The sequence below is a fragment of the Streptomyces sp. NPDC107575 genome (genome assembly GCF_055657265.1).
Genome location: NZ_JBVKBG010000008.1, coordinates 114,120 through 228,020 on the forward strand (window position 1 = coordinate 114,120; position 113,901 = coordinate 228,020).

Here is a 113,901-nt window from a genome sequence, read left to right on the forward strand (position 1 = left end):
CGGTGACCGGGCAGGGGGCCCCGCCGACGACGACGGTGACCCCGCGATCGGGCCGCACCGCACACCCGGTGAGCGTGGTCTCGAGCACGGCGGCGTCCTCGGGGTTCCCGACGAGCCGGTTCCCGAGCCGCAGCGCACGTTGGTCAAGCGCGCCCGACCGGGGCACGCCGAGGTGGGCATGCCCACCTCGTCCGAGATCCTGCACGGTGGTGAGCGCCCCGGCGCGGATGACGGTGAGCTTGACGGTCACGACCCCTCCGAGAGTGCACCCTGCACCGGGGGCCGCCTTGCCCACCCTGCCGCCCCAGGCGGCAGATTGCCCAAGTCGGTACCGGCCAAATCAAGCCCCTGCGGCGATTGAGCAGCGGGGTCCGGGGCGGAGCCCCGAGGCGTGGGATCGGCCGAGCTGGGCGATCCGGCTGCCAAATTGAGCCCCGCCGGCGATTGAGGCGCGGGGTCCGGGGTAGAGCCCCGAGGCGTCGACGCCGTCGCGGCGAAACGAACCCGGGTGCCAGGGGCCAAGCGCGCCGCCGGCTCCCGCAACGGATCCCACAACCCCGCAGGGTCCGGCATCGACCCGATCAACTGCCACCCACCCGGCGTGGACCGGGGATACACCGCCGAGTACGGCCCGGCAAGGGCAACCGCCCCCGCAGGGACCCGCGTCCGCGGAGTGGCCCGCCGCGGCACATGCAACTCCTCCGGCAACCCGCTCAAATACCCGAACCCCGGAGCGAACCCGCAGAACGCCACCCGGTACTCGTACGAGGAGTGCACCGCGGCGACCTCCGCCACCGACACCCCCCAAAGCTCCGCGACCTCGGCAAGGTCCGGCCCGTCGTACACGACAGGAATCGTCACGACCTCCCCGTCCGCCGCGCCGCCCGACGGCACATCCCACTCGCCCAGCCGGCGCGCGAGCGCATCCGGTTCGGCGACCCCGTCGAGCAGCACCGTCCGCGCCCCCGGCACGACCTCCCGCACCGGCGGCAGCACCCCCGCCGCCCGCCTGCGCAGCACCTCCGCGTGGAACGCCCCCGCCTGCTCGGCGTCGGCGAACTCCACAAGCAGCGCGTGCCGCCCGGCGGGGCGCACCCGCAGCCCGACGCTCACGCGAACGCCCCGACCTTGACCCCGGCGTCCTCGAGCGCCACCCGCACCCGCGCGGCGATCGCCGCCGCACCGGGGGTGTCGCCGTGCACGCACAGGGACCGCGCGGCGACCGCGACGTGGGACCCGTCGACCGCCTCGACCCCGCCGTCCACAGCGAACGCGACGGACCGGCGGACCACGGCGTCCGCGTCCTCGACGACGGCGTTCGGCTCGCGGCGCGGCACGAGCGTGCCCTCCGGGGTGTATGCACGATCGGCGAAGGCCTCGCGCACGGGTACAAGACCGAACTCCTCGGCGGCAGCCAGTAGTTGAGACCCGGGAAGCCCGAGCACCGGCAGCGACCCGCCCGCGATCCGCACCCCGTCGACGACGGCGCGCGCCTGCTCCGCGTCCCGCACGGTCCGGTTGTAGAGCGCGCCGTGCGGCTTCACATAAGCCACCTCGGCCCCGGCCGCCTCGGCGAACACCCGCAACGCCCCGATCTGGTACGCCACTTCGGCCGCCAGCTCGTCCGGCGGCACGTCCATCGCGCGCCGTCCGAACCCGGCGAGGTCGCGGTAGGAGACCTGCGCCCCGATCCGTACGCCGCGCTCGGCGGCCAGGTCGCAGACCCGGCGCATCACGGAGGGGTCGCCGGCGTGGAAGCCGCAGGCGACGTTGGCACTGGTCACCACGGAGAGCAGGGCCTCGTCGTCGGTGAGGGTCCACCGGCCGAAGCCTTCGCCGAGGTCGGCGTTGAGGTCGATGACGTCCTGGATCACCGGCTCAACGTAGAGGATTGTTCAACGATCCGACAAGGGTCGATTTTTTTCGCGCTTTCTGGACGTCCGAATTCCGGAACCTCTTGTTAGATCGTTGAACGATCCCCTAAGGTCCGTGCATCCCTCATCCATAAGTGCGTCCCTCATCGAAAAGGCCGCCGCATGATCGTTCTGCTCGGCGTGCTCGTGGTGATCCTCGGATTCGTCACGCGCCGCAATCCCGTTCTCGTGGTCGGCGTCGCCGGCATCGTCACCGGGCTGCTCGGCAAGATGAATCCGCTGGAGATCCTCGCCGCCTTCGGCACATCCTTCGCCGACAGCCGCTCCGTCACCGTCTTCGCCATCGTGCTTCCGGTGATCGGCCTTCTGGAGCGCTACGGCCTGCGCGAACAGGCCCGCACGCTCATCGGGAAGCTCGGCAAACTCAGCGCCGGCCGCTTCCTCACCGCGTATCTGCTGGTCCGCCAGGTCACCGCCGCCTTCGGCCTCAACAACCTCGGCGGCCCCGCCCAGGCGGTGCGCCCGCTCGTCGCGCCGATGGCCGAGGCCGCCGCCGAACGCAAGGCCGGGGCCGCGCTGCCGGACAAGCTGCGCGAGAAGGTCCGCTCCTACTCGGCGTCCGCCGACACCGTCGGCGTCTTCTTCGGTGAGGACTGCTTCATCGCGATCGGCTCGATCCTGCTGATCACCGGCTTCGTGAACTCGACGTACCACGAGCACCTCGAGCCCACCCAGCTCGCGCTGTGGGCCATCCCGCTGGCCGTCTGCGCCTTCGTCATCCACGGCGCCCGGCTGCTGCTCCTCGACAAGCACCTGGAGCGCGAGATGGCGCTCGCCGTCGCCGAACACGACCTGCCGCTGCCGAAGCAGCCCGGGAACGAGAAGGAGTCGGCCAAGTGATCAAGGTCGAATGGCTCTACTGGCTGATCGGTCTCGTCTTCGTCGTCATGGCCGTACAGATGGCGACGGACCGCACCAACCCCAAGCGCTGGACGTCCGCAGCCTTCTGGGGACTGCTCGGACTGACCTTCCCCTACGGCACCGGGGTCGCGGGCGGCTCGAAGGCACTGCCCGCCGAACCCCTCGGCGTCGCGGTCCTCGCACTGATCGCGCTCGCCGGGTTCAACTTCATCGGCAAGGGCGAACCGGTCACCACCACGCAGGAGCAGCGCGAGGCGTCGGCCGCCCGCCTGGGGAACAAGCTCTTCATACCCGCGCTCACCATCCCGCTCGTCGCGATCCTCTGCGCCTCCTTCCTCGACGACTCGGGTCTGTTCGAGACCGGCCAGGCCACCCTCCTCGGGCTCGGCGTCGGCTGTGTCGTGGCGCTCGTCGTCGGGATGTTCGTCACCGGCGAGCGCAAGGTGTCGACGCCGATCCATTCCGGCCGCTCGATGCTGGAGGCGATGGGCTCGGCGCTGCTGCTCCCGCAGCTGCTCTCCGTCCTCGGCTCGATCTTCGCGGTCGCCGGCGTCGGCACCCAGGTCGGAAAGATCACCAACGCGGTGCTGCCGGACGACTCCAAATACCTGGCCGTGATCGCGTACTGCGTCGGCATGTTCCTGTTCACCGTGATCATGGGCAACGCCTTCGCCGCGTTCCCCGTCATGACGGCGGCGATCGGCTGGCCCGTGCTCATCCAGCAGATGCACGGCAACGAGGTGGCGATCCTCGCGATCGGCATGCTCGCCGGCTTCAGCGGCACGCTCGTCACGCCCATGGCCGCCAACTTCAACATCGTCCCGGCGACCCTTCTCGAACTGAAGGACCAGTACGGGCCGATCAAGGCGCAGCTCCCCACGGGGTTCGCGCTGCTCGGCTGCTGCACCGTGATCATGGCGTTCTTCGCGTTCTAGGAGGTCGAGCGATGGCTCGGGTACTGCTCACCGGATTCGAACCGTTCGGCGGGGAAGCCGTGAACCCGTCGTGGCAGGCGGCGCAGGCCGTCGCCGCCGCGCCACCGGAGGGCCTGTCCGTCACGGCGGTCCAACTCCCGTGCGTCTTCGGCGAGTCGATCGCGGCGCTGCGGACGGCGGTGGCGGAGGTGGCGCCCGACCTGGTCGTCTGCCTCGGTCAGGCGGGCGGCCGCCCCGGCGTCACCGTCGAACGCGTCGCGATCAACGTCGACGACGCCCGCATCCCCGACAACGCCGGGGCCCAGCCCATCGACGTCCCGGTGGTGCCGGGCGGCCCGGCGGCGTACTTCTCCACGCTCCCGGTGAAGGCGTGCGTCGCGGCGATGCGCGAGGCGGGCGTCCCGGCGGCACTGTCCAACACGGCGGGAACGTTCACGTGCAACCACGTGGCGTACTTCCTCGGGCACCTGATCGCCACGGAACTCCCGGGCGTCCGGGGCGGGTTCGTGCACGTGCCGTCGACCCCGGAACAGGTCACGGACGGCTCGGCACCCTCCCTCCCATTCGAAACGGTGGCCACCGGCATCCGGGCGCTCCTGCTCGCCGCAGCGTCGACCGGTGAGGACCTTCGGGTCACCGAGGGCGCGACGCACTGACGCTCCTCTTGGGCGCGGGGACCTGCTTTTGGGGGCGCGGGGAACTGCGCGAACGCAACCCAAAGCAGCACCGCACCCGGCGACGCACACATACCCCGCGCACACACGCCCGCGACCCCAACCCCGCCCCACCGAAACGGACCCGCCATGCTCACCCCGGACCAAACCGCCCAACTGGCGGCAGCCAACGTCACCCGCGAATACCCCAACTTCACCGCCCACCTCACCACCTCCCCGGCCGACAACCCCCGCCCGTCCGACCTCCACCCCGCCTTCTACGGCGCCTACGACTGGCACTCGTCGGTCCACATGCACTGGCTGCTCCTCCGCACCCGGCCGGAGGCCCACGCCGACGTACTGGACCGCCACCTCACCCGCGAGAACCTCGCCACCGAGGCCGAATACCTCCTCGCCCGCCCGAGCTTCGAGCGCCCCTACGGCTGGGCCTGGCTCATCGCCCTCGCCGCCCAGTGCCACGGCACCCGCTGGGCCGACGCCTTCGCCCCCGCCGTCGACGCGGTCGACCGGCTCCTCGCCGACTGGCTCCCGAAGGCCACGTATCCCGTGCGCCACGGCAACCACCCCAACAGCGCCTTCGCCCTCGGCCTGATCCTCGACACGGGGGAGCGGGCCGGACTGCCGAGCCGCACTCTGGACGCCGTACGCGAGCGGCTGCGCGGCTGGTTCGCCGACGACCACGACGCGCCCGCCCACTGGGAGCCCTCTGGGCAGGACTTCCTGTCACCGGCCCTCACGGAGGCCGACGCGATGCGCCGCGTGTTCGAGAACGCCGACGACTTCGCCGCCTGGCTCGACCGCTTCCTCCCGGCCCTCGCCACCGGGGAACCCTGCCCGCTGCTCGACGTACCGGTCGTCTCCGACCACGGCGACCCGCAGATCGGCCACCTCCTCGGCCTCGCGCTCTCCCGCGCCGCGTCCCTGCGCGCCGTCGCGAACGCACTGCCCGACGGCCCCGTCCGCGAACGCCTCGCGAAGGCCGCTCAGGAGCACCTCGACGCCGGTCTCCCGGCCGTAGAGAGCGGTGACTTCACGACCGACCACTGGCTCGCGACGTTCGCCGAACTCGCCCGTGAACACTATGAACGCAAGTAGGCGTGATCGTTGCCCGGTACACCTTGCCCTGGGCGTGACCGGTCCCGCATCGTGCCGATCATGGGACGAGAACAATGGAAGAAGGTCCTGGTCGGCTCGGCCGGGAACATGGTCGAGTGGTTCGACTGGTTTGTGTACGCGAGCTTCGCGACGTACTTCGCGGGAGCCTTCTTCCCGAGCGGCAACCCGACCGCCCAGCTGATGAACACCGCCGGCATCTTCGCCGTCGGCTTCTTCATGCGCCCCGTGGGCGGCTGGCTGCTCGGCCGGGTCGGTGACCGCAAGGGCCGCAAGGCGGCACTGACCCTCACGGTCACCCTGATGTCCGCGTCGGCGGTGCTCATCGCCGTCGCGCCGACCTACTCGGTCGCGGGCTACGGCGGCGCCGCGGTGCTGCTGATCGCGCGCCTGCTCCAGGGACTCTCGGTCGGCGGCGAGTACGCGGCCAGCGCCACGTACCTCACCGAGGCCTCGTCCCCGGAGAAGCGCGGCTTCGCCTCCAGCTTCCAGTACGTGTCGATGACGGCCGGCCAGATCGTCGGCCTCGGCCTGCAGATCCTGCTCCAGCGCACGATGTCCGACGACGCCCTGCACAGCTGGGGCTGGCGCATCCCGTTCATCATCGGCGCCCTCGGCGCGGCGATCATCTTCTATCTGCGCCGCAACATGCTGGAGACCGACGTCTACGAGGAGTCGGCCGACGCCGACGCCACCGTGGGCGGCGACGACAAGGGCACCCTCAAGGCGCTGTGGGCGCACAAGCGCGAGGCGTTCCTGGTCATCGCGCTGACCATGGGCGGCACCGTCGCGTACTACACGTACACGACGTACCTGACGAAGTACCTGTCCAACTCGGCGGGCCTGAGCAAGGAGACGGCGACCCTCGTCTCGTTCTGCGCGCTCGTCGTCTTCGCCTGTCTGCAGCCGGTCGCGGGCGCGCTCTCCGACCGGATCGGCCGCCGCCCGCTCCTGATCACCTTCGCGATCGGCTCCACCTTCCTGACGGTGCCGATCATGACGCTGCTGCAGCACGCGGGCTCCTTCTGGCCGGCCCTCGGCCTCTCCCTGCTCGCCCTCGTCATCGTCACGGGCTACACGTCCATCAACGCGTGCGTGAAGGCGGAACTCTTCCCGACCGGCATCCGCGCCCTCGGCGTCGCCCTCCCGTACGCCATCGCCAACGCCCTCTTCGGCGGCACCGCCGAATACGTGGCGCTCTGGTTCAAGGACGCGGGCATCGAGTCCGGCTACTACTGGTACGTCGCCGGCTGCGCGGCCGTCTCCCTGATCGTCTACCTGTCGATGCGCGAGACCCGCGACATCGACCTGAACCGGGTCAAGTCCGAGGAGGCCCCCGCCGAAGCGGCGAAGCAGGTCGCCTGACCAGGCCCTGAACCCACCGGACCGAGATGAAGCCCCGGCCCGCTCCTGAGACGAGGAGGGGGCCGGGGCTTCATCTCGTACGGCGGAAGCTCGTACGGGGGAGGGGCCTCAGATCCCGAGTCGGCGCGCGATCCCGTCGAGCACGCAGTCGAGGCCGAACTCGAACTCCCAGGCCGGGTCGTCCTTGCGCGTCGCCGACAGGGCGTACGCCCGGTAGGTCGGGTAACGGCCGCTCTCCATCAGGTAGTTCATCTGCGGGGCGAGCGCCTGCCGGGTCTCGTCGCCGCTCTTCCAGTCGTGCCGCTCGCGGTAGTCGCGCAGTGCGATCTCGGCCTGCGTCGCGCCGTGCACGAACGCGCCGACCGCGCGGTGGGCGGCCACCATCGAGTCCGTGTCGAGGTCCTTGCCCGCCAGCGCCCTCAACTGGCGCTCCGCCACCGCCATCCGGGCCGGAGTGAGCTGGATGACCGGCAGCGGCGTCTGCCCGAGCCAGGGGTGGCGCAGCATCAACTCCCTTGTCTGAACGGCAAAGGAGCGCAACACCTCGCGCCAGTCTGTTACCTCGTCGGGCACGGTCAGCTCGGCCGAGACCCGGTCGAACATCAGCGCCCACAGGTCCTCCTTGCCGGAGACGTGCCGGTACGCGGCCATGGGTGCGACGCCCAGCTTGGTGGCGAGGCGGCGCATGGTGACGGCGGCGCCGCCCTCCTCGTCGGCCAGCTCCACGGCCGCCGCCGCGATGCGCTCCAAGGACAACGCCGTGCGCCGGGCGGGCGCGGGCCGCTCGAGCCGTTCCCACAGCGAGGGCTCGACGAGCCGGCCCTCCCCGTCCTCGGTCCTCTTGCCTGCCGCCACGCTCCGGCTCCTCTCGCTCGCCCTTGTGTACAGCGTATCGCCTGTGGACGCCGTACACATTGATGTGTACGTTGTACGCGAATGAGTACGCCGTACACATCCAGGGGGTTCGCCATGTCCGACACCACTCCGCTCCGCGTCGCCGTCCTCGTCGGCTCCACCCGCGAGGGCCGGTTCGCGCCGGTCGTCACGCGCTGGCTCACGGGGCAGCTCGGCCAGCGCCCCGATCTGCGCACCGATGTCGTCGACCTCGCCGAGACCCCGCTGCCGACCGTGCTGCCCGCGTTCGGCGAGGAGCCGCCGCCCGGGACGAAGGAGGCGCTCGCCCTCGTCTCGCCGCGCCTCGCGGCCGCCGACGCGTTCGTCGTCATCACGCCCGAGTACAACCACAGCTTCCCCGCGGCCCTGAAGAACGCGATCGACTGGCACAACCAGGAATGGCACGGCAAGCCCGTCGCCTTCGTCTCGTACGGCGGCCTGTCCGGCGGCCTCCGTGCGGTCGAGCAACTGCGCGTCGTCATGGCGGAGTTGAACGCCATGTCCATCCGCAACACGGTCAGCTTCCACAACGCCTGGGGCGCCTTCGACGCGGAGGGCCGTGTCGACGACCCGGCCGTGGAGGCCGCGACGAAGGCGATGCTCGACCAGCTGACGTGGTGGGCGCACGCGCTCCGCGACGCCAAGTCCGTCCGCCCGTACGCGGCTTGAGGGCGGCCATGACGACACTCATGGAGGAGGCGGCCGGGAAGCGGGCGACGCCGTCCCGGTTCGTGATCGCGGGCCTGCTGCTCGGCATCGTGCTCGCCACGCTGGACGGCACCATCGTCGGCACGGCCCTGCCCGTCATCGTCGACGACCTCGGTGGCATGGACCGGCTGTCCTGGGTGGTGACCGCCTACCTTCTGGCCACGGCCGTCACCACCCCGCTCTGGGGCAAGATCGGTGACCTGTACGGACGCAAGGGCGGCTACCTCGCCGCGATCGCGGTCTTCCTCGCCGGCTCCGTACTGTGCGGACTCGCCCAGGACATGGGGCAGCTGATCGCGTTCAGGGCGGTGCAGGGCATCGGTGCGGGCGGCCTGTTCGTCGGCGCGCTCTCGCTCGTCGGCACCCTGCTCGGCCCGGCCGGCGCGGGCCGCGCGCAGTCCGTCATCGGCGTACTGCTGCCCGCCGCGATGATCGGCGGGCCACTGCTCGGCGGCCTCCTCACGGACCAGCTGAACTGGCGGTGGGTGTTCTACGTCAATGTGCCCGTCGGGGCCGTCGCGCTCGCCGTCGTCGGGACGGGCGTGCGGCTGCGGTCGGCACGGGTGCGGGCGCGGGTCGACCTCGCGGGCGCCGCCCTGCTCACCGCCGCGATCCTCGCCCTCACCCTGCTGTCGTCCTGGGCCGGGACGAGGTACGCCTGGACCTCGCCGCGGATCGCGGCGCTCGCGCTGATCTCGGTGGCGGCCGTCGCGGGATTCGTCGCGGTCGAGCGACGCGCGGCCGAACCGGTGATCCCGCCCCGCCTGTTCCGCGACCGCAACTTCGGCGTCGCGCAGGTGCTCAGCTTCCTCTCGGGGGCGGCGATGCTCGGGGCCGCCACCTATCTGCCGCAGTACATGCAGCACGTACGGGGCATGTCGGCGACGGGCAGCGGACTGCTGCTGCTCCCCCTGATGCTCGGCATGATGGGCGCCCAACTGGCCATCGGGCGCCGGGTGAGCGACGGCGGCCGCTACAGGCACTACCCGATCGCGGGCGGCGTCCTCGCGACGGCGGGCGCTCTGGCCCTGCTCCTGCTCGGCACCGGGACGGCGACCTGGGTGGCATCCGCCCTGACCCTGCTCCTGGGCATCGGACTCGGATGCCTGCTCCAGCCCTCCATGCTGATCACCATGAACAGCGCCGAGCCCCGTGACATCGGCGCGGCCAGCGGGACCCAGACCCTGCTGCGAACCGTCGGGGGCTCGCTCGGCGTGGCGGTCCTCGGCTCCGTCTTCGCCGGCCGGGCACACGGCGGCTCCGGCCCGGCGGGGATCGTCGCCGGGCTGCACGGCGTGGCGCTCGGCACGGCGGCGCTGTGCGCGGCGGCTTTCGCGGCGTCGCTCCTCGTGAGGGAGGTACCACTGACCGCATCGTGAGACCACGGCCCGGCCCTCGGCCGGGCTGTGGCACACTGCCGACGTGCTCTCGTTCGCCATGATTATTGGCAGCAGGCGCGCCGGTCCGCAGTGACCGCCTCGTACGACCCGGTACAGGTGGACACCGTCGTCCTCGACCCGCGCGCAGACCTCTCGCACCCGCGAGAGGTTTTTCTGTTTCTGGCCCACCCACAGCCAGGCGGAGAGCGCGAGGGATCATAGATGGACGGTGGAGCCGGTCATTCCGGTAGACCGAGAATCCCCATCAGGAGCCAGATCAGCATGAGCAGCAGCCTCAGTGAACGTCCCAGTGCACAGACCGGTGAACTCGACGATTCCTTCCACGTCTTCGACACGACGCTGCGCGACGGCGCGCAGCGCGAGGGCATCAACCTCACCGTCGCGGACAAGCTGACCATTGCCCGGCACCTGGACGACTTCGGCGTGGGCTTCATCGAGGGCGGCTGGCCCGGCGCCAACCCCCGGGACACCGAGTTCTTCGCCCGAGCGCAGGAAGAGATCGACTTCAAGCACGCGCAGCTCGTCGCCTTCGGCGCCACCCGCCGCGCGAACGCCAAGGCGAGCGAGGACCCGCAGGTCAGGGCCCTCCTCGACTCCGGCGCCCCGGTCGTCACGCTCGTCGCCAAGTCGCACGACCGGCACGTCGAGCTGGCGCTGCGGACGACCCTCGAAGAGAACCTGGAGATGGTCCGCGACACCGTCTCCTACCTGGTGGCGCAGGGCCGCCGGGTCTTCGTCGACTGCGAGCACTTCTTCGACGGCTACCGCGCCAACGCCGAGTACGCGAAGTCCGTCGTCCGGGCCGCGCACGAGGCCGGCGCCTCCGTCGTCGTCCTGTGCGACACCAACGGCGGCTTCCTGCCCGCCCAGGTCCAGGCCGTCGTCTCCACCGTCCTCGCCGACACCGGCGCCCGGCTCGGCATCCACGCCCAGGACGACACGGGCTGCGCCGTCGCCAACACCCTCGCCGCCGTGGACGCGGGCGCGACCCACGTCCAGTGCACCGCGAACGGCTACGGCGAGCGCGTCGGCAACTCCAACCTCTTCCCGGTCGTCGCCGCCCTGGAGCTCAAGTACGGCAAGCACGTCCTCCCCGAGGGCGCGCTGCGCGAGATGACCCGTATCTCGCACGCCATCGCCGAGGTCGTGAACCTGACCCCCTCCACGCACCAGCCGTACGTGGGTGTCTCGGCGTTCGCGCACAAGGCGGGCCTGCACGCCAGCGCCATCAAGGTCGACCCGGACCTGTACCAGCACATCGACCCGGACCTCGTCGGCAACCACATCCGCATGCTGGTCTCCGACATGGCGGGCCGTGCCTCCATCGAGCTCAAGGGCAAGGAGCTCGGCGTCGACCTGGGCGGCGACCGTGAGCTGGTCGGCCGCGTCGTCGAGCGCGTCAAGGAGCGCGAGCTCCAGGGCTACACGTACGAGGCCGCCGACGCGTCGTTCGAGCTGCTGATGCGCGCCGAGGTCGAGGGCAAGGAGCGCAAGTACTTCCAGGTCGAGTCCTGGCGCGCGATCGTCGAGGACCGCCCCGACGGCAGCCACGCCAACGAGGCCACCGTGAAGCTGTGGGCCAAGGGCGAGCGCATCGTCGCCACGGCGGAGGGCAACGGCCCGGTCAACGCCCTCGACCGGGCGCTCCGCGTCGGCCTGGAGCGGATCTACCCGCAGCTCGCGAAGCTGGAGCTCGTCGACTACAAGGTCCGCATCCTGGAGGGCAAGCACGGCACGTCCTCCACGACCCGCGTCCTGATCTCCACGACCGACGGCTCGGGCGAGTGGTCCACGGTCGGCGTCGCCGAGAACGTGATCGCGGCGTCGTGGGGCGCCCTCGAGGACGCGTACACGTACGGTCTGCTGCGGGCGGGCGTGGAGCCGGTCGAGTAGGGGCCGCGTTTGCGGGCGAAGAGAGTTAGCGTCGGTGTATGAGGCCCTTCCTCGCCACCCTCGCCGCCCCGCTCCTCGCCCTGGGCGCCACCCTCGCGGTGGCGCCTCCCGCCTCGGCCGCGACGGATGTCTCGACCGTGGCCGACGCGCTGGAGAAGAGCCCTGTCTACGTCGCGCCCGGCGCGGCCGACGGGCTGACCTCGGACGACGTCGACGCGCTCGAGAACAAGATCAAGGACGCGGACAAGCCGGTGATGGTGGCGGTGCTGCCGGCGGACTTCCCGACGCAGGATCTCTTCAGTGATCTGCGCGCGAAGACGGGAGTCGTCGGCGTGTACGGGATCCGCCTCGGTGACCGGTTCGACGCGAAGGCCGACCACCAGGTGATGTCGGCGCAGGCCGTGAAGAACGCGGCGGACAGCGTGCAGGGCCAGTCCGCCAAGAGCCAGCTCGACGATTTCGTCAGTACGTCGATCAGTACGGCCAAGGGCTCCGCCCCCGCCGCCTGGGACGCGGGCGACGACGGATCGTCGGCCGGCACCCTGATCGGCGTCGGCGCGGTCGTCGTCGCCGGCGGAGCCGGGATCTACGCGCTGAACAGGCGCAGTCGCCGCAAGCGCGAGGCGGAGCAGCGCGAGGCGCTCGACAAGCTGCGGGTCGTGGTGGACGAGGACATCACGGCGTTCGGCGAGGAGCTCGACCGGCTGGACTTCCATCCCGCGGAGGCCGGGGCGGACGACGCGATGCGCGCGGACTTCGAGCGGGCGCTCGACGCGTACGAGAAGGCCAAGCAGTACATGAACGACGCGCAGCGCCCCGACGACGTGCGCGGCGTGACGCAGGCCCTGGAGGACGGCCGGTTCTCCCTGGCGCTGCTCGCCGCGCGCCGCGAGGGCCGTCCGCTGCCCGAGCGCCGGGCGCCCTGCTTCTTCGACCCGCGCCACGGTCCCTCCACCGAGGACGCGTGGTGGACTCCGCCCGGCGGCTCGTCGCGCGAGGTCCCGGTGTGCGCGGCGGACGCGACGCGGCTGCGGGACGGCGAGGACCCGGACGTGCGCACGGTCGACGCGGGGGCGGGGGAGCGCCGCCCGTACTACGACGCGGGTCCGGCGTACGGCCCGTGGGCCGGCGGCTACTTCGGCGGCGGCATGCTGCCGGGCCTGCTGGTCGGCACGGTGCTCGGCTCCATGCTGGCGAGCCCTGCCTACGCGGCCGACTACGGCGGCGGTGACTTCGGTGGCGGCGGATTCGACGGCGGCGACGTCTCCGGCTCCGACTTCGACCCGGGCGACTTCGGTGGCGGGTTCGGTGACGGTGGTGGGGGTGGCGACTTCGGTGGTGGCGGCGGAGGGGACTTCGGCGGCGGGTTCTAGTGGGTTGACGTCTCGGGGCTCTGCCCCGGACCCCGCTGGCTCTCGTCCAACAGCGGGGCTCTATTTACCGGCACCTGGGCCCCCGGCCCGAACATCCACCGCGACAGCGCCACCCGCAGCCGCTGCGCCGCCCGCACCCGGCGGCGTACACCGTGCTCGTCCTCGTCCGGCAGTGCCTCCAGGGCCGCCGGCTGTTCGTGTTGCGTGAGGCGGTAGGACTCGCCCCGGTCCAGGGGCTCGTGGATCTCGACGTACTCGCCGTGGGGGAGGCGCTTGATCCGGCCCGTTTCCCGGCCGTGCAGGACCTTCTCCTGGTCGCGGTGCTGGAGGCCGAGGCACAGCCGCTTCGTCACGATGAACGCGAGGACGGGGCCCGCGAAGAGCGCCACCCGGGCGAACCACGTGATGGCGTTCACCGAGAGGTGGAAGTGCGTGGCCCAGAGGTCGTTGCCGCCGGCCGCCATCGCGACGAGGAAGCCGGTCAGCCAGGCCACCCCGAGAGCGGTGCGCACCGGGCGGTTGCGGGGGCGGTCCAGGACGTGGTGCTCCCGTTTGTCGCCGGTGATCCACGCCTCCACGAACGGATACACCCCGATCAGCACCAGCCACAGCGGGAACGCCAGGAACGGGATGAAGACGCCGAGCGCCAGGGTGTGGCCGCCCACCACGATCTCCCAGCCCGGCATCACGCGCACCAGGCCCTCCGCGAACCCCAGGTACCAGTCCGGCTGGGCCCCGGTGGAGACATGGTCCGGGCGGTAAGGGCCGTACACCCAGACGGGGTTGATGGACGCGACCGCCGAGACGAGCGCGACCACGCCGAACACGAGGAAGAAGAAGCCGCCCGCCTTGGCGACGTAGTTCGGGTAGAACGGCTCGCCCACGACGGTGCGTTCGGTCTTTCCGGGGCCCGGGTACTGCGTGTGCTTGTGGTAGAAGACCAGGATCAGGTGGGTGACGACGAGTGCCGCCATGATGCCGGGCAGCAGCAGGACGTGGATCGAGTAGAAGCGGGCCACGATGTCGTGCCCCGGGAACTCGCCGCCGAACAGGAAGAACGACAGATACGTGCCGACGACCGGGATCGCGAGCGTCATGCCCTCGATGAGCCGCATGCCCGCCCCGGAGAGCATGTCGTCGGGCAGCGAGTAGCCGAGCAGGCCCTCGAAGAGGGCGAGGAACAGCAGCAGCCAGCCGAACAGCCAGTTGAGCTCGCGGGGCTTGCGGAACGAGCCGGTGAAGAAGTGCCGCATCATGTGCACGAACATCGCCGCCACGAAGATCAGCGCCGACCAGTGGTGGATCTGCCGGATGAGCAGTCCGCCGCGCACGTCGAAGCTGATGTCGAGCGTGGAGGAGTACGCCTCCGACATCCGGATGCCCTTCAGCGGCACGTAACCGCCGTCGTACGTCACCTCGTTCATCGACGGATGGAAGAAGAGCGTGAGGTACACGCCGGTGAGGATCAGGATGAGGAAGGTGTAGAGGCAGATCTCGCCCAGCATGAAGGACCAGTGGTCGGGAAACACCTTGCGCAGATAGCTGCGGCCCAGACCGTAGATCCCGAGCCGGCCGTCGGCCCAGTCGGCGAGGCGTTCGCCCTTGGCGGGGGCGGGCGTGCGGTGGTCGGTGCGTTCGGACATCCGGATCCTCCCGTGGCTGCTCACGGAGGAGACGGATCGGGGCGGGCGGGATGTGACACGGCGGGGCGGGTATGTGGCGCGTGTCACGCGCGGGCTATGCCCGGCTGAGCGTCCGCGTCACTCCGGCGAGCAGCGTCGTCGTCAGGATCCAGCCGACCGCGATCAGCGCGTACGACAGTCCCTGCACACCCGCATCGGACCAGTGCCAGCCCTCCCGCTGGCCGAGCCCGCCGACCGGGATCAGCAGGTCGAGGGTGTACGCGACCGGGTTGAAGGGAGCGCCCTCGCCCGGCTTGTTCGGCACCGGCTTGAACGCGTGGAAGACGGCCGAGCCGACGAGGGTGAGCAGGGCGAGCCAGATCCCGGCGATCCAGGGCCGGTAGCCGTATCCGACGGTCGCGTCGAGCAGCCGCCCCCACGCCTTCCCGGCAGGGCCGAGCGTGCCGCGCCGCCTGCGCTCCCGTACGAGCAGGACCCGGCGCGCCTCGTCTTCGTGGCCCGACCGCCGGTAGTGCGCGGCGAGTTGCTCGTAGGGCTGTGGCGCGTAGCCGGGGTGGCGGCGCAGCCAGTCGAGGCGGCGTGCGACGTCCTCGCGGCGCGTGGGGGCGACGTCGCCCAGCCAGTCGTACGTCAGTCCGTCGAGGCCGAGCGTCGCGGGCCAGGTCCGCGGGGTGTCCTGGAGCCTCGCCACGTACGCGTTGCGCAGGTTCACCCCGCCCGCGGGCGTGCGCGCGAACGCGAGGTCGAGGGCCTCGGTGCGCATGCCCACGCACATCAACGACGAGCCGCTGCCGCCGAGTTCGGCGTCCTGGAAGGAGACGAGGTCCGTCACCTTCGCCCCGCGCAGCCGGATCCGGCCGTCCGCCCGCAGGCCCTGGCAGCGGACGTTCGACGCGCTGAGGCCGTCGCCCTGGAACGCGTACGCGTCCGCCGCCCCCACGCGTATCCGGGCGCCGCGCATCCACAGTCCGCCCGGCAACTCGGCACCGGGGAAGCCGACTTCGCCCTCCGCGACGAACCCGTTCTCGCAGAACACGCCGCCCCGCACCAGCGCCCCGCCGCCCTCCAGGGCCACCCGCCCCGGCGCCACCAGGTGCGCCCCGTCGAGCCGGACGCCGCCCGCGACGTCGGCGTGCACCAGGTCGACGGCGCTCTCCGCCCCGTCGCGCTCGCCGATCGTCGACCGCCGCAGATCGACCCGCCCGCCGAACCGTGCCGTCGAGGCCCGCAGCCCCGGCAGTACGCAGTCCGTGAACGCGATGCCGAGCGTGCTCGCGCCCTCCAGGCCCACCGCCTCGTCGAACCGGCACGCCTCGAAGCGCACGGCCCGCCGGACCTCCGCCCCGTCGAGACGCAGCACGCCCGTGACGCGGGTGTCGCGCAGTACGTACGGCGCGGATCCCGCGCCCTCGTCGAGGATCTCGCGTCTGACGCCCTCGGCGTCGGCACGTCGCTCTGGGGTGGGCGCCATGGGCGGCAGTGTCGCACGCCGGTTGCCCAGCGGGTCGTGTGATTGCACGCGAAAGCAAACCGCCTCGCACGAGGCCGGTAGTGAATGGCCGGAACTGGCGCGCCTGTTTCCGCGCCAACGGGTCATGATGACACCGATGTTCACGCGCTTCACGCCAATCGCAGCCGTCCCCCACAGGTGAGGTGGAGAGGTCATGACGCAGCGCTCGCGGCAGTCGCAGTTGCAACCGAAGGAAGAAGCCGGGCGCAAGGCCTACGCGAAACCGGCGATGTGCCGGCAGGGCGACTTCGCCAAGGCGACGGCCCGATGAAGCTCAACGACGGCATCGCTGTCACGACGACGGACCGCGGCGGCGTACTCGTCGACCAACGGGCCGGTTCCTACTGGCAGTTGAACGAGACAGCGACCGTCGTCGCCATCGCCGTGGTGCAGGGGCGGGGGTCGCGAACCGCGGTCGACCGGCTCGTCGCCGCATTCGACGTGGACCGCGCCCAGGCCGAGGCGGACGTCGCCGAACTGACCCGCCAGTTCGTCGCTGCGAGGCTGGCCACGCCGTGAAAACGGGGGTGAGCACGCCGAGTTGGCGGCCACGCACCTCGTGGCCGCCGCAACTCGTGGCTGAACCTCAGTCCTGCTCGGTCCTGCTCAGGCCTCCTTGATGGCCGAGATGTCGAAGTTCAGCTTGATCTTGTCGGAGATCAGGACGCCACCGGTCTCCAGCGCGGCGTTCCAGGTGAGGCCCCACTCCGAGCGCAGGATCTCGGTCTTGCCCTCGAAGCCCACGCGCTCGTTGCCGAACGGGTCCTTCGCGACGCCGTTGAACTCCAGGTCGATGCTGAGCGGCTTGGTGGTGCCGAGGATCGTCAGGTCACCCGTGATGCGGTAGTCGTCGCCGCCCAGGGACTCGGCGGAGGTCGACCGGAAGGTCATCGTCGGGAACTCGTCGATCTTGAAGAAGTCGGCGCTCTTCAGGTGGCCGTCACGGTCCTCGTTGCCGGTGGAGATGCTGGCCATCTGCACGTCGAAGGAGGCCGTCGACTTGGCCGGGTCCGAGCCGTCCAGGTGCAGCGAGCCGGTGAAGTCGCTGAAGCTGCCCTTCACGTTGGTCACCATGGCGTGCCGGGCGACGAAGCCGAGCGTGGTGTGAGCGGGGTCGACCGTGTAGTCACCGGTGACGGCGGCGAGGTCGGGGTTGGCCGGCGCGGCGGCAGCGGCGGCGGGGGTGGTGGCGGACTCGTTCTTGCGGCCGAAGATGCCCATGACGTGCTCCTTGGGGACGGGCGGCACGGGGGTGCCAGGTGGAGTGGTGAGCTGATGTTGAACGTTGAACCATTAACTGGTTCCGACTGTAGCGCGATGATGTTCAATGTTCAACATCAAGCGGTGCGTGCCTCTTCGATTACAGCCCGATATGAGCCAGGTCGCCCTTTCGGGCGCGCGCGGGGCGCGCTGCCCGGGCCGCGGTGTGAGGCGGGTCTCAGGGCGCCGCTTTGTGTGACGTCTACAAGGCGGACGGCCCCTGAGCAGTCACTTCGGCCCTCCCGCGGCGGGGTTCTGTTCAGGGCTACCAGGAAAACGGGCCGGAGACTGTACGGAGTCGACGGCCCGTTTTTCGGTGTGCACTTCGTAAGGTCACTACATGACCGTTTTGGACGACACCGCCTCGAACCCGGGGGACGAGCCCACCGACGCCCGCGGCCGCGTGGCAGAGCTGCACGCGATCCGTGCGCAGGCGCTGGCCGGACCCAGTGAGAAGGCGACCGCGGCCCAGCACGCGAAGGGCAAGCTGACGGCGCGCGAGCGCATCGAGCTGCTCCTCGACGAGGGTTCGTTCAACGAGGTCGAGCAGTTGCGCCGGCACCGGGCGACCGGCTTCGGCCTGGAGGCCAAGAAGCCCCACACGGACGGCGTCATCACCGGCTGGGGCACGGTCGAGGGCCGCACGGTCTTCGTCTACGCGCACGACTTCCGGATCTTCGGCGGCGCCCTGGGCGAGGCCCACGCCACGAAGATCCACAAGATCATGGACATGGCCATCGCGGCCGGTGCCCCGCTCGTCTCGCTGAACGACGGCGCGGGCGCCCGTATCCAGGAGGGCGTCTCCGCGCTCGCCGGGTACGGCGGCATCTTCCAGCGCAACACCAAGGCGTCCGGCGTCATCCCGCAGATCAGCGTGATGCTCGGCCCGTGCGCGGGCGGCGCGGCCTACAGCCCGGCGCTCACGGACTTCGTGTTCATGGTCCGCGACACCTCGCAGATGTTCATCACCGGCCCGGACGTCGTGAAGGCCGTGACGGGCGAGGAGATCACGCAGAACGGGCTCGGCGGCGCCGACGTGCACGCCGAGACGTCCGGCGTCTCGCACTTCGCGTACGACGACGAGGAGACCTGCCTCGCCGAGGTCCGCTACCTGCTCTCCCTCCTCCCGCAGAACAACCGGGAGAACCCGCCGACCGTCGAGTCCGATGACCCGGCGGACCGCCGCGGGGACGTGCTGCTCGACTTGGTGCCCGCCGACGGCAACCGCCCGTACGACATGACCAAGGTCATCGAGGAGCTCGTCGACGACGGCGACTACCTGGAGGTCCACGAGCGCTGGGCGCGGAACATCATCTGCGCCCTGGCCCGGCTCGACGGCCAGGTCGTCGGCATCGTCGCCAACCAGCCGCAGGCCCTCGCGGGCGTCCTGGACATCGAGGCGAGCGAGAAGGCCGCACGCTTCGTCCAGATGTGCGACGCTTTCAATATCCCCATCGTGACCCTGCTTGACGTCCCCGGCTTCCTGCCCGGCGTCGACCAGGAGCACGGCGGCATCATCCGGCACGGCGCCAAGCTGCTGTACGCGTACTGCAACGCCACCGTGCCCCGGATCTCGCTGATCCTGCGCAAGGCGTACGGAGGTGCGTACATCGTCATGGACTCGCAGTCCATCGGCGCGGACCTCACCTACGCCTGGCCGACCAACGAGATCGCGGTCATGGGCGCCGAGGGCGCGGCCAACGTGATCTTCCGTCGGCAGATCGCCGAGGCCGAGGACCCCGAGGCCATGCGCCAGAAGATGGTCAAGGAGTACAAGGCCGAGCTGATGCACCCGTACTACGCGGCGGAGCGCGGCCTGGTCGACGACGTGATCGACCCCGCCGAGACCCGCGAGGTGCTGGTCAAGTCCCTGGCGATGCTGCGCACCAAGCACGCCGACCTGCCGTCCCGCAAGCACGGCAACCCGCCGCAGTAACCGGCACTAGTCGTAGGAGACCTGCCACATGTCCATGCCTGACATCCGCGTCGAGAAGGGCAACGCCGAGCCGGAGGAGGTCGCGGCCATCACCGCGATCCTGCTGGCCCGCGCCTCCGCCACTCCCGAGGCCCCGGCGCACCGCGTCCGGCACAACCGGGCGGGCTGGCGCCGCCTGGAGCGCGAGCCCGGCTTCCGCGCGCCGCACAGCTGGCGCTGACCGGTACACATGCCTGAGGCCCTCTTCCCGAAACGGGAAGAGGGCCTCAGGCATGATCAAGCCCCGCCGGCGATTGAGGCGCGGGGTCCGGGGCAGAGCCCCGCGACCGCACGCCCGCTGCCGCGATTGCCTACCGGAGCCGCGCCATCAACGCGTGCTCCACGAGAGTGATCAGCGTCGACTTCGCGTCCGCGCGGTGGCGGGCGTCCGTCGTGATGATCGGGGTGTCGGGGCCGATCTGGAGCGCCTCGCGGACCTCGTCCGGGTTGTAGGGCTGCGCGCCGTCGAAGCCGTTGAGGGCGATGACGAAGGGCAGGCCCGAGTTCTCGAAGTAGTCGACCGCGGGGAAGCAGTCGGCGAGGCGGCGGGTGTCGACGAGGACGACGGCGCCGATCGCGCCGCGCACCAGGTCGTCCCACATGAACCAGAAGCGGTCCTGACCGGGCGTACCGAAGAGGTACAGGATCAGGTCCTGGTCGAGCGTGATGCGGCCGAAGTCCATGGCGACCGTCGTGGTCGTCTTGTCCCCGGTGTGAGTGAGGTCGTCGATGCCCGCCGACGCGGACGTCATGACGGCCTCGGTGCGCAGCGGGTTGATCTCGGAGACGGCGCCCACGAACGTCGTCTTGCCGACGCCGAAACCGCCCGCCACCACGATCTTCGCCGATGTGGTGGAACGGCTTGGAGCGGCCGGCCCTCCGCTAGAGCTTGCGAAGTCCACTGAGCACCCTTTCGAGCAATGTCACGTCTGGCTGGCCGCCGGCGCTCTCGTCGCCGCCGGGCTGATGGATGGCGACCAGTCCCGCCTCCGCGAGGTCGGCGACGAGAATCCTGGCCACACCGAGAGGGATCTGGAGCAGGGCCGAGATCTCGGCCACCGACTTGATCTCCCGGCACAGATTGCAGATCCGCTGGTGCTCGGGCAGTTGGCCCTGCAACTGGTGCGGCTGCGCGGTGGTGTGCACCAGCGCCTCGATGGCGAGCTGGTACCGCGGCCTCGTGCGGCCGCCCGTCATGGCGTACGGGCGCACCAGCGGGTTGTTCTTCGCGGCGGGTGCGGGATTCGCGTCGGGACGCGGCTGCGGCTGCACGGGCTGAATGCGCGGCGCGGGCGGCTGGTCGTAGGGACCGGGCTGCCGGGTCGGCCGGGCGTGGTTCGCCGACGACGGGGAAGACGGGAAGTTGTACCGGTTCTGGGATCCGTCGTCACCCATGCCCGCCTGGCCCCGCCCCTGGCCGTGGCCGTAGGGCGGCCACTGGGCCGACGAACCGCTCGGGGGTGTTGCTGAACCAGACACGAACTTCCTCCTCCGACTGCGCTGGGCACCATCACTGTGGAGCCGCGTCCCGAAACCTTACGGCCCCGGGACGCGAATACGCACTGCCTGTCTGTTAGTTGAGAAGGCTTCCCTGAAGCTCCGCCCGCAGGTCCGGCGTGAGAACCGAGCCCGCACGGTCGACAAGAAGGGCCATCTCGTACCCAACGAGGCCAATGTCCGCCTCGGGGTGTGCAAGGACGGCGAGAGAAGAGCCGTCCGAGATGGACATGATGAAGAGGAATCCTCGCTCCATCTCCACAACTGTCTGGTTCACCGGGCCGCCTTCGAAGATGCGGGAGGCGCCCGCGGTCAACGAGGTCAGACCCGAGGCGACGGCCGCCAGCTGGTCGGCGCGGTCGCGGGGGAACCCTTCGGACATCGCCAGAAGGAGTCCGTCGGCGGAGACCACCACCGTGTGGGACACACCGGGGGTGTTGTCCACGAAGTTGGTGATCAACCAGTTCAGGTTCTGTGCCGCCTGGCTCATCGGGCTCACACTAACGCTCCTGGTTGTAGGTGCTGTCAGGGCCGAAGCCCTGGCCGTTCGTATCACTGCTGCCCTCGCTGCGTCCCCGCTGTACGCCGCGACGCAGGTTGCTGAGCCTGCCCCGGACGTCCTCGGGCGCGCGGGAGACCTGGGGGCCGCCCTGCGGCGTCGACTCCGCCGTGCCTTCGACCAGGTTGGCCTTGGGTACCCGGCGCGGCAGTCCGGACGCGGTGACCCCGCCCGCCTTCGGCTTCCTGAGCTGCTCCGCGCGCTCCCACCGGGCGTCGTTGGCCGAGCGCCAGGTGGTGTCCTCGTCGGAGCGGGTCTCGGGGGCCTGCTGGGGGGTCGGAGCGGGCTCCTGTGGGGCACCGCCACCGCGCCGCGGCAGACCTGCGTCGGTCAGCGCGTGGGGAGCGGAGGGGGCCGGTCCGGTCGGATCCGCCGAGGGGGCGTTGCCGTGTCCGTCGAAGCCTACGCGTTCCCGGTCCGCCGCGGCAGTCTCCGGAGCGGATTCCGCTTCGGGACCGAACGGGCCCTGGAAATCGGCCTGGTAGGGCTCCCGGTAGGCGTCCTGCGCCTGCCAGTCGGCCCGCTGCCCGGACGGCTCGAAGGGGTTGTACGACTCCCGGGGCGCTTCCGCATAACCGTCCTGCGGCGCGTACCCGGAGGCGAACCCGTCCGGCTGCCCGCCGTCGTGAGTGGGCTGTACCGGGACGAAGCCGTCGAAACCGCCCTGCTGCCGGCCGTCGTAGACGCCCTGGTGCTCGTCGTAGACGCCCTGCTGCGGATCGTCGTAGGCGAGCTGCTGACGGTTGTCGTACGGGGCCTGCCGGGTGTCGTACGCGTTCTGCTCCGCGAAGGGCGGACGGTCCTGCTGCGGCTGCTGTGGCTGGAACTCGTCGCGGAAGAGCGGGCGTTCCTGTTGCGGCTGCTGCTGGTCCTGCGCGGGGTCCTGCTGCTGGGCCTCCAGGGCCGCGCGGCGCTCCTCCCGCATGAGGGAGCGGCCGACCGGGTCCAGCTCGCGGGCGTCGTCGGGGACGTCGTAGCGGCTGTCGTCGAAGCCGAGCTCGGCCGCCGTGCGCAGCGGGGTGTGCTCGAACGCGGCCTGCTTCGGGATCATCGTCGAGACGGTGAACTCGGAGTCCTCCTGGATCCCGCCGCCACCACCGTGGGTGATCACCTCGGGAAGCATGACGAGCGAGGTGGTGCCCGCCTGCTCGCCCGAGGGGCGCAGCTGCACGCGGATGCCGTGCCGGTCGGACAGGCGGCCGACCACGAACAGGCCCATGCGCTGGGAGATCGCGGCGTCCACGGTCGGCGGGTTGGCCAGCTTGTGGTTGATGTCCGCGAAGTCCTCGGCGGTGAGGCCGATGCCCTTGTCGTGGATCTCGATCATGACGCGGCCGTCGGGGAGACGGGTCGCGGTGACGCGGACCTTGGTCTGCGGGGAGGAGAACGTCGTCGCGTTCTCCAGGAGCTCGGCGAGCAGGTGCACGAGGTCGGTGACCGCGCGGCCGTGGATCTCGGCCTCGGGGACGCCGGCCAGCTCGATGCGCTCGTACTGCTCCACCTCGGAGGTGGCGGCACGGAGCACGTCGACGAGCGGCACGGGCTGGTCCCAGCGGCGGCCGGGCTCCTCGCCCGCGAGCACCAGGAGGTTCTCGCCGTTGCGGCGCATACGGGTCGCGAGGTGGTCCAGGCGGAAGAGGTTCTCCAGCTGGTCCGGGTCGGCCTCGTTGTTCTCCAGGTCGGTGATGAGGGTCAGCTGGCCCTCGATCAGCGACTGGTTGCGCCGCGACAGGTTGGTGAAGATCGCGTTGATGTTGCCGCGCAGGAGGGCCTGCTCGGCGGCGAGCCGGACGGCCTCGCGGTGCACCTGGTCGAAGGCGCGGGCGACCTCGCCGATCTCGTCGGTGGTGACGATCGGGATGGGCTGGATACGGGTGTCCACCCGGCCCGGCTCGGTGCGCGAGAGCTGGTCGACGAGCATCGGCAGGCGCTGCTCGGCCACGTCGAAGGCGGCGGAGCGCAGCCGGCGCATCGAGCGGGACATCTGCCGGGCCATCTGCCCGGCGAGCAGGAAGGCGGCGAGCAGGGCGACCACGACGGCGACACCGATGATGATCGCTTCGCGCTTGGCGTCGGCGGCGATGGCGGAGGCCTCGTTCACGGCCTTGTCCGCCAGATCCGACTCGATCGTGCGATAGGCGTCGAACTTCGCGGTGTTGACCGCCCACCAGTTCTCGGGCGTGACGCCCTTCTGCGCGAGCGCGAGCCGGGCGCTCGGCTGCGTGCTCGGCAGCGCCACCACGGCGGCCACCATCTTGGTGTTCTCGGGCGGCGGGACGTACGAGGGGTTCTTGGCCTTGGCCGCGGCGGCCTGCTTGGCGCCGTCGGTCTTCAGCTTCTTGATCGTGCCCTCGAGCTTCTTGAGGTCCTCGGCCGTACCGCCGCCCTTGTACTCCTCGATCGCGATGTTCTCGAGGTAGGCGTAGGAGCCGAGCGCGGTGCGCTGACGGCTCAGGTTGGCGGCGCCGGGGCCCGGCTTTACCAGGAGGTGCATGCCGATGGACCGCTCCAGCGAGAGCGCGGCCTTGGTCAGCGAGATCGCGTAGACCGTGCGGCCGTAGCTGGTGATGTTGCCGGTGCCGAGGCCGAGCTCGTTGGCGAACTCCATCAGCGGGTGCTGGATGGCGACGTAGCCCTCTTCGGTCTGCACGCCGGAGAGCTTGGATGTGTACGAGGCCGCGCGCAGCTTCTTCAGCTGCGGCTCGACCTTGGTGAACTGCGCCATGCGGCGCTGGAGGCCTTCCTTCTGCGGCATCTCGTCGGCCGCCGCGTGGAACTTCGCGGCGGCGGCGTCCGTGGCCTCACGGGCCTTGGCGACCTTGGGGTCGTCCGTCTTGCCCTGGAGGAGGGGCGCGGCGGAGATGTCGCGCTCCTCGATGAGGCGGTTGCCGTACGTCAGGGAGGCCTGCACGAGGCGTGCGGTGCTCTCGGCGTCCTCGGCCTCCTGCCAGGTGTCGATCGAGTTCGACACCTGGAAGCCGCCCATGACCAGACCGACGACCACGGGTATCAGGAGGATGGCGTTCAGCTTGGTGGGCACACGCCAGTTACGGGGCGACATGCGGCCGCCCGACGACGCCGGCGCAGTGGCCTCGGCCGCCGGTGCGGGCCGCGCCGCGTCGCGCGGGGGCGGGGTGAAGTTGCCCCGCGCCGAGACCGGCTCGGGACTGTTCTTGCTTCGCCTCACTCGACCAACAACCTCTCGGCGTCGGCACCTACGTTGTGCCGCTGTATGTCTCCAGGCCCATTGCTACTGGGCAGTTCAGCGCATTCCAGCACGTCAGGAGGCGCACTTCCAAACAGTCGGAAGCGGAAGCTCCGCGTGACGCACACCCCAGATAAAACGGTCATAAAGAGCGAGCCCCGCCAAAAGGCGGGGCTCTTGTGAGCGCAGTGGAACCGGCTGTGCGCGACGTGTGTCGGTGCCCTGGGAATTCTCTTTCGAAACGTTATGAACACCACGGCCCGGCGTGTCAAAGGCCACAGGGGCCGCCGAATGGGCTACGACAACTGCCGTACGGAACCAGCCACTTGGTGACCGAGATCCGACCGTTTCTGACAGGCCGGACGGGCGTCGACTACTTCAGGCGGGCCATGAGGGCGTGCTCCACCAGCGTGATCAGGCCGCTCTTCGCGTCCGCGCGGTGCCGGGCGTCCGTCGTGATGATCGGGGTGTCGGGGCCGATCTGCAGGGCCTCGCGGACCTCTTCGGGGGTGTACGGCTGGTGCCCGTCGAAGCCGTTGAGGGCGATGACGAAGGGCAGGCCCGAGTTCTCGAAGTAGTCCACGGCCGGGAAGCAGTCCGCGAGCCGACGGGTGTCGACGAGCACCACGGCGCCGATCGCGCCGCGCACCAGGTCGTCCCACATGAACCAGAAGCGGTCCTGACCCGGCGTACCGAAGAGGTACAGGATCAGGTCGTCGTCGAGCGTGATGCGGCCGAAGTCCATGGCGACGGTGGTCGTCGTCTTGTCCCCGGTGTGCGTCAGGTCGTCGATCCCGGCGCTCGCCGAGGTCATGACGGCCTCGGTGCGCAGCGGGTTGATCTCGGAGACGGCCCCGACGAACGTGGTCTTGCCGACGCCGAAGCCGCCCGCCACCACGATCTTCGCCGAGGTGGTCGCGCGGGCGGTTCCCACGGAGCCGTCAGAGCTTGCGAAGTCCACTGAGCACCCTTTCGAGCAGAGTCACGTCCGGCGCACCGCCGTTGGCCTCGTCGCCGCCCGGCTGGTGAATGGCGACGAGCCCGGCCTCGGCCAGGTCCGCGACGAGGATCCGGGCCACGCCGAGCGGCATCGAAAGCAGCGCCGAGACCTCGGCCACCGACTTCACCTCGCGGCACAGGTGGCAGATCCGCTGGTGCTCGGGCAGCAGCGTCATGAGGGCCGCGGGGTCGGCCGTCGTGCTCACCAGCGCCTCGATGGCGAGCTGGTAGCGCGGGCGGGTCCGGCCACCGGTCATCGCGTAGGGGCGGACCAGGGGCTGGTCGCCCTCGAGGCCGTACGCGGCGTGGGCGGTGGCGCCGTACGGGTCGTATGAGTCGGTGGGCGGGGTCATGGATCCTCCGGGCGGGACGACAAGTGCGGGGGCCTGCCGTCTGAGGGTGGGCCGGTGGGGGGATTGTGACGGCGGAACAACGGGTGTGCGGATTGCGTGCGCTGACTGGATTCCGGGGCTGCCGATGCAGCAGACTGCGGGGGCGGCCGGGGTTACCGGCCGTTACCCGCCTCAGTGCAACAGGCTGCCCTGGAGCTCTGCGCGCAGGTCGGGGGTGAGCACGGAGCCCGCCCGGTCGACCATCAGCGCCATCTCGTAGCCGACGAGGCCGATGTCGCAGTCCGGGTGCGCGAGCACGGCGAGCGACGAGCCGTCCGAGATGGACATGATGAAGAGAAAGCCGCGCTCCATCTCCACCACCGTCTGATTCACGGGACCGCCCTCGAAGATCCGGGACGCGCCGGCCGTGAGCGAGGTGAGCCCCGACGCCACGGCCGCCAGCTGGTCCGCGCGGTCGCGCGGGAACCCCTCGGACATCGCGAGCAACAGCCCGTCCGCGGACACCACGACCGTGTGCGAGACACCCGGCGTGTTGTCCACGAAGTTCGTGATCAACCAGTTCAGGTTCTGTGCCGCCTGGCTCATCTGGCTCAACTAACGCTCCTGCTGGTGAGTGGGGCGGGGGTAGCTGCCGGTGTTGCCGGCCTGCCGCCCCTGCTGGATGCCCCGACGGAGATTGGTCAGCCGGCCGCGCACCTCGTCGGGCGCGCGCGAGACCTGAGGACCGGTCTGAGTCTGCTGCTCCTGGGCGGTTCCCGCCACAAGGTTCGCCCTCGGCACACGGCGAGGCAGACCGGAGTGGGTGACGCCGCCCGCGGCGGGCTTGCGCACCCGCTCGGCCTGACGCATCAGGTCGTCGTTGGGGGACTGCCGCCAGTTGGCCTCGGCCGGGTCCGGGGACGCGGCGGGGCGCGAGGGAGCGGCGGAGGGAGCCTGTGCCTGCGGCCGCTGCGGGAGGCCCTGCTCGGGGCGCCCGCCCTGCGACTGCATGCCCTGGCTGCGGCCCTGACCGTTCTGGTTCCGGCCTCCGCGGCCCTGACCGTCCCGGCCCTGGGCGTTCTGGGCCTGGGCGCTCTGGCCCTGACCCTGGCTCTGGCCGTTCTGGCCGTGGAACCAGTTCGTCTCCAGCGTGTCGTACAGAGGTGTCCGGCCGTCCCCGCCCGACGCGTCGCCGGGCGGCAGGAAGTCCTCCTGCGAGGGCTGCGCCGGGATGCCCTGGTCCTGAGCGCCGTTGCGCTGAGGCGGCTTCGGGGGCGTGAACTCGAACTGACCGGTGGCCGAGCGGCCCTGGGGCTGCGCGTACTGGCCGGTGTTCGCGGGGTCGCTCGGCGGACGGTTGTACTGGCCCGTGCCGGACGAGGTGTCCTGCGGCCGGTCGAACCTGCCGCCGGTGGCGGACGGGTCCTGCACGCGCGGGAACTGAGCGGTGCTCGACGGCTCCTGCGGGCTCTGCGGGTTCTGGAACTGGCCGGTGGCCGACGGGTCGCCCTGCTGCTGCGCGTACTGGCCGGTGTTGGCCGGGTCGCTCGGCGGACGGTTGTACTGGCCCGTGCCCGCCGGGTCCTGCGACCGCGGGAAGCCACCCGTACCGGACGAGGCGTCCGGCCTGCGCGGGAAGCCGCCGTCGTCCGAGGGGCCCTGCGGCTGCGCGAACCGGCCCGTGGCCGACGGGTCGCCCTGCTGCTGGTCGAACTGGCCCGAGCGGGACGGGTCCTGACGGTCCGTGAGGCCGCCGTCCCGGAAGCCGTTCGCCGTCGCGTCCGGTCCGCCGGCGTTGCCGCCGCGCGGGCCGAAGACGTCCGAGCGGACGAACTGGCCGGAGTCCTGAGCCGGACCGCCGCGGCCACCCTGCTGGGGCGGGCCCTGACGGTCGTCGCGGACGCGCGGGAAGCGGGCCGTGGAGTCCGGCTCGTCGTGACCGCGCGGCGCGTCCAGGTTCGGCTGTGCGTTCTCGTCGCCCCAACTCGGCGTACGGGGCTGGGGGTTGCCGCCCGGCAGCTCGGCGCGCGGACCACCGCGCGGGGGCAGCACCGGGCGCCGGCCCTGCGGCTCGTTCGGGTCGCTGTGGGTGCGCTGCTGCGGCGGCACGGGACCGCCGGGAGCCTGCCCCTTGCCGAACATGTCGGGACCGGAGGGGCCGCCGGGACCGCCGGAAGGACCGGCGGGAGCGGAAGGACCACCCGGACCCGAAGGACCGCCCGCATGGGCACCGGCCGGCGCCTGCGGGCCACCGCCGCGCCCGGGCAGCGCCGCACGCGGCCCACCCGTACCGGCACCGACCTGCGGCCGCCCACCGGGCGCACCGGAGCCGCCACCGAGGAGACCGGCCGCGCCACCGGCGTTGCCGGGCGCCTGGCCGCGGCGCGCGGCGGCGACACCGGCCGCGGCCTGCGCGGCGGCCGGGCCACCGGAACCACCGGGGCCGCCCTTGCCGGAAGGCTTCTTGCCGCCCTGCGCGACATCCACGGGAAGCATGACCAGCGCGGTCGTACCACCGGAGTCGGAGGGGCGGAGCTGGATGCGGATGCCGTGGCGCTGCGACAGACGACCGACCACGAACAGACCCATGCGGCGGGAGACCGAGACGTCCACCGTCGGGGGAGAGGCGAGCCGCTCGTTAATGGCGGCGAGGTCCTCGGGGGAGAGGCCGATGCCGGTGTCGTGGATCTCGATCAGCACACGGCCGTCGGGCAGCGCGTGACCGGTCACCTTCACCTTGGTCTGCGGCGAGGAGAACGAGGTCGCGTTCTCGAGCAGCTCGGCGAGCAGGTGCACGAGGTCGTTGACGACGCGTCCCGCGACGTCGGTCGCGGGCACGGCGGCCAGCTCGATGCGCTCGTACTGCTCCACCTCGGACGCGGCGGCACGCAGCACGTCGACGAGCGGCACGGGCCGCGTCCAGCGGCGGCCGGGCTCCTCACCGGCGAGGACGAGGAGGTTCTCGCCGTTACGGCGCATGCGGGTCGCGAGGTGGTCGAGCTTGAACAGCGAGGACAGCTGGTCCGGGTCGGCCTCGCGGGACTCCAGCTCGGAGATGAGCGAGAGCTGGCGCTGGATGAGGCCCTGCGAACGGCGCGAGAGGTTGGTGAACATCGCGTTGACGTTGCCCCGCAGGAGGGCCTGCTCGGCGGCGAGACGCACGGCCTCGCGGTGCACGTCGTCGAAGGCCGCGGCCACCTTGCCGATCTCGTCGCGCGAGTGCACGCCGACCGACTCCACGGACGTGTCGATGTCCTGGGGGTCGGACTCGGACAGCTCCTTGACCAGCTCGGGCAGGCGGTCCTGGGCGACCTTGGTCGCGGTGTCCTGGAGGCGGCGCAGCGAGCGGATCATGGACCGGGCCACGACGAAGGCGCCGACGAGCGAGACGCCGAGCACGAGCAGGATCAGCGCACCGTTGATGATGGCCGAACGCTCGGAGGCGTTGCGCAGCTCGCGGGCCTGCTGCTCCATCTGGTTGAGCAGCGTCAGCTCGATCTTGGACATTTCCTGGATGCGCGTGGTGTCCGCGTCGACCCAGTCCTTGTACGAGCGCTTGTCCTGCGTCTTGATGCCGTCGGTCTTCTGCAGCACACGGTTCGCGTAGGTGTCCGCGGCCTCGATCGTGGAGTTGTTCTCCTCGATCGGCTTGAGCAGCGCCTGCGCGTCGACGGGGCCGTACACGGCCTTGAAGGACTGCAGCTGGGACTTCTGGTTCTCGGCCGCGGCGAGCCCGTACTGACGGTCGGTCTCGGACAGCTTGCCGAACCGGGCGCTGTTGGGCGGCAGGGCGGCGGCGATGATCGCGCGCTGCTCCGAGGCGTACTCCTTGGCGGAGGAGAAGGCCGCCAGGGCGCGCGTGCGCTGGATCATCTCGGGGCTGCTGGTCGCCTGCGCCATGTCCGTGGACAGCGAGAGCAGCTCGTCGATGATGCGGCTGTAGGCGTCGACGGTCTGCGAGGAGTTCGACGTGTCGGCGTACGCCCCCTGCCGGATCTTGCTCAGGGTGTTCAGCTCGCTGGCGATCTGCACCGCGTGCTCGCGCACACCGTTGAGGCTGCCGGTCTCGCCGTCGGCCTTGATGTCCGTGGTGCTTTGCAGGAACGAGGTCTTGGCGCGGGTGGTCTTCTCCCGCGTCGACCGGACGTTGAAGTCGCTCGTCGACGAACCATTGGACAGCGGGCCCGCCGCCTGGTCGCGCTCCTCCTGGAGCGCCGACGCCAGCTCGGTGGCCTGCTTCGTCATCTCGGTCAGCAGCTTCATGTTGTCGAGCTGCTGGATGTCGTTCAGGGACTCGGCGATGCGGAGCGCGCCCAGCGAGGTCGCGGCGACCACGGGCAGCGCGAGCAGCGAGACGAGACGCGTCGAAATGCGCCAGTTGCGCAGCGCCATCCGTGAACCGGGCCCCGTGGGGCCCTTGGGCTTCGCCGCGGACGGCGTGGCCGAGCCGGAGGCGCCGCTCCTGCCGTCGGCCTCCGAGGTGTCGACGGACGCGGTGCGCCCCGGGTTCTGGGCGTGCGGGGTCCGGGTACCGCCGGCTATCGGGCCGGTCCCGCCGCGCGGCTCCGGCTCCGCCGCAGCGCTGCCATCCCTGTTCTTACGTCCCTGCACTAGCGTCGCAACCTCTGGACCAGGCGCCCCGCCCGTATACACGGACAAGACGGTGTCGGCGTCGTTCGGGGGGCGACCTGAAACGTCCCCCTGTGGTCGTGAGTGACCGGCGCTGGTTCCCCCTCTCCGCCGCTGCTCGGCGCTGCGTTGCGCCCGTGCGCGCCGGTTCTGTACCTGCGGCGGTCCACGCGATTCCAGCACAGTGCAGGATCTCCAACAAGGCCCGAGGTGGTGGCCGCACCCAGTGTGACGCGACGTAAGAGAAGAGTCACGGGTCGTGCAACTCGACCTGCTCCAACCCGGTCATTGCGGGACTTTCCGCGTACGCCTGGGGGGTGTCCCAGTCGCCATGATCGGGAGCGGAATAGTGGCTTCAGTTGCGTAATGTCCGTTTCCCGGGCCGGAGTTGGTGGCCCGAAGTGCCCCATTTGCGAGGTACTCCGTGAGCAAACTCACACGCGGTCGATCGCAACTTCCCGGCTTTCGGCGGGAATCAGATGTTTAGCCTGGCGTTTTACAGGGATGGCCCATCGGACTACGGAGAAGGTTCCCGAGCTCAGTCATGACGAAGACGATGATGTTCCAGAACATTGCCAACCCGCGGCGCACGACGCTGGCGCACCTCGCGGACGCCGACGAGATCCAGGCCGCTCCGGCCGTCCCCGAGCACCCGGCCGCCCTGCCCTCGAACACGGCGAACCCCAAGCGCACGATCCTGATGGTGGCGCCGGAGACCGCCCCGGCGGCGTAACAACCGGGCCGACGGCCCAGGCCCCACCGCGTTAGCCTGGCTCTGTCACATCCCACCCGGGCCACCGCACAAAAAAGGGGCGCAGCAGACCGTGCGCATCGCCAGATTCTCCATCGACGGGAACGTCGCCTTCGGCGCGGTCGAGGGCGACAAGCCAGACGAGCTCGTCCTCGACATCATCAAGGGCATCCCGTTCGCGGACTTCGAACTCTCCGGTACGAAGGTCCCGGTCGGCAAGGTCCGGCTGCTGCCCCCGGTGCTCCCGAACAAGGTGATCGCCTTCGGCCGCAACTACGCGGAGCACGCGAAGGAACTGGGCAACGAGGTCCCGGACACCCCCTTCGCCTTCTTCAAGCCGTCGACGTCGGTGATCGGCCCGGACGCCGAGATCCAGTACCCCGGCTTCTCCGAGGAGCTGCACCACGAGGCGGAGCTCGCCGTCGTCATCGGCCGCATGTGCCGCGAGGTCCCGCGCGAGCGCGTCAAGGACGTCGTCTTCGGCTACACGGCGGCCAACGACGTCACGGCCCGCGACGTGCAGAAGCGCGAGAAGCAGTGGGCCCGGGCCAAGGGCTTCGACACGTCCTGCCCGCTGGGCCCCTGGGTGGAGACCGACCTCACCCTGGAGCAGGCCTCCGACCTCACGATCCAGTGCACGGTCAACGGTCAGCAGCGACAGCTGGGCCGCACGTCGCAGATGATCACGTCCATCGAGGACCTGATCGTCAACATCTCCGAGGCCATGACGCTGCTTCCCGGCGACGTCATCCTCACGGGCACCCCGGAAGGGGTCGGCCCGCTCGCCGTCGGCGACGAGGTCGCCGTCAGCATCGAAGGCATCGGCACTCTCACCAACAAGGTTGTCAAGCGTGGCTAGCGCACCCGTACGCGTCCGTTTCTGCCCCTCGCCCACCGGTAACCCCCACGTGGGCCTGGTCCGCACCGCCCTGTTCAACTGGGCCTTCGCGCGCCACAACCAGGGCACCCTGGTCTTCCGCATCGAGGACACCGACGCGGCCCGCGACAGCGAGGAGTCGTACGAGCAGCTCCTCGACGCGATGCGCTGGCTCGGCTTCGACTGGGACGAGGGCCCCGAGGTCGGCGGCCCGCACGCCCCGTACCGGCAGTCCCAGCGGATGGACATCTACAAGGACGTCGCCGACAAGCTCCTCGAGGCCGGCAAGGCGTACCCCTGCTACTGCTCCACCGAGGAGCTCGACGAGCGCCGCGAGGCCGCCCGCGCCGCCGGCAAGCCGTCCGGCTACGACGGCCACTGCCGCGACCTGTCGGCCGAGCAGAAGCAGGCCTACGAGGCCGAGGGCCGCAAGCCGATCGTCCGCTTCCGGATGCCCGACACGAAGATCACGTTCAACGACCTGGTGCGCGGCGAGATCTCGTACGAGCCGGAGAACGTGCCGGACTACGGCATCGTCCGCGCCAACGGCGCCCCGCTCTACACGCTCGTCAACCCGGTCGACGACGCCCTGATGGAGATCACCCACGTCCTGCGCGGCGAGGACCTGCTCTCCTCCACCCCGCGCCAGATCGCCCTCTACTGGGCGCTCAAGGACCTGGGCATCGCCAAGCTGGTCCCCGAGTTCGGCCACCTGCCGTACGTGATGGGCGAGGGCAACAAGAAGCTCTCCAAGCGCGACCCGCAGTCCTCGCTCAACCTGTACCGCGAGCGCGGCTTCCTCCCGGAGGGCCTGCTCAACTACCTCTCCCTCCTCGGCTGGTCCCTCTCCGCGGACCGCGACATCTTCTCCATCGACGAGATGGTGGCGGCGTTCGACGTCAAGGACGTCCAGCCGAACCCGGCCCGCTTCGACCTCAAGAAGTGCGAGTCGATCAACGGCGACCACATCCGCCTGCTCGACCCGAAGGACTTCGCGGAGCGCTGCGCCCCGTGGCTGCAGGCCCCCTTCGCGCCGTGGGCCCCGGAGGAGTTCGACGAGGCGAAGTGGGCGGCCATCGCGCCGCACGCCCAGACCCGCCTCAAGGTCCTCTCGGAGATCACGGACAACGTGGACTTCCTCTTCCTCGCCGAGCCGGTCTTCGACGAGGCGAGCTGGACGAAGGCCATGAAGGAGGGCTCCGACGCGCTCCTGCGCACGGCCCGCGAGAAGCTCGACGCGGCCGACTGGAGCTCCCCTGAGTCCCTCAAGGAGGCCGTCCTGGCCGCCGGCGAGGCCCACGGCCTCAAGCTCGGCAAGGCCCAGGCCCCGGTCCGCGTGGCGGTCACCGGCCGCACGATCGGCCTGCCCCTCTTCGAGTCCCTGGAGATCCTGGGCAAGGAGCAGACCTTCGCCCGCATCGACGCGGCCCTGGCGAAGCTCACCGCGTGAGCGCGACCACGCGCGCGTAGCCCCCTGAAAGACCCGGAAGCGATCGGCTTCCGGGTCTTTCGCCGTTACGGTCGTCCCATGCCGCACAGCACCGCGATCGAGCCCTCCGCCACCGGCATCAAGGCCATTGTCTGGGACATCGACGACACCCTCTTCGACTACGCCACGGCCGACACCGTCGGCATGCGGGAGCACCTCACCGTGGAGGGCCTCCTCGACGGCTACGGGAGCGTCGAGGAGGCGCTCGTGCGGTGGCGGGCCGCCACGCGGGAGCACTGGGCCCGCTTCGAGGCGGGGGAGGTGGACTGGGAGTCGCAGCGCAGGGACCGCGTGCGCAGCTTCGTGGGGCGTGCCATGGAGGCCGAGGAGGCCGACGGGTGGTTCGCCCGTTATCTCGGTCACTACGAGGCCGCGTGGAGCCTCTTCCCCGACACCGTCCCGGCCCTCGACACCCTCGCCGCCGGCTACCGGCACGCGGTGCTCTCCAACTCCTCCCTCCACAACCAGGACCGCAAGCTGCGCGTCCTCGGTGTGCGCGACCGCTTCGAGGCCGTCCTGTGCGCCGCCGAACTCGGCGTGGCCAAGCCCGAGGCGGCCGCCTTCCACGCCGTCTGCGAGGAGCTCTCCCTGGAGCCGCACGAGATCGCGTACGTCGGTGACCAGCCGGACACGGACGCCCGCGGAGCGGTCGACGCGGGCCTGAGCGGAATCTGGCTCGACCGCGCGGAACTGGGCGGCAGGCCCGAACTCGTACGCATCACAGGGCTTGATCAACTGCCTGCGCTGTTGGCGGGGGATACCCGTTTTGGAGCGCAGTCCACCTTCGGGTAATGTTCTTTCTGCGCCAAGGGGAGCGGGCCGAAAAGCCCGGGTCCCGGAAGCGCAAGCCAAGCAAGATCCCCCTCGGGGGTTGTGCTTCGGTGGCCTATGGTGTAATTGGCAGCACGACGGTTTCTGGTTCCGTTAGTCTAGGTTCGAGTCCTGGTAGGCCAGCTCGCAGAGCTCATCTGCAACCGTGGACATGGCGTCCACAAAGCCCCCGTTGTGTAGCGGCCTAGCACGCCGCCCTCTCAAGGCGGTAGCGCCGGTTCGAATCCGGTCGGGGGTACAGATCCTTCCCGCGGGGACGGCCTGGGTAGCTCCCACCGACCCTGATGCAGGATCGCTAGGGCCCCCGTTGTGTAGCGGCCTAGCACGCCGCCCTCTCAAGGCGGTAGCGCCGGTTCGAATCCGGTCGGGGGTACGCACTGAGTTCGCAGGTCGCAAGGCCTTGAACTTCTGTGGTCTATGGTGTAATTGGCAACACTACGGTTTCTGGTACCGTCATTCTAGGTTCGAGTCCTGGTAGACCAGCTCGATCACGCAAGTGGTCAAGGCCCCCGTTGTGTAGCGGCCTAGCACGCCGCCCTCTCAAGGCGGTAGCGCCGGTTCGAATCCGGTCGGGGGTACTCGCGAACGATCAAGGCCCTTCCCGAATATGGGAAGGGCCTTTTTCATGTGCGTGCGCGGGATACGGGAGTTGAGACCCCGCGGGGACAACTCCGGCCGGTCGCTGCGGCGTTGGAGCGACCGGCCGGGAACGGGCAGGAAACGTAAGGGGAGTTGGGGCGACCGGCTCAACCGGTACGACGCAGGGCCTCGGAGAGGCGGCCCGCGGCGTCGATGACCGCCTGGGCGTGCATCCGGCCCGGGTGGCGCGTGAGGCGCTCGATCGGTCCGGAGACCGAGACCGCCGCCACGACGCGGTTGGAGGGGCCGCGCACGGGCGCGGAGACGGACGCGACGCCCGGCTCCCGCTCGCCGATCGACTGGGCCCAGCCGCGGCGCCTGACGCCCGACAGGGCCGTCGCCGTGAAGCGGGCGCCCTGGAGGCCCCGGTGCAGGCGCTCCGGCTCCTCCCAGGCCATCAGGATCTGCGCGGACGAGCCCGCCTTCATCGTGAGGGTGGAGCCCACCGGGACCGTGTCCCGCAGTCCGGAGAGCCGCTCCGCCGCGGCGACGCAGATGCGCATGTCGCCCTGGCGGCGGTAGAGCTGGGCGCTCTCGCCCGTGACGTCCCGCAGGTGCGTGAGCACCGGGCCCGCCGTGGCGAGGAGGCGGTCCTCGCCGGCCGCCGCCGAGAGTTCCGCGAGGCGCGGGCCGAGAATGAAACGGCCCTGCATGTCGCGCGCCACCATGCGGTGGTGCTCCAGGGCCACCGCCAGGCGGTGGGCTGTGGGTCTTGCCAGTCCGGTGGCCGCGACAAGGCCTGCGAGGGTCGCGGGTCCGGACTCCAGGGCGCCCAGGACAAGGGCTGCCTTGTCCAGAACGCCGACGCCGCTACTGTTGTCCATGCGTCGATACTCCCGTCTCACTCTGTGAAACGCAAGTTCAATTTTCCGTGGAACTTGCCACCCTGTACGTCACACCGGCCCGTGGACCAAACGGGCCCGGCCGTCGGCGTCCGGCACGAGGGGTACGGGCGACGGCGATCCGAATCTCTAGTTGGGCCGGCGCACCTCAAGCCGGCCGGAGGGAAAGCGATGGGTAGGACACTCGCGGAGAAGGTCTGGGACGACCACGTCGTCCGGCGCGCCGAGGGCGAGCCCGACCTCCTCTTCATCGATCTGCACCTGCTGCACGAGGTGACCAGCCCGCAGGCCTTCGACGGCCTCCGGCAGGCGGGCCGCCAGGTGCGGCGCACCGACCTCACCATCGCCACCGAGGACCACAACACCCCGACCCTCGACATCGACAAGCCGATCGCCGACCCGGTCTCGCGCGTGCAGCTGGAGACGCTGCGCAAGAACGCCGCCGAGTTCGGGGTCCGTCTGCACTCCCTGGGCGACGTCGAGCAGGGCGTCGTGCACGTGGTCGGTCCGCAGCTGGGTCTGACGCAGCCGGGCACCACCGTCGTCTGCGGCGACTCCCACACCTCGACGCACGGCGCCTTCGGCGGTCTGGCGTTCGGCATCGGCACCTCGCAGGTCGAGCACGTGCTGGCCACGCAGACGCTGCCGATGGCCCGCCCGAAGACGATGGCCATCACGGTCGACGGCGAGCTGCCCGAGGGCGTCACCGCCAAGGACCTGATCCTCGCCATCATCGCGAAGATCGGCACCGGCGGCGGCCAGGGCTACATCCTGGAGTACCGCGGCTCGGCCATCGAGAAGCTGTCGATGGAAGCGCGGATGACCATCTGCAACATGTCCATCGAGGCCGGTGCCCGCGCGGGCATGGTCGCCCCCGACGAGACCACCTTCGCGTACCTCGAGGGCCGCCCGCACGCCCCCAAGGGCGCCGAGTGGGACGAGGCCGTCGCGTACTGGAAGACGCTGAAGACGGACGACGACGCGGTCTTCGACGCCGAGGTCTTCATCAAGGCGGACGAGCTGTCGCCGTTCGTCACCTGGGGCACCAACCCCGGTCAGGGAGCGCCCCTTTCGGCGAACATCCCCGACCCGGCTTCGTACGAAGACGCTTCGGAGCGCTTCGCCGCCGAAAAGGCCCTGGAGTACATGGGGTTGGAGGCCGGGCAGGCGCTGCGCGACGTCAAGGTCGACACCGTCTTCGTAGGCTCGTGCACCAACGGCCGCATGGAGGACCTGCGGGCCGTCGCCGAGATCCTCAAGGGCCGCAAAATCGCCGACGGCGTACGGATGCTGGTCGTCCCGGGCTCCGCGCGGGTGGGCCTGCAGGCCGTCGACGAGGGCCTGGACAAGGTCTTCAAGGAGGCCGGCGCCGAGTGGCGCTACGCGGGCTGCTCCATGTGCCTGGGCATGAACCCGGACCAACTCGCTCCCGGCGAGCGCTCCGCCTCCACCTCCAACCGCAACTTCGAGGGCCGGCAGGGCAAGGGCGGCCGCACCCACCTGGTCTCGCCCCAGGTCGCCGCGGCCACCGCAGTCCTGGGCCACCTGGCCTCGCCCGCCGACCTGTCCGACGCCCCTGTCGCCGCTGGAGTCTGATCAGTCATGGAAGCATTCACCACGCACACCGGCCGGGCCGTCCCGCTGCGCCGCAGCAACGTGGACACCGACCAGATCATCCCCGCCCACTGGCTCAAGAAGGTGACGCGGGACGGGTTCGAGGACGGGCTGTTCGAGGCCTGGCGCAAGGACTCCGAGTTCGTGCTCAACCAGCCCGAGCGCGAGGGCGCCACCGTCCTGGTGGCCGGTCCCGACTTCGGCACCGGTTCCTCCCGTGAGCACGCCGTCTGGGCCCTGCAGAACTACGGGTTCAAGACCGTCATCTCCTCCCGCTTCGCGGACATCTTCCGCGGCAACTCCCTCAAGAACGGTCTGCTGACCGTGGTTCTCGACCAGAAGGTCGTGGACCAGCTGTGGGAGCTGGTGGAGAAGGACCCGCAGGCCGAGATCACGGTCGACCTGCAGGAGCGCGAAGTTCGGGCCGAGGGCGTCACCGCGTCCTTCGAGCTGGACGAGAACTCCCGCTGGCGGCTGCTGAACGGGCTCGACGACATCAGCATCACGCTGCGCAACGAGGACGACATCGCCGCCTACGAGGCGAAGCGCCCGTCCTTCAAGCCGCAGACGGTCCAGGTCTGAGTCGTAGCCCGGCAAGGCTTATTCAGGCCACTTCCACAGGCCCCGTACCCCCAATCGTGCACCGGTTGGGGGTACTTCTGTGTCCGGCTCCAAAACCCCTTCCGGGCCCCGCCCGGGGGTGCGTCGGCGCCTCTCAACTCCCTTGAATGCCAAGGGTGTTCCAGGGGTACGCGTGCATCGGCGGCACTCCGGGCGAGCAGGCCGCGCAAGGCTCCAGAAGGGCCTTCTGGGGCGGGAGTTGCACCCTGCGGAGGCGACAACTCGCCCCAGATGGCACAATCTGTGCATGGAACACGACGGCCAACTCCAGCTGTACGCGGCGGTCGCGGACCAACTCAAGGAAGCGCACGCCAGAGTGCGCACACTGCAAGTCCCGGAGGGCGTACGGATGGCGCTGACCCGGAAGCTGCTGGCCGTCACGGCCGCGGCCAAACACGATCTCGCCGGTGCGGCAAGGCGTCTGGAGCGATTCATGGCGGACCTCGACGACTTCGAAGAGGGCTCGATCACTGAAGAGGAACTCTGAGACTGCCCAGTTCGTTGCGGCACAAGGGTGATTAGCCCGTTTCGCGTTTGATTTGCGGTATATATCTGCCTAACGTGCGAAAAAGCCGGTGCGAAAGAGATTCGTTCCGGCAATGTCTCCGAAGGGGAAGACGTGAACAAGGCGCAGCTCGTAGAAGCCATTGCCGACAAGGTTGGCGGCCGTCAGCAGGCCGCTGACGCCGTCGACGCCGTACTCGACGCCATCGTGCGTTCCGTGGTCAGCGGTGACCGCGTCTCGGTGACGGGCTTCGGCTCGTTCGAGAAGGTCGACCGCCCGGCCCGCTACGCCCGCAACCCGCAGACCGGCGAGCGCGTCCGGGTCAAGAAGACCTCGGTGCCGCGTTTCCGCGCGGGCCAGGGCTTCAAGGACCTCGTCGCGGGTTCGAAGAAGCTCCCGAAGAACGACGTCGCGGTCAAGAAGGCGCCCAAGGGCAGCCTGAGCGGCGGCGCTTCGGCGACGGTCAAGAAGGCAGCCGCGAAGAAGGCCACGGCCAAGAAGACCACCGCCAAGAAGACGACGGCGAAGAAGACCACGGCCGCCGCCAAGAAGGCCACGGCGAAGAAGACCACCACCGCCAAGAAGGCGACCACGGCCAAGAAGGCGGCCCCGGCCAAGAAGGCCACCACCGCCAAGAAGGCCACGGCGAAGAAGACCACCGCCAAGAAGGCCGCCCCGGCCAAGAAGGCCACCGCGAAGAAGACGGCGCCCGCCACGAAGGCCACGGCCAAGAAGGCGCCCGCCAAGAAGTCGACGGCGCGCAAGACCACCGCCAAGAAGGCCACCGCCCGCAAGAAGTAAGTCGCTTCTCGGGCGTACGCCACAAGGTTGCTCACGCGTCGGGCCGGGCTCCCTCCGGGGAGACCGGCCCGCGGTGTGTTCAGGGGGCCCTGCCGGGCCCCACAGGCGTTTTCAGAAGGTCTGCAGGGTCACCAGGGTGATCCGCCGCGCGTCGCCCTCGCCCTGCACCTCGATGCGCACGCGCTGCCCGGGCCGCAGCAGCCGCAGGCCGCCCGCGTCGAAGGCGGCGGCGTCGAAGGAGACGGGTGTGCCGTCGTCCAGAAGGACGCTGCCGGCACGGGTTTCGGAGTCGTACGTGTACGCGGTGGCCTGCATACCGGCAGCGTACTCAGTCCGGGATCAGGAGCCCCGCCGCGGCCCTCGCGGTGTGCGGGCCCACGCCCAGGGCGAGCGCCGCCCGCAGGTCCTCGCCGGTGTCGACGTCCTGGCGCACGGAGTGGACGCCTTCGAGCGGCAGTTCCGCGGCGCCCGACGCCGTGTGGCGGGCGCGCGAGGCCCCGCCGAATGCGGGCAGCAATTCCGTGCCGGGGGCCGCGGACAAGAGCGTCGTGCCGATTCCGGCGGCATCGGGCAGAAATGCGCGGGGAAATGCGGCGGCCGTCGTGAGAACACGGGCCAATTCCGATGGGCGCAGAGCCGGCAGATCGGCGTTCAGGGCGGCGAGGGCCGCGGCCGGGCGTCCGGAGCGCACGAAGGCCGCTCCGTGCGCGAGAGCGGCGTTGAGGCCCGCCTGCGGGCTGTCCGCCACCACGTGGGCGCCCAGGGCCGTCAGTTCGCGCTCCGCGCGGGAATCGTCCGTGACGACCACCACATCCCGCACGGCCGTACAGGCCGTCGCCGCGGCCACGGTGTCCTGGGCGAACGCCAGGGCGAGGCCGGGGCGCACGGCGTCTCCCGCTGTCGGGGCCAGCCTGCTCTTCGCCCGCACCAGCGGTTTCAGCGGTATCACCAGGGTCCACTGCACGCGCCCATTGTGACCTGTGCATGAGGTGCGTCCTTCGGTGCGGGCGTACGGTGTTCTCGACAGACCGGTGGTCGGGGGCGACACTTGTGCGCCCGTAGGCCCCCTTAGAGGAAGGTGTCCGAGTGTCCCGCCGCAGAATCGGCTTCTGGTACCGCTTCGCCGCGGTCCTCTGCAAACCACCGCTGGTGGTTCTGTTCAAGCGGGACTGGCGTGGAATGGAGAACATTCCGGCCGACGGAGGCTTTATCACCGCGGTCAACCACAATTCGCATCTGGACCCGTTCCTCTACGCCCACTTTCAGTACAACACGGGACGGGTCCCGCGTTTCCTCGCCAAGCACGGCCTCTTCAGGAAGGGGTTCGTGGGCGCCGCGATGCGCGGCACCGGACAGATTCCCGTCTATCGCGAGTCCACGAACGCGCTGAGCGCCTTCCGTGCCGCGATCGACGCGGTGGAGCGCGGCGAGTGCGTCGCCTTCTATCCGGAAGGAACGCTCACCCGCGATCCTCAACTGTGGCCGATGACCGGCAAGACCGGCGTCGCGCGCGTGGCCCTGCAGACGAAATGCCCGGTGATTCCGGTCGGCCAGTGGGGCGCCACCGAAGCGCTCGCGCCGTACTCCAAGAAGCCGGACTTCTTCCCGCGCAAGACGCACCACGTGCTCGCCGGCGCGCCCGTCGACCTCTCCGCGTACTACGACAGGGAGATCACGCCGGACCTCCTGAAGGAGGTGACCGAGGTCATCATGGCCGCGATCACCGCCGAGGTGGAGGTGCTGCGCGGCGAGAAGGCCCCGCAGAAGCGTTACGACCCGCGTGAGGCGCGCATCGAGCAGCGCCGCAAGCTGCAGTCGGGCGGCGACAAGTCGGCGGCGGAGAGCGGCAGTTCGGCAGCGAGCGGCACGAGCGAGGAGAGCAGCAAGTGACCCGACCCGTGAAGGCCGCCGTCTTCGGCACCGGCTCCTGGGGCACCGCCTTCGCGATGGTGCTCGCGGACGCGGGCTGCGACGTCACCCTCTGGGCCCGCCGCGCCGAGCTCGCCGAGGCTGTCAACTCCACGCGTACGAACCCCGATTACCTGCCCGGCGTGGAGCTCCCGGAGAACGTGCGGGCGACCAGCGACCCGGCCGAGGCCGCCGCGGACGCCGACTTCACGGTGCTCGCCGTGCCCTCGCAGACGCTGCGCCAGAACCTGGGGGAGTGGGCGCCGCTGCTCGCCCCCGACACCGTCCTCGTCTCGCTCATGAAGGGCGTCGAGCTCGGCTCGGCGATGCGCATGAGCGAGGTCATCGAGGACGTCACGAAGGTCGGCGAGGACCGCATCGCGATCGTCACCGGGCCCAACCTCGCGCGCGAGATCGCCGCCCGGCAGCCCGCCGCCGCGGTCGTCGCCTGCCGCGACGAGTCCGTGGCCCAGCGGCTCCAAGTCGCCTGCCACACCCCGTACTTCAGGCCGTACACGAACACCGACGTGGTCGGCTGCGAGCTCGGCGGCGCGGTCAAGAACGTGATCGGGCTCGCCGTCGGCATCGCGGACGGCATGGGGCTCGGCGACAACACGAAGGGCTCGCTCATCACGCGCGGGCTCGCGGAGACGACGCGGCTCGGGCTCGCCATGGGCGCGGACCCGCTGACGTTCTCCGGGCTCGCGGGCCTCGGCGACCTGGTGGCCACGTGCTCCTCGCCGCTGTCGCGCAACCACACGTTCGGCACGAACCTCGGCAAGGGCATGACCCTCCAGGAGGCGATCGCGGTCACCAAGCAGACCGCGGAGGGCGTCAAGTCCTGCGAGTCGGTGCTCGATCTGGCGCGCCGTCACGACGTCGACATGCCCATCACGGAGACCGTCGTCGCGATTGTCCACGAGGGCAAGTCCCCGGTCGTCGCGGTGAAGGAGCTCATGTCGCGCTCCGCCAAGCCGGAACGACGCTGAGCGACGACGGGAGTTTGACGACAGGCCCCGGGCTCTGCGGGCGCTGACTCTCGTACTACCAGCAGGTACGCTCAACGCGATATGAGCAGCGAGAACCTCCCCCAGAGCCCTGCGTCCACCGCAGGTGGGCCCAAGCCGCGTGTGGCCGTCGTCTTCGGTGGCCGCAGCTCCGAGCACGGCGTATCCGTGGTCACGGCGGGCGCCGTGCTGCGCGCCATCGACCGCTCCAAGTACGACGTGCTGCCGGTCGGCATCACGCGCGAGGGGCGTTGGGCGCTGACGGCGGACGACCCCGAGCGGATGGCCATCACCGACCGTCAGGTGCCGGACGTCGCCGATCTCGCCGAGTCGCCCGAGGGCGGCGTGGTGCTCCCGGTCGACCCGAGCTCCCGCGAAGTCGTCTACAACGAGCCGGGATCGGTCCCCAAGGCCCTCGGCGAGGTCGACGTGGTCTTCCCCGTGCTGCACGGCCCGTACGGCGAGGACGGCACCATCCAGGGCCTCCTGGACCTCTCCGGAACCCCGTACGTCGGCTGCGGTGTGCTCTCCTCGGCCGTCGGCCAGGACAAGGAGTACATGAAGCGCATCTTCACGTCCTTCGGGCTGAAGGTGGGTCCCTACCTGGTGATCCGGCCCCGCGAGTGGGAGCAGGACCAGGAGGGCGCGCGGCGCCGCGTCGCCGACTTCGTCGGGGACCACGGCTGGCCGCTGTTCATCAAGCCCGCGCGCGCGGGTTCGTCGATCGGCATCACGAAGGTCGACTCCTTCGAGGGGCTCGACGAGGCGATCGAGACCGCCCGCGAGCACGACCCGAAGGTGATCGTCGAGGCGGGCATCGTCGGGCGCGAGATCGAGTGCGGCGTCCTGGAGTTCGAGGACGGGCCGCGCGCCTCGGTCCCGGCCGAGATCCCGCCGGCCGACTCCCACGCGTTCTACGACTTCGAGGCGAAGTACATCGACTCCGCGGCCGGCATCGTGCCCGCGCCGCTGAGCGAGGAGCAGACCGCCGAGGTCCGCAGGCTCGCCGTCGACGCCTTCGAGGCGATGTCCTGCGAGGGGCTCGTGCGGGCGGACTTCTTCCTCGACGAGGGCGGGGAGTTCGTCATCAACGAGATCAACACCCTGCCGGGCTTCACGCCGATCTCCATGTACCCGCGGATGTGGCAGGAGACCGGGGTCGGCTACCCGGAGCTGGTGGACCGCCTCATCCAGGCGGCGCTGCGACGGTCGACCGGACTGCGGTAGACCGGGACCTCCATGACGGGCCTTCTAGTCGGCGATCCCCTCGGGGATCGCCTTCTTGATGGGGCCCGCGAGGTCGACCAGGGAGCCCGCCCCGTTCTTGGCGACTTCGTCCTTGGGGATCGTCACCTCCACATAGGCGAGGCGGCCGCCCGTCGTCATGCGCTGCGCGCCGTCGTCGAGTTCGTCCGCGACCCAGCCGACGCCGTCGATCGTCGCCGTGTTGCTGCTCGTCTTCAACGCCGCGTCGGGCCACGGCACGCCGCAGCGCAGTATGATCGCGGGGCTTCCCCACGCCGCGGTGAGCTCCGAGCCCGGTTCGGGATCGTTGCGCTCGAGTCCGTCGACCTTCTCCGGCAGGACCTCGTCCAGGTTCCGGCACAGCTTGGCGGCCTTCGCGTCCGGAGTGGGAACCGCCGCCCTGGGCGCCTCGTCCGTCGAGGCGCAGCCCGCGGTGGCGATCAGCAAGGAGAGCGAGGGCACCGCGATGGACAGGCGACTGAGCCGGCCGTGCCGGATCCGGTGACGATATGACTTCACCGGCACAGCGTAGACGGGGGCTACAGGTGGACGACCGGGCAGGTCAGAGTGCGTGTGATGCCGTCCACCTGCTGGACCTTGGCGACCACCATGCGGCCGAGTTCGTCGACCGTGTCCGCCTGCGCGCGCACGATCACGTCGTAGGGGCCGGTGACGTCCTCGGCCTGGATCACTCCTGGAATCTTCCCGATCAGCTCGGCGACGGTCGACGCCTTGCCTACTTCGGTCTGGATCAGGATGTACGCCTGTACCACGGAACCTCCAGGGCGGCCACGAGGATCATCACGCGGATCATGTGGGGAGAAGGGACGCCACGTTATCGCGTCACCGCTCGTCGCGGGGAGACCCGGTGGCGGCTGTGGCGCCCGACGGACGTGGAAGGCAGGCCCGTGACAAGAACCGTACCCATGACAGAGACGGCCCGCGACCGCAAGCGGGCCGGGGCAGACGGCCCTGGCGGTCGGCAGCGGACCGGGGCAGAAAGGGCAGCACGCGCATGAAGGGCACCGTCGGCGAGTTGGGGGAGTTCGGTCTCATCCGAGAGCTGACCTCTCGGCTCACCACCACCCCGGCCGTACGCATCGGTCCCGGCGACGACGCCGCCGTGATCGCCGCGCCGGACCGCAGGGTCGTCGCCAGCACGGACGTCCTGCTGGAGAACCGGCACTTCAGGCGCGACTGGTCCACCGCGTACGACGTCGGGCGCAAGGCCGCCGCGCAGAACCTCGCCGACATCGCGGCCATGGGCGCCGTGCCGACCGCGCTGCTCCTCGGCCTCGTGGTGCCCGCCGAACTGCCCGCGTCGTGGCCCTCGGAGCTGATGGACGGGCTGCGCGACGAGTGCCAGGTGGCGGGCGCCGCCGTCGTCGGCGGCGATGTCGTGCGCGGCGACACGATCACCGTGGCGATCACCGCGCTCGGCGACATGCAGGGCCACGAACCGGTGACCCGGGCCGGCGCGCAGCCCGGTGACGTCGTGGCCGTGACCGGATGGCTCGGCTGGTCCGCCGCCGGATACGCGGTGCTCTCCCGCGGCTTCCGCTCGCCCCGGGCCTTCGTGGAGGCGCACCGCCGTCCGGAACCGCCGTACCACGCGGGCCCCGCCGCGGCCGGGCTCGGCGCGACCGCCATGTGTGACGTGAGCGACGGCCTCATCGCCGACCTGGGCCACATCGCCGAGTCGAGCAAGGTCCGCATCGACATCAAGTCGGGGCAGGTGGACGTGCCCTCGCAGATGAGCGACATCGGCCAGGCCGTGGGCGTCGACCCGCTGCAGTGGGTGCTGTCCGGCGGCGAGGACCACGCGATCGTGGCCACCTTCCCGCCGTCCGTGAAGCTGCCCGCCCGCTGGAAGGTGATCGGCGAGGTCCTCGGCCCCTCCGCGCTGTCCCAGGTGACCGTGGACGGGGCGCCCTGGACGAACCAGGGCGGCTGGGACCACTTCGGGGACGGGTACGAGATCGAGTCGTGAGGCGCGGGTGCGGGCGGGTGCCCGCGCCGGGCGTGCTCGGCATGAGCAAAGAAAAAGAGCCGGTCCCCGAGGGGACCGGCTCTTTTCAAGCAACCAGCTAGGTGGCCGCGCTAAGCGTTACGTCAGCGCGAGACCTTGCCGGCCTTGATGCACGAGGTGCAGGCGTTGAGGCGCTTCGGCGTCCCACCGACCACTGCACGCACACGCTGGATGTTCGGGTTCCAGCGACGGGGCGTACGGCGGTGCGAGTGCGAGATGTTGTTGCCGAAGCCCGGCCCCTTGCCGCAGACGTCGCAGTTGGCAGCCACGGGTCACTCCAAAGACTTCAGATGCACTTACGGTTGATCCCGGCATGCCGGGATCAGGATCGGAGGATCTGAGTGGCGGTGCCAGGGGATGGCCCGACGGATATCGGGCAACCCGAGCAGCATACAACGGCTGCGTCGGTAGAACGAAACTACCATGGCTGGTGAGACGGCCCGCCCGGGCTCCGGACCTGGTCGGGAGCGGCTTTCGGGCCGGGCCCTCTTTCCGGACGCTCACCTTCCGCGGTCTACTCTGCGGTGCCAGTCCAGCTGCTCGAGGAGGCGCAGGTGCCGCAGGTGCTCGACGTGATCGCGGTGCGCGCCTGGTGCTCACTCGCCCTGGAGGCGCTCGGCCGCGACCGGGCCGAGATAGACGCGATCAACGTGTATCCGGTCGCCGACGGGGACACCGGCACCAACCTCTATCTGACCCTCGAGTCCGCGCACCAGGCGGTCGAGGCGGTCTTCGCAGGACTCGAGGCGGGCCCCGAGCCGGCCGCTCCCGCGCTCCCCGAAGTGATGCGCGCCATGGCGCACGGCGCCCTCATCGGCGCCCGCGGCAACTCGGGGACGATCCTCGCGCAGCTGCTCCGGGGCATGGCGCAGGTCCTCGCCGCGGACGGGGCCGGTGAGGGAGATCACGCCGCGGGCGCCGACGCGGACGCCCTGCGGCTCGCGCTGGGGCGGGCCGCCGAGGCCGCGCGGGAGGCGGTCGCCCACCCCGTGGAGGGCACCGTCCTGACCGTGGCGACGGCGGCCGCGGAGGCGGCGTCCGCGGTCGACGGGGGCTGCCGGGAGGTCGTCAGGGCCGCCTACGAAGGCGCGTGCGTGGCGCTCGACGCGACGCCGGGGCAGCTCGCCGCGCTGGGCAGCGCCGGGGTCGTGGACGCGGGTGGGCGGGGGCTCGTGGCCGTCCTGGGGGCGCTGAGCGAGGCGGTCTCGGGGGAGGCGGCGCCGGTACGCCGTCGTGGAGCGGCCACCCACGCGCGCGTGGACGCCGTCCCCGACGGGGTGCTGCTCGAATGCCCCGAGGACGAAGGCGCCGCGGGCCCCGCCTTCGAGGTCATCTACCTGCTCGAAGCGGACGACAAGGCGGTGGCCCGGCTGCGGACGCGGCTCGACACCCTCGGTGACTCGCTCGTCGTCGTCGGCGGGGACGGCCTGTGGAACGTCCACGTACACGTCGACGACGCGGGCGCGGCCGTGGAGGCGGGCGTCGAGGCCGGGCGGCCCTACCGCATCCGCATCACCCACTTCGGGCTCGGCGACGTGCACGCGACGCATGCCACGGCGCCGCGCGAGCGTGCGCAGCGGGCCGTCGTGGCGGTCGTGCCGGGCGACGGGCTCGCTGATCTGTACGCGGAGGCGGGCGCCACGACCGTGCCCGACCGGCCCGGCGAACCGCCCGCGAGCGGGGAGCTCGTCGACGCGATACGGCGGGCCCACGCGCGCGAGGTGGTGCTGTTGCCGAACGACGCGGAGCTGCGGCACACCGCCGCCGCGGCGGCGGAGCAGGCCCGCTCCGAGGGGCTGCGGATCGCGCTCATCCCGACCCGCTCCGCGGTCCAGGGCATCGCGGCGCTCGCCGTCCACGAGCCCGACCGGCGCTTCGACGAGGACGTCGTGGCGATGACCTCCGCCGCGGGGGCGACCCGGTACGGCGAACTGGCCGTCGCCGAGCGGCAGTCGTGGACCATGGCGGGCATCTGCCAGGCCGGGGACGTCCTCGGCCTGATCGACGGCGACGTGGCGGTCATCGGCGGCGAGGTCCCGGCGACGGCCCGCACGGTCCTCGACCGGATGCTGGCGGCGGGCGGCGAACTCGTCACGCTCGTCCTCGGCGAGGAGGTCTCCGACGAGGTCGCGGCCGGGCTGGAGCGGCATGTGCGCGAGTCCTACCTGGCCGTGGACACGGTCGTGTACCGCGGTGGGCGGCAGTCGGCGCTGATGCTGATCGGCGTCGAGTAGGACGGTTCTTCACTGTTCTTCGCGGGTGGCCCGGCCGGGAGGCCGGGCCTTCGCTGTTTTCGCGCCTCCGTCCTCGTCCACGTGCGAGTCACATACACAAGCCTTGTCTACATACGTAGATCATGCCAGGATCCCGTCATGCCTGACACTGCTCCAGCCGCCGAGAAGCACCGGATCGCCGAGGTGCGCGTGACGCCGGTGGCCTTCCGTGACCTTCCGCTGCTCAACTCCGTAGGTGTGCACGAGCCGTTCGCGCTGCGCTCGGTCGTCGAGGTGGTGACCGACAGCGGCCTGTGCGGACTCGGTGAGTCGTACGGGGACCTGCCGCATCTGCGCCGCCTGGAACGGGCGGGGCGGCGCCTGGTGGGCACCGACGTCTTCGACCTCAACGGCGTCTGGCGCGCCGTCACCGAGTCGCTCGTGGCCGACAGCGGCGTGGGCGGGCACGGGATGAGCGGGATGGTGACCGACAGCTCCCTCGCCGACCGGGTCGTCTCGCCCTTCGAGGTCGCCGCGCTCGACCTTCAGGGCAAGGTCGTCGGCCGCCCGGTGAGCGATCTGCTGGGCGGCGCCGTGCGCGACCGCGTCGCCTACAGCGCGTACCTCTTCTACAAGTGGGCCGGCCACCCCGGACAGGACGAGGACGACTGGGGCGCCGCGCTCGATCCGGACGGGCTCGTCCGGCAGGCGCGGCGCATCATCGACGCGTACGGGTTCGGCGCGATCAAGCTGAAGGGCGGCGTCCTCCCGCCCGAGGAGGAGATCGAGGCGGTCCGGGCGCTGCGCACGGCCTTCCCCGAGCTGCCGCTGCGCCTCGACCCCAACGGGGCCTGGAGCGTGGCGAGTTCGGTCAAGGTGGGGCAGGAGCTCGACGGTGTCGTCGAGTATCTGGAGGACCCGACGCCCGGCATCGAGGGCATGGCCCGCGTCTCGCGCGAGGTGTCGATGCCGCTTGCCACCAACATGTGCGTGGTCGCCTTCAAGCACCTGCCGCCGGCCGTGCGCCAGGACGCCGTCCAGGTGGTGCTCTCCGACCACCACTTCTGGGGCGGCCTTCGGCGGTCCCAGCGGCTCGGCGCGATCTGCGAGACGTTCGGCATGGGGCTCTCCATGCACTCCAACTCGCATCTGGGCATCAGCCTCGCGGCCATGACCCACCTCGCGTCCGCCACCCCGAACCTCGACTACGCCTGCGACACGCACTGGCCGTGGAAGGACCCGACAGAGGACGTCGTCGTACCGGGCGCGCTCACGTTCGAGGACGGCGCGGTCGCGGTGCCCACCGCTCCCGGCCTCGGGGTCGAGCTCGACCGCGACGCGCTCGCCCGGCTGCACGAGCAGTACCTCGCCTGCGGCATCCGCGAGCGCGATGACACCGCCTACATGCGCCGCTTCCGTCCTGAGTTCGACCCGGCGGTGCCGAGGTGGTGAGCGGGGGCGGAAGTGGGTGATTGTCAGTGGCGTGGTGTGCAATGGATGTCGTGCCCGCGCTCGAAGAACCACTGAAGAAGGTGCTCGGCCCCGCCACCGCGAAGGTGATGGCCGAGCATCTAGGCCTGCACACGGTCGGCGACCTGCTCCACCACTACCCGCGCAGATACGCCGAGCGGGGCGAGCTGACCCGCCTCGCGGACCTGCCGCTGGACGAGCACGTGACGGTCGTCGCGCAGGTGGCGACCGCCCGCATCCTGAAGTTCAACGGCGGCAGGGGCCAGCGCCTCGAAGTCACCATCACCGACGGCAGCGGCCAGCTCCAGCTCGTCTTCTTCGGCCGCGGCATCCACAAGCCGCACAAGGACCTGCTGCCCGGCACGCGCGCGATGTTCGCCGGTAAGGTCTCGGTCTTCAACCGGAAGATGCAACTGGCGCACCCCGCCTACCAGTTGCTCAACGCCGAGTCCTCCGACGAGGCCGCCGAAGCCGTCGGCTCGTGGGCCGGGGCCCTGCTGCCGATCTACCCGGCCACGGCCAAGCTGGAGTCCTGGAAGATCGCCAAGGCCGTCGACCTGGTGCTGCCCAGCGCGCGCGAGGCCGAGGACCCGCTGCCCGAGTCGCTGCGCGAGGGCCGCGGCCTGGTCCCGCTGCCCGAGGCCCTGCTGAAGATCCACCGGCCGCACACCAAGGACGACATCGCGGGCGCCCGGGACCGCCTCAAGTGGGACGAGGCGTTCGTCCTCCAAGTGGCCCTCGCCCGGCGCCGGTTCGCGGAGACGCAGCTGACCGCCGTCGCGCGCGTGCCGCAGGAGAGCGGGCTGCTGACCGCGTTCGACGCGAAGCTGCCCTTCACGCTCACCGAAGGCCAGCAGAAGGTCTCCAAGGAGATCTTCGACGACCTGGCCACCGAGCACCCGATGCACCGGCTGCTCCAGGGCGAAGTGGGATCCGGCAAGACGATGGTGGCGCTGCGCGCCATGCTCGCCGTCGTCGACGCGGGCGGTCAGGCCGCGATGCTCGCGCCCACCGAGGTCCTCGCCCAGCAGCACCACCGCTCCATCACCGAGATGATGGGCGAGCTGGCGGAGGGCGGGATGCTGGGCGGCGCCGAGCACGCCACCAAGGTCGTCCTGCTCACCGGTTCCATGGGCACGGCCGCGCGCCGCCAGGCCCTGCTCGACCTGGCCACGGCGGAGGCCGGCATCGTCATCGGCACGCACGCGCTGATCGAGGACAAGGTGCTCTTCGACGACCTGGGCCTGGTCGTCGTGGACGAGCAGCACCGCTTCGGTGTGGAACAGCGCGACGCGCTGCGCTCCAAGGGCAAGCAGCCGCCGCACCTCCTGGTCATGACGGCGACACCGATTCCGCGCACGGTCGCCATGACGGTCTTCGGTGACCTGGAGACGTCCGTACTCGACCAGCTCCCGGCCGGCCGCTCGCCGATCGCCAGCCATGTCGTGCCCGCCGCCGACAAGCCGCACTTCCTGGCGCGCGCGTGGGAGCGCGTCCGGGAGGAGGTGAGCAAGGGGCATCAGGCGTACGTGGTGTGTCCCCGGATCGGCGACGACGAGGACGAGAAGCCCAAGAAGGGCGCCGCCAAGAAGCAGTCCGCCGAGGACGAGGCGGAGAAGCGGCCGCCGCTCGCGGTGCTCGAGGTCGCGGAGGACCTGGCCCGTGGCCCGCTCCAGGGGCTCAAGGTCGAGGTCCTGCACGGGCGCATGCAGCCGGACGACAAGGACGCCGTGATGCGGCGCTTCGCCGCGGGGGAGACGGACGTCCTGGTGGCGACGACGGTCATCGAGGTCGGTGTGAACGTGCCGAACGCGACGGCGATGGTGATCATGGACGCCGACCGATTCGGTGTCTCGCAGCTCCACCAGCTGCGCGGCCGGGTCGGTCGTGGCTCGGCGGCGGGCTTGTGCCTCCTGGTCACCGAGATGCCGGAGGCCGCGCCCGCGCGTGCCCGCCTCGGCGCGGTCGCCTCCACGCTCGACGGGTTCGAGCTGTCCCGGATCGACCTGGAGCAGCGGCGTGAGGGCGACGTCCTGGGCCAGGCCCAGTCCGGCGTGCGGTCCTCCCTGCGGATGCTCGCCGTGATCGAGGACGAGGAGATCATCGCGGAGGCGCGGGAGGAGGCGACGAAGGTGGTTTCGGCGGACCCTGAGCTGGACGGCCTGCCGGCCCTGCGCATCGCGTTGGACGCGCTGCTGGACGAGGACCGGGAACAGTACCTGGACAAGGGCTGACCGGCACCGCGGCCGGGCCCGTCGCCCCAGGCGGCAGATTGCCCAAGGCGGCGATGGCCCAGCGCCACGGGTGGGGAGTCGTGGTGGGGCGGTGCGGGCAGGTATTTCAAGCCCCTGCGGCGATTGAGCAGCGGGGTCCGGGGCGGAGCCCCGATCTTTTCAGCCCCGCCGGCGATTGAGGCGCGGGGTCCGGGGCGGAGCCCCGTGGCGTAGGGACGGCCGGCCCCGCCGCCCGGCAGGCGAGGTGTGTCGGCGTCCTGACAGACTGGGCCCGCAGGGACGTTACGGAAGACACGGAAGACAAGGACGTAGCGCGATGACCCGCGTGATCGCCGGGACGGCCGGCGGACGCCGCCTCGCCGTACCACCGGGCAACGGCACCCGACCCACCTCCGACCGAGCACGCGAGGGCCTCTTCTCCACCTGGCAGGCCCTGCTCGGCGGCAGCCTCCACGGCACCCGCGTCGCCGACCTCTACGCCGGCTCCGGCGCCGTCGCCCTGGAGGCACTCTCCCGCGGCTCCGCCCACGCCCTCCTCGTCGAGGCCGACGCCCGCGCCGCCCGCACGATCCGCGACAACATCCGCACCCTCGGCCTCCCGGGCGCCGAGGCACGTACCGGAAAAGCGGAGCAAATCATCGCGGGCCCGCCCCCAACCACCCCCTACGACCTGGTATTTCTCGACCCTCCGTACGCCGTCTCCGACGACGATCTTCGCGAGATACTGCTCACACTCCGTACGGGGGGCTGGCTCGCGGACGAAGCGCTCGTCACCGTGGAACGCAGCACCAGAGGCGGCGAATTCCGGTGGCCGGACGGCTTCGAGGGCCTGAGGTCCCGTCGCTACGGCGAGGGCACGTTTTGGTACGGTCGCGCCGCCTTGAACACCACCCTCACGTGCGACGACGCACGATGACCGGACCGGAGAGCGAGGGACTTCCCGTGCGCCGCGCAGTCTGTCCGGGGTCGTTCGACCCCATCACCAACGGCCACCTCGACATCATTGCCCGAGCCTCCAAGCTCTACGACGTCGTGCACGTCGCGGTGATGATCAACCAGTCCAAGAAGGGGCTGTTCGAGGTCGAGGAGCGGATCGAGCTGATCCGCGAGGTCACGGCCGAGTTCGGCAACGTGGAGGTGGAGGCCTTCCACGGCCTCCTCGTCGACTTCTGCAAGCAGCGCGACATCCCGGCCATCGTGAAGGGCCTGCGCGCCGTCAGCGACTTCGACTACGAGCTGCAGATGGCCCAGATGAACAACGGTCTGTCCGGCGTGGAGACCCTCTTCGTGCCGACCAACCCGACGTACAGCTTCCTGTCGTCCTCCCTGGTCAAGGAGGTCGCGGCCTGGGGCGGCGACGTCTCGCACCTGGTTCCGGAGCAGGTCAACCAGGCTTTGGCGGAGCGCCTTCCCAAGAAGTGACGCGCACGTCCACGTTGGGCTTACAGTCGTCTCGTCCGTCTCCAACACCCCAGCCATACCGGCGTCTAGACGAGAGAGTGGCGAGCACACGGTGGACGTGCAGAAGAAGCTCGACGACATCGTCGGCACGGTCGGCGGCGCGCGCTCGATGCCCATGTCGGCCTCGTGCGTGGTCAACCGCGCCGACCTGCTGGCGATGCTCGAAGAGGTGCGCCAGGCACTGCCCGGCTCCCTCGCCCAGGCCCAGGAGCTCATCGGCGGCCGCGAGCAGATGGTCGAGCAGGCCCACGCCGAGGCCGAGCGGATCATCGAGGGCGCCCGCGCCGAGCGCGGCACCCTGATCGCCGACACGGAGATCGCCCGCCGCGCCCAGGCCGAGGCCGACCGGATCCTCGCCGAGGCCCGCCAGGAGGCCGAGGAGGTCCGCGCGGAGGCCGACGACTACGTCGACTCCAAGCTGGCCAACTTCGAGGTCGTCCTCAACAAGACGCTCGGCTCGGTCGGCCGCGGCCGCGAGAAGCTCCTCGGCACCGGGCCCGGCGTCGACGAGGCGGGCTACGAGGACGAGGACGCCCCCGAGCGCAGCCACGACCCGGAGACGCTGCGGCGCGACGCCGACGCCTACGTGGACACCAAGCTCGGCGCCTTCGAGGCGGTGCTCGCCAAGACCCTGGACGCCGTCGGCAAGGGCCGCCAGAAGCTGCACGGCCGCATCGCCAGCGACGACCTCGGCACGCTGACCGTGGACGGCGAGGGCCACGCGCACACCAGCGACGCCGACTACCTCGCGGGCCTCGCCGAGATCGGCGGCGCCCAGACCCAGCAGCCGGCCGCGGCGCAGCCCCCGCAGATGCCGCAGCCCCCGCAGGTCCCCCAGATCCCGGCCCAGGCCCCCGAGCCCGCGCCCGCGTACGCGCAGCAGGGTCAGGACCCGTACGGCGGCTACCAGCAGCCCTACGGCCAGCAGGACGCCTACGGCACGTACCAGCAGGACCCGTACGCGGCGTACCAGCAGGACCCGTACGCGTATCAGCAGCACCAGCAGCAGGACCCGTACGGATACCAGCAGGACCCCCAGCAGGCACAGCAGCAGCAGCCGCAGGCCCAGGACGGCGCGCTCGACGAGACGAGTCTCTTCGACACGAGCATGATCAGCCTGGAGCAGATGCGGCAGTACGAGCAGGGGCGCTGAGCCGGTCCCGTACCGGGCCCCGGGGGCAGATTGGGCCGTGAGCGAAAGGTCCAGTACCCTGGTTCTTCGGTCGCGCGTAGCACGTGCGTTCCGAGCTGCCCGGAAATTCGGGGCGGCAATCCCTACATGAGCTTCGAAGAACGAAAGCAGGACCAGCCCTGAGCACGCATCTCGACCACCGGAACCCGTTCGTGTTCGATACACACGAGCTGGGGCGGCGTCCTGGTGCCATGCAGCGGCTGTCCCGCACGATCGACGCTCCCAAGGAGTTCGGTCTCCTGGGGGTCATCGAGGTGCCGGAGGGCGCCCCGGTGGAGCTCGAGCTCCGTCTGGAGTCGGTCATGGAAGGGGTGCTTGTCACAGGCACCGCCCGTGCATCGGCCAAGGGGGAGTGCGTAAGGTGTCTGGAGCCCGTCGTCCAAGAGGTCGACGCGGACTTCCAGGAGATGTTCTCGTACCCTGACGCCGACGACCGGGGCCGTCCCAAGGACGACGCCGGCGACGACGCCGAGGACGACGAGGACAGGCTCTTTCTCGAGGACGGCCTGTTCGACCTCGAGCCGGTGCTGCGTGATGCGGTGGTGCTCGCACTGCCGATGCAGCCGGTGTGCCAGGAGGACTGCGAGGGTCTGTGCTCCGAATGCGGAGTGCGGCTCTCGGACGAACCGGGCCACCACCACGACGCCGTCGACATCCGTTGGGCGGCTTTGCAGGGACTCGCTGAATCCATCCAGGACGGCGAGAAGGACGAGATGAGCGGCGCCGAAGCGGAAGCGGGCGTCGACGAGAAGCAGGAGAAGTAGCCGTGGCTGTTCCGAAGCGGAAGATGTCGCGCAGCAACACGCGCCACCGCCGGTCGCAGTGGAAGGCTGCGGTCCCCACCCTGGTTTCGTGTGAGCGTTGCCAGGAGCCCAAGCAGCAGCACATCGCGTGCCCCGCTTGCGGCACCTACAACAAGCGCCAGGTCCTCGAGGTCTGAGCGGCTGGTGAGAGGCACAGTGTCGAGCCCCAAGAAGGCGGATGACGCCAAGAAAAAGGTGGACACCACAGCCTCGTCCCATACGCTTCTGGAAGGGCGGCTCGGGTACAAGCTCGAGTCCGCCCTTCTGGTGCGTGCGCTGACACACCGTTCGTACGCGTACGAGAACGGCGGCCTGCCGACGAACGAGCGCCTGGAATTCCTGGGCGACTCGGTGCTCGGCCTCGTGGTCACCGACACTCTCTACCGCACCCACCCCGACCTGCCGGAAGGCCAACTGGCCAAGCTGCGGGCCGCGGTGGTCAATTCGCGTGCACTTGCGGAGGTCAGCCGCGGGCTCGACCTGGGCTCCTTCATCCGGCTCGGCCGGGGCGAAGAGGGCACGGGCGGCCGGGACAAGGCGTCGATCCTTGCCGACACCCTTGAAGCGGTGATCGGTGCGGTGTACCTGGACCAGGGTCTGGACGCGGCGGGCGAACTCGTCCACCGGTTGTTCGACCCGCTCATCGAGAAGTCCTCGAATCTCGGTGCCGGCCTGGACTGGAAGACCAGTCTCCAGGAGCTGACGGCGACGGAGGGGCTCGGCGTGCCCGAGTACCTGGTCTCCGAGACCGGCCCGGATCACGAGAAGACCTTCACTGCTGCCGCCCGCGTCGGAGGCGTCTCGTACGGCACCGGCACCGGCCGCAGCAAGAAGGAGGCGGAGCAGCAGGCTGCTGAGTCCGCGTGGCGTGCGATTCGCGCCGCGGCGGACGAGCGGGCTGCTGCCGAGGCGGTCGATACGGCCCCCGGAGCGTAACCGCTCCGCTTCCTGAGCCCGCCCCACCGGTCACCCGGAGGGGCGGGCTTCGCATTTCCGTTCCGCCGCACCGGCGTTGCGGTCGCGGGGCTCCGCCCCGGGCCCCGCGCCTCAATCGCCGGCGGGGCTTCAAAAGATCGGGGCTCTGCCCCGTACCCCGCTGCTCAATCGCCGCAGGGGCTTGATGGGCCCGTCGCCCCGCCGGTGACGCCCTTGCCCCGCCCATCTCCCACCACCCGCCCCCTCCGGGGGCGTCGGCCTCGCGGGGCGCGGCCCCCGGCTTGGGTAATCCGCCGTCGGAATGGCTTCCCACCCCCGCCGGCTTGGGCAATCCGCCACCGGCCACGGCTGCCCACCCGGACGGTCGGCCTCCACCGACTTGGGCCATCTGCCGCCACCACGCCTCCCCACCCGTTGCGCTCGGCCGTCACCGCCTTGGGCAATCTGCCGCCTTGGGCGGCAGGGTGGGCAAGGCGGCGCCCCGGTGCCGCGTGACGAGGGGGAGGCCCCGGCCACGGATCTCCGGGGTGCGCGGTACGCTCCCCGGATCACGCCCACCCGTTCCCGTCCGGAGGACCCCCGTGCCAGAGTTGCCCGAAGTCGAGGTCGTGCGGCGTGGGCTCGCGCGGTGGGTGGCGCGGCGGACGGTCGCCGAGGCCGAGGTGCTGCACCCGCGCTCCGTACGCCGGCACATCGCGGGCGGCGAGGACTTCGCGTCCCGGCTCAAGGGGCAGACGATCGGCGAGCCGAGCCGCCGCGGCAAGTACCTGTGGCTGCCCCTGGAGGGCACGCACACCTCCGTCCTCGCCCACCTCGGCATGAGCGGCCAGCTCCTGGTGCAGCCGCACGACGCCCCCGACGAGAAGCACCTGCGCATCCGCGTCCGCTTCGACGACGAGCTCGCCACGGAGCTGCGCTTCGTCGATCAGCGCACCTTCGGCGGGCTGTCCCTGCACGACACGGACGACGACGGCCTGCCCGACGTCATCGCGCACATCGCCCGCGACCCCCTCGACCCGCTCTTCGACGACGCCGCCTTCCACACCGCGCTGCGCGCCAAGCGCTCCACGATCAAGCGGGCGCTGCTCGACCAGTCCCTCATCAGCGGCGTCGGCAACATCTACGCGGACGAGGCACTGTGGCGCGCGAAGCTGCACTACGAGCGCCCCACGGCGACGTTCACCCGCCCTCGCACGGCCGAACTCCTGGGCCACGTAAGGGACGTGATGAACGCGGCGCTGAGCGTCGGCGGCACGAGCTTCGACTCCCTGTACGTGAATGTGAACGGGGAGTCGGGCTACTTCGACCGGTCGCTCGACGCGTACGGGCGGGAAGGGCTGCCGTGCCGCCGGTGCACGACCCCCATGCGGCGGCGCCCGTGGATGAACCGGTCCAGCTACTACTGCCCGCGCTGTCAGCGCCCGCCGCGGGCCACCGTCGCGTAGGGCCTCAGTAGCCGAAGTCCTGCGTCCACCACGGCCCGCCCGAGCCGAAGTGCACGCCGACGCCCAAGGTCTTGAAGTCGCAGTTCAGGATGTTCGCCTTGTGGCCGGGGCTGTTCATCCAGGAGTCCATGACCGACTGGGCGTTGGCCTGGCCGCGGGCGATGTTCTCGCCGCCGAGGTCCGTGATGCCCGCTTCCTTGGCGCGGTCCCAGGGCGTCGCCCCGTCCGGGTCCGTGTGGTCGAAGAAGTCCCGCGAGGCCATGTCGTCGCTGAACGCCGTGGCGAGCGAGGCGAGGCCGCTGTCCGCCGTCACCGGCGAGCAACCCACCTTGGAACGCTCCTGGTTGACGAGGCTGAGGACCTGGGCCGACGCCGCCTTCTCCGACGTCGTCGCCGAGCCCCCGCCCGCACCGGAGGGCGCCTTCGTCCGCGCCGGTGACGACGGGGCGGACGAAGGCGTGCTCGCGCTCCTCGTCGTCGTACCGTCGCTGCCGTCGTCGGACGTACGGGACGGCTGCGTGCGCTTCGACGGTTCGGAGGACCGGGGCGCGGCGCTCGAAGCCGACCGGGACGGCGTCGCGGACGGCGTGGCGCGCTCCGTGTCGCGGCTCGCCGCGGACGGCTCCCGGTCGTCGACCGCACCACCCGTCGTGCCGCCCTGCGCCGTGACGTCGGGGGAGTCGGCGGCCTGCACCCTGCTGCCGTCGCCCCCGCCGAACTTGAAGCCGCCGCCCCCGGGTATCAGCCCCGTGGTCACCGCGACCGCGCCCATCGCGACCGCGGCCGAGGCGCCGAGCAGACCGGTCCGCAGCGGGACGCCGTCGCGCTTCTTCTTGCGATGGTGCGAGGCGCCGGGCGGTGCGGGAGGCGAGGGGGGCGGCGGGTACTCCGCGTAGCCCTGCGCGAAGTCGCTCGCGTGCGGGCGGCCGGCGGCGGAGCGTCGGTGGCGTCCCATGTCCTGGCCTTCCTGGTTCTCTGGTCCTCGCGGTCGTCACTGTGGTGCGTGCTTCTCACCCGTACGAGTGAGGTTCGATGGTCGGGGACGCTACCCCAACTCCCCAGTGGGCGAAGTGCTCCGAGTGCTTTTGGCCGGTTAGCGTGCACCCATGAACGAAGAAGTACGACTCACCGCCTGGGTGCGGGGACGCGTCCAACGTGTGGGTTTTCGGTGGTTCACCCGTGCACGTGCGCTGGAGATCGGCGGCCTGAGTGGTTTTGCTCTCAATCTGGACGACGGGCGTGTCCAGGTGGTCGCCGAGGGACCGCGCGGCGGATGTCAGGAACTGCTCGACTGGCTCCACGGCGACGACACACCCGGCCGGGTCGACGGAGTGACTGAGATCTGGGACACGCCCCGCGGCGGCTACGAGGGGTTTGCCATCCGCTGAGTCGTCACCGCAGGCGGGCGCGGGTGAGGCGGTGCGGGAAGTGCCGAGGGCACCTGCGTGTGGCAGAAACGCCCTGGTGGTTGCCAAGAACGGCGACCTCGTGGCAAGCTCCGCGGGAACGGATGATCTCCACGCCCCCGGGCCCCGAGCGCGAGGCCGTACCGCAGGTTCTGCGGCGCGAAGCCCCCGGTTTGCCCGCCAATACGGGGCGTGATCGTGTTGACCGTCAAACTTTTTGGTGAGACTCTGGAAGTCCCCGCGCACCTTAGCTGTTTGGCATGTGAGAACGGCAGCAATACAAGAAGTGCCAAGCACCGCGGGTGCGATTCCCTCACGACCCACACCGCTTCGGTCGGTCACTCATTGTGGAGGACCATCCATCATGGCAAAGGCGCTTCTCGGTTACGTCGGCGGCAGCGACCCGCGACTTCTCGCCGAGATGCGACGGCTCCAGCAGCGCGTCCAGGATCTCGAATCCGAGCTCGGCCGCATCCAGGCCGAGAACGACGCGCTCGCGGCTGCCGCTTCTCACGACTCTCTCATCGAGGGTATCGACGTACCCCAGGCGGAGCCTGCGCTCACCTGACCACCCCCAGCGACGTAGGTGGTCGGGCAGCCGTCCGTAACCAGCCGCTCGACAGAGTTGCCAAGGGACGCTTCGGCGTCCCTTCTTTCTTCCCGGCCGTGCCTTCGGGCGCCCCCGCGCACCCGTTTTCCTGACGTTCTTTACGTCTGATGTGCCCTGCATGTTCACGGGTGAAACCGTGGGTTCATGGAGTGAGACAGGGGCGCCCGGTAGAGTCCGACGGCGTGCACCTCAAGGCCCTGACCCTGCGCGGGTTCAAATCGTTCGCCTCGGCCACCACACTGCGGTTCGAGCCGGGCATCACCTGCGTCGTGGGTCCCAACGGTTCCGGCAAGTCCAATGTCGTGGACGCGCTCAGCTGGGTCATGGGTGAGCAGGGCGCCAAATCGCTGCGCGGCGGCAAGATGGAGGACGTCATCTTCGCCGGCACCACCGGGCGGCCACCGCTCGGCCGCGCCGAGGTCTCGCTCACCATCGACAACTCCGACGGCGCGCTGCCCATCGAGTACGCCGAGGTCACCATCACGCGGATCATGTTCCGCAACGGCGGCAGCGAGTACCAGCTCAACGGCGACACCTGTCGACTTCTCGACATTCAGGAGCTGTTGTCGGACTCCGGCATCGGCCGCGAGATGCACGTCATCGTCGGCCAGGGCCAGCTGGACGGCGTGCTGCACGCCGACCCCATGGGCCGCAGGGCGTTCATCGAGGAGGCCGCGGGCGTCCTCAAGCACCGCAAGCGCAAGGAGAAGGCGCTGCGGAAGCTCGACGCGATGCAGGCCAACCTCTCCCGCGTACAGGATCTGACCGAAGAGCTGAGGCGGCAGCTGAAGCCGCTGGGCAGACAGGCCGCCGTCGCGCGGCGGGCCGCGGTCATCCAGGCCGACCTGCGCGATGCGCGGCTGCGGTTGCTCGCCGACGATCTCGTACGCCTGCGGGGAGCGCTCAGCGCCGAGGTCGCCGACGAGGCGGAGCTGAAGCGGCGCAAGGCGAGCGCCGAGGACGAGCTGAAGAAGGCGCTGCTGCGCGAGGGGCACCTGGAGGACGCGGTCCGGCAGTTGACGCCCCGGCTGCAGCGGGCGCAGCAGTCCTGGTACGAGCTGTCGCAGCTGGCCGAGCGGGTGCGCGGGACGGTGTCGCTGGCCGACGCGCGGGTCAAGAGCGCCACGTCGGCGCCCACTGAGGAGCGCCGCGGGCGCGACCCCGAGGACCTGGAGCGCGAGGCCGCGCGGGTGCGCGAGCAGGAGGCCGAGCTCGAAGCGGCCCTCGAAGCGGCGCAGATCGCCCTGGACGAGACCGTCGCGCACCGGGCCGACCTCGAGCGGGAACTGGCGGTCGAGGAGCGTCGGCTCAAGGACGTCGCGCGGGCCATCGCCGACCGGCGCGAGGGACTCGCCCGCCTTCAGGGGCAGGTCAACGCCGCGCGTTCGCGGGCCACTTCCGCGCAGTCCGAGATCGACCGGCTCGCCGCGTCCCGCGACGAGGCGCAGCAGCGGGCGACCGCCGCGCAGGAGGAGTACGAGCAGCTGCGGGCCGAGGTCGACGGGCTCGACGCGGGTGACGAGGAGCTGTCCGCGCGGCACGAGGAGGCCAAGGCCGCGCTCGCCGAGGCGGAGTCCGCGCTGAGCGCGGCGCGGGAGGCCGCCACGTCCGGGGAGCGCAAGCGCGCGGCGCTCGCGGCCCGGCACGAGGCGCTCGCGCTCGGGCTGCGGCGCAAGGACGGCACGGGCGCGCTGCTCGCCGCGAAGGACCGGCTCACCGGGCTGCTCGGCCCCGCCGCCGAGTTGCTGTCGGTCGAGCCCGGGTACGAGGTGCCGATCGCGGCCGCCTTCGGCGCGGCGGCCGACGCGATCGCGGTGACCACGCCCGCCGCTGCCGCGGAAGCGATTCGCCTCCTGCGCAAACAGGACGGGGGACGGGCGGCACTGCTCCTGGCGTCGGACCCGGCCCCCGCCAACCAAGCCCCTGCGGCGATTGAGCAGCGGGGCCTGGGGCAGAGCCCCAGCGGCGCCGCGCACCCCACACCTCAGGGCCCACCCCCGGCCGCCGATCTGATCCGCGGCCCCGCCGAACTGATGCCCGCCGTCCAGCGGATGCTGCGAGGCATCGTCGTCGTAGGAACGCTGGAGGACGCCGAGGACCTGGTCTACGCGCGCCCCGAGCTGACCGCGGTCACCGCCGAAGGCGACCTGCTCGGGGCGCACTTCGCGCACGGCGGGTCCGCCGGAGCGCCCAGCCTCCTGGAGGTGCAGGCCTCCGTCGACGAGGCCGCCGCCGAGCTGGAGGAACTGGCCGCACAGTGCGAACAGTGGGCCGAGGCCCAGCACGCCGCCACCGAACGCCGCACCGAATGCGCCGCCCTCGTAGAGGAGTTGGGCCGGCAGCAGCGGGTCATAGAGCGCGAGCGCTCCGGTCGCGCCCAACAGCTCGGCCGACTCGCGGGACAGGCCCGCGGCGCCGCCGGCGAGGCGGAACGCAGCGCCGCCGCCGCGGCCAAGGCGCAGGACGCGCTGGACAAGGCCGTCCAGGACGCCGAGGAGCTGGCCGAGCGGCTCGCCGTGGCGGAGGAGCAGCCCGCCGACGAGGAACCCGACACCTCCGTGCGCGACCGCCTCTCCGCCGACGGGGCCAACGCGCGGCAGACGGAGATGGAGGCGCGCCTCCAGGTACGTACGCACGAGGAGCGGGTGAAGGGGCTCGCCGGGCGCGCCGACTCGCTCGACCGGGCCGCCCGCGCCGAGCGCGACGCACGCGCGCGTGCCGAGCGGCAGCGCGCCCGCCGCCAGTACGAGGCCGCCGTCGCCGAGGCCGTCGCCTCCGGAACCCGGCAGCTGCTCGCGCACGTCGAGGTGTCCATCACCCGGGCCGACGAGGAGCGCACGCTCGCCGAGCGGGCGAAGGCGGCGCGGGAGCAGGAGCTGGGCGCCGAGCGGGCCCGCGGCCGGGAGCTCAAGGAAGAACTCGACAAACTGACGGATTCGGTCCACAAGGGCGAGGTACTCGGCGCCGAGAAGCGGCTGCGGATCGAGCAGCTGGAGACCAAGGCGCTGGAGGAACTCGGTGTCGAACCGGCCGGACTCGTCGCGGACTACGGTCCCGACCAGCTCGTGCCGCCCTCGCTCCCCGCCGAGGGCGAGGAGCTGCCGGAGGACCCGGAGCATCCGCGCAACAAGCCGCGCCCGTTCGTCCGTTCGGAGCAGGAGAAGCGGCTGAAGTCCGCGGAGCGCGCGTACCAACAGCTCGGCAAGGTCAACCCGCTGGCGCTCGAGGAGTTCGCGGCGCTCGAGGAGCGCCACAAGTTCCTCAGCGAGCAGCTGGAGGACCTGCGCAAGACCCGCGCCGATCTGCTTCAAGTGGTGAAGGAGGTCGACGAGCGTGTCGAGCAGGTCTTCACGGAGGCCTACCGGGACACCGCGCGCGAGTTCGAGGGTGTCTTCAGCCGGCTGTTCCCCGGCGGCGAGGGACGTCTCGTCCTGACCGACCCGGAGAACATGCTCACGACGGGTGTCGATGTCGAGGCCCGGCCGCCGGGCAAGAAGGTCAAGCGGCTCAGCCTGCTCTCGGGCGGCGAGCGCTCGCTGACCGCGGTGGCCCTCCTCGTCGCCATCTTCAAGGCGCGGCCGAGCCCGTTCTATGTGATGGACGAGGTCGAGGCGGCGCTCGACGACACCAACCTGCAGCGCCTGATCCGCATCATGCGGGAGCTGCAGGAGGCCTCGCAGCTCATCGTGATCACGCACCAGAAGCGCACGATGGAGGTCGCCGACGCGCTCTACGGCGTCTCCATGCAGGGCGACGGGGTGTCGAAGGTCATCAGCCAGCGGCTGAGCCAGGGCGGCAAGGGCTCCTGACATTCCCTGACGGGTCGTCTCTTATCAGCGTTCAAGTCTTGAACACATCACGACACGCCCACGCCCAAAATTCACAGCACCCGAAGTATTGACTTCAAAACATGAAGGCATAGTCTCTGCAACGTTGCTTTTACCTTCAGGTGGTGGGTGGCATGAAGTTGTGCGCCACTGGAATCGCATCTGAAGGGCTCGCCCCCACCCCCGGCAGCGAGGCCGGTGGCCCGAGGAGTACATGTGACCAGCAGTGCGGCACCAAAGTCCGGAGCCCGGGAAGCCAGGCCCGAGCATCTGAGCCATGTCATCTTCATCGCGGCGGCCGCCGCGATGGGCGGTTTCCTCTTCGGCTACGACAGCTCCGTGATCAACGGCGCCGTCGAGGCCATCCGCGATCGGTACGACATCGGTTCTGCCGCGCTCGCCCAGGTCATCGCCATCGCCCTGATCGGCTGCGCCATCGGCGCCGCCACCGCGGGCCGGATCGCCGACCGCATCGGCCGCATCCGCTGCATGCAGATCGCGGCGGTCCTCTTCACTGTCAGCGCCGTCGGCTCGGCGCTGCCCTTCGCGATCTGGGACCTCGCCTTCTGGCGGATCATCGGTGGCTTCGCCATCGGCATGGCCTCCGTGATCGGCCCGGCGTACATCGCCGAGGTCGCCCCGCCCGCGTACCGCGGCCGGCTCGGCTCCTTCCAGCAGGGCGCGATCGTCATCGGCATCGCCATCTCGCAGCTCGTCAACTACGCGCTGCTGCAGGCCGCGGGCGGCGACCAGCGCGGCACGCTGATGGGCCTCGAGGTCTGGCAGGTCATGCTCGGCGTCATGGTCATCCCGGCCGTGATCTACGGGCTGCTCTCCTTCGCGATCCCCGAGTCGCCGCGCTTCCTGGTCTCCGTCGGCAAGCACGACCGCGCCAAGCAGGTCCTCGAAGAGGTCGAGGGCAAGGAGATCGACCTCGACGCCCGCGTCGCCGAGATCGAGCACGCGATGCACAGCGAGCACAAGTCCTCCTTCAAGGACCTGCTCGGCGGCAGCTTCTTCTTCAAGCCGATCGTCTGGATCGGTATCGGCCTCTCGGTCTTCCAGCAGTTCGTCGGCATCAACGTCGCGTTCTACTACTCCTCGACGCTGTGGCAGTCGGTCGGTGTCGACCCGACGGACTCGTTCTTCTACTCGTTCACGACGTCGATCATCAACATCATCGGTACCGTCATCGCGATGATCTTCGTCGACCGCATCGGTCGTAAGCCGCTGGCCCTGATCGGTTCGGTCGGCATGGTGATCGGTCTGGCCCTGGAGGCCTGGGCGTTCAGCTTCGACCTGGTGGACGGCAAGCTGCCGGCGACGCAGGGCTGGGTGGCCCTGATCGCGGCCCACTTCTTCGTCCTCTTCTTCGCCCTGTCGTGGGGTGTGGTCGTCTGGGTCTTCCTCGGCGAGATGTTCCCGAACAACATCCGCGCCGCGGCGCTCGGTGTGGCCGCCTCGGCCCAGTGGATCGCCAACTGGGCGATCACCGCGAGCTTCCCGTCGCTGTCCGACTGGAACCTCTCCGCGACCTACGTGATCTACACGATCTTCGCCGCGCTCTCCATCCCCTTCGTGCTCAAGTTCGTGAAGGAGACGAAGGGCAAGGCGCTGGAGGAGATGGGCTGACCCGGCTCCTCCCCGAGACCCGGGGAGATGGATTCAAGTCCCCGCTGCCATCTCCCCGCTGCCGTCACTGCCCCGGCTGAAGGACCTACGACTGGTCCTTCAGCCGGGGCAGTACGTTTTCGCAGTACAGCTGCAGGCTGCGGCGGCCCTCGTCCAGGGGCATGCCGCCGGAGAGCGGATGCAGGATGTAGTTGTCGAGCCCCTGCGCCACGCACTCGTCGGGCGTGAGGATCCGGTAGACGCCCTCGGCGCGCAGCTCGTCGACGGTCCCCGCACCCGACTTCACCGCCGACTTGATGTCCCCCGACTGCCAGGACGCGTACGTCCGCGCCTCGTGCAGGAAGTGCTTCCCGTACGTGGCCCAGGTGCGGTCCGGGTCCTCGGACAGGTGGAGGAGCGGGGTGACCTTCCCGGGCATCATGGTCCAGCCCTCGGTCCCGTACTCCTGAAGGCGCTCGTTGTAGTACGTCTCCAGCTCCGGGAGATGTGCGCTCGGGAAGAAGGGGAGGCCGAGCCGGGCCGCCCGGCGCGCGGCGGCCTGCGAGGAGCCGCCGACCAGGAGCAGCGGGTGCGGCTGGGTGAAGGGGCGAGGGGTGACCCGGACCCGGCGCCCGCGGTACGTGAACTCCTCGCCGGTCCAGGCCTTGAGCAGCGTTTCGAGGAGCTCGTCCTGGAGCTTGCCGCGCCGCTTCCACTCCACGTCGAACTGGGCGTACTCCTCGGGCCGGTAGCCGATCCCGGAGACCGTCACCAGGCGGCCGCCGCTGAGCAGGTCCAGTACGGCGATGTCCTCGGCGAGGCGGAGCGGGTCGTGCAGCGGGCCGATGATCGCGGAGACGGTGACCGCGATGCGCTTCGTGGCGCCGAGGACCGCGCCCGCGAAGGTGAAGGGCGAGGGCAGCCAGTTGTTGGCGACGCCGTGGTGCTCCTCCGTCTGCACCGTGTCGATGCCCTGCTCGTCCGCGTAGCGGGCCATCTCGACGGCCCCCTGGTAGCGGGCGGCGAGCGATTCGGGTGTGCCGGTGGGGTCGACGAGGTTGAACCGTACGACGGACACGGGCATGGAAAAGTCCCCCTCCGCGAGGCGTGGAGCCGGTTTCGTGGAGGGGGACGTTAGCTGACGGAGCGTCAGGAGGCCATGGCTTCGGCGGCCTCGGGCTCTTCCGGGGCCTTCGTGGTGTCGGCCGGCTTGGGCAGCGCCAGGTACAGCAGGCCGGAGACGACGATCGTGACGACCCAGCCGAGGCCGTACTCACCGATGAAGTTGTTCGTGGCGAGCGGCCCGGAGAACCAGGTCGACGACGTGAACAGCAGGCCCACGACCAGGCCGACCGCCCAGGCGATGCACGCCGCGGGGGAGAAGCCGGCCTTGTACCAGTAGGCGCTGGTGCGGGTGGTGTCGATCAGAGCCGCGCCGTCGTAGTGCTTGCGCTTGAACATGTCCGCGCCGAAGACGCCGACCCAGGCCGAGAAGGCCACGGCGAGCAGCGAGAGGAAGGAGATGAACGAGCTCATGAAGCTCGTCGCGACCAGCATCAGGATGGCGCCGGAGATCAGCGAGATCAGCGCGTTGATCGAGACGGCCCAGTGGCGCGGCACCTTGAAGCCGAGGGTCTGCGCGGTGAAGCCGGCCGAGTACATCGACATGGCGTTGATCAGCAGCATGCCGACCAGGGCGATGAGCAGGTACGGCACCGCGATCCACATCGGCAGGATCTCGCCGAGGAAGGAGACCGGGTCCTGCGCGGAGGCCAGGTCCGGCGTGGAGACCGCCATCACGGAACCCATCAGGACCATCGGCAGCACGACGATGCCCGCGCCGCCGATCGAGTTCCCGACGATGCCCTTGGTGGAGGCCGTGCGCGGCAGGTAGCGCGTGAAGTCGGGGGAGGACGGGATCCAGCTGACGCCACCGGCGGCGATCATGCCGATGCCCGCGACCATCAGGGACGTCTTGCCCGCGGGCTGCCCGAAGACATCGGACCAGTCGGTGTTGATGATCAGGTAGACCAGCACCAGGACCGAGAAGATGCCGAACAGGTACGTCGCGTACTTGTTGCACATCTGCACGACGTTGATGCCGAGGCCCGAGATCGCGAACGTCACGCACACGAACAGCAGCAGGGTGAGGATCACCAGGAAATTGTTCTGCTTGATGCCGAACAGGATGTCCAGGACCGTGAGCACGGCATACGCGCCGGTCACCGCGTTGATCGTCTCCCAGCCCCAGCGGGCGACCCAGATCAGCGAGCCGGGCAGCAGATTGCCGCGCTGCCCGAACACCGCGCGGGACAGCGCCATGCCGGGCGCCCCACCCCGCTTGCCCGCGATGCCGATCAGGCCCACCAGGCCGTACGACACGATGGGCGCGGCGATGGCGACGACGATCGCCTGCCAGAAGTTCAGCTTGTACGTCACGACGAGGCTCGCGCCCATCGTGAGCAACAGCACGCTGATGTTGGCGGCGACCCAGGTGGGGAAGAGCTCGCGGGTCTTGGCGGTGCGCTCGGCGTCGGGGACGGGCTCGATGCCGCGTGTCTCCAGCGCGCCTTCGGCTTCGGCGGTCTTGCTCATGCGGTGGGGTTCCGTGCCTCTCGCTCGGCCCGGCCGTGGGGGACGGAGAGCCGGTGGGGGGTGTGTCGTGATTGCGATGGACTCTACGCGCGTTGATGCGACGACTGCCATCGTACTTTAGTCCGAGTCCGACCCGTCAGAGCCCTTTGTCCTTTAGAGGAACGCACAAACACGGCCTCGGCCGGACCCATGACTGATACTGGACGGGTTATGGAAACCGTCATCCTTGCTGTAGTCATCGCCGTGGTCGTGATCGGCGCGCTCGGCGGGCTCGTGATCGGCAGCCGCAAGAAGAAGCAGCTGCCCCCGCCCCCGCCGTCGGCGCCCGACATCACCACCGCCCCGCCCACCGAGCCGCACGTCGGCGAAGAGGCCGAGACGCCGCGCGACGAAGCGCGGCGCACGATCGAAGAGGTCGACCTCCCGACGGCCGAACCGACCGTCGAGGAGGAGCCCGAGGCCCCGGCCGCCGCGGAGCCCGCCGCTCCCGAGGTCGAGGTTCCCGAACCCACCGCGGGCCGCCTCGTGCGGCTGCGCGCCCGCCTTTCCCGTTCGCAGAACGCGCTCGGCAAGGGCCTGCTCACCCTCCTGTCCCGCGAGCACCTCGACGAGGACACGTGGGAGGAGATCGAGGACACGCTGCTCACCGCCGACGTCGGCGTGCAGCCCACCCAGGAGCTGGTCGAGAACCTCCGCGAGCGCGTCAAGGTGCTCGGCACCCGCACGCCGGACGAGCTGCGCGCCCTGCTGCGCGAGGAGCTCCTCAAGCTGCTCGTCCCCGAGTTCGACCGCACCGTGAAGACGGAGAGCCTCAACTCCGAGGGCACGACGCCCGGCATCGTGATGGTCGTCGGTGTCAACGGCACCGGGAAGACCACCACCACCGGCAAGCTCGCGCGCGTGCTCGTCGCCGACGGCAAGAACGTGGTGCTCGGCGCCGCGGACACCTTCCGTGCGGCCGCCGCCGACCAGCTGCAGACGTGGGGCGAGCGGGTCGGTGCGCGCACCGTGCGCGGCCCCGAGGGCGGCGACCCCGCCTCCATCGCCTTCGACTCCGTCAAGGAGGGCATCGAGGAGGGCGCCGACGTCGTCCTCATCGACACGGCCGGGCGGCTGCACACCAAGACCGGGCTCATGGACGAGCTCGGCAAGGTCAAGCGGGTCGTGGAGAAGCACGCGCCGCTCGACGAGGTGCTGCTCGTCCTCGACGCGACGACCGGGCAGAACGGTCTGGTCCAGGCCCGCGTCTTCGCCGAGGTCGTCGACATCACGGGCATCGTGCTGACCAAGCTGGACGGCACGGCCAAGGGCGGCATCGTCGTGGCCGTGCAGCGGGAGCTGGGCGTGCCGGTCAAGCTCGTGGGTCTCGGCGAGGGACCCGACGACCTGGCGCCGTTCGAGCCGGAGGCGTTCGTGGATGCGCTTATCGGCGAGTAGACGCTTCGCTTCGGTGCGGGAGGCCGCGGTCGGGCTGCTCTGGGTTTGGGCGGCGCGGCCGCGGCTTTTCTGTGGGCCGGTTCCTCTGCGCCGGCCCCCGCGCCGCTTGCCGCACCGTGCTTACGCGGACGGCGAGCGGTGCGCCACGTAGGCCAGGGTGCCCAGCAGCAGCCGTGCCTGGGGCGGCTGGTTCGCCGTGTCCAGGGACGGGGCGCGCAGCCAGGTCGTCGGGCCGAGGCCGCCGCGGTCGGACGGCGGCGCCGTGACGTACGAGCCGGCGCCCAGCGCGTGCAGGTCGAGGGCCGCGTCGTCCCAGCCCATCCGGTAGAGCAGCGTGGGGAGTTCGGCCGCGGCGCCCGGTGCCACGAAGAAGTGGGCGCGGCCCTCGGGGGTGGCGACGACCGGGCCGAGAGGCAGGCCCATGCGCTCCAGGCGGATCAGTGCCCGGCGCCCCGCGGCCTCCGGCACGTCGATCACGTCGAAGGCCCCGCCGACCGGAAGCAGCACCGCCGCGCCGGGGAACCGGCCCCAGGAGTCGGTCACTTCGTCGAGCGTGGCCCCCGCCTTCACCACGGCATCCGGATCCAGGGGATGCGCGCCGGGGGCCGGGCAGTTCGCCTTCCCGCAGGAGCACACGGAGCCGGCGGCGCGGGCGCCGGGCACCACGTCCCAGCCCCAGAGGCCGGTGAACTCCGCCACCGTGGTGCAGTCCGAAGCGCGGCCGGACGTGCGGCCGCGGCGACGTGAGCCGGTGCGCATCTCGCGCATGCCGCCGATCGTGAAGCCCATGCCCCCTCCAACACATCCCGTGCGCCGGTGGTTACGTGGCGGAATCGGATCGTTACCCAATGCGTACGCCACTCCGGTCGGACCGGAGCCGATTCGCATTCGGGGTGGTGCGCCCGGTGTCGCGCGCCCCCGTCCACCCTGGTCCGCCTACTTCCGGCTGTCCTATGTCAAGTGAATCGTGTGGGGGCGCCCCTGGGTTCATTCGAAGGGGTGGCGAATGGTGGCGTTTCCGTGTTCGCCCTCGCCGGAGGGGTGATCGTAGGATTACTTTCAGTGCACGAGCCCTGAGGGTGCGTGCACCCGTGGGTATGCCGGAGGCAAGTCGGTTTCCTGTTCGAGGAGTGACAACTGCCGGACGGGAAGCCTGGTTTGACGGCATCCTGGTAGGGCTTGCGGGCAAGAGTGTGGAGAACAGTGGTCGACGGGACTTCGCACACAGCGTCTTAGATGGCTTCAGGGAATGGGGGCGTTCCAGTGGGCGGCAGCGGCGGTGGCGTCACGAACGCCGAGAAGCGCCCCAACGAGCTGCTCGGTTCGTGGTTCGTGCGCAGTGGCTGGTCCAAGGGCGAGCTGGCGCGCCAAGTGAACCGACGGGCCCGGCAGTTGGGTGCGAACCACATCTCCACGGACACGTCGCGCGTGCGCCGATGGCTCGACGGGGAGAACCCGCGCGAGCCCATCCCCAGGATCCTCAGCGAGCTGTTCTCCGAGCGCTTCGGCTGCGTCGTCGCCGTCGAGGACCTCGGCCTGCGCGCCGCGCACCAGGCGCCCTCCGTGTCCGGCGTCGACCTGCCCTGGACCGCCCCCCAGACCGTGGCGCTCATCGGTGAGTTCTCGCGCAGCGACCTGATGCTCGCGCGCCGCGGCTTCCTCGGCAGCTCGCTGGCGCTCGCCGCGGGCCCCTCGCTCATCGAGCCGATGCAGCGCTGGCTGGTGCCGACGCCCGGCGGGGCCTCGGCCAGGCCGGAGCCGGAGTCGGCCACGCAGCGTCGCGGGAACAGGCTGTCGAAGCCCGAGCTCGACCTCCTGGAGTCGACCACGGTGATGTTCCGCCAGTGGGACGCCCAGTGCGGCGGCGGCCTGCGCCGCAAGGCCGTCGTCGGGCAACTCCACGAGGTGACCGACCTGTTGCAGGAGCCGCAGCCGGAGGAGACCACGCGGCGCCTGTTCAAGGTCGCGGCCGAGCTGGCCGAGCTGGCCGGCTGGATGAGCTACGACGTGGGCCTGCAGCCCACCGCCCAGAAGTACTTCGTGCTCGCCCTGCACGCCTCGAAGGAAGCGGGTGACAAGCCGCTCGGCTCGTACGTGCTCAGCAGCATGAGCCGGCAGATGATCCACCTGGGCCGGCCCGACGACGCGCTCGAACTCATCCACCTCGCCCAGTACGGCAGCCGCGACTGCGCCAGCCCCCGCACGCAGTCGATGCTGTATGCGATGGAGGCCCGGGCGTACGCGAACATGGGGCAGCCCGGCAAGTGCAAGCGCGCCGTGCGGATGGCCGAGGACACCTTCACCGACGCGGACGACTGGGACGACCCGGACCCCGACTGGATCCGCTTCTTCTCCGAGGCCGAGCTGCACGGCGAGAACAGCCACTCGTACCGGGACCTCGCCTATGTGGCCGGTCGCAGCCCCACGTACGCGTCGATGGCCGAGCCCGTCATGAAGCGCGCCGTCGAGCTGTTCGGGAAGGACGCCGAGCACCAGCGTTCGTACGCGCTGAACCTGATCGGGATGGCCACGGTGCACCTCCTGCAGAAGGAGCCCGAGCAGTCCACGGTGCTCGCGGGGCAGGCCCTGGAGATCGCCAGGAAGGTGCGCTCGGAGCGGGTCAACACCCGGATCCGCAAGACCGTCGACAACGCGACGCGGGACTTCGGTGACGTCGCCGAGGTCATCGACCTCACGGAACAGCTCGCGCTCCATCTGCCGGAGACCGCCGAAGCCGCGGTCTGACGGCGGGGGAGCACCCCACGAACCCCGGCCACGGCCACCGTCCCGAAACAGCCCGACTCGGCTCCCCTACGCCAGGTCACGCGGACGGAGGTCGTGGTCGGCCTGTTTCAGGCATTTCATTCACCCGTAACACCCGCGCGCTCTTCGTCACTGCGGCGAAACATCAAGGGGCCCGAACGGAAACGGCGCTGCACCAATGTCAGGGCGCATAACCGGCCCGATGACGAGGAGACGCCGATGGCTCCAGCCATCACGCTGGCGGCAGACGCACCCACACTGTCGCCCGCCAACACAGGCTTCATGCTGATCTGTTCCGCCCTGGTGATGCTGATGACGCCGGGTCTTGCCTTCTTCTACGGAGGCATGGTCCGCGTCAAGAGCACCCTGAACATGCTGATGATGAGCTTCATCAGCCTCGGGATCGTGACGATCCTGTGGGTTCTGTACGGCTTCTCCGTCGCGTTCGGCACCGACAAGGGCTCGATCCTCGGCTGGGACGGCGACTTCGTCGGGCTCAGCGGGATCGGCCTCACGCAGCTCTGGGACGGCTACACGATCCCGATTTATGTGTTCGCCGTCTTCCAGCTGATGTTCGCGGTGCTCACGCCCGCGCTGATCAGCGGCGCGCTCGCGGACCGCGTGAAGTTCAGCGCCTGGGCGCTGTTCATCGCGCTGTGGGCCACGATCGTGTACTTCCCGGTCGCGCACTGGGTGTGGGGGACCGGCGGCTGGGCCTTCGAGCTCGGCGTGATCGACTTCGCCGGCGGCACGGCCGTGCACATCAACGCGGGCGCCGCGGCGCTCGGCGTGATCCTCGTCATCGGCAAGCGCGTCGGCTTCAAGAAGGACCCGATGCGGCCGCACTCGCTGCCGTGGACGATGCTCGGCGCCGGTCTGCTGTGGTTCGGCTGGTTCGGCTTCAACGCCGGGTCCTGGCTCGGCAACGACGACGGCGTCGGCGCCCTGATGTTCATCAATACGCAGGTCGCGACCGCCGCAGCCATGCTGGCGTGGCTGGCCTACGAGAAGATCCGGCACGGCGCGTGCACCTCGCTCGGCGCCGCCTCCGGTGCCGTCGCGGGCCTCGTCGCCATCACTCCTTCCGGTGGTTCCTGCTCGCCGCTCGGCGCGATCGCCATCGGCGCCGTCGCCGGTGTGCTGTGCGCGATGGCCGTGGGCCTCAAGTACAAGTTCGGCTACGACGACTCGCTCGACGTCGTCGGCGTCCACCTGGTCGGCGGCGTCGTCGGCTCCCTGCTCGTCGGCTTCTTCGCCACGGGCGGCGGCCAGTCCGACGCGGCGGGCCTGTTCTACGGCGGCGGCCTCGACCAGTTCTGGAAGCAGTGCGCGGGCGTCGGTGGCGTCCTCGCCTACTCGCTGATCGTCTCCGCGGTCCTCGCCTTCGCCCTCGACAAGACCATCGGCATGCGGGTCAGCGAGGACGACGAGGTCTCCGGCATCGACCAGGCCGAGCACGCCGAGACCGCGTACGACTACAGCGGCGCGGGCGGCGGCAGCCTGTCCCGTCAGGCGGTTCCCGCCCCGGCCCCCACGCAGGTTTCCCAGGACAAGGCTCAGGACAAGAAGGTCGACGCATGAAGCTGATCACCGCCGTCGTCAAGCCGCACCGGCTCGACGAGATCAAGGAAGCCCTCCAGGCCTTCGGGGTCCAGGGCCTGACCGTGACCGAGGCCAGCGGATACGGCCGTCAGCGCGGACACACCGAGGTCTACCGCGGCGCCGAGTACACCGTGGATCTGGTACCCAAGATCCGTATCGAGGTCCTGGTCGAGGACGACGACGCCGACGAACTGCTGGATGTCGTGGTGAAGGCCGCGCGGACCGGCAAGATCGGCGACGGCAAGGTCTGGGCGGTCCCCGTCGAGACGGCCGTGCGGGTGCGCACCGGCGAACGCGGTCCGGACGCGCTGTAACGGACATGGACGGGACGGGAGTCGCCGGGTGACGAGCGTGAACGACGTACGTGCTGATGCAGAGGATTCCGGACCCGGCGGCTATGCGGCGGCCCGGCTGCGCCTTCTCCAGGGGGAGGCGCGGTCCGGGCCGCCGCGCCGTGCCGCCCTCGCGGAGCTGACCGACGACTGGCTCACCGGGCTCTTCGGCGACGGGGCGCCGGGCGTCTCGCTCGTCGCGGTCGGCGGGTACGGGCGCGGCGAGCTCTCCCCGCGCAGCGATCTCGACCTGCTCCTGCTGCACGACGGCTCGGCGGACGCCGACGCGGTCGCGGCGCTCGCCGACCGCATCTGGTACCCGGTGTGGGACCTGGGCCTCGCCCTCGACCACTCCGTCCGTACGCCGGCGCAGGCGCGCAAGACCGCGGGCGACGACCTCAAGGTGCAGCTGGGGCTGCTCGACGCCCGGCATCTCGCGGGTGACCTCGGGCTCACGGCGGGTCTGCGCACCGCCGTCCTCGCGGACTGGCGCAACCAGGCGCTGAAGCGGCTGCCCGAACTCCGCGAACTGTGCGAGGAACGGGCCGAACGCCAGGGCGAGTTGCAGTTCCTGCTCGAACCCGACCTGAAGGAGGCGCGGGGCGGGCTCCGGGACGCCACCGCGCTGCGCGCCGTCGCCGCCTCCTGGCTCGCGGACGCGCCCCGCGAGGGCCTCGCCTACGCGCGGCGCAGGCTCCTCGACGTACGGGACGCCCTGCATCTGGCCACCGGGCGGGCCACCGACCGGCTCGCGCTCCAGGAGCAGGACCAAGTCGCGGCGGAACTGGGCCTGTTGGACGCCGATACGTTGCTGCGGCAGGTGTACGAGGCCGCGCGCACGATCGCGTACGCCAGTGATGTCACCTGGCGCGAGGTGGGGCGTGTCCTCAAGTCCCGGTCGTCGAAGCCCCGGCTGCGGTCCCTGCTCGGCGGCGGGAAGCAGGCGCCGGTCGAGCGGTCGCCGCTGGCCGAGGGCGTCGTCGAGATGGAGGGTGAGGTGGTGCTCGCCCGCGCCGCCAAGCCTGACCGGGACCCGGTGCTGCCGCTGCGGGCCGCCGCCGCTGCCGCTCAGGCGGGCCTGCCGCTGTCGCTGCACGCGGTGCGCCGGCTTGCGGCCGCCGCCCGGCCGCTGCCAGCACCCTGGCCCGCCGAGGCCCGCGAACAGCTGGTCACGCTGCTCGGCGCGGGCCGGCCGACCGTCGAGGTGTGGGAGGCGTTGGAGGCGGAGGGGCTGATCACCCGGCTGATCCCGGACTGGGAGCGGGTGCGGTGCAGGCCGCAGCGCAATGCCGTGCACACCTGGACCGTCGACCGGCATCTCGTCGAAACGGCCGTGCGGGCCTCGGAGTTGACGCGCCGCGTGCACCGGCCCGACCTGCTGCTCGTCGCGGCGCTGCTGCACGACATCGGCAAGGGCTGGCCGGGGGACCACTCGGTTGCAGGGGAGATCATCGCGCGGGACGTCGCCGCGCGGATCGGCTTCGACCGGGCCGACGTCGCCGTGCTCGCCTCCCTCGTACGCCATCACCTGCTGCTCATCGAGACGGCCACGCGGCGCGATCTGGAGGACCCGGCGACCGTACGGTCCGTGGCGGACGCGGTCGGCTCGATCGGCACGCTCGAACTGCTGCACGCGCTGACCGAGGCGGACGCCCTGGCCACCGGGCCCGCCGCCTGGTCGTCCTGGCGGGGCTCGCTGGTGGCCGACCTGGTCAAGCGGGTCTCGGCGGTGCTCGCGGGGGACGAGCCGGTCGACCCGGACGACGCGGAGCCCACCGCCGAGCAGGAGCGGCTCGCGGTGGAGGCGCTGCGCACGGGTGGGCCCGTGCTCGCGCTGCGGGCGCAGACGGACGCGGTGCCGACCGGATCCGAGGGGGCGGGGGAACCGGAGCCGCTCGGCGTCGAGCTGGTGATCGCGGTGCCGGAGCAGGACGGGGTGCTTCCGGCCGTGGCCGGGGTGCTCGCGATGCACCGGCTGACCGTGCGCACGGCGGAGCTGCGGGCGCTGACACCGCCGGAGGGCGTGGAGGGGGTCGCCCTGCTGCTCGACTGGCGGGTCGCCGCCGAGTACGGCTCGCTGCCGCAGGCCGCGCGGCTGCGGGCGGATCTCGTACGGGCCCTCGACGGTTCGCTCGACATCGCGGCGCGGCTCGCCGAGCGGGACGCCGCGTATCCGCGCAGGCGGGGTGTGGTGGCGCCGCCGGCCCGGGTGACGGTGGCCTCGGCGGGCTCGCACCGGGCGACGGTGATCGAGGTGCGGGCGCACGACGCGCCGGGCCTGCTGCACCGCATCGGGCGGGCCCTTGAGGTGGCCGGGGTGCGGGTGCGTTCGGCGCATGTGTCGACGCTGGGCGCCAACGCGGTCGACGCGTTCTACGTGGCCGGGGGCGACGGGGGGCCGCTGCCTTCGCAGGAGGCGGTGTCCGTGGCGCGGGGCGTGGAGGAGGCGCTGCGGGGGTGAGGGCCGGGGTCCGCGTCGGGTGACGTGGGCCCCGGCCGGGTCTCACTTGCCGATGAAACCGTTCGTGCGCAGGAAGTACAGCGCGGCCTGATCGGCGCTCTTGCCCTCCAGGTCGACGAGACCGTTGAGCTCGATGATGGTCTTCTCGGTGAGCGCGTCACCGAGTTCCTTCGACAACTTGGCGAGCTGCGGGTACTTCTTCGCGGTCTCGTCGCGCACGGTCAGCGCGGCCAGCTCCGTCGTGAAGTGCCCCTTGTCGTCGTCGAGGACCTTCAGGTCGAGGGACTCCAGGCGGGCGTCCGTCGTGAACACCTCGGCGAACTTGCAGGGGCTGCCCTTCGCCACGTTCACGAAGTCCAGCGCGAACGCGTTCTGGTAGACCTGCGGCGCCGGGAACGCGAGCTTGTACGGGCTGTGCTCCAGCGCCGCCAGCTCACGGTCGAGGAACTCCGAGGCCCCGCACAGCGTGGCGTCCTCGGGGTGCTCCTTCGCCAGCCTCGCGAGGTCGCTGATCGAGTCGACGTCGCCGGCCCGGCCGGGGGCGTCGGCCGCGCGGGCCAGCGCGTACTGGTTGCCGAACTTCGCCGGGCCCAGCCACTTGATCTTGTGCTTCTTCAGGTCCTCCCGCGAGGTCGCCCTGAACTGCGCGGCACTGCCCTGCACGGGCTTGTCGTGCTGCAGGAACTGGGTCCAGCCGGTGCCGGAGTAGTCCCAGTACATGTCGACGTCGCCGCTCTGGAGTGCGCTGCGGGCGATCGTGGTGCCCTGAAGCCCGGTCTGGTCCTTGGTCTTCGCCCCGGCGGCTTCGAGCGCGTACAGCGTGATCTTTCCGAGGATCTGCTGCTCGGTGAACTCCTTGGAGCCGACCGTGAAGTGCGCGCCCTTCAGGTCGACATCCTCGGCGATCGAGCCGCCGCCGAGCTGCTTCTTGCTCGCCGTGCGCGGCAGGTCGCCGGAGGAGCCGCCGGTCGCGCCGGTGTTCGTGCAGCCGGTGAGCGCGGCGCCGCCGAGCAGGGCCGCGCACAGGGCGACGGACACTTTGCCACGAGCCTTGCCACGGGCCCTCGCCGGTCCGAATCGCATGCGTGTTGTCACTTCTCTCAGGCCCCTTCTCACAGACCGCGCGGGCGCAGCAGGTTCTCGACGATCCCGGCGACCCAGTCCACGAGCAGCGCGAGGACGGCGACGAGGACGCTTCCGGTGATCAGGACCAGGTTCCGGCTGGAGTTGATCCCGTTCGAGATCACGTCGCCGAGGCCGCCGGCCCCGATGAACGTCGCGAGCGCGACGGTGCCCACCGTGATCACCAGCGCCGTACGGATCCCGGCGAGCATCACCGGCACCGCGAGCGGCAGTTCGATCCGGCGCAGCACCTCCCACCGGGTCATGCCCATGCCCCGGGCGGACTCGAGGATCGACGGATCGACCTGCTGAAGGCCCGCGATGGTGTTGCGAAGGACCGGCAGCACCCCGTACGCGACGAACGCGATCAGGGCGATCTGCGTGACCCCGAGGCTGACGAAGGCCACCGCGAGCAGCACGATCAGGCCGAGCGAGGGCAGCGCCTGCCCGATGCTGGCGATCGCGAGGACGGGCCCGGCGAGGGGGCGGGCCCAGCGGCGGGTCAGCAGCACGCCGAGCGGGATGGCGATCACCAGGATGAGAACGGTGGCGACCGCGGTCAGTTCGATGTGCGTGAGGGTGCGGCTGAGCAGGTAGTCCGCGTTCAGGCTGCGCAGCTCGATCTGGTCCTTCTCCTGCCCGGCGACGTACCAGGCGAGCAGCGCGAGGACCACGGCGAGTGCCAGCGGCGTGAGGGCGAGGCGCCACAGCGGTGGCAGAACACGCGTGCGCTCGGCCGGCTCTGCCGCGGCCGGGAGCTCGTCGACGAGTGCCTGGGTCACGGCCGGGCCCCCTGCAGCAGACCGGCGCCGTTCTCGGTGTGGATCAGCGTGCGCAGGGTGTCGAGGGTGACGACACCGCGGTAGCGGCCCAGGTCGTCCACGACCGCCAGCGCCGACGCGTTCACCGCGAGCATCTCGTCGAGCGCGTCGTACAGGCTCGTGGTCGGGCCGAGCGGGGAGATCAGCGGCAGCCGGGTGCCACCGTCGGCGGGCAGCCAGCCGACCGGGCGGCGGTCCTCGTCCAGGACCACCACGAACTCGCGGTCGCTGTCGACGGTGGCGTTCTGCTGCGCCTCGGCGTCCGCCGACTCGGCGACGGTGGGCCACAGCGGTACGTCGACGTTCCCGAGCCGGGTCAGCGACAGACGGCGTACGGCGGCGCCCGCGCCGATGAAGTCGGTGACGAACTCGTTCGCCGGCTCGGCGAGGATCTTCTCCGGGGTGTCGTACTGGACGACGTTCCCGTGCTCGGCGAAGACGGCGATCTTGTCGCCCATCTTCACGGCCTCGTCGATGTCGTGGGTGACGAACACGATCGTCTTGCGCAGCTTGGCCTGGATCTTGAGGAACTCGTTCTGCAGCGCCTCGCGGTTGAGCGGGTCGATCGCGCCGAACGGCTCGTCCATGAGCATCACCTGCGGGTCGCCGCCGAGCGCGCGGGCGACGCCGACGCGCTGCTGCTGGCCACCGGAGAGCTGCTTCGGGTAGCGGCCGCGGTACGTGTCCGGGTCCAGGCCCACCATGTCGAGCAGCTCGTCCACGCGCGCGTGGACCCGCTTCTTGTCCCAGCCGAGCAGGCCGGGCACGGTGGCTATGTTCTGGGCGACCGTCTGGTGCGGGAAGAGCCCGGACTGCTGGATCGCGTAGCCGATGCGGCGGCGCAGCTCGTGCACCGGGATCTTCGTGACGTCCTCGTCGGCGAGGTGGATGCGGCCGGAGGTCGGCTCGATCAGCCGGTTGATCAGCTTCATCGTCGTCGTCTTGCCGCAGCCCGAGGGTCCGACGAAGACCACGATCCGCCCCTCGGGGATCTCCAGCGTCAGCTCGTCCACGGCCGGACGCGCCTGGCCGGGGTAGGACTTGGTCAGCCGGTCGAGCCGGATCATCGGGTGACCCCCTTCGGAGTGGTCAGGCGATTGAGCAGGGCGAAGAGCAGATCGAAGAGCAGCGCGAGGACGACGATGGCGAGTGCGCCCTCGAGCGTCAGATAGACGGCGAACGGGGTGCCCGCGCTGGCGAGTCCGTCGAGGATGAGCTTGCCGAGGCCCGGGCCGTTCACGGCGGCGGCGATGGCCGCGATGCCGAGCAGCATCTGCGTCGCGACCCGCAGGCCGGTGATCACCACGGGCCAGGCGAGCGGGAACTCGATGGTGGCGAGCACCTTGAGCCGGGTCATGCCCATCGCGTGCGCGGACTCGACGACGGCCGGGTCCAGTTCGCGCAGACCGACCACCGTGTTACGGATGACGGGGAGCAGCGCGTACAGCGTCAGGGCCACGATCGACGGCCCGGTGCCGAGGCCGAGCGGCGTGATGAGCAGGCCGAACAGCGCGTAGGACGGAATCGTCAGGAGCAGCCCGGCCGCCCCGAGCACGGCGGCGCGCGGTGCCCGCGTCCGGTACGTCAGGACCGCCACCGGCACCCCGATGAGCACCGCGAGGGCGAGGCCTTCGAGGACCAGCAGGATGTGCGCGAGCGTGGCGTCGAGCACATCGGGCCAGTTGCCCTGGAAGTAGTCGAAGAAGTTCACGCCGGCCTCCCTTGGGGTGCCGGGGGCCTGCGCACGGGCCGTGGTGGCCGGTACGTGGAGAGGGAGGTCATGGGTGAGCTCCAGTTCACGTCAGAGGTGTGTACGGCGGTGTGCCGCACGGCTGCTGGTGGCGGTTCCGGGCACGACCGGGCACGCCCCGGCGCGGGGCGGAGAAGAGGGGTGGCGTCGAAACCTGGGGGCGCCTACCCAGTCGGGCGCCACTGATGTGCACGGATTTACGGAACCGCCGGGGCCGTAATTATGGCGAACGCGCTGGTCACGCCGGGATGTCTGCGGCGGATATGGAGGCGTATGGGCCGGTTTTTCGTACGTGGGTGCGACCCGTGGGGCGCATCGGGACCGGGCCACTGACCACGGCGCGACGGGCGGATACCCTGGAGGGCGACCTGTCCGTAAGCCACCCCCGACCCGAGGATTCGCGACCGCCGTGTTCGACACTCTCTCCGATCGCCTCGCAGCGACATTCAAGAACCTCCGCGGCAAGGGGCGCCTCAGCGAGGCGGACATCGACGCCACGGCGCGCGAGATCCGGATCGCCCTCCTTGAAGCCGACGTGGCGCTGCCCGTCGTCCGTGCCTTCATCAAGCAGATCAAGGAGCGCGCGACCGGCGCCGAGGTCTCCCAGGCGCTGAACCCCGCCCAGCAGGTCATCAAGATCGTCAACGAGGAGCTCATCGGCATCCTCGGCGGCGAGACCCGCCGGCTGCGCTTCGCCAAGACCGGCCCGACCGTGATCATGCTCGCGGGTCTGCAGGGTGCCGGTAAGACGACCCTCGCGGGCAAGCTCGGCCTCTGGCTCAAGTCCCAGGGCCACTCGCCGCTGCTCGTCGCCTGTGACCTCCAGCGTCCGAACGCCGTGAACCAGCTGAGCGTCGTCGCCGAGCGCGCCGGCGTCGGCATCTACGCGCCGGAGCCGGGCAACGGCGTGGGCGATCCGGTGCAGGTGGCCAAGGACTCCATCGAGCACGCCAAGGCGAAGGTCTACGACGTCGTCATCGTCGACACCGCGGGCCGCCTCGGCATCGACCAGGAGCTGATGCAGCAGGCCGCGGACATCCGCGACGCCGTGAAGCCGGACGAGGTCCTCTTCGTCGTCGACGCCATGATCGGTCAGGACGCGGTCAACACGGCCGAGGCCTTCCGCGACGGCGTCGGCTTCGACGGTGTGGTGCTCTCCAAGCTCGACGGCGACGCCCGTGGTGGTGCGGCCCTGTCGATCGCGCACGTCACCGGCAAGCAGATCATGTTCGCCTCCAACGGCGAGAAGCTGGACGACTTCGACGCGTTCCACCCGGACCGCATGGCGTCCCGCATCCTCGGCATGGGCGACATGCTCACGCTGATCGAGAAGGCCGAACAGACCTTCTCGCAGCAAGAGGCCGAGAAGATGGCCTCCAAGCTGGCCTCCAAGAAGGGCCAGGACTTCACGCTCGACGACTTCCTGGCGCAGATGGAGCAGGTCAGGAAGATGGGGTCCATGTCCAAGCTGCTCGGCATGCTGCCGGGCATGGGGCAGATGAAGGACCAGATCGCCAACCTCGACGAGCGCGACGTCGACCGCACGGCCGCCATCATCAAGTCGATGACCCCGGCCGAGCGCCAGGAGCCGACGATCATCAACGGCTCGCGCCGCGCCCGTATCGCCAAGGGTTCCGGCGTCGAGGTCAGCGCGGTCAAGAACCTGGTGGAGCGGTTCTTCGAGGCCCGCAAGATGATGTCCCGCATGGCTCAGGGCGGCGGCATGCCCGGGATGCCGGGCATGCCCGGCAGCGGCGGCGGCCCCGGCCGGCAGAAGAAGCAGCCCAAGAAGGCCAAGGGCAAGCAGCGCTCCGGCAACCCGATGAAGCGCAAGCAGCAGGAGCAGGAGGAGGCCGCCCGCCGCGCGGCCGCCGCCGAGGGCGGCGCCCTCGGTCTGCCCGGCGCGGGCCAGCAGGACCCCAAGGACTTCGAGCTCCCCGACGAGTTCAAGAAGTTCATGGGCTGACACGTCGGCAGCTGTACGGGTAAGGGGCGTCCGCCATGGCGGACGCCCCTTACGCATGTCCACGAGTGGCGGCCCCCTGGCAACTGTGCGGTCATGGGCGGAAGGCCTCGGGGCCAAGGCCGCCCCGGAGGACGGCAGGCTGCAGGAGGAGAGACAGGCGTGGCGAACCCGGTACCCCCGCGCGATCGGACGGATCAGCCCTGGCGTTCCGAGGGCGCGCCGCCGCCTCCGCCCCCGCAGGGGCCCAAGCGCAAGATGCCCGGCGGCTGGGGCGGCCTCATCCTGACGGCCCTGATCGTCTACCTCATCGCCAACCTGGTGCTGTCGTTCTTCAACGAGGGCGACGAGCCGACGGTCTCGTACACCGAGTTCAGCAAGCAGGTCGAGGCCGACAACGTCACCAAGATCTACTCCAAGGGCGACGCCATCCAGGGCGAGCTCAAGAAGGAGAAGCCGACCCCCAAGGACAGCGACAGCAAGCGCAAGAACTACACCAAGTTCACGACGCAGCGCCCGGCCTTCGCCGACGACGACCTCTGGGCCAACCTGGAGAAGCACGACGTCACGGTGACCGCCGAACCCGTCGTCCAGGAGCGCAGCTTCCTGTCCAACCTGCTCATCTCGCTCGCCCCGATGGTCCTCCTGGTCGTGCTGTGGCTGTTCATCGCGCGGCGCATGAGCCAGGGCATGGGCGGCGGCGCGGGCGGCATGCTCGGCCGCAAGCAGCCGCCCAAGCCGGTCGAGCTGGAACCCGGCAAGAAGCGGACCACGTTCGAGGACGTCGCCGGGATCGACGAGGTCGAGGGCGAGCTCAACGACGTCGTCGACTTCCTCAAGAACCCCGAGGACTACCGCACCATGGGCGCCAAGATGCCGCGCGGCGTGCTCCTCGCGGGCCCGCCCGGCACCGGCAAGACGTTGCTCGCGCGGGCGGTCGCGGGCGAGGCCGGGGTGCCGTTCTTCTCCGCGTCCGCCTCGGAGTTCATCGAGATGATCGTCGGCGTCGGCGCCTCGCGGGTGCGCGAGCTGTTCGCCGAGGCCCGCAAGGTCGCCCCGTCGATCATCTTCATCGACGAGATCGACACCATCGGCCGGGCCCGCGGCGGGGGAGGTGGCGTCGGCGGCCACGACGAGCGCGAGCAGACGCTCAACCAGATCCTCACGGAGATGGACGGCTTCACCGGTTCCGAGGGCGTCATCGTCATCGCCGCCACCAACCGCGCGGACGTCCTGGACCCGGCCCTGACCCGTCCCGGCCGCTTCGACCGGATCGTCAACGTGTCCCCGCCCGACCGCGGCGGCCGCGAGGCCATCCTCAAGATCCACACCCGGGGCATGCCGCTGTCCCCCGACGTCGACCTCGCCCAGGTCGCCCGTACGACACCGGGCATGACCGGCGCCGAACTCGCCAACCTGACCAACGAGGCCGCCCTGCTCGCCGTCAAGCGCAAGCAGAAGCAGATCAACCACACCGACCTCTCCGAAGCGCTGGAGAAGGTCCAGCTCGGCGCCGAGCGGCCGCTGGTGATGCCCGAAGAGGAGCGCCGCCGCACCGCCTTCCACGAGAGCGGCCACGCCCTCCTCGGCATGCTGCAGCCCGGCGCCGACCCCGTCCGCAAGATCACGATCGTGCCGCGCGGCCGCGCCCTCGGCGTCACGCTCTCCACCCCGGACGCCGACAAGTACGCGTACACGGAGGAGTACCTGCGCGGCCGCATCATCGGCGCCCTCGGCGGCATGGCGGCCGAACACGTCGTCTACGGAGTCATCACCACCGGCGCCGAGAACGACCTGGAGCAGGTCACCAACATCGCCCGCGGCATGGTCGCCCGCTGGGGCATGAGCGAGAAGGTCGGCCGCCTGTCCGCCCTCCCGAACGACTCCCAGCAGCCGTACGGCCTCGCCGCCGCCCCCGACACCGTCAACGCGATCGACGGCGAGATGCGCCGCATCGTGGACGAGTGCTACGAGGAGGCGTGCCAGAAGCTGCGCGACAACCGGGACAAGCTCGACGCGCTCGCCACGGCCCTCATGGAGAACGAGACGCTGGAGGAGGCGGACGCGTACCGGATCGCCGGCGTCACGCGCTTCACCAAGGACTGAACGGCACGACCTCAGGGGGAGGAGCAGCCCGCACGCCACACGGCGTGCGGGCTGTTCACCGCGTACGGGCTATCAGATACCTGAAGACGTTGGGCATCCACACCGTCCCGTCGCCGCGCACATACGCCTGCAGGGCCTCCGACACCTCCTTGTCGACCTGCGCCGGATCCGTCGCCCCGACCGCGGCGTCGAACAGGCCCGTTGACAGGAGGCCGCGCACCGCGCTCTCGGCGTCCGCGTACCCGAAGGGGCACGCCACCCTGCCGGAACCGTCGGGCCGCAGCCCCGCCCGCTGGGCGACCTCCTCCAGGTCGTCACGGAGCGCCGGGCGCCAACTGCCCGTACTGCGCAGCGGGTCGGCGAGCTTGGTGGCCACCCGGAGGACGGACGACGTGGCACAGCGCTCCGGAGGACCCCAGCCGACCAGCACCACGGCGGCGCCCCGGCCCGCCAGCGGAGCCACGCTCTCCAGTCGCGCGGAAAGCCCCTCGGAGTCCCCGGCCACACATCCGATCGGCCGGAAATCGGTGATCACGTCGTACGGGGCCCCGCCGGGATCGCTCGCGGTGAGGTCGGCGGCGTCGGCCGTCGTCAGCCGGGCGTCCGCGGCCTCCCGAGGCCCGGACGCGTCGGGCAGCAGCCGCTCCTCCGCCAGGGCCAGGAGCTCGGGGTCCGAGGGCTCGACGCCGGTCACGGCCGCGCCGCGCGACGCCGCCATGAGGAGCGCGAGCCCGGAGCCGCAGTCGAGCCCGAGGAGCCGGGTGCCCGAGCCGACCTCCAGGCGCTCGTACACCGCTTCGTAGAGCGGCACCAGCATCCGTTCCTGAATCTCCGCCCAGTCACGCGCGCGTGCGCACGAGTCCGTCCGCGGCGCGGGAGCCGCGTGAGGGAGGTGCCGCCGCACGAGCGTAGGTGTCATCGAAAGTGCCCCAATCCACCGAGAGATGCCGAGAGTTGTCGTCGTGCCGCCCGGCCGTTCGCGTGGCGCCCGGCCGTGTTCGCGCGCTGCTCGCACTCCCCCCGTACGCCAGACAACTCCGCAATGTCCGCCGCGTCTAGGGGGTGTTTGGCAGGCGTGGCGACAATGCGCGTGTGCACCGTCGTGCGCCCCCTGGAGGTCATATGACGGGCGCACCCGGGTGGCCGCGGGCATACGGGCGAAAAGGATTCGAGTGCCCCGGGGCCCGCGCCGTAGCATCCGCGACATGGCCAAAACCCGCGTTCTCACGCCCCGGGCGGAAGACTTTCCGCGCTGGTACCAGGACCTGATCACCAAGGCCGAACTGGCCGACAACGGTCCGGTGCGCGGCACCATGGTCATCCGACCGTACGGCTACGGCCTGTGGGAGCGGATGCAGCGGGAGATGGACGACCGCATCAAGGAGACGGGCGCGCAGAACGCGTACTTCCCGCTCCTGATCCCGCAGTCGTACCTCACCAAGGAGGCCGACCACGTCGAGGGCTTCGCGCCCGAGCTGGCCGTGGTCACGCACGGCGGCGGCAAGGAGCTGGAGGAGCCCGCCGTCGTCCGCCCCACCTCAGAGATGATCATCAACGCCTCCTTCGCCAAGTGGGTGCAGAGCTACCGGGACCTGCCGCTGCTCATCAACCAGTGGGCGAACGTGGTCCGCTGGGAGCTGCGGCCCCGCCTCTTCCTGCGTACGACGGAGTTCCTCTGGCAGGAGGGCCACACGGCGCACGCGACCTACGAGGAGGCGCGCGACTTCGCGGCGCGCATCCACCGGGACGTCTATGCGGACTTCATGGAGAACGTCCTCGCGATGGACGTCCTCCTGGGCCGCAAGACGCCCAAGGAGCGCTTCGCCGGGGCCATCAACACCCTCACCCTCGAAGGGATGATGGGCGACGGCAAGGCCCTCCAGATGGGCACCAGCCACGAACTCGGCCAGAACTTCGCCAAGGCCTTCAACACCCGCTACCTGTCCAAGGACGGCGCTGAGGAGCTGGTCTGGCAGACCTCCTGGGGCTCCACGACCCGCATGATCGGCGCCCTGGTGATGATGCACGGCGACGACGACGGACTGCGCGTACCGCCCCGCCTCGCCGCCACCCAGGTCGTCGTGCTCGCCGTCAAGGACGACGAGGCGGTGCTGCGCAAGGTGCGCGACATCGGCGGCATCCTTAAGAAGGCGGGAATTCGCGTCCAGGTGGACGACCGCACCGACACCCCCTTCGGACGCCGCGCCGTCGACTGGGAGCTGAAGGGCGTCCCCGTACGCGTCGAGGTCGGGCCCCGCGATCTGGAGAACGGCACGGCGATGCTCGCCCGTCGCATCCCGGGTGGCAAGACTTCGGTCGCCCTGGAGGCACTGGTCGCGGTGCTGCCCAAGATCCTGGAGGAGGACCAGGCGCTGCTGCTCGCGCAGTCCCGGGAGCGGCGGCAGCTGCGGACGGCCGACGTGTCCACGGTCGCCGAGGCCCTGGAGGCCACCTCGGAGGGCGGCTGGGCGCGCATCCCGTGGGCCACGCTCGGAGAGTCGGGCGAGAACGAGCTCGCCGGGCACGGCGTCTCCGTACGGTGTCTGCTCACCCCCGAAGGGGCGGTGCCGGACGCCGACGACGCGGCCGGTAACGTCGCGGTCGTGGCACGCGCGTACTAGGCGCGTATGGAGGAACGCCCGCGAAGGCGTACATGCCACTACGCACCACCTTTGTATGAGCTGTGCGCCTTCTCCGTACATCTGCGCACCCGCCCTCCTCGGGACGCATCAGCAGGAACTGACTGGTACGTGCAAATTATTTGGGATGCCCCGGAATAGGAACACGGAGGCACCCCGGCTCGTTGTCACGACGTGAGCACGACACCACCTGTTCTCGCCGCAGAGCTGGCAGGGGCGTGGGCCGACATTCAGCGGCACCACCCCGAGCTGCCGGATCTTGCCGCGCCCGAATCCCTGATCGGCGAGTCGTCGTCCGCCTGTGGACGCGAGCTCTCCTTCGAGCGACTCCTTCACGAGGCAGTCCACGGCATCGCAGCCGCGCGCGGGGTCCGCGACACATCGCGCGCCGGCCGCTATCACAACCGCAGATTCCTGGCCATCGCCGAGGAGTTGGGCCTCGACCACCCCGAGGAGCCGCACCCCAGCAGCGGCTTCTCACTGGTCACGCTCAACCCGGAGGCGAAGCAGCGCTACCGGCAGACGATCGAGCGGATCCAGCGCGCCCTGAAGGCGCACACCGTGGCGACGGCCGCGGACACCAAGCGCAGCTTCCGCGGCCCGGCCGCGCGGCACGGCTCCTCCGGGGGCGGCGTCCGCGTCAAGGCGGTCTGCGACTGCGGGCGCAACGTCCGGGTGGTTCCCTCGGTGCTCGCCCAGGCCCCGATCATGTGCGGCGGCTGCGGGAAGCCGTTCCGCATCCCGGAGATCGTCGGCGTCGCGGCGGGCTGAGTCGCACTCCTGGTGGGGCGGCCGAGGGGGATTCGGCCGCCCCGGAGACCTGTGGCACAATGGCAAGCTGTACTCGACAGTCGCACAGGACCCCTCTCTCCTCCGGCTGACGCGTCCATCGGGCACTCGGGTACCGCAACCCCACGCGGCAATCTCGCCGTGCCCACCCACGTCAAGACCAGGAGACACCACTCCCGTGGCAGTCAAGATCAAGCTGAAGCGTCTGGGCAAGATCCGTTCGCCTCACTACCGCATCATCGTCGCCGACTCCCGCACCCGCCGTGACGGCCGTGCGATCGAGGAGATCGGCCTGTACCACCCGGTGCAGAACCCGTCGCGCATCGAGGTCGACTCCGAGCGTGTCCAGTACTGGCTGAGTGTCGGCGCGCAGCCGACCGAGCCGGTCGCGGCCATCCTCAAGGTCACCGGTGACTGGCAGAAGTTCAAGGGTCTGCCGGCCCCCGCGCCGATGAAGGTTGCCGAGCCGAAGGCCGCCCGCCCCTCCTTCGAGGCGCTGGCGACCGAGGACGAGCCCAAGGGTGAGGCCATCACCCAGAAGAAGAAGGCTGAGAAGAAGGACGAGGCCGAGGCCCCGTCCGAGTCGACCGAGGCCTGAGCATGCTCGAGGAGGCTCTTGAGCACCTCGTGAAGGGCATCGTCGACAACCCCGACGACGTGCAGGTCGCCTCGCGCAACCTGCGCCGGGGGCGCGTCCTCGAGGTCCGGGTCCACCCCGACGACCTCGGCAAGGTGATCGGCCGCAACGGCCGCACCGCGCGCGCCCTGCGTACCGTCGTGGGTGCCATCGGCGGCCGTGGTGTCCGCGTCGACCTCGTCGACGTCGACCAGGTTCGCTGAGAAAAGTTGAACACCGGCTCGGGCCGGGGAGGGCTTTCGAGCCGTCCCCGGCCTGAGTTGTTTGTGCCCCGTGATGGGCTGACAGGAGAGTTTCCGACGTGCAGTTGGTAGTGGGGCGCATCGGCCGCGCCCACGGCATCAAGGGCGAGGTCACCATCGAGGTGCGCACCGACGAGCCCGAGCTGCGGCTCGGCCCCGGCGCGCGACTCGCCACCGACCCGGCCTCCGCGGGGCCGCTCACCATCGAGACCGGCCGGGTGCACAGCGGCCGGCTGCTGCTGCGTTTCGAGGGCGTACGGGACAGGACCGCGGCCGAGGCGCTGCGCAACACCCTCCTGATCGCCGAGGTGGACCCCGAGGAACTCCCCGAGGAAGAGGACGAGTTCTACGACCACCAGCTGATGGACCTCGACGTCGTCACGGTCGACGGCACCGAGGTCGGCCGGATCACGGAGATCTCGCACCTGCCCTCGCAGGACCTGTTCATCGTGGAGCGGCCCGACGGCAGCGAGGTCATGATCCCGTTCGTCGAGGAGATCGTCACCGAGATCGACCTCGAGGAGCAGAAGGCCGTCATCGACCCGCCGCCCGGGCTGATCGACGACCGCGCCGAGATCGCGTCCTCCCGAGACGACGCGGAGGAAGAGGGCGCATGAGGCTCGACGTCGTCACGATCTTCCCCGAGTACCTGGAACCGCTGAACGTCTCCCTCGTCGGCAAGGCACGCGCGCGTGGCCAACTGGATGTCCACGCGCACGACTTGCGGCAGTGGACGCACGACCGGCACAACACGGTCGACGACACCCCCTACGGCGGCGGCCCCGGCATGGTCATGAAGACCGAGCCGTGGGGCGACTGCCTCGACGACGTACTGGCCGAGGGGTACGAGAACGGCGCCCAGGGGCCCGTCCTGGTCGTTCCCACGCCCTCCGGGCGCCCCTTCACCCAGGAACTCGCGGTGGAGCTCTCCGAGCGCCCCTGGCTGGTCTTCACGCCCGCGCGCTACGAGGGCATCGACCGCCGCGTCATCGACGAGTACGCGACCCGGATGCCCGTCTACGAGGTCTCCATCGGCGACTACGTCCTCGCGGGCGGAGAGGCCGCCGTGCTCGTGATCACGGAGGCCGTGGCCCGGCTGCTGCCCGGCGTCCTCGGCAACAGCGCCTCGCACGAGGACGACTCCTTCGCGCCCGGCGCCATGGCCAACCTCCTGGAAGGCCCCGTCTACACCAAGCCCCCCGAGTGGCGCGGCCGGGACATCCCCGACGTGCTGCTCAGCGGCCACCACAGCAAGATCGCGCGGTGGCGTCGCGACGAGGCGCTGCGCCGCACCACGCGCAACCGGCCCGATCTGATCGAGCGCACCGACCCCAAGGCCTTCGACAAGAAGGACCGCGAAATGCTCTCGATCCTGGGCTGGGGGCCACGTCCCGACGGACGATTTGGGCCGACGCCCGAGGTCGTGGAAGAATAGGCCGCTGCTGTACGTCCAGCCTGCGCCCCTGCCACAGGGGGAACGACGCAAGGCCCGACGCGATCAGCTACCGAAACTCATCATTTACCTCCCGCCGATGACCTGTGGCATCGGCGAAGAAAGCAGACGATCATGTCTCACCTGCTCGACTCCGTCGACGCCGCGTCGCTGCGCAGCGACGTCCCGGCCTTCCGCCCCGGCGACACCGTCAACGTCCACGTCCGCGTCATCGAGGGCAACCGCTCCCGTGTGCAGCAGTTCAAGGGCGTAGTCATCCGCCGCCAGGGCGCCGGCGTCCGCGAGACCTTCACGGTCCGCAAGGTCTCCTTCTCCGTCGGCGTCGAGCGCACCTTCCCGGTGCACACGCCGATCGTCGAGAAGATCGAGCTCGTCACCAAGGGTGACGTCCGCCGCGCCAAGCTGTACTACCTCCGTGACCTGCGCGGCAAGGCCGCGAAGATCAAGGAGAAGCGCGAGAACTGAGCCGCTCGGCGCCCCCAGGGGGCGCCGGCGCATCTCGCCTGCGGCGTCCACAGGGCGGCCGGATAGCATCTGGCCTCGATGGACACCGAAGCACAGCACGAGGAGCGCGACCGCTCCTCCGAGCCCCATGAGAACACCTCACAGGGCGAGGAGGACCGGTCGCGCTCCTCTTTGCTCTCCGGGGTGCTCGACTGGCTGCCGGGCGGCCGCATCACCCTGAGCCTGCTGCTGTGCCTGGCGCTCCTGCTGGCCTTCAGCGTCTTCGTGATGCAGCCGTTCCAGATCCCCAGCGGCTCCATGGAGAGCACATTGAGGGTCGGGGACCGCGTTCTCGTAAATAAGTTGGCGTACCGTTTCGGTGCCGAGCCGACCCGTGGCGACGTGGTCGTCTTCGACGGCAGCGGGTACTTCGGAGAGGGCGACTACATCAAGCGCGTCGTGGGCACGGGGGGAGACCGGGTGGTCTGCTGCGACAGCAAGGGGAGGCTCGAGGTGAACGGGAAGCCCGTGGACGAGCGAGCCGTGCTGCACGCCACGGACGCGCCATCGAAGGTGCCGTTCGACATCGTGGTCCCCGAAGGCACCCTCTTCCTGCTCGGCGACCATCGCAGCGACTCCCGTGATTCCCGCGACTACTTGGGCGCGCCCGGCGGCGGCTTCGTCCCCGTGGACCAGGTGATCGGCAGGGCCGAGTGGATCGCGTGGCCGACCGGGCACTGGCACTCCTTGTCCCGTACGGACGTCTACGCGCGCGTGCCCGCACCCGGCGGCGCCCATGGGTAGGCGGGGCAAATCGCGCAGCCACCGCGGCGACGAGCGGCTGCCCACAGGCAGCAGGCCCACCAGCGGCCCCGAGCAGCCCGGGAGGGCCGAGCGGCGCAAGCTCGCCCGCAAGGTGAAGCGCCGCCGAAGGCGCTCCGTGCTCAAGGAGATACCCCTCCTCATAGGCGTGGCCCTGGCCATCGCTCTCGTCCTGAAGACGTTCCTGGTGCAGGCCTTCGTCATCCCGTCGGGCTCCATGGAACAGACGATCAAGATCGGTGACCGGGTCCTGGTCGACAAGCTCACCCCCTGGTTCGGCGCGCAGGTGCAGCGCGGCGACGTCGTCGTCTTCAACGACCCGGGGAAGTGGCTCGAGCAGGAGGCCGGTCAGAAGAAGGAAGCCCCGGTCGGTGTGAAGCAGGTCAAGGAAGGCCTGACCTGGATCGGGCTGCTGCCGTCCGACAACGAACGCGACCTCATCAAGCGGGTCGTGGGCGTCGGCGGCGACACCGTGAAGTGCTGCGACACACAGGGCCGCGTCACGGTCAACGGGACACCGCTCGAAGAGCGTGCGTACATCCATCCCGGCAACGCCCCCTCGAAGTTCGACTTCTCCGTGAAGGTGCCCAAGGGGCGCCTCTTCGTGATGGGCGACCACCGCGCCAACTCGGCGGACTCCCGCTATCACCTCACCGAGGCGTTCAACGGGACCGTGTCCGAGGAGTCCGTCGTCGGGCGGGCCCGGTTCATCGGGTGGCCGATCGGACACTGGGCCTCGCTGTCGGAGCCGCCGACCTTCGCCGCCGTGGCCGACGCGCAAGGAGACGGGTCGACCGCGGCCTCAGGAACGTCGCATAGGGTGGCCCCCACGTACGGTGCCGGACCGGGCTCGAACGCTTCGGATTCGGACGGATTTATCCCCCTCCCGACCCCTGCGGAACTCCCGCTCGTTATGGGAGTGGTGGGCCTGCATCGGATACGGATCAGGCGGCGGCACGGAGTGAGGAGTGGATGTGGGGGACTTGGCGGTCGGCGCACGGTCAGGGCATGGTCCCGAAGAGGAGCCCGGGCGATCCGACGACGCGGCGGGTCCGGGGTCGACGGAGGCGGGTGACGCCGCGACGGCCGATCCCCTGCGGGAGGCGGAGTCGAGCGGCGGATCGAAGGGTGGCTCGAAGAAGCAGCGTTCCTTCTGGAAGGAACTGCCGCTGCTCATCGGTATCGCGCTCATCCTGGCGCTTGTCATCAAGACGTTCCTGGTCCAGGCGTTCTCGATCCCTTCGGCGTCGATGGAGAACACGCTGAAGATCGGCGACCGGGTCCTGGTCGACAAGCTCACCCCGTGGTTCGGTTCGGAGCCTGAGCGCGGCGAGGTCATCGTCTTCCACGACCCGGCGAGCTGGCTCGAGGGCGAGCCGACGCCGGAGCCGAACGCCGTGCAGACGGTGCTCAGCTGGATCGGCCTGATGCCGTCGGCCAACGAGAAGGACCTCATCAAGCGCGTCGTCGGAGTCGGCGGCGACACCGTCGAGTGCAACGGCACGGGCCCGCTCAAGATCAACGGCAAGGCGCTGAACGAGCCGTACGTCTACCCGGGCAACACCCCGTGCAGCGACGACAACGCCGGTGGAACGTTCAAGGTGAAGGTTCCCGAGGGCAAAGTTTGGGTCATGGGTGACCACCGTCAGGACTCCATGGACTCCCGCTACCACCAGAACGACAAGAACGGCGGCTTCGTCCCCGTGGACAACGTCGTGGGTCGCGCCATCGTCGTAGCCTGGCCGCCCACGCACTGGTCGACGCTGCCGGTGCCGGACACCTTCGACCAGTCCGGCCTCAATGCCGTGGCGAACGTGGCTCCGGGTGCGCTCGGACTCGCGGGCGCGGCGCCCCTGGTGCTGTGGCGCAGGCGCAAGATCAATCGGCGCGTTACCGAGGGGAACACCAGGGTTTCTGCGGCTGGTGGCGCCCGGTAGGGTGCCGTCCCAGATCGCCGATCTTCCGTGGTCCGCACCGTTCCGGGGCTGGTTCGACGAGATCGACTTCTCCGAACCGCGGGAGCAACTGGGATGAGCAGGACGCGTCGTACGAATGAGGGTCACGGCAAGGTCGGCAGCGCGCTGTCCGGCATAGCCGTGGCCCTCGGCTGTGTGTTGTTCCTGGGCGGGTTCGTCTGGGGCGCCATTCTGTACCAGCCGTACACCGTGCCCACGGACTCCATGGACCCGACGATCAAGGCGGGCGACCGGGTGCTCGCGGAGCGGATCGACGGCAGCGAGGTCAAGCGCGGCGACGTCGTCGTCTTCCAGGAGAACTCCTGGGGAAACGTTCCGATGGTCAAGCGAGTGGTCGGCGTCGGCGGTGACAAGATCTCCTGCTGCACGCAGAACAAGCTGACCGTGAACGGCGAGCAGATCGACGAGCCCTACCTCCCGAAGGGCGAGAGCGCCTCGCTCACCGGCATCAGGAACACGACCGTCCCGAAGGGCCGGCTCTTCCTGCTCGGCGACCACCGCTCCGACTCCCTGGACTCCAGCGCGCACATCGGCGACAGCGAGAACGGTTCGGTGGAGCGCGGCGCCGTGCAGGGCCGGGTGGACGCCCTGGCGTGGCCCATGGCCGGGATGCAGAAGCCGACCGGGTTCGAGGCGCTGCCGGGCGGCATCTCGCAGCCGGGGCCCGTGAAGACGGTGCTGGCGGCCATCGTGGCGGGTGCGGTGCTCGTGCTCGGCGGCGCGGCGTACGGTCCGATCGCGAAGCGCTCGCGGCGCTCGCGCGGCGGGGCCCCGGAGCCGGCCCGTGCCTGACGTCGGCCGCGAACTGCGCAAGGTCGCCCGCGTCGTGCTGCTCGACCCGCAGGAGCGGATCCTGCTCCTGCACGGGCACGAGCCGGGCGACACGGCGAACGACTGGTGGTTCACGCCGGGCGGCGGCCTGGAGGGCGACGAGACGCGTGAAGAGGCCGCCCTGCGGGAACTGGCAGAGGAGACCGGCATCACCGACGTCGAACTGGGGCCTGTGCTGTGGCAGCGGATCTGCTCCTTCCCCTTCGACGGTCGGCGCTGGGACCAGGACGAGTGGTACTTCCTGGCCCGTACGAGGAAGGCCTCGGCGGAGCTCGGGGAGCTGAACGGGACGGGCCTGACCGACCTGGAGCGCCGCAGCGTCGCGGGAGCACGCTGGTGGACGTGCCGGGAACTGGCCGAGGCGCATGAGACGGTGTATCCGACCAGACTCGCCGGGCTGCTGAAGCGGCTGCTCGACGAAGGTCCCCCGAGCCGGCCCGAGGTCCTCGACACGGAAATCGTCTAGAGGCGCACGAGGCTGGCGCACAATGGGGGGACGCACGGCTGAAGGGGAACATGCCATGAGCGCCGAGGACCTCGAGAAGTACGAGACCGAGATGGAGCTGAAGCTCTACCGGGAGTACCGCGACGTCGTCGGTCTGTTCAAATACGTGATCGAGACCGAGCGGCGCTTCTACCTCACCAATGACTACGAGATGCAGGTGCACTCGGTCCAGGGCGAGGTGTTCTTCGAGGTGTCGATGGCGGATGCCTGGGTCTGGGACATGTACAGGCCCGCTCGATTCGTGAAGCAGGTCCGGGTGCTCACGTTCAAGGACGTGAACATCGAGGAGCTGAACAAGAGCGACCTCGAACTTCCGAGTGGCTGAGTTTTCCACAACCCGTAGGTAGTTCACCGAGATCCACTTCTTTCCGGCCCGGGCGTCAGCGTGGGTGCCGGAGGTGGTGCCGACGTGAACGCACGGGGAGCACTGGGGAAGTACGGCGAGGATCTGGCCGCGAGGCGGCTGACCGAGACCGGCATGACGGTGCTCGCGCGCAACTGGCGCGCGGGCAGGTCGGGCGAGATCGACATCGTGGCGCGGGACGGCGACGCGATCGTCGTCTGCGAGGTCAAGACCCGCAGCGGACCGAGCGGTGCGGCCGGGGCCTTCGAGCACCCGATGGCCGCGATCACACCGGTCAAGGCGGCGCGGCTGCGCGATCTCGCCGAGCGCTGGGTGCAGGAGCACGGGGGAGCGCCGCCCGGCGGCGTCCGGATCGACCTCGTCGGCGTGCTGCTGCCGGAGCGCGGGGCGCCCCGTGTCGAGCATGTGCGAGGGGTGTCCTGATGGGCTTCGCGCGTACGTGTTCCGTGGCCCTCGTGGGAGTCGAGGGCGTCGTCGTCGAGGTGCAGGCGGACCTGGAGCCGGGCATCGCCGCGTTCACGCTGGTGGGGCTGCCGGACAAGAGCCTGGTGGAGAGCCGGGACCGGGTCAGGGCGGCGGTGGTCAACTCCGGGGGCGACTGGCCGCAGAAGAAGCTCACGGTGGGGCTGAGCCCGGCGTCCGTGCCCAAAGGCGGTTCGGGTTTCGATCTCGCCGTCGCGTGCGCCGTGCTCGGCGCGGCCGAGCGGATCGACCCGAAGATCCTCGCCGACATCGTGATGATCGGGGAGCTGGGCCTGGACGGGCGGGTGCGGCCCGTGCGGGGCGTGCTCCCGGCCGTGCTCGCGGCGGCCGACGCGGGCTACGAGCAGGTGGTGGTCCCGGAGTGCACGGCGGGCGAGGCGGCCCTCGTGCCGGGTGTGTCGGTGCTCGGCGTGCGCAGCCTGCGCCAGCTCATCGCCGTGCTCACGGACGCGCCGGTGCCGCAGGAGGAGGCGGACGAGTCGGGGCGGCCCGATCCGCTGCTCGCAGGCCTCAGCATGCCGGGCAGCGGCGTCGGCACGGGCCTCGGCGGCTCCGCGCACGACGGGCAGGGGCTCGACCTCGCGGAGGTCGTCGGGCAGCTGTCCGCCCGCACGGCGATCGAGGTCGCGGCGGCGGGCGGGCACCACGTGATGCTGTCCGGGCCGCCGGGCGCGGGCAAGACGATGCTGGCCGAGCGGCTGCCCGCCATCCTGCCGCCGCTCACCCGTGAGGAGGCCCTGGAGGTCACGGCGATCCACTCGGTCGCGGGAATGCTGCCCCCGGGCAAGTCGATGATCGACACCGCGCCGTACTGCGCACCGCACCACTCCGCGACCATGCAGTCCCTCGTCGGGGGCGGTCCTGGAGTAGCCCGGCCGGGAGCAGTCTCCCTGTCGCACCGGGGCGTCCTGTTCCTCGACGAGGCCCCCGAGTTCAGCGGGCAGGCGCTCGACGCCCTGCGCCAGCCCCTGGAGGCGGGCCATGTGACCATCGCGCGCAGCGCCGGGGTGGTGCGGCTGCCCGCGCGGTTCCTGATGGCGCTCGCCGCGAACCCCTGCCCCTGTGGGCAGTACCGGGCGCTGGGCGGCGAGTGCGACTGCCCGCCGGCCACGGTCCGGCGCTACCAGGCGAGGCTCTCGGGACCGCTGCTCGACCGGGTCGACCTCCGCGTCGAGGTCGACGCCGTCACACGCAACGAACTGGCGGGGTACGGGCCGCGGGGCGAGAGCACCCAGGTCGTCGCGGACCGGGTGCGTGAGGCCAGGCAGCGGGCTGCGGCCCGGTTCGCGGACACCCCGTGGCGGACCAACAGCGAGGTGCCGGGCCACGCCCTGCGCACCCGCTGGCCCGCGGCGCCCGGTGCCCTCGACGAAGCGGAGCTCGACCTGGAGCGCGGCTTCCTCACCGCGCGGGGGCTCGACCGGGTGCTGCGGGTGGCCTGGACCGTGGCCGACCTCGCCGGGCGGGACCGCCCGTTCGCCCAGGACGTGGCGCTCGCGCTGCAACTGCGGACCGGGATCTCGCGCGGGGTGCCGATGACGATCGGGGCGGGGGCGTGACCGGGGGCGGGGCCTTGCGGGCCGGGGCCGCGGACGGGGCGATGCCGAGGGAGGGCGGGGCGTGACGGGCGCGGTAGGCGGTGACGACGTGCGGCTCGCGCGGGCGCGGCTCACGCGGATCGTGGAGCCGGGCTGGGAGGTCGCCGGGCAGTGGCTGCGCCAGTTCGGGGCCGTGGAGACGGTGCGGCGCATCGAGGCGGGCGAGAGCGAGGAGCCGCTGCCCGGGGTGCGGGCAGAGCGCTGGGCGGGGCTTGTCGCGCGGGCCGCGGACGCGCCGCCGGCCGAGCGGGATCTGGCGCGGGCGGCGTCGGCCGGGGCGCGGTTCGTGTGCCCGGGGGACGCGGAGTGGCCGGGACAGTTGGACGACCTGGGGGACGGGCGGCCGGTGGGGCTCTGGGTGCGGGGCGGGCCCAGCCTGCGGATGTGGGCGCTGCGCTCGGTGGCCGTGGTGGGCGCGCGGGCCTGCACGGACTACGGGGTGCGGATGGGCGCGAGCCTCGGGGCCGGGCTCGCCGAGCGCGGCTGGGTCGTGGTCTCGGGCGGGGCCTACGGGGTCGACGCGGCCGCACACCGTGGGGCACTCGGAGCGGCCGGGGCGACAGTGGCCGTGCTCGCCTGCGGCATCGACCGGATCTATCCGCGGGGGCACACGCAGTTGATCGACCGGATCGCGGAACAGGGACTCGTGATCGGGGAGTTGCCGCCCGGGGACCACCCGACGCCCAGCCGGTTCATCCTGAGGAACCGGGTGATCGCGGCGCTCACCAGAGGAACGGTCGTGGTGGAGGCCGCCTATCGCAGCGGGGCGCTGGGCACGGCCCGTTGGGCGCAGCGCCTCGGGCGGCACGCGATGGGCGTTCCGGGGCCCGCGACCAGCAGCGTCTCCGCGGGAGTGCACGAACTGCTGCGCAAGGAAGCGGTGCTGGTGACCGACGCCGCGGAAGTCGTCGAGCTGGTCGGGGACATGGGCGAGCTCGCGCCCGAGCGCCGGGGGCCGGTGCTGCCTCGTGATCTGCTGCCACCCGGAGCGGCCCGGGTGCTCGCCGCGCTCCCCGCGCGCGGGTCGTGCAGCGTCGCGGAGGCGGCCCGCGGTGCGGGGACGGCCGAGGACGAGACGATCGGGAGGTTGTACGAACTGCGCTCTTTGGGGTTCGTCGAACGACACGGCGTCGGCTGGCAGTTGACACGCCAGGCGATCGAATCGGTCTTTCCCGGAGGGGAGGTGTCCTGACGCGGTGCGTTGCGCCGTCCGGATGACCCCCCGATGACCTTGGCAATTCCGGCAGTTGGCGCTCCGCGCCGGTCGGACGGGGCGAAGGAACCGGCCACGCGAGTCGACGAAGGGAACGTATCTGCGCAACGGTGATCTCCCACCCTTCGCACACTGCGACGCTCCAGTCACGCTACGCTCACCAGGATCCGGGTTCGTCCCCTCCATCCGGAATCAGGTGGGTAGCTCGGTACCAGTCATCACCAGACGGGCAACACGGCATCTTCACAGGCAGAGCGATCACAGCGACCAGTACGTCAAGCACCTTCGGGTTCCTGGGTACGCAGCAGCAGAACGGCACAAGGCGGCGCATGCCACAACACACCTCCGGGTCCGACCGGGCGGCGGTACCCCCCGTCGCGCGCGGCTCCAGCGTGCGGCCTCCGGCTCCCTCCTCCCTCGAGGAGCTGTGGAGGTCGTACAAGGAGACGGGCGACGAGCGGCTGCGCGAGCAGCTGATCCTGCACTACTCGCCGCTGGTGAAGTACGTGGCGGGCCGGGTCAGCGTGGGGCTGCCGCCCAATGTGGAGCAGGCGGACTTCGTCTCGTCCGGGGTCTTCGGGCTCATCGACGCGATCGAGAAGTTCGACATCGAGCGGGAGATCAAGTTCGAGACGTACGCGATCACCCGCATTCGCGGCGCGATGATCGACGAACTGCGCGCGCTCGACTGGATCCCCCGCTCGGTGCGGCAGAAGGCGCGCAACGTCGAGCGTGCCTACGCCACGCTCGAGGCCCAGCTGCGGCGCACTCCCTCGGAGAGCGAGGTGGCCGCGGAGATGGGGGTCGCGCTGGAGGAACTGCACGCGGTTTTCAGTCAGTTGTCACTGGCGAACGTGGTGGCGCTGGAGGAGCTGCTGCACGTCGGGGGTGAGGGCGGTGGGGACCGGCTCAGTGTCCTGGACACGCTCGAGGACCATGCCGCGGACAACCCGGTGGAGGTCGCGGAGGACCGGGAGCTGCGGCGGTTCCTGGCGCGGGCGATCAATACGCTGCCGGAGCGCGAGAAGACCGTTGTCACGCTCTACTACTACGAAGGCCTGACGCTGGCCGAGATCGGCAACGTGCTCGGGGTCACGGAGAGCCGCGTCAGTCAGATCCATACGAAGTCCGTGCTGCAGTTGCGGGCGAAGCTCGCGAGTTTCGGGCGCTGACGGGGTGCGCGGCGGGGCCGGGAGGCGAATCGTGCCTGCCGTGTGTCCTGCGTCGGACGGGCCCGGGAGGCCCGGGCGGCTCCCGTCGCGGGCCGCATCTTCGTAAAGTGGAGACGTGCCTAGGATTCGAGCGGCCTCTGTGGCCGAGCACCGGTCGATGCAGCGCGGCGCCCTTCTGGACGCGGCGCGTTCCCTGCTGTCCGAGGGCGGGACGGACGCGCTGACGTTTCCCGCGCTCGCGGAGCGGACGGGGCTCGCGCGCTCGTCCGTCTACGAGTACTTCAAATCGCGCGCGGCCGTGGTCGAGGAGCTGTGCGCGGTCGACTTCCCGGTGTGGGCCGCGGAGGTCGAGGCCGGGATGGCGCGGGCCGCTACGCCCGAGGGCAAGGTCGAGGCGTATGTGCGGGAGCAGTTGGCGCTGGTGGGGGACCGGCGGCACCGGGCCGTCGTCGCCATCTCCGCGAGTGAGCTGGATGCCGGGGCGCGGGAGAAGATCCGGGCCGCGCACGGGGGGCTTGTCGCGATGATCGTCGAGGCGCTCGAGCAGATGGGGCATGCGCAGCCGCGGCTCGCCGCGATGTTGCTTCAAGGGGTGGTGGATGCGGCCGTGCGCAGGATCGAGCTGGGGGCCGCGGAGGAGCCCGGCGTGATCGTGGATGCGGCCGTGGGGATGGCGCTGCGGGGCGTTCGCGGCTGAGCCCGTCCCGGGGGTCGGCGTTCGTGGTGCGCGGCACCGGGGTGCCGCCTTGCCCACCCTGCCGCCCAAGGCGGAGGCGGCAGATAACCCAAGGCGCTGACGGGCCAGCCCCACACCGGCAGCAGTCTCGACGGTCGGCCGCGGAGGGTCGACGCGTTCAGCAAGGACAACGGGTCCAGGTACTCCGTAGCTCGGCGCAGGCCCCAGTGGAGGCAGGAGTGGGATGTGGGTGGGCAGTGGGTCGTGGGGAGTTGGAGGGTGGCCACCGGGTCGCCGGCCGTGACCTTGGCGCCCCGTTCGACCAGCGGCGTCACCGGCTCGTACGTCGTGCGCAGCGGTGGGTCGCCGGTGTTCGAGAGTGCGACGGAGAGCACACCTCTGCCCGCGACCTCGCCCGCGAACGAGACCCGTCCGTCGGCCACCGCGCGTACGGGAGCGCCGATGGGGGCCGCCAGGTCGACGCCGCGGTGGCCGGGGCCGTAGGGCGAAGCCGGTGGGGTCCAGGGCCTGACCACCCGTGGCCGCTCGCCCACCGGCCAGAAGCGGGCGTCCCCCGCCCAGGCCGCAGGTCCCAGCAGCGCGAGCAGGAGCCCCGCAGTCATCACTGTGAGTAGTTTCCGCATGGCGCTCAGGTTCCTCCGCGGAGCGTCCTCGCGGGGATCATGGCCGGGAAACGTGGACTACCGAACGGTTGTGGACAGCGGCGTCACCCGGTACCTCGCGGGTCCCGTACACTTCATGTGGCGATCCGGCCCACCGGATCGACTTCGCACGCCCCGACACCGGTCCTCACGGGCTCGTGTCAGTGGCCTATCGGTCCCGTACGGACGGCTCGCAAGAGCGTGAACGTACGCGGCAGGCACACGCAGTGGGCGTCAGGAAACAACCGAGAAAACACAAGGAGTACGGCCATGGCCGTCGTCACGATGCGGGAGCTGCTGGAAAGCGGCGTCCACTTCGGTCACCAGACCCGTCGTTGGAACCCGAAGATGAAGCGCTTCATCTTCACGGAGCGCAACGGCATCTACATCATCGACCTTCTCCAGTCGCTGTCGTACATCGACCGCGCCTACGAGTTCGTCAAGGAGACCGTCGCCCACGGCGGCACGGTCATGTTCGTCGGCACGAAGAAGCAGGCGCAGGAGGCCATCGCCGAGCAGGCGACCCGCGTCGGCATGCCCTACGTGAACCAGCGCTGGCTGGGCGGCATGCTCACCAACTTCTCGACCGTCTACAAGCGTCTGCAGCGCCTCAAGGAGCTCGAGCAGATCGACTTCGAGGACGTCGCCGCGTCCGGTCTCACCAAGAAGGAGCTTCTCGTGCTCTCGCGCGAGAAGGCCAAGCTGGAGAAGACCCTCGGTGGTATCCGCGAGATGTCCAAGGTGCCCAGCGCCGTCTGGATCGTGGACACCAAGAAGGAGCACATCGCTGTCGGCGAGGCCCGGAAGCTCAACATCCCGGTCGTCGCGATCCTCGACACGAACTGTGACCCCGACGAGGTCGACTACAAGATCCCGGGCAACGACGACGCGATCCGCTCCGTCACCCTGCTCACCCGCGTGATCGCCGACGCCGTCGCCGAGGGCCTCATCGCCCGCTCCGGCGTCGCCACGGGCGACCAGAAGCCGGGCGAGAAGGCCGCCGGTGAGCCCCTCGCCGAGTGGGAGCGCGACCTGCTCGAGGGCGAGAAGAAGGCCGACGACAAGGCTGAGGCCAAGCCCGCCGAGGACGCCGAGAAGGCTGCGGAGGCCCCGGCCGCCGAGGCCCCGGCCGCCGAGGCCCCGGCCGAGGCTCCGGCCGCGGACGCCGAGCAGGCCTGACCCGTACGGGATTCGGTTTCATGAGGTGACGGCGGGGGTCGGCTGCGGCCCCCGCCTTCACCCGTAACCGTCACCTTCGTTCTCACACTGCTTCAGACTTCGTAGAGAGAAAACCAGGATCATGGCGAACTACACCGCCGCTGACGTCAAGAAGCTCCGCGAGCTCACCGGCGTCGGCATGATGGACTGCAAGAAGGCGCTCGACGAGGCCGACGGCGACGTCGACAAGGCCGTTGAGGCCCTGCGCATCAAGGGCCAGAAGGGCGTCGCCAAGCGCGAGGGCCGCTCCGCCGAGAACGGTGCCGTCGTCTCCCTCATCGCCGACGACAACACCTCGGGTGTCATCGTCGAGCTGAAGTGCGAGACGGACTTCGTCGCCAAGGGCGAGAAGTTCCAGGCCGTCGCGAACGAGCTGGCCGCGCACGTCGCCAAGACGAGCCCCGCGGACCTCGAGGCGCTGCTCGCCTCCGAGATCGAGGCCGGCAAGACCGTCCAGGCCTTCGTCGACGAGGCCAACGCCCAGCTCGGCGAGAAGATCGTCCTGGACCGCTTCGCGCAGTTCTCGGGCGCCTACGTCTCCGCGTACATGCACCGCACCATGCCCGACCTGCCCCCGCAGATCGGTGTCCTGGTCGAGCTGGACAAGGCCGACGCCGAGCTGGCCAAGGGCATCGCGCAGCACATCGCCGCCTTCGCGCCGAAGTACCTCTCCCGCGAGGACGTCCCGGCCGAGGTCGTCGAGTCCGAGCGCCGCGTCGCCGAGGAGACCACCCGCGCCGAGGGCAAGCCGGAGGCCGCGCTCCCGAAGATCGTCGAGGGTCGCGTCAACGGCTTCTTCAAGGAGGCCACGCTGCTCGGTCAGCCGTACGCCCTCGACAACAAGAAGTCCGTCGAGAAGGTCCTCCAGGAGGCCGGTGTCACCCTGAAGCGCTTCTCGCGCATCAAGGTCGGCATCTGAGTCCGTACCGCGACAGACGCGAGACCCCGCTAGGGTCGACAGCAGTCGTCCGGGAACGCACCGGGCGACCGCAGTTGTGACGAGGAGGCCATTGCCGCGCATGGGATGCGAACCACCCCACCGGCAGTGGCCTTCTTCGTATGTGTGCCAAGCAAAAGAGGCGAGAATCCCATGACCACCACCCAGGCCGACACTGCCGATAAAGGCGACAAGAGCGACGAAGGCAAAGGCGCGGGGCGCTTTCTGCTGAAGCTTTCCGGCGAGGCGTTCGCCGGGGGCGGGGGTCTGGGCGTCGACCCCGACGTGGTGCACGCCATTGCCCGTGAGATCGCGGCCGTCGTGCGGGACGGCTGGCAGATCGCCGTCGTCATCGGCGGCGGCAACTTCTTCCGCGGCGCCGAGCTGCAGCAGCGCGGCATGGATCGCGCCCGCAGCGACTACATGGGCATGCTCGGCACGGTCATGAACTGCCTGGCCCTCCAGGACTTCCTGGAGAAGGAGGGCATCGACTGCCGCGTGCAGACCGCCATCACCATGGGGCAGGTCGCCGAGCCGTACATCCCGCTGCGCGCCGTGCGGCACCTGGAGAAGGGTCGCGTCGTCATCTTCGGCGCCGGCATGGGCATGCCGTACTTCTCCACCGACACCACCGCCGCGCAGCGCGCCCTGGAGATCGACGCCGAGGCGCTGCTCATGGGCAAGAACGGGGTGGACGGCGTCTACGACTCGGACCCGAAGACCAACCCCGAGGCCGTGAAGTTCGACGGGCTCAGCTACGGCGAGGTCATCACCCGGGACCTGAAGGTCGCCGACATGACCGCGATCACCCTGTGCCGCGACAACAAGCTGCCCATCCTCGTCTTCGAGCTCATCACGTCGGGCAATATCGCCCGTGCCGTCAAGGGTGAGAAGATCGGGACCCTCGTAGGCGAACAGGGCACCCGCGCCTGACACCCTCCCGTCCCCCTGGGAACCCCGTGCCCTCGAAGGTTCCCCGAGGGATGGACAATGTCCTGCCGGTCGGACACCGTGCAGGAAAGACACGCGACGCAGCCGACCGCGCCCCCGTGCCCGGCCGGGCCTCACTCAAGACACGCAGGAGCAAGTGGTGATCGAAGAGACCCTCCTCGAGGCCGAGGAGAAGATGGAGAAGGCCGTCGTCGTCGCCAAGGAGGACTTCGCCGCGATCCGCACGGGACGTGCGCACCCGGCGATGTTCAACAAGATCGTGGCCGACTACTACGGCGCGCTGACGCCGATCAACCAGCTGGCCTCGTTCTCGGTGCCCGAGCCGCGGATGGCCGTGGTGACCCCGTTCGACAAGAGCGCGCTGCGCAACATCGAGCAGGCGATCCGCGACTCCGACCTCGGCGTCAACCCGAGCAACGACGGCAGCATCATTCGTGTGACGTTCCCCGAGCTGACCGAGGAGCGCCGTCGCGACTACATCAAGGTCGCCAAGGGCAAGGCGGAGGACAGCAAGGTGTCCATCCGTTCCGTCCGCCGCAAGGCCAAGGAAGCCATCGACAAGGCGATCAAGGACGGCGACATCGGCGAGGACGAGGGGCGTCGCGGCGAGAAGGAGCTGGACGACACCACCTCCAAGTACGTGGCCCAGGTCGACGAGCTGCTCAAGCACAAGGAAGCCGAGCTGCTCGAAGTCTGAGCGAGCGCGGAAGATCGAGGTTCGAGGAATCCGTGAACGACTCTTCCTGGGGTGCGCCGACCGGGCCCGGACAGTGGGGCCCGACCGACGGCCAAGGGTCCGCCCCTGGTCAGGGGCCCGCGAACGGGCAGGTGCCGGCGTACGGCCAAGGGCCGTCGTACAACCAAGGACCGTCGTACGACCACGGACGCGCTCCGGCGGGTCCCGCGTACGAACGGCACGCGGTCGATGAGACTCGGCCCATGCCCATCGTGCCCGATATGCCTGATACGCCTTCTGGTGACGGAAGGGGCGACGACCAGGACGACCGGGGGACCGCTCGGCTGAGTGGTCCCCTGTTCCGCGACGAGACGCCTCGGCAGCCGGAGCCGGCCGAACGGCCTTCGGGGCCCGCGGAGCCCGCCGGGTCCGCGGGGTCCTCGCGGACCGAACCGCGCAAGAAGAAGAGCGCGGGCCGGGACCTCGGGGCCGCCATAGGCGTCGGTGTCGGGCTCGGCGCGGTGATCATCGCTTCGCTCTTCATCGTCAAGGCCGTGTTCGTCGGGGTCATCGCGGTCGCGGTCGTCGTCGGCCTGTGGGAGCTGACCTCGCGGCTCGACGAGCGCAAGGGCATCAAGGCGCCGCTGGTGCCGCTCGCCGTCGGTGGCGCGGCCATGGTGGTGGCCGGGTACGTGCGGGGCGCCGAGGGTGCCTGGGTGGCGATGGCGCTGACCGCGCTCGCCGTCCTCGTGTGGCGGATGACGGAGCCGCCCGAGGGATACCTGAAGGACGTCACGGCGGGGGTCTTCGCGGCCTTCTACGTGCCGTTCCTCGCGACCTTCGTGGCGATGATGCTCACCGCGGACGACGGGGCGTGGCGCGTGCTCACGTTCCTGATCCTGACGGTCGTCAGCGACACCGGGGCGTACGCGGTCGGCTGGCGCTTCGGCAAGCACAAGCTCGCGCCGCGGATCAGCCCCGGCAAGACCCGCGAGGGGCTGGTCGGCGCCGTCTCGTTCGCCATGGTGGCGGGCGTGCTGTGCATGCAGTTCCTGGTGGACGACGGCACGTGGTGGCAGGGCCTCGTCATGGGCGCGCTCGTCGCGGCCAGCGCGACGCTCGGGGACCTCGGCGAGTCCATGATCAAGCGGGACCTCGGGATCAAGGACATGGGGACGCTGCTGCCGGGTCACGGCGGAATCATGGACCGCCTCGACTCCCTGCTGCCGACGGCCCCGGTGGTCTGGCTGCTTCTGGTGCTGTTCGTCGGTTCCTGAGGAACACCCACGTGAGAGCCCCCGTCCGTAACCGGACGGGGGCTCTCCGTATCTGCCCCCACGGGACTTGTGAAGACCTGTTCACGAAGGTGGGCGGGTTCGTTGAGGGGGGCTTGCGGGCGTTCTTTACGCTCAAGTAACAACATGCCTCATGAACATTTTCGGTCGCAGCTTCTCATCCCGGCGCGCAGAGGGATCCGCTGCTCCGGGGGCCGCCGGCACCGCAGTACTGCCCGATCCGGACGGCCACGACCCCTCCATGGCGGCGCTCACCGGCTCCTGGATGGTCGACCCCGCACACAGCAGGATCGGGTTCTCCGTACGGCATGCCATGGTGACGACCGTGCGCGGCGCCTTCGCGGAGTACCAGAGCCGCCTCTACTTCGACGGCGACGACCCGTCCCGCTCCTCCGCCGAGCTCGTCCTCGCCACGGCGAGCGTCGACACCGGGGTCGAGCAGCGGGACGCGCACGTGGTGGGCCGTGACTTCCTGAACGCCTCCCAGTACCCGCGGATGACCTTCAAGAGCACGGCCGTGGAGCTGGCGGGCAACGATGTCTACCGGATGCACGGCGACCTCACCATCAAGGACGTCGCCCGCCCCGTCGTCCTCGAACTCACCTACATCGGCTTCGTCACGGACGCCTTCGGCGACGAACGCGTCGGCTTCGACGGCACCACCACCATCAACCGCACCGACTGGGGCCTCACGTACAACGCCCGCCTGGCCCAGGGCGGCAACATGGTCAGCGAGAAGGTCCGCCTCCAGTTCGACATCGCAGCGATTCGGACGCCGTCGGGGCGCTGAGGGCGCGGGGGCGCGGGGCACACGCGTAGACCTGCGACACGTAACGGCACGACACCCCACGGCCCTGCCTGAAGCCGGTGACCTCGCTCACCTCCAGGCACCGAGAAGCCCCCTAGCAGCGACTCTGTCGCCGATAGGGGGCTGTTTTCGTGGCACTGGGCCGCCCTCCGGCGGGGTGAGGCCCGGGGGAGCAGCTGCGAGCTAGGCTCCCGGGCAGCGACGGGAATGGGGCGCAAGGTGGATCAACACTGGCCTGAAGGACCGAACGCCGATCCTGGTGCGGCGAGGGACCGCTACGACACGGACCTGCGGGCGTCGCATGCGGCGGTACGAGAGCTGTTCCGCGTCGAACTGCCCATTGCGCACATGGGTTTGGCGGCCGTGGTCGTCGTCAGCGTCGTCATCGGCCTGGGCTGCTCCCTAAAGGCAGGCGCCGTCGTCGCGGGAGTCTTCATGGCGCTGCTCCTCGTCGCCCTCACTGTGGGCCTGCTGCGCGGCAGGCGGGGATGGGGCGCCGTCCACGCCGCGTACAAGCTCACCTTCGGCTGGGCGAACTGGATCTCGCTGTAGCGGAGCGGGAGGCCAGCCTGTACGACGACGGCAGCGTCGACTGCTGGGAAGCCTACGGCTACCTGTACGAGGCTTTTCGTGGCCTCTAGTGGCCTGCTCCCTGGCACCGCGTGCGAGGTCGTGTCAGGGCCGGAGACGATCGAATCCGTCGGACTGGTCCAGGTGGAACGGTGGGCCAGGACTTGTCGGTTGCCAGCCCTGGGTGAGGGCCAAGGCGATGGCGGCGCTCACGTCTCTGGGGAGCACAGCGGCACTCGGCGCTCCGAACCAGTTGCCGGCATGAGGCTGGTTCGTGGTGACGACGAGGGTCGTGCCGGGCTCGTCTGCGTGCTGGACCGCGTACGTGCACGGTCTGTCGCAGAGGGCCTGGTCGTACGTCGGCCGGCCGCGTAGGCACCAGCGATACGTCGTGCCGTCGACGACGATGCGTCGCGAGCCCTTGCGGTTGAGTGTCACAGCGTCCCCTCCAGCCCTGCGCTGGCCGCGATGCTAGCTGGTCAGAGCGTGGGTGCCTGGTGGCCCAGGTGACGGCGACAGGTCACCCCCATTCGTCTGCGGCACTGGTCAAGCTATGCCTAAGCCCGGAGAACTGATGACCCCCGGCCAGTAAGAAGCCCCCTACCTGCGGCTTTGTCGCCAATAGGGGGCTGCGTTCATTGTGCTGGGCCGTCTGTGGGCCGTGGGCAGGTGGGACCTGGCTATGCCTGGACACGCTCACTGGACGGGTGCTCGGACTCGGCCGATCTCAGGTGGCGGCGCCATACGTACCTTTGGTTGATCAGCGCCATGACCCAGACCAGCACTGGGGCTGACGAGGCCAGGATCTGCCCCGCCTCGGCCCCGTCGATGATGTCCCAAGCCAGAAGTACGGTGGACATGAACAGCAGCGGCCAGAAAAGCCAGGGGGAGCGCCGCACGACCCAGGCCGCATACGGTGGGAGAACATGAGTCGGGGCCGTCGCGCCTCGGCGCATGTCACTCACCGGTTTCCCTGCCATCGGGCCTGCTCGAACATCGTGCGGCTGGCGACCGTACATGAGTGGTCTCTTGGGCGCTAACGACGGTGGAACACTCGGTCCACGGCGTTCCGAGTGCGTTCCTTACGCGACGTCATCAGGTGCGCGTTCACCCCGCAGCGTCAGTGCCGGATCGTTGTGGCCGCCGAGGTACTGGCTCGCGGCCTCGATGCTCTCCCCGGCGTCGACCGGCACGGAGGCGTAGAAGTACCTCAGAGCGTGCATGCCGTGCTCCCGAGCCGAGCGTGCTTCCCCATCAGGCCCGGCGTCTGGGATGAGCCCAGCGAGCGCGAAGCGGGCTTCCAGACATGGGTGTTGAAGTTGCTGCGCCACGCGATCCCGTAGGCGGGCGTCCGCCGACCGGCAGCCGCGTCGAGGTGGATGAGCTGACCGGCGTCTACAAGAACACGCCCCGAGGCGTCGTTGCTCTGGTGTTCCGCTGCAAGCCCGCGGGCGGTGAGGAGCGCACGTCGGACGAGTCCACGGCCGTGGAGTGGCTGACGCCCGACGAGGTCAGCGAGTACATGTCCGAGGTCTACTCGATCCGGCTCCTGGATGCCCTCGACGGGGCAGGCCCGCATGTCCGAAGCCATGACGGCAAGCGGCTGACGCCAGCGCGATAGAACTTTCCCTACTTCATCAAGGCCCGCGCACGGCGCGGGCGCGCGCCGCCTTGCAGCGCGTACGGCCTCCATGGCTTCGCCACCGGCCGGCCGCGCACGGCGGCGCGCTCGTGTGTAATGCGGGGGAAGAGGGAAAGGCCCGCGCGGCTGCGTCCGGTCGGCTCTGCGGCTTTACGCAGCCACTTTGGGGCGAGCCTCGAAGATCATTGCCCCACATCGAGCACCAACGGGCAGGTTCACTACCTACCCGACTCGCGGTCAGCTTAAGGGGCCAGGATCAGTCGACCCAAAGCAGCTCCAGCCCAAAGCCCTCCACCGACCGCGTTTCCTGCTGTATCCCCATGCTTCTTTCACCCCTATCGCGCTAAGATTGCCCCTCTCGGCGAAGGGCGGTTCTGATGAGTGTCCATTTTTTCGGTGTCGGCTGCATAGCCCCAAAGGTTACCGACCCCAAAGACGTAAAAGATTGGATCACTCAAGTCAAAGAAGCATTCGAAGCAATCCCTTCAGTTCACAAATTCAAAACGATCGGAATCGAAGATCTCGATTTCCGCTGGGCGGGAGACGGATACGCCGAATCAGAGGGCGATGAAATCGACCTCCCGGAATCCGGGATAATAACATTCGAAATAAACATTCCGGCAAGGCTGCAGGCGTTCAGCTTCCTGCTGAATGGCGAGGTGGAGAATTTCAGGGTCACTATCGTTTTCGACCACATACATCCAGTGACTTACGTAGAGTGCCTCGATGCTCCAGATGGAGTGAAGTATCCATCTGGAAGTCTAGTAGTAGTTCGAGAATTTTTGCGCGAAGAGTTCAGAAGGCGCGAATCGTCCGTTGGTCTACTGGTGCTAGGGCCGAGCCCGTTCCACGCAGACTTTACCCTGGAAATCGGAACAGGGCCTCAGTCGGCAGGTGATGGCTTCACTGTCAAAATTAGCAAGAGTCTCGCGTACGACCGGATCGCATATTTTCACGAATCCGAAGACTCGCTTTGGCGCCTCTATCTATCGCTCCAAAAGCAATTCTCCTACTTTTACCGATTTACGAGCTTGAGGAATTCAAGGCTTCAGGCTGCAGGTAGCCTCTCGGATCAATCTCGGGAAATAGGTGAAGCGTTCAAAAAGCGCGGATTCCGTGCTTATCTCGCTAGAACACTGACAATGCGCCACAAACTGCAGTCGGCGCAACTAGATGCTGTTTCCGCAAGATTGATGATAATTCATCACAAACGCGACAGCATGGAAGATCTCGAAGGGCTTTATCCGGGTGAAGAGACAGCCCACCTTAGAAGTTACCTAGAGAAAACCATGAAAGAAGATTTCGCAGAGGAGATCGAGAGTTCGGAAAAAGTCTTGGAGGTGCTGGATGGGCGACAGAGTCAAGAGTTGCAGCGCTTCGCAAGTATTAGCTTCTCCTTCTTGGGTGTAATTGTTGGTGCTCTACTGACAGCCGCCTTCAGGGCCTGGTGGGGATAGTTAACCATTCTCCATTCTTCTTTAAACTATCCGCGCGCAATCGCGAATACCCGTGGCCGCCAGCGGACCATCAGCGCAGGTGGCAAGACAGCAGCCCAAAGACGGCGAGCATCTCAAGTTGCTCCGGGATGAAGGGGTCACCCCGCAAAGCGGACAGACACTGCGACAGCCAATGCACAAGTGCCCTCTCGAGCCGTCCTGGGGCCGTGGAAGGGCTCGTTGGTTACCAGCGCTGACAACGGGCGACGGCTGCGCCGCAGTTCAGAGCGGTGATCCAGTAGACGTCCGCAGGTCAAGGTCGTCCGTGATCAGTTGTGGCTAGGCAGAGCGTGAAGAGGGGGACCGCGTCGCTCATCTTGTGGTCACGACGCTGCCTCCGGCGGGGGATCGGCCGGCACCGGGGGGGGGAAGGGGTCGCGCTGCCGAGTGCGGGTCCGCGGGTGGTTGCGAGGAGCTCCCATCCCGTCCACCGTCGACCCAGGCAAAGCCGAGCAGACGTGGCCCATGGCGTCCAGGTCGTTCGTACAGTGGCGCGCTCCACCTGGACGCCATGGACCCCGCCCGCTCCACTGCGTGTGGGTCGACGGCGGACGGGATGGGAGCTTGGGTTGAGTGGTGGGCTGAGCCAGGACTGAAAGCCCCAATCAGGTGACCTGCTTCCAGTCTTCCGCCGAGTGCGAGGTGAATACGGCGCTGCGGTGTGCCTTGCGCTTCCACATGGTTGCGCCGTCGCCATACTCGGGCAGAGCCTCGCGCGTCTGTTCCTCGGTCTCGAAGGCGTACTCCTTGCCTTCGGCTGTGCGGATCTTCCACTCGTCTGTCGGCATGTAGCCGAGGCCCGAGAATGCCATGTGAAGCTCCCTGTGTAGCCCCCTCGCAGGACATACCGCCAGGTTAGGCAGGGTGGGATGGCGACGCTCGCCCAGTGCCGTCGAAGGGGTCTGGTGGGCAGCCGTGTGGAGTCCTGTAGGGCTAACCAGCCTGCTCATGGCAGTGGAGTGCCCTCGTGGTCCGGGCCGTCTGTGGGCCGTCCGAGGGGGCCCAAGGGTGACCGGCAGCGACCGACGATGACAGGGGTCCCGAGCTTCTGGCCCAGGTCACCTCGCCGGATCTGCGACACTGGTAAAGCTATGCCTAAGCCCGGAGAACTCACGTTCGTCGCCCCCCGCGGGGCCAAGAAGCCGCCGCGGCACCTTGCTGATCTTTCGCCTGCTGAGCGGAAGGAAGCCGTTGCCGCGATCGGTGAGAAGCCGTTTCGCGCCAAGCAGCTGTCGCAGCACTACTTCGCGCGGTTCGCGCACGACCCCGCGGAGTGGACCGACATCCCCGCGGGATCGCGCGAGAAGCTGCGGGAGGCGTTGCTGCCGGAGCTGATGACCGTCGTGCGGCATCTGTCGACCGACAACGACACGACGCGCAAGACGCTGTGGAAGCTGTTCGACGGGACGCTCGTCGAGTCCGTGCTGATGCGGTATCCGGATCGCGTGACGATGTGCATCTCGTCGCAGGCCGGATGCGGGATGAACTGCCCGTTCTGTGCCACGGGGCAGGCCGGGCTCGACCGGAATCTGTCGACCGGTGAGATCGTGCATCAGATTGTCGACGGGATGAGGGCGCTCAGGGACGGGGAGATTCCTGGGGGGCCCGCCCGGCTCAGCAACATCGTGTTCATGGGCATGGGCGAGCCGCTCGCCAACTACAACCGGGTCATCAAGGCCATGCGCGCGCTCACCGACCCGGAGCCCGACGGGCTCGGGCTCAGCCAGCGCGGGATCACCGTGTCGACGGTCGGGCTCGTGCCCGCCATCAACCGGTTCATCGACGAGGGGCTGAAGTGCCGGCTCGCGATCTCGTTGCACGCGCCGGACGACGAGCTGCGCGACACCCTCGTCCCCGTCAACACGCGGTGGAACGTGCGAGAGGTGCTCGACTCCGGGTTCGAGTACGCCGCGAAGTCCGGGCGCCGGCTCTCCATCGAGTACGCGCTCATCCGCGACATCAACGACCAGGCGTGGCGTGGTGACCGGCTCGGGCGGATGCTCAAGGGCAAGCCCGTGCATGTGAACCTGATCCCGTTGAATCCGACCCCGGGGTCGAAGTGGACCGCCTCGCGGCCCGAGGACGAGAAGGCCTTCGTCAACGCCATCGCCGCCCACGGCGTCCCGGTGACCATCCGGGACACCCGTGGTCAGGAGATCGACGGAGCCTGTGGACAGCTGGCGGCCACCGAGCGGTAGCCTGGCCACAGTAAGTACGACAACTACATCTGCATTTCCGACAGGGGAGCGCCACAGCGCTGAGAGTGCGGCAACCGACGGCAGGCTTCACGGCAGGCATCGCGTCGACAGGCCGCAGACCCTCTGGACCTTGCCCGGGTCATTCCGGGTAGGAAGTTCGGACACCACTCAAGCTGTTGCGCCCTGCCCGGAGCCCTGCCGTCGTCGACGAAAGGGCTCCGGGCAGGGCCGCGTCTTCTCCTGGTCAGCTCCAGGAGGAATGAAGTAGTGAGCAAGAAGCCGTCGGCCGTCGGGCCGACCCGCAAGTCTGCCGCCACCGTTTACGTTTCCGTGGCTGTCGGGCTCGGGCTCGTCGCCCTGTCCGCGTGCGGCTCGTCCGGCGGTGGCTCCGGCGCCGCGGGTGGGGATTCCAAGACCGTGACGCTCGTCAGCCACGACTCGTGGGCCGTTTCCAAGGGCGTGCTCAAGGACTTCGAGAAGAGCTCCGGGTACAAGGTCAAGGTCCTCAAGGACGGGGACGCCGGCGAGGCCGTCAACAAGGCGATCCTGTCCAAGGACAACCCGCAGGGCGACGTCTTCTTCGGCGTCGACAACACCCTGCTCTCGCGTGCGCTCGACAATGGGATCTTCTCCTCGTACAAGGCCAAGGGGCTCGAGGAGAACGTGAAGAGCGAGTACCGGCTCGATGCTGGGAAGGACCGGGTCACCCCCGTCGACACCGGGTCGCTCTGCGTCAACTACGACAAGGCGTACTTCAAGAAGCACGATCTCGCGCCGCCGTCGTCCTTCGCCGATCTCGCCAAGCCGGCCTACAAGAATCTGCTCGTCACGGAGAATGCCTCCACCTCGTCGCCCGGTCTCGGTTTCCTCCTCGGGTCCGCCGCGAAGTACGGCGACGACGGCTGGCAGCCGTACTGGAAGAAGCTGAAGGCCAACGGGCTCAAGGTCGTGGACGGCTGGGACCAGGCGTACAACGAGGAGTTCTCGGGGTCCGCCGGGGGCAAGAAGGCCGGCGGTGACCGGCCGCTCGTCGTGTCCTACGCGTCCTCGCCGCCCGCCGAGGCCGTGTACGCCGATCCGCAGCCGAAGACCTCGCCCGTCGGGGTCGCCAAGGGCACCTGCTTCCAGCAGATCGAGTTCGCGGGGCTGCTGAACGGCGCGCAGAACGAGAAGGGCGGCAAGGCGCTGCTCGACTTCCTGGTCTCCAAGAAGTTCCAGGAGGACATGCCGCTCAACATGTTCGTCGACCCGGTGACCAAGAACGCCACCGCGCCCGCCGACTACACCAAGTACGCGGTGAAGATCGACGATCCCGAGACCATGAGCCCGCGCAAGATCGCGGACAACCGGGACGACTGGGTGAAGTCGTGGACGTCGCTCGTACTGAAGTAGTCCCCAGATCGCGAGGCAACGCGGCGCGGCTCGGGCTCATGGTCCTGCCCGTCGTGTTCTTCGGGCTGTTCTTCGCCTACCCGGTCGTCTCGATCGTCGAGCGCGGGCTGCACGTCGACGGCGGCTGGCAGCTC

Annotated in this window: 107 protein-coding genes, 5 tRNA genes and 2 pseudogenes (2 of these 114 running past the window's edge); 80 read left to right on the forward strand and 34 right to left on the reverse strand. The window is 70.1% G+C overall.

Translation table 11 applies throughout. The annotated features are described in order from the left end of the window. From ACZ7L4_RS35265 to ACZ7L4_RS35275, 3 genes and pseudogenes are all read right to left on the reverse strand, one after another. On the reverse strand, positions 1–250 hold the start of the coding sequence (locus tag ACZ7L4_RS35265) for a 5-oxoprolinase subunit C family protein (protein ID WP_472108973.1). Its footprint begins 608 nt before the window's first position; 250 of the gene's 858 nt are visible here — the first part of the coding sequence; its start codon is at positions 248–250; its stop codon lies beyond the left edge, outside the window. A 238-nt stretch (positions 251–488) separates the two neighbouring features. Beyond that, positions 489–1,113: pseudogene (locus ACZ7L4_RS35270) on the reverse strand (5-oxoprolinase subunit B family protein); the annotation flags it as partial. Beyond that, on the reverse strand, positions 1,110–1,874 hold the full coding sequence (locus ACZ7L4_RS35275) for a LamB/YcsF family protein (protein WP_472109239.1): 765 nt from the start codon (positions 1,872–1,874) through the stop codon (positions 1,110–1,112). The pseudogene ACZ7L4_RS35270 and the gene ACZ7L4_RS35275, both read right to left, overlap by 4 nt. 162 nt (positions 1,875–2,036) lie before the next feature. On the opposite strand from ACZ7L4_RS35275, the gene ACZ7L4_RS35280 reads away from it, so the two are divergent. From ACZ7L4_RS35280 to ACZ7L4_RS35300, 5 genes are all read left to right on the forward strand, one after another. Beyond that, the gene (locus ACZ7L4_RS35280) at positions 2,037–2,774 is read left to right on the forward strand and encodes a DUF969 domain-containing protein (RefSeq protein ID WP_472108974.1); all 738 of its coding nucleotides are present in this window, start codon (positions 2,037–2,039) and stop codon (positions 2,772–2,774) included. Next, the gene (locus ACZ7L4_RS35285; protein ID WP_472108976.1) at positions 2,771–3,730 is read left to right on the forward strand and encodes a DUF979 domain-containing protein; all 960 of its coding nucleotides are present in this window, start codon (positions 2,771–2,773) and stop codon (positions 3,728–3,730) included. The genes ACZ7L4_RS35280 and ACZ7L4_RS35285 overlap by 4 nt, the downstream gene beginning before the upstream one ends. Before the next feature lie 11 nt (positions 3,731–3,741). Next, positions 3,742–4,386, forward strand: coding sequence for a pyroglutamyl-peptidase I (gene pcp / locus ACZ7L4_RS35290; protein ID WP_472108978.1), 645 nt, complete (start codon positions 3,742–3,744; stop codon positions 4,384–4,386). Positions 4,387–4,533: 147 nt separating this feature from the next. Continuing rightward, the gene (locus ACZ7L4_RS35295; RefSeq protein WP_472108979.1) at positions 4,534–5,499 is read left to right on the forward strand and encodes a DUF2891 domain-containing protein; all 966 of its coding nucleotides are present in this window, start codon (positions 4,534–4,536) and stop codon (positions 5,497–5,499) included. Between the two features lie 60 nt (positions 5,500–5,559). After that, positions 5,560–6,882: an MFS transporter gene (locus tag ACZ7L4_RS35300; protein ID WP_472108980.1), complete on the forward strand. Its 1,323-nt coding sequence runs from the start codon at positions 5,560–5,562 to the stop codon at positions 6,880–6,882. A 108-nt stretch (positions 6,883–6,990) separates the two neighbouring features. Here ACZ7L4_RS35300 and ACZ7L4_RS35305 read toward each other — a convergent pair whose 3' ends face one another. Then, positions 6,991–7,737 (reverse strand): TetR/AcrR family transcriptional regulator, encoded by a 747-nt coding sequence (locus ACZ7L4_RS35305; RefSeq protein ID WP_472108982.1) that lies wholly within the window; start codon positions 7,735–7,737, stop codon positions 6,991–6,993. A gap of 114 nt (positions 7,738–7,851) precedes the next feature. On the opposite strand from ACZ7L4_RS35305, the gene ACZ7L4_RS35310 reads away from it, so the two are divergent. The 4 genes from ACZ7L4_RS35310 (at position 7,852) to ACZ7L4_RS35325 (ending at position 13,150) form a co-directional block, all read left to right on the forward strand. Further along, positions 7,852–8,445 carry an NADPH-dependent FMN reductase gene (locus ACZ7L4_RS35310; protein ID WP_472108983.1) on the forward strand — a complete coding sequence of 198 codons (594 nt, stop codon included), beginning with the start codon at positions 7,852–7,854 and terminating at the stop codon, positions 8,443–8,445. An 8-nt stretch (positions 8,446–8,453) separates the two neighbouring features. Further along, positions 8,454–9,863 carry a DHA2 family efflux MFS transporter permease subunit gene (locus ACZ7L4_RS35315; protein ID WP_472108984.1) on the forward strand — a complete coding sequence of 470 codons (1,410 nt, stop codon included), beginning with the start codon at positions 8,454–8,456 and terminating at the stop codon, positions 9,861–9,863. 282 nt (positions 9,864–10,145) lie between these two features. After that, on the forward strand, positions 10,146–11,777 hold the full coding sequence (gene cimA, locus ACZ7L4_RS35320; protein ID WP_472108986.1) for a citramalate synthase: 1,632 nt from the start codon (positions 10,146–10,148) through the stop codon (positions 11,775–11,777). 38 nt (positions 11,778–11,815) lie between these two features. Beyond that, on the forward strand, positions 11,816–13,150 hold the full coding sequence (locus ACZ7L4_RS35325; protein WP_472108987.1) for a hypothetical protein: 1,335 nt from the start codon (positions 11,816–11,818) through the stop codon (positions 13,148–13,150). Here the strand turns inward: ACZ7L4_RS35325 and qcrB are convergent. After that, positions 13,147–14,793 (reverse strand): cytochrome bc1 complex cytochrome b subunit, encoded by a 1,647-nt coding sequence (qcrB, locus tag ACZ7L4_RS35330; protein ID WP_472108989.1) that lies wholly within the window; start codon positions 14,791–14,793, stop codon positions 13,147–13,149. The genes ACZ7L4_RS35325 and qcrB overlap by 4 nt on opposite strands. A gap of 94 nt (positions 14,794–14,887) precedes the next feature. Then, positions 14,888–16,264, reverse strand: coding sequence for a pentapeptide repeat-containing protein (locus ACZ7L4_RS35335; protein WP_472108991.1), 1,377 nt, complete (start codon positions 16,262–16,264; stop codon positions 14,888–14,890). A 306-nt stretch (positions 16,265–16,570) separates the two neighbouring features. Between ACZ7L4_RS35335 and ACZ7L4_RS35340 the strand changes: the two genes are divergently transcribed. Then, complete coding sequence (locus ACZ7L4_RS35340; RefSeq protein WP_472108993.1) at positions 16,571–16,822, forward strand: lasso peptide biosynthesis PqqD family chaperone; 252 nt, start codon at positions 16,571–16,573, stop codon at positions 16,820–16,822. Between the two features lie 87 nt (positions 16,823–16,909). On the opposite strand, the gene ACZ7L4_RS35345 is transcribed toward ACZ7L4_RS35340, so the two are convergent. Continuing rightward, the gene (locus ACZ7L4_RS35345) at positions 16,910–17,524 is read right to left on the reverse strand and encodes a YceI family protein (RefSeq protein ID WP_472108995.1); all 615 of its coding nucleotides are present in this window, start codon (positions 17,522–17,524) and stop codon (positions 16,910–16,912) included. Between the two features lie 379 nt (positions 17,525–17,903). On the opposite strand from ACZ7L4_RS35345, the gene ACZ7L4_RS35350 reads away from it, so the two are divergent. Together ACZ7L4_RS35350 and ACZ7L4_RS35355 are read left to right on the forward strand one after the other, a co-directional pair. Continuing rightward, a complete protein-coding gene (locus ACZ7L4_RS35350) occupies positions 17,904–19,499 on the forward strand; it encodes an acyl-CoA carboxylase subunit beta (RefSeq protein WP_472108997.1) in 1,596 nt (531 codons plus the stop codon). Positions 19,500–19,527: 28 nt separating this feature from the next. Then, a complete protein-coding gene (locus ACZ7L4_RS35355; RefSeq protein ID WP_472108999.1) occupies positions 19,528–19,719 on the forward strand; it encodes an acyl-CoA carboxylase subunit epsilon in 192 nt (63 codons plus the stop codon). 130 nt (positions 19,720–19,849) lie between these two features. Here the strand turns inward: ACZ7L4_RS35355 and ACZ7L4_RS35360 are convergent, their stop codons facing one another. From ACZ7L4_RS35360 to ACZ7L4_RS35395, 8 genes are all read right to left on the reverse strand, one after another. Beyond that, a complete protein-coding gene (locus ACZ7L4_RS35360; RefSeq protein ID WP_266714479.1) occupies positions 19,850–20,440 on the reverse strand; it encodes a GTP-binding protein in 591 nt (196 codons plus the stop codon). Beyond that, entirely contained in the window at positions 20,421–21,017 is a 597-nt protein-coding gene (locus tag ACZ7L4_RS35365) for a DUF742 domain-containing protein (RefSeq protein ID WP_450810585.1), read from the reverse strand. The genes ACZ7L4_RS35360 and ACZ7L4_RS35365 overlap by 20 nt, the downstream gene beginning before the upstream one ends. Before the next feature lie 94 nt (positions 21,018–21,111). Beyond that, a complete protein-coding gene (locus ACZ7L4_RS35370) occupies positions 21,112–21,525 on the reverse strand; it encodes a roadblock/LC7 domain-containing protein (RefSeq protein WP_240140277.1) in 414 nt (137 codons plus the stop codon). Positions 21,526–21,535: 10 nt separating this feature from the next. Beyond that, the gene (locus ACZ7L4_RS35375; protein ID WP_472109002.1) at positions 21,536–24,781 is read right to left on the reverse strand and encodes a nitrate- and nitrite sensing domain-containing protein; all 3,246 of its coding nucleotides are present in this window, start codon (positions 24,779–24,781) and stop codon (positions 21,536–21,538) included. 391 nt (positions 24,782–25,172) lie between these two features. After that, positions 25,173–25,760 (reverse strand): GTP-binding protein, encoded by a 588-nt coding sequence (locus ACZ7L4_RS35380; RefSeq protein WP_356388885.1) that lies wholly within the window; start codon positions 25,758–25,760, stop codon positions 25,173–25,175. Continuing rightward, on the reverse strand, positions 25,741–26,151 hold the full coding sequence (locus tag ACZ7L4_RS35385) for a DUF742 domain-containing protein (RefSeq protein ID WP_472109004.1): 411 nt from the start codon (positions 26,149–26,151) through the stop codon (positions 25,741–25,743). The genes ACZ7L4_RS35380 and ACZ7L4_RS35385 overlap by 20 nt, the downstream gene beginning before the upstream one ends. 171 nt (positions 26,152–26,322) lie before the next feature. Further along, positions 26,323–26,736: a roadblock/LC7 domain-containing protein gene (locus tag ACZ7L4_RS35390; protein ID WP_306318913.1), complete on the reverse strand. Its 414-nt coding sequence runs from the start codon at positions 26,734–26,736 to the stop codon at positions 26,323–26,325. 9 nt (positions 26,737–26,745) lie between these two features. Next, positions 26,746–30,741 (reverse strand): sensor histidine kinase, encoded by a 3,996-nt coding sequence (locus ACZ7L4_RS35395; protein WP_472109006.1) that lies wholly within the window; start codon positions 30,739–30,741, stop codon positions 26,746–26,748. 562 nt (positions 30,742–31,303) lie between these two features. Between ACZ7L4_RS35395 and ACZ7L4_RS35400 the strand changes: the two genes are divergently transcribed. From ACZ7L4_RS35400 to ACZ7L4_RS35440, 9 genes are all read left to right on the forward strand, one after another. Beyond that, on the forward strand, positions 31,304–31,492 hold the full coding sequence (locus ACZ7L4_RS35400; protein WP_472109008.1) for a hypothetical protein: 189 nt from the start codon (positions 31,304–31,306) through the stop codon (positions 31,490–31,492). A gap of 91 nt (positions 31,493–31,583) precedes the next feature. Then, entirely contained in the window at positions 31,584–32,369 is a 786-nt protein-coding gene (locus ACZ7L4_RS35405) for a fumarylacetoacetate hydrolase family protein (protein ID WP_472109010.1), read from the forward strand. After that, complete coding sequence (gene gltX, locus ACZ7L4_RS35410; RefSeq protein ID WP_472109012.1) at positions 32,353–33,837, forward strand: glutamate--tRNA ligase; 1,485 nt, start codon at positions 32,353–32,355, stop codon at positions 33,835–33,837. Before ACZ7L4_RS35405 ends, gltX begins: the two co-directional genes overlap by 17 nt. Before the next feature lie 78 nt (positions 33,838–33,915). Further along, complete coding sequence (locus ACZ7L4_RS35415) at positions 33,916–34,668, forward strand: HAD family hydrolase (protein ID WP_472109014.1); 753 nt, start codon at positions 33,916–33,918, stop codon at positions 34,666–34,668. 90 nt (positions 34,669–34,758) lie between these two features. Further along, positions 34,759–34,830 (forward strand) — tRNA-Gln (locus tag ACZ7L4_RS35420). Between the two features lie 42 nt (positions 34,831–34,872). Beyond that, positions 34,873–34,945: transfer RNA gene (locus ACZ7L4_RS35425), tRNA-Glu, on the forward strand. Between the two features lie 62 nt (positions 34,946–35,007). After that, positions 35,008–35,080: transfer RNA gene (locus tag ACZ7L4_RS35430), tRNA-Glu, on the forward strand. Between the two features lie 38 nt (positions 35,081–35,118). After that, a tRNA-Gln gene (locus ACZ7L4_RS35435) sits at positions 35,119–35,190 on the forward strand. Positions 35,191–35,212: 22 nt separating this feature from the next. Then, positions 35,213–35,285, forward strand: a tRNA-Glu gene (locus ACZ7L4_RS35440). Between the two features lie 168 nt (positions 35,286–35,453). On the opposite strand, the gene ndgR is transcribed toward ACZ7L4_RS35440, so the two are convergent. Further along, the gene (gene ndgR / locus ACZ7L4_RS35445; protein WP_324767461.1) at positions 35,454–36,170 is read right to left on the reverse strand and encodes an IclR family transcriptional regulator NdgR; all 717 of its coding nucleotides are present in this window, start codon (positions 36,168–36,170) and stop codon (positions 35,454–35,456) included. A gap of 189 nt (positions 36,171–36,359) precedes the next feature. Between ndgR and leuC the strand changes: the two genes are divergently transcribed. From leuC to ACZ7L4_RS35465, 4 genes are all read left to right on the forward strand, one after another. Continuing rightward, positions 36,360–37,784 (forward strand): 3-isopropylmalate dehydratase large subunit, encoded by a 1,425-nt coding sequence (gene leuC, locus ACZ7L4_RS35450; protein WP_472109016.1) that lies wholly within the window; start codon positions 36,360–36,362, stop codon positions 37,782–37,784. 6 nt (positions 37,785–37,790) lie between these two features. Next, a complete protein-coding gene (leuD, locus tag ACZ7L4_RS35455) occupies positions 37,791–38,384 on the forward strand; it encodes a 3-isopropylmalate dehydratase small subunit (RefSeq protein WP_472109018.1) in 594 nt (197 codons plus the stop codon). A gap of 286 nt (positions 38,385–38,670) precedes the next feature. Next, a complete protein-coding gene (locus ACZ7L4_RS35460) occupies positions 38,671–38,910 on the forward strand; it encodes an SCO5555 family protein (RefSeq protein WP_266714505.1) in 240 nt (79 codons plus the stop codon). A gap of 132 nt (positions 38,911–39,042) precedes the next feature. Beyond that, on the forward strand, positions 39,043–39,729 hold the full coding sequence (locus tag ACZ7L4_RS35465) for an HU family DNA-binding protein (RefSeq protein ID WP_422432282.1): 687 nt from the start codon (positions 39,043–39,045) through the stop codon (positions 39,727–39,729). A gap of 111 nt (positions 39,730–39,840) precedes the next feature. Here ACZ7L4_RS35465 and ACZ7L4_RS35470 read toward each other — a convergent pair whose 3' ends face one another. Together ACZ7L4_RS35470 and cofC are read right to left on the reverse strand one after the other, a co-directional pair. Continuing rightward, positions 39,841–40,044 (reverse strand): hypothetical protein, encoded by a 204-nt coding sequence (locus tag ACZ7L4_RS35470; RefSeq protein WP_422410153.1) that lies wholly within the window; start codon positions 40,042–40,044, stop codon positions 39,841–39,843. Positions 40,045–40,057: 13 nt separating this feature from the next. Further along, on the reverse strand, positions 40,058–40,693 hold the full coding sequence (gene cofC / locus ACZ7L4_RS35475; RefSeq protein WP_472109020.1) for a 2-phospho-L-lactate guanylyltransferase: 636 nt from the start codon (positions 40,691–40,693) through the stop codon (positions 40,058–40,060). A gap of 122 nt (positions 40,694–40,815) precedes the next feature. On the opposite strand from cofC, the gene ACZ7L4_RS35480 reads away from it, so the two are divergent. The 3 genes from ACZ7L4_RS35480 (at position 40,816) to ACZ7L4_RS35490 (ending at position 43,871) form a co-directional block, all read left to right on the forward strand. Further along, a complete protein-coding gene (locus ACZ7L4_RS35480) occupies positions 40,816–41,619 on the forward strand; it encodes a lysophospholipid acyltransferase family protein (RefSeq protein WP_472109022.1) in 804 nt (267 codons plus the stop codon). Then, entirely contained in the window at positions 41,616–42,626 is a 1,011-nt protein-coding gene (locus tag ACZ7L4_RS35485) for an NAD(P)H-dependent glycerol-3-phosphate dehydrogenase (protein ID WP_472109024.1), read from the forward strand. The genes ACZ7L4_RS35480 and ACZ7L4_RS35485 overlap by 4 nt, the downstream gene beginning before the upstream one ends. A gap of 81 nt (positions 42,627–42,707) precedes the next feature. Then, the gene (locus ACZ7L4_RS35490) at positions 42,708–43,871 is read left to right on the forward strand and encodes a D-alanine--D-alanine ligase family protein (RefSeq protein WP_472109026.1); all 1,164 of its coding nucleotides are present in this window, start codon (positions 42,708–42,710) and stop codon (positions 43,869–43,871) included. A 24-nt stretch (positions 43,872–43,895) separates the two neighbouring features. Here the strand turns inward: ACZ7L4_RS35490 and ACZ7L4_RS35495 are convergent, their stop codons facing one another. Both ACZ7L4_RS35495 and ACZ7L4_RS35500 read right to left on the reverse strand, forming a co-directional pair. After that, on the reverse strand, positions 43,896–44,408 hold the full coding sequence (locus tag ACZ7L4_RS35495) for a DUF3515 domain-containing protein (RefSeq protein ID WP_472109028.1): 513 nt from the start codon (positions 44,406–44,408) through the stop codon (positions 43,896–43,898). Between the two features lie 20 nt (positions 44,409–44,428). Continuing rightward, on the reverse strand, positions 44,429–44,662 hold the full coding sequence (locus tag ACZ7L4_RS35500) for an Lrp/AsnC family transcriptional regulator (protein ID WP_016642988.1): 234 nt from the start codon (positions 44,660–44,662) through the stop codon (positions 44,429–44,431). A gap of 242 nt (positions 44,663–44,904) precedes the next feature. On the opposite strand from ACZ7L4_RS35500, the gene ACZ7L4_RS35505 reads away from it, so the two are divergent. Beyond that, on the forward strand, positions 44,905–45,879 hold the full coding sequence (locus ACZ7L4_RS35505; protein WP_385761263.1) for a thiamine-phosphate kinase: 975 nt from the start codon (positions 44,905–44,907) through the stop codon (positions 45,877–45,879). 122 nt (positions 45,880–46,001) lie between these two features. Here ACZ7L4_RS35505 and rpmB read toward each other — a convergent pair whose 3' ends face one another. Beyond that, a complete protein-coding gene (rpmB, locus tag ACZ7L4_RS35510) occupies positions 46,002–46,187 on the reverse strand; it encodes a 50S ribosomal protein L28 (protein ID WP_030195073.1) in 186 nt (61 codons plus the stop codon). Between the two features lie 255 nt (positions 46,188–46,442). Between rpmB and ACZ7L4_RS35515 the strand changes: the two genes are divergently transcribed. The 10 genes from ACZ7L4_RS35515 (at position 46,443) to mutM (ending at position 57,672) form a co-directional block, all read left to right on the forward strand. Continuing rightward, entirely contained in the window at positions 46,443–48,152 is a 1,710-nt protein-coding gene (locus tag ACZ7L4_RS35515; protein ID WP_472109030.1) for a DAK2 domain-containing protein, read from the forward strand. A 138-nt stretch (positions 48,153–48,290) separates the two neighbouring features. Continuing rightward, positions 48,291–49,583: a glucarate dehydratase family protein gene (locus tag ACZ7L4_RS35520; protein WP_472109031.1), complete on the forward strand. Its 1,293-nt coding sequence runs from the start codon at positions 48,291–48,293 to the stop codon at positions 49,581–49,583. Positions 49,584–49,624: 41 nt separating this feature from the next. Further along, positions 49,625–51,835, forward strand: coding sequence for an ATP-dependent DNA helicase RecG (gene recG, locus ACZ7L4_RS35525; protein ID WP_472109033.1), 2,211 nt, complete (start codon positions 49,625–49,627; stop codon positions 51,833–51,835). A gap of 316 nt (positions 51,836–52,151) precedes the next feature. Continuing rightward, positions 52,152–52,751, forward strand: coding sequence for a 16S rRNA (guanine(966)-N(2))-methyltransferase RsmD (gene rsmD / locus ACZ7L4_RS35530; RefSeq protein ID WP_472109034.1), 600 nt, complete (start codon positions 52,152–52,154; stop codon positions 52,749–52,751). Between the two features lie 26 nt (positions 52,752–52,777). Continuing rightward, positions 52,778–53,257, forward strand: a complete 480-nt coding sequence (gene coaD, locus ACZ7L4_RS35535) for a pantetheine-phosphate adenylyltransferase (RefSeq protein WP_385761251.1) — start codon at positions 52,778–52,780, stop codon at positions 53,255–53,257. Between the two features lie 91 nt (positions 53,258–53,348). Next, positions 53,349–54,449, forward strand: coding sequence for an ATP synthase F0 subunit B (locus tag ACZ7L4_RS35540; RefSeq protein WP_472109036.1), 1,101 nt, complete (start codon positions 53,349–53,351; stop codon positions 54,447–54,449). Between the two features lie 158 nt (positions 54,450–54,607). Then, entirely contained in the window at positions 54,608–55,252 is a 645-nt protein-coding gene (locus ACZ7L4_RS35545; protein ID WP_450810685.1) for a YceD family protein, read from the forward strand. Between the two features lie 2 nt (positions 55,253–55,254). Beyond that, positions 55,255–55,428: a 50S ribosomal protein L32 gene (gene rpmF, locus ACZ7L4_RS35550; protein ID WP_381837144.1), complete on the forward strand. Its 174-nt coding sequence runs from the start codon at positions 55,255–55,257 to the stop codon at positions 55,426–55,428. Positions 55,429–55,435: 7 nt separating this feature from the next. After that, a complete protein-coding gene (gene rnc, locus ACZ7L4_RS35555) occupies positions 55,436–56,227 on the forward strand; it encodes a ribonuclease III (protein WP_450810606.1) in 792 nt (263 codons plus the stop codon). A gap of 581 nt (positions 56,228–56,808) precedes the next feature. Next, complete coding sequence (gene mutM, locus ACZ7L4_RS35560; protein ID WP_472109038.1) at positions 56,809–57,672, forward strand: bifunctional DNA-formamidopyrimidine glycosylase/DNA-(apurinic or apyrimidinic site) lyase; 864 nt, start codon at positions 56,809–56,811, stop codon at positions 57,670–57,672. A gap of 4 nt (positions 57,673–57,676) precedes the next feature. Here the strand turns inward: mutM and ACZ7L4_RS35565 are convergent, their stop codons facing one another. Beyond that, complete coding sequence (locus ACZ7L4_RS35565; protein WP_472109040.1) at positions 57,677–58,627, reverse strand: CAP domain-containing protein; 951 nt, start codon at positions 58,625–58,627, stop codon at positions 57,677–57,679. 151 nt (positions 58,628–58,778) lie between these two features. Here ACZ7L4_RS35565 and ACZ7L4_RS35570 point away from each other — a divergent pair, with 151 nt between their 5' ends. The 4 genes from ACZ7L4_RS35570 to ACZ7L4_RS35585 all read left to right on the forward strand — a co-directional run bounded on the left by ACZ7L4_RS35570 (position 58,779) and on the right by ACZ7L4_RS35585 (position 65,147). Further along, a complete protein-coding gene (locus ACZ7L4_RS35570) occupies positions 58,779–59,060 on the forward strand; it encodes an acylphosphatase (RefSeq protein ID WP_472109042.1) in 282 nt (93 codons plus the stop codon). 382 nt (positions 59,061–59,442) lie between these two features. Continuing rightward, positions 59,443–59,646, forward strand: a complete 204-nt coding sequence (locus ACZ7L4_RS35575) for a hypothetical protein (protein WP_306318751.1) — start codon at positions 59,443–59,445, stop codon at positions 59,644–59,646. Between the two features lie 224 nt (positions 59,647–59,870). Further along, complete coding sequence (gene smc / locus ACZ7L4_RS35580) at positions 59,871–63,497, forward strand: chromosome segregation protein SMC (protein WP_472109044.1); 3,627 nt, start codon at positions 59,871–59,873, stop codon at positions 63,495–63,497. Between the two features lie 234 nt (positions 63,498–63,731). Continuing rightward, positions 63,732–65,147, forward strand: a complete 1,416-nt coding sequence (locus ACZ7L4_RS35585; protein WP_450810611.1) for a sugar porter family MFS transporter — start codon at positions 63,732–63,734, stop codon at positions 65,145–65,147. A gap of 85 nt (positions 65,148–65,232) precedes the next feature. On the opposite strand, the gene ACZ7L4_RS35590 is transcribed toward ACZ7L4_RS35585, so the two are convergent. Both ACZ7L4_RS35590 and ACZ7L4_RS35595 read right to left on the reverse strand, forming a co-directional pair. After that, positions 65,233–66,210 carry an LLM class flavin-dependent oxidoreductase gene (locus ACZ7L4_RS35590; protein WP_472109046.1) on the reverse strand — a complete coding sequence of 326 codons (978 nt, stop codon included), beginning with the start codon at positions 66,208–66,210 and terminating at the stop codon, positions 65,233–65,235. Positions 66,211–66,275: 65 nt separating this feature from the next. Continuing rightward, a complete protein-coding gene (locus ACZ7L4_RS35595; protein ID WP_472109048.1) occupies positions 66,276–67,721 on the reverse strand; it encodes a cytosine permease in 1,446 nt (481 codons plus the stop codon). Between the two features lie 210 nt (positions 67,722–67,931). Here ACZ7L4_RS35595 and ftsY point away from each other — a divergent pair, with 210 nt between their 5' ends. Next, on the forward strand, positions 67,932–69,158 hold the full coding sequence (gene ftsY / locus ACZ7L4_RS35600) for a signal recognition particle-docking protein FtsY (RefSeq protein WP_450810614.1): 1,227 nt from the start codon (positions 67,932–67,934) through the stop codon (positions 69,156–69,158). Between the two features lie 120 nt (positions 69,159–69,278). Here ftsY and ACZ7L4_RS35605 read toward each other — a convergent pair whose 3' ends face one another. Further along, the gene (locus ACZ7L4_RS35605; RefSeq protein ID WP_472109050.1) at positions 69,279–69,947 is read right to left on the reverse strand and encodes a bifunctional DNA primase/polymerase; all 669 of its coding nucleotides are present in this window, start codon (positions 69,945–69,947) and stop codon (positions 69,279–69,281) included. 474 nt (positions 69,948–70,421) lie between these two features. Between ACZ7L4_RS35605 and nsdA the strand changes: the two genes are divergently transcribed. The 4 genes from nsdA to ACZ7L4_RS35625 all read left to right on the forward strand — a co-directional run bounded on the left by nsdA (position 70,422) and on the right by ACZ7L4_RS35625 (position 76,316). Beyond that, positions 70,422–71,903: a transcriptional repressor NsdA gene (gene nsdA, locus ACZ7L4_RS35610; RefSeq protein ID WP_422410193.1), complete on the forward strand. Its 1,482-nt coding sequence runs from the start codon at positions 70,422–70,424 to the stop codon at positions 71,901–71,903. Between the two features lie 237 nt (positions 71,904–72,140). After that, positions 72,141–73,502, forward strand: coding sequence for an ammonium transporter (locus ACZ7L4_RS35615; protein ID WP_472109052.1), 1,362 nt, complete (start codon positions 72,141–72,143; stop codon positions 73,500–73,502). Beyond that, complete coding sequence (locus tag ACZ7L4_RS35620; protein WP_450810617.1) at positions 73,499–73,837, forward strand: P-II family nitrogen regulator; 339 nt, start codon at positions 73,499–73,501, stop codon at positions 73,835–73,837. Before ACZ7L4_RS35615 ends, ACZ7L4_RS35620 begins: the two co-directional genes overlap by 4 nt. A gap of 28 nt (positions 73,838–73,865) precedes the next feature. Then, positions 73,866–76,316, forward strand: a complete 2,451-nt coding sequence (locus ACZ7L4_RS35625; RefSeq protein WP_472109054.1) for a [protein-PII] uridylyltransferase — start codon at positions 73,866–73,868, stop codon at positions 76,314–76,316. Between the two features lie 42 nt (positions 76,317–76,358). Here ACZ7L4_RS35625 and ACZ7L4_RS35630 read toward each other — a convergent pair whose 3' ends face one another. The 4 genes from ACZ7L4_RS35630 to ACZ7L4_RS35645 form a co-directional block, all read right to left on the reverse strand. Continuing rightward, the gene (locus ACZ7L4_RS35630) at positions 76,359–77,354 is read right to left on the reverse strand and encodes a glycine betaine ABC transporter substrate-binding protein (protein ID WP_472109056.1); all 996 of its coding nucleotides are present in this window, start codon (positions 77,352–77,354) and stop codon (positions 76,359–76,361) included. Between the two features lie 74 nt (positions 77,355–77,428). Continuing rightward, positions 77,429–78,220: an ABC transporter permease gene (locus ACZ7L4_RS35635; RefSeq protein ID WP_472109058.1), complete on the reverse strand. Its 792-nt coding sequence runs from the start codon at positions 78,218–78,220 to the stop codon at positions 77,429–77,431. Next, positions 78,217–79,326 (reverse strand): ABC transporter ATP-binding protein, encoded by a 1,110-nt coding sequence (locus ACZ7L4_RS35640; RefSeq protein WP_472109060.1) that lies wholly within the window; start codon positions 79,324–79,326, stop codon positions 78,217–78,219. Before ACZ7L4_RS35640 ends, ACZ7L4_RS35635 begins: the two co-directional genes overlap by 4 nt. Then, a complete protein-coding gene (locus ACZ7L4_RS35645; protein ID WP_450810622.1) occupies positions 79,323–79,970 on the reverse strand; it encodes an ABC transporter permease in 648 nt (215 codons plus the stop codon). The genes ACZ7L4_RS35640 and ACZ7L4_RS35645 overlap by 4 nt, the downstream gene beginning before the upstream one ends. Positions 79,971–80,418: 448 nt before the next feature. Here ACZ7L4_RS35645 and ffh point away from each other — a divergent pair, with 448 nt between their 5' ends. Then, positions 80,419–81,975 (forward strand): signal recognition particle protein, encoded by a 1,557-nt coding sequence (gene ffh, locus ACZ7L4_RS35650; RefSeq protein ID WP_472109062.1) that lies wholly within the window; start codon positions 80,419–80,421, stop codon positions 81,973–81,975. A 159-nt stretch (positions 81,976–82,134) separates the two neighbouring features. Next, on the forward strand, positions 82,135–84,078 hold the full coding sequence (ftsH, locus tag ACZ7L4_RS35655) for an ATP-dependent zinc metalloprotease FtsH (protein WP_472109064.1): 1,944 nt from the start codon (positions 82,135–82,137) through the stop codon (positions 84,076–84,078). Between the two features lie 55 nt (positions 84,079–84,133). Here the strand turns inward: ftsH and ACZ7L4_RS35660 are convergent, their stop codons facing one another. Further along, entirely contained in the window at positions 84,134–84,997 is an 864-nt protein-coding gene (locus tag ACZ7L4_RS35660) for a class I SAM-dependent methyltransferase (RefSeq protein WP_472109066.1), read from the reverse strand. 286 nt (positions 84,998–85,283) lie between these two features. On the opposite strand from ACZ7L4_RS35660, the gene proS reads away from it, so the two are divergent. The 18 genes from proS to ACZ7L4_RS35750 all read left to right on the forward strand — a co-directional run bounded on the left by proS (position 85,284) and on the right by ACZ7L4_RS35750 (position 99,943). Further along, positions 85,284–86,699, forward strand: a complete 1,416-nt coding sequence (gene proS, locus ACZ7L4_RS35665) for a proline--tRNA ligase (protein WP_472109068.1) — start codon at positions 85,284–85,286, stop codon at positions 86,697–86,699. Between the two features lie 192 nt (positions 86,700–86,891). Next, the gene (locus ACZ7L4_RS35670) at positions 86,892–87,488 is read left to right on the forward strand and encodes a hypothetical protein (RefSeq protein WP_472109070.1); all 597 of its coding nucleotides are present in this window, start codon (positions 86,892–86,894) and stop codon (positions 87,486–87,488) included. Positions 87,489–87,684: 196 nt separating this feature from the next. Further along, positions 87,685–88,104 (forward strand): 30S ribosomal protein S16, encoded by a 420-nt coding sequence (gene rpsP / locus ACZ7L4_RS35675; protein WP_385761190.1) that lies wholly within the window; start codon positions 87,685–87,687, stop codon positions 88,102–88,104. Between the two features lie 2 nt (positions 88,105–88,106). Then, positions 88,107–88,346 (forward strand): RNA-binding protein, encoded by a 240-nt coding sequence (locus ACZ7L4_RS35680; RefSeq protein WP_014176063.1) that lies wholly within the window; start codon positions 88,107–88,109, stop codon positions 88,344–88,346. A gap of 98 nt (positions 88,347–88,444) precedes the next feature. Then, positions 88,445–89,002 carry a ribosome maturation factor RimM gene (rimM, locus tag ACZ7L4_RS35685; RefSeq protein WP_472109072.1) on the forward strand — a complete coding sequence of 186 codons (558 nt, stop codon included), beginning with the start codon at positions 88,445–88,447 and terminating at the stop codon, positions 89,000–89,002. Beyond that, on the forward strand, positions 88,999–89,820 hold the full coding sequence (gene trmD, locus ACZ7L4_RS35690; RefSeq protein ID WP_472109074.1) for a tRNA (guanosine(37)-N1)-methyltransferase TrmD: 822 nt from the start codon (positions 88,999–89,001) through the stop codon (positions 89,818–89,820). The genes rimM and trmD overlap by 4 nt, the downstream gene beginning before the upstream one ends. 132 nt (positions 89,821–89,952) lie before the next feature. Beyond that, positions 89,953–90,303, forward strand: a complete 351-nt coding sequence (rplS, locus tag ACZ7L4_RS35695) for a 50S ribosomal protein L19 (protein ID WP_031485105.1) — start codon at positions 89,953–89,955, stop codon at positions 90,301–90,303. 78 nt (positions 90,304–90,381) lie between these two features. After that, positions 90,382–91,086 carry a signal peptidase I gene (gene lepB, locus ACZ7L4_RS35700; protein WP_472109076.1) on the forward strand — a complete coding sequence of 235 codons (705 nt, stop codon included), beginning with the start codon at positions 90,382–90,384 and terminating at the stop codon, positions 91,084–91,086. After that, complete coding sequence (gene lepB, locus ACZ7L4_RS35705) at positions 91,079–92,179, forward strand: signal peptidase I (RefSeq protein WP_472109078.1); 1,101 nt, start codon at positions 91,079–91,081, stop codon at positions 92,177–92,179. The genes lepB (ACZ7L4_RS35700) and lepB (ACZ7L4_RS35705) overlap by 8 nt, the downstream gene beginning before the upstream one ends. Further along, positions 92,079–93,041 carry a signal peptidase I gene (gene lepB, locus ACZ7L4_RS35710; protein ID WP_472109079.1) on the forward strand — a complete coding sequence of 321 codons (963 nt, stop codon included), beginning with the start codon at positions 92,079–92,081 and terminating at the stop codon, positions 93,039–93,041. Before lepB (ACZ7L4_RS35705) ends, lepB (ACZ7L4_RS35710) begins: the two co-directional genes overlap by 101 nt. Positions 93,042–93,134: 93 nt before the next feature. Then, positions 93,135–93,872, forward strand: coding sequence for a signal peptidase I (gene lepB, locus ACZ7L4_RS35715; protein WP_472109081.1), 738 nt, complete (start codon positions 93,135–93,137; stop codon positions 93,870–93,872). Then, entirely contained in the window at positions 93,865–94,377 is a 513-nt protein-coding gene (locus tag ACZ7L4_RS35720; protein WP_472109083.1) for an NUDIX hydrolase, read from the forward strand. The genes lepB (ACZ7L4_RS35715) and ACZ7L4_RS35720 overlap by 8 nt, the downstream gene beginning before the upstream one ends. Before the next feature lie 55 nt (positions 94,378–94,432). After that, on the forward strand, positions 94,433–94,741 hold the full coding sequence (locus ACZ7L4_RS35725; RefSeq protein ID WP_003993268.1) for a DUF2469 domain-containing protein: 309 nt from the start codon (positions 94,433–94,435) through the stop codon (positions 94,739–94,741). Between the two features lie 84 nt (positions 94,742–94,825). Continuing rightward, on the forward strand, positions 94,826–95,203 hold the full coding sequence (locus tag ACZ7L4_RS35730; protein WP_472109085.1) for a YraN family protein: 378 nt from the start codon (positions 94,826–94,828) through the stop codon (positions 95,201–95,203). Then, entirely contained in the window at positions 95,203–96,822 is a 1,620-nt protein-coding gene (locus tag ACZ7L4_RS35735; protein ID WP_472109087.1) for a YifB family Mg chelatase-like AAA ATPase, read from the forward strand. The genes ACZ7L4_RS35730 and ACZ7L4_RS35735 overlap by 1 nt, the downstream gene beginning before the upstream one ends. A gap of 61 nt (positions 96,823–96,883) precedes the next feature. Further along, positions 96,884–98,053, forward strand: coding sequence for a DNA-processing protein DprA (gene dprA / locus ACZ7L4_RS35740; protein ID WP_472109089.1), 1,170 nt, complete (start codon positions 96,884–96,886; stop codon positions 98,051–98,053). Between the two features lie 350 nt (positions 98,054–98,403). After that, complete coding sequence (gene whiG / locus ACZ7L4_RS35745; RefSeq protein ID WP_385761161.1) at positions 98,404–99,246, forward strand: RNA polymerase sigma factor WhiG; 843 nt, start codon at positions 98,404–98,406, stop codon at positions 99,244–99,246. A gap of 139 nt (positions 99,247–99,385) precedes the next feature. Further along, entirely contained in the window at positions 99,386–99,943 is a 558-nt protein-coding gene (locus tag ACZ7L4_RS35750) for a TetR/AcrR family transcriptional regulator (RefSeq protein WP_450810687.1), read from the forward strand. Here ACZ7L4_RS35750 and ACZ7L4_RS35755 read toward each other — a convergent pair. Then, on the reverse strand, positions 99,832–100,566 hold the full coding sequence (locus ACZ7L4_RS35755; protein WP_472109091.1) for a murein hydrolase activator EnvC family protein: 735 nt from the start codon (positions 100,564–100,566) through the stop codon (positions 99,832–99,834). The two genes, ACZ7L4_RS35750 and ACZ7L4_RS35755, sit on opposite strands and share 112 nt — an antisense overlap. Before the next feature lie 288 nt (positions 100,567–100,854). On the opposite strand from ACZ7L4_RS35755, the gene rpsB reads away from it, so the two are divergent. The 7 genes from rpsB (at position 100,855) to ACZ7L4_RS35790 (ending at position 107,021) form a co-directional block, all read left to right on the forward strand. Further along, positions 100,855–101,763, forward strand: a complete 909-nt coding sequence (rpsB, locus tag ACZ7L4_RS35760) for a 30S ribosomal protein S2 (protein WP_472109093.1) — start codon at positions 100,855–100,857, stop codon at positions 101,761–101,763. A 121-nt stretch (positions 101,764–101,884) separates the two neighbouring features. Further along, entirely contained in the window at positions 101,885–102,721 is an 837-nt protein-coding gene (gene tsf, locus ACZ7L4_RS35765) for a translation elongation factor Ts (RefSeq protein WP_450810640.1), read from the forward strand. Positions 102,722–102,892: 171 nt separating this feature from the next. After that, on the forward strand, positions 102,893–103,672 hold the full coding sequence (gene pyrH, locus ACZ7L4_RS35770) for a UMP kinase (RefSeq protein ID WP_385761153.1): 780 nt from the start codon (positions 102,893–102,895) through the stop codon (positions 103,670–103,672). 157 nt (positions 103,673–103,829) lie between these two features. After that, positions 103,830–104,387, forward strand: coding sequence for a ribosome recycling factor (gene frr, locus ACZ7L4_RS35775; protein WP_450810641.1), 558 nt, complete (start codon positions 103,830–103,832; stop codon positions 104,385–104,387). Between the two features lie 32 nt (positions 104,388–104,419). Next, complete coding sequence (locus tag ACZ7L4_RS35780) at positions 104,420–105,643, forward strand: phosphatidate cytidylyltransferase (RefSeq protein ID WP_472109096.1); 1,224 nt, start codon at positions 104,420–104,422, stop codon at positions 105,641–105,643. Positions 105,644–105,794: 151 nt separating this feature from the next. Continuing rightward, positions 105,795–106,451: a YceI family protein gene (locus tag ACZ7L4_RS35785; RefSeq protein WP_472109098.1), complete on the forward strand. Its 657-nt coding sequence runs from the start codon at positions 105,795–105,797 to the stop codon at positions 106,449–106,451. A 237-nt stretch (positions 106,452–106,688) separates the two neighbouring features. After that, a complete protein-coding gene (locus tag ACZ7L4_RS35790; RefSeq protein WP_472109100.1) occupies positions 106,689–107,021 on the forward strand; it encodes a hypothetical protein in 333 nt (110 codons plus the stop codon). A gap of 698 nt (positions 107,022–107,719) precedes the next feature. Here the strand turns inward: ACZ7L4_RS35790 and ACZ7L4_RS35795 are convergent. Beyond that, positions 107,720–107,899, reverse strand: a complete 180-nt coding sequence (locus tag ACZ7L4_RS35795) for a hypothetical protein (RefSeq protein WP_472109102.1) — start codon at positions 107,897–107,899, stop codon at positions 107,720–107,722. Positions 107,900–108,121: 222 nt separating this feature from the next. Next, entirely contained in the window at positions 108,122–108,262 is a 141-nt protein-coding gene (locus ACZ7L4_RS35800) for a hypothetical protein (protein WP_472109104.1), read from the reverse strand. 134 nt (positions 108,263–108,396) lie between these two features. Between ACZ7L4_RS35800 and ACZ7L4_RS35805 the strand changes: the two are divergent. Continuing rightward, a pseudogene (locus ACZ7L4_RS35805) lies at positions 108,397–108,660 on the forward strand (NUDIX hydrolase); the annotation flags it as partial. Positions 108,661–109,058: 398 nt separating this feature from the next. Continuing rightward, complete coding sequence (locus ACZ7L4_RS35810) at positions 109,059–110,138, forward strand: hypothetical protein (protein WP_472109106.1); 1,080 nt, start codon at positions 109,059–109,061, stop codon at positions 110,136–110,138. Positions 110,139–110,782: 644 nt separating this feature from the next. On the opposite strand, the gene ACZ7L4_RS35815 is transcribed toward ACZ7L4_RS35810, so the two are convergent. Beyond that, entirely contained in the window at positions 110,783–110,989 is a 207-nt protein-coding gene (locus tag ACZ7L4_RS35815; protein WP_472109107.1) for a hypothetical protein, read from the reverse strand. Between the two features lie 279 nt (positions 110,990–111,268). Between ACZ7L4_RS35815 and rlmN the strand changes: the two genes are divergently transcribed. From rlmN to ACZ7L4_RS35830, 3 genes are all read left to right on the forward strand, one after another. After that, positions 111,269–112,375: a dual-specificity RNA methyltransferase RlmN gene (gene rlmN, locus ACZ7L4_RS35820; protein ID WP_472109109.1), complete on the forward strand. Its 1,107-nt coding sequence runs from the start codon at positions 111,269–111,271 to the stop codon at positions 112,373–112,375. 267 nt (positions 112,376–112,642) lie between these two features. Beyond that, positions 112,643–113,767 carry a thiamine ABC transporter substrate-binding protein gene (locus tag ACZ7L4_RS35825; RefSeq protein ID WP_472109111.1) on the forward strand — a complete coding sequence of 375 codons (1,125 nt, stop codon included), beginning with the start codon at positions 112,643–112,645 and terminating at the stop codon, positions 113,765–113,767. Then, positions 113,743–113,901, forward strand: the start of a protein-coding gene (locus tag ACZ7L4_RS35830) for an ABC transporter permease (protein WP_472109113.1). Its footprint extends 1,518 nt past the window's final position; only the first 159 of its 1,677 coding nucleotides appear in the window; it begins with the start codon at positions 113,743–113,745; the stop codon falls past the right edge of the window. Before ACZ7L4_RS35825 ends, ACZ7L4_RS35830 begins: the two co-directional genes overlap by 25 nt.

Coding starts and splice junctions, on each gene's coding strand:
- ACZ7L4_RS35815 (WP_472109107.1), bottom strand. CDS start 110,989: ATGGCATTCTCGGGCCTCGGCTACATGCCGACAGACGAGTGGAAGATC.
- pyrH (WP_385761153.1), top strand. CDS start 102,893: ATGACCACCACCCAGGCCGACACTGCCGATAAAGGCGACAAGAGCGAC.
- ACZ7L4_RS35800 (WP_472109104.1), bottom strand. CDS start 108,262: ATGCACGCTCTGAGGTACTTCTACGCCTCCGTGCCGGTCGACGCCGGG.
- cimA (WP_472108986.1), top strand. CDS start 10,146: ATGAGCAGCAGCCTCAGTGAACGTCCCAGTGCACAGACCGGTGAACTC.
- ACZ7L4_RS35680 (WP_014176063.1), top strand. CDS start 88,107: ATGCTCGAGGAGGCTCTTGAGCACCTCGTGAAGGGCATCGTCGACAAC.
- recG (WP_472109033.1), top strand. CDS start 49,625: ATGGATGTCGTGCCCGCGCTCGAAGAACCACTGAAGAAGGTGCTCGGC.
- ACZ7L4_RS35470 (WP_422410153.1), bottom strand. CDS start 40,044: ATGCAGGCCACCGCGTACACGTACGACTCCGAAACCCGTGCCGGCAGC.
- ACZ7L4_RS35595 (WP_472109048.1), bottom strand. CDS start 67,721: ATGAGCAAGACCGCCGAAGCCGAAGGCGCGCTGGAGACACGCGGCATC.
- ACZ7L4_RS35785 (WP_472109098.1), top strand. CDS start 105,795: ATGAACATTTTCGGTCGCAGCTTCTCATCCCGGCGCGCAGAGGGATCC.
- ACZ7L4_RS35565 (WP_472109040.1), bottom strand. CDS start 58,627: ATGGGACGCCACCGACGCTCCGCCGCCGGCCGCCCGCACGCGAGCGAC.
- ACZ7L4_RS35355 (WP_472108999.1), top strand. CDS start 19,528: ATGTCCATGCCTGACATCCGCGTCGAGAAGGGCAACGCCGAGCCGGAG.
- ftsY (WP_450810614.1), top strand. CDS start 67,932: ATGGAAACCGTCATCCTTGCTGTAGTCATCGCCGTGGTCGTGATCGGC.
- ACZ7L4_RS35350 (WP_472108997.1), top strand. CDS start 17,904: ATGACCGTTTTGGACGACACCGCCTCGAACCCGGGGGACGAGCCCACC.
- leuC (WP_472109016.1), top strand. CDS start 36,360: ATGGGTAGGACACTCGCGGAGAAGGTCTGGGACGACCACGTCGTCCGG.
- rpsB (WP_472109093.1), top strand. CDS start 100,855: ATGGCCGTCGTCACGATGCGGGAGCTGCTGGAAAGCGGCGTCCACTTC.
- ACZ7L4_RS35315 (WP_472108984.1), top strand. CDS start 8,454: ATGACGACACTCATGGAGGAGGCGGCCGGGAAGCGGGCGACGCCGTCC.
- ACZ7L4_RS35390 (WP_306318913.1), bottom strand. CDS start 26,736: ATGAGCCAGGCGGCACAGAACCTGAACTGGTTGATCACGAACTTCGTG.
- ACZ7L4_RS35345 (WP_472108995.1), bottom strand. CDS start 17,524: ATGGGCATCTTCGGCCGCAAGAACGAGTCCGCCACCACCCCCGCCGCC.
- ACZ7L4_RS35335 (WP_472108991.1), bottom strand. CDS start 16,264: ATGGCGCCCACCCCAGAGCGACGTGCCGACGCCGAGGGCGTCAGACGC.
- ACZ7L4_RS35280 (WP_472108974.1), top strand. CDS start 2,037: ATGATCGTTCTGCTCGGCGTGCTCGTGGTGATCCTCGGATTCGTCACG.
- ACZ7L4_RS35400 (WP_472109008.1), top strand. CDS start 31,304: ATGACGAAGACGATGATGTTCCAGAACATTGCCAACCCGCGGCGCACG.
- ACZ7L4_RS35605 (WP_472109050.1), bottom strand. CDS start 69,947: ATGGGCTTCACGATCGGCGGCATGCGCGAGATGCGCACCGGCTCACGT.
- ACZ7L4_RS35735 (WP_472109087.1), top strand. CDS start 95,203: ATGGGCTTCGCGCGTACGTGTTCCGTGGCCCTCGTGGGAGTCGAGGGC.
- whiG (WP_385761161.1), top strand. CDS start 98,404: ATGCCACAACACACCTCCGGGTCCGACCGGGCGGCGGTACCCCCCGTC.
- ACZ7L4_RS35490 (WP_472109026.1), top strand. CDS start 42,708: ATGAGCAGCGAGAACCTCCCCCAGAGCCCTGCGTCCACCGCAGGTGGG.
- ACZ7L4_RS35310 (WP_472108983.1), top strand. CDS start 7,852: ATGTCCGACACCACTCCGCTCCGCGTCGCCGTCCTCGTCGGCTCCACC.
- tsf (WP_450810640.1), top strand. CDS start 101,885: ATGGCGAACTACACCGCCGCTGACGTCAAGAAGCTCCGCGAGCTCACC.
- ACZ7L4_RS35505 (WP_385761263.1), top strand. CDS start 44,905: ATGAAGGGCACCGTCGGCGAGTTGGGGGAGTTCGGTCTCATCCGAGAG.
- trmD (WP_472109074.1), top strand. CDS start 88,999: ATGAGGCTCGACGTCGTCACGATCTTCCCCGAGTACCTGGAACCGCTG.
- lepB (WP_472109078.1), top strand. CDS start 91,079: ATGGGTAGGCGGGGCAAATCGCGCAGCCACCGCGGCGACGAGCGGCTG.
- ACZ7L4_RS35300 (WP_472108980.1), top strand. CDS start 5,560: ATGGGACGAGAACAATGGAAGAAGGTCCTGGTCGGCTCGGCCGGGAAC.
- rlmN (WP_472109109.1), top strand. CDS start 111,269: ATGCCTAAGCCCGGAGAACTCACGTTCGTCGCCCCCCGCGGGGCCAAG.
- ACZ7L4_RS35575 (WP_306318751.1), top strand. CDS start 59,443: ATGGCAAAGGCGCTTCTCGGTTACGTCGGCGGCAGCGACCCGCGACTT.
- ACZ7L4_RS35340 (WP_472108993.1), top strand. CDS start 16,571: ATGAAGCTCAACGACGGCATCGCTGTCACGACGACGGACCGCGGCGGC.
- ACZ7L4_RS35570 (WP_472109042.1), top strand. CDS start 58,779: ATGAACGAAGAAGTACGACTCACCGCCTGGGTGCGGGGACGCGTCCAA.
- ACZ7L4_RS35460 (WP_266714505.1), top strand. CDS start 38,671: ATGGAACACGACGGCCAACTCCAGCTGTACGCGGCGGTCGCGGACCAA.
- proS (WP_472109068.1), top strand. CDS start 85,284: ATGGCCAAAACCCGCGTTCTCACGCCCCGGGCGGAAGACTTTCCGCGC.
- ACZ7L4_RS35370 (WP_240140277.1), bottom strand. CDS start 21,525: ATGAGCCAGGCGGCACAGAACCTGAACTGGTTGATCACCAACTTCGTG.
- leuD (WP_472109018.1), top strand. CDS start 37,791: ATGGAAGCATTCACCACGCACACCGGCCGGGCCGTCCCGCTGCGCCGC.
- ACZ7L4_RS35810 (WP_472109106.1), top strand. CDS start 109,059: ATGAGTGTCCATTTTTTCGGTGTCGGCTGCATAGCCCCAAAGGTTACC.
- pcp (WP_472108978.1), top strand. CDS start 3,742: ATGGCTCGGGTACTGCTCACCGGATTCGAACCGTTCGGCGGGGAAGCC.
- rplS (WP_031485105.1), top strand. CDS start 89,953: ATGTCTCACCTGCTCGACTCCGTCGACGCCGCGTCGCTGCGCAGCGAC.
- lepB (WP_472109076.1), top strand. CDS start 90,382: ATGGACACCGAAGCACAGCACGAGGAGCGCGACCGCTCCTCCGAGCCC.
- ACZ7L4_RS35295 (WP_472108979.1), top strand. CDS start 4,534: ATGCTCACCCCGGACCAAACCGCCCAACTGGCGGCAGCCAACGTCACC.
- ACZ7L4_RS35325 (WP_472108987.1), top strand. CDS start 11,816: ATGAGGCCCTTCCTCGCCACCCTCGCCGCCCCGCTCCTCGCCCTGGGC.
- qcrB (WP_472108989.1), bottom strand. CDS start 14,793: ATGTCCGAACGCACCGACCACCGCACGCCCGCCCCCGCCAAGGGCGAA.
- lepB (WP_472109081.1), top strand. CDS start 93,135: ATGAGCAGGACGCGTCGTACGAATGAGGGTCACGGCAAGGTCGGCAGC.
- ACZ7L4_RS35520 (WP_472109031.1), top strand. CDS start 48,291: ATGCCTGACACTGCTCCAGCCGCCGAGAAGCACCGGATCGCCGAGGTG.
- ACZ7L4_RS35640 (WP_472109060.1), bottom strand. CDS start 79,326: ATGATCCGGCTCGACCGGCTGACCAAGTCCTACCCCGGCCAGGCGCGT.
- ACZ7L4_RS35415 (WP_472109014.1), top strand. CDS start 33,916: ATGCCGCACAGCACCGCGATCGAGCCCTCCGCCACCGGCATCAAGGCC.
- ACZ7L4_RS35755 (WP_472109091.1), bottom strand. CDS start 100,566: ATGCGGAAACTACTCACAGTGATGACTGCGGGGCTCCTGCTCGCGCTG.
- ACZ7L4_RS35660 (WP_472109066.1), bottom strand. CDS start 84,997: ATGACACCTACGCTCGTGCGGCGGCACCTCCCTCACGCGGCTCCCGCG.
- ACZ7L4_RS35795 (WP_472109102.1), bottom strand. CDS start 107,899: ATGTCCACCGTACTTCTGGCTTGGGACATCATCGACGGGGCCGAGGCG.
- ACZ7L4_RS35620 (WP_450810617.1), top strand. CDS start 73,499: ATGAAGCTGATCACCGCCGTCGTCAAGCCGCACCGGCTCGACGAGATC.
- ACZ7L4_RS35615 (WP_472109052.1), top strand. CDS start 72,141: ATGGCTCCAGCCATCACGCTGGCGGCAGACGCACCCACACTGTCGCCC.
- ndgR (WP_324767461.1), bottom strand. CDS start 36,170: ATGGACAACAGTAGCGGCGTCGGCGTTCTGGACAAGGCAGCCCTTGTC.
- ACZ7L4_RS35590 (WP_472109046.1), bottom strand. CDS start 66,210: ATGCCCGTGTCCGTCGTACGGTTCAACCTCGTCGACCCCACCGGCACA.
- ACZ7L4_RS35385 (WP_472109004.1), bottom strand. CDS start 26,151: ATGACCCCGCCCACCGACTCATACGACCCGTACGGCGCCACCGCCCAC.
- rsmD (WP_472109034.1), top strand. CDS start 52,152: ATGACCCGCGTGATCGCCGGGACGGCCGGCGGACGCCGCCTCGCCGTA.
- ACZ7L4_RS35725 (WP_003993268.1), top strand. CDS start 94,433: ATGAGCGCCGAGGACCTCGAGAAGTACGAGACCGAGATGGAGCTGAAG.